The sequence below is a fragment of the Planktothricoides raciborskii GIHE-MW2 genome (assembly GCF_040564635.1).
In the GTDB taxonomy this organism is placed as follows: domain Bacteria; phylum Cyanobacteriota; class Cyanobacteriia; order Cyanobacteriales; family Laspinemataceae; genus Planktothricoides; species Planktothricoides raciborskii.
On record NZ_CP159837.1, the window covers coordinates 4097666 to 4213008 of the forward strand.

At 42.7% G+C, this 115343-nt stretch carries 118 protein-coding genes and 1 tRNA gene (2 of these 119 running past the window's edge); 89 read left to right on the top strand and 30 right to left on the bottom strand.

The window, feature by feature from the left end:
- Positions 1 to 669: the start of a TrpB-like pyridoxal phosphate-dependent enzyme gene (locus ABWT76_RS17450; protein WP_190878852.1), read on the bottom strand. Its footprint begins 696 nt before the window's first position; only the first 669 of its 1365 coding nucleotides appear in the window; it begins with the start codon at positions 667 to 669; its stop codon lies beyond the left edge, outside the window.
- 871 nt (positions 670 to 1540) lie between these two features.
- On the opposite strand from ABWT76_RS17450, the gene ABWT76_RS17455 reads away from it, so the two are divergent.
- The 4 genes from ABWT76_RS17455 to ABWT76_RS17470 all read left to right on the top strand — a co-directional run bounded on the left by ABWT76_RS17455 (position 1541) and on the right by ABWT76_RS17470 (position 8600).
- A complete protein-coding gene (locus tag ABWT76_RS17455; RefSeq protein ID WP_190878849.1) occupies positions 1541 to 5263 on the top strand; it encodes a chemotaxis protein CheB in 3723 nt (1240 codons plus the stop codon).
- The gene (locus tag ABWT76_RS17460) at positions 5260 to 5685 is read left to right on the top strand and encodes a response regulator (protein WP_054466208.1); all 426 of its coding nucleotides are present in this window, start codon (positions 5260 to 5262) and stop codon (positions 5683 to 5685) included. The genes ABWT76_RS17455 and ABWT76_RS17460 overlap by 4 nt, the downstream gene beginning before the upstream one ends.
- Before the next feature lie 388 nt (positions 5686 to 6073).
- Positions 6074 to 7894, top strand: a complete 1821-nt coding sequence (locus ABWT76_RS17465; protein ID WP_054466250.1) for a M3 family oligoendopeptidase — start codon at positions 6074 to 6076, stop codon at positions 7892 to 7894.
- 277 nt (positions 7895 to 8171) lie between these two features.
- Positions 8172 to 8600 (top strand): HHL1-like protein, encoded by a 429-nt coding sequence (locus tag ABWT76_RS17470; protein WP_054466207.1) that lies wholly within the window; start codon positions 8172 to 8174, stop codon positions 8598 to 8600.
- A 170-nt stretch (positions 8601 to 8770) separates the two neighbouring features.
- Here ABWT76_RS17470 and ABWT76_RS17475 read toward each other — a convergent pair whose 3' ends face one another.
- The 5 genes from ABWT76_RS17475 to ABWT76_RS17495 all read right to left on the bottom strand — a co-directional run bounded on the left by ABWT76_RS17475 (position 8771) and on the right by ABWT76_RS17495 (position 13894).
- Positions 8771 to 9217 carry a thiol-disulfide oxidoreductase DCC family protein gene (locus ABWT76_RS17475; protein ID WP_054466206.1) on the bottom strand — a complete coding sequence of 149 codons (447 nt, stop codon included), beginning with the start codon at positions 9215 to 9217 and terminating at the stop codon, positions 8771 to 8773.
- A gap of 150 nt (positions 9218 to 9367) precedes the next feature.
- On the bottom strand, positions 9368 to 9676 hold the full coding sequence (gene grxC / locus ABWT76_RS17480) for a glutaredoxin 3 (protein WP_054466249.1): 309 nt from the start codon (positions 9674 to 9676) through the stop codon (positions 9368 to 9370).
- A gap of 16 nt (positions 9677 to 9692) precedes the next feature.
- Positions 9693 to 9962, bottom strand: coding sequence for a hypothetical protein (locus ABWT76_RS17485; RefSeq protein WP_190883093.1), 270 nt, complete (start codon positions 9960 to 9962; stop codon positions 9693 to 9695).
- A complete protein-coding gene (locus ABWT76_RS17490; RefSeq protein ID WP_197285276.1) occupies positions 9925 to 11868 on the bottom strand; it encodes a ShlB/FhaC/HecB family hemolysin secretion/activation protein in 1944 nt (647 codons plus the stop codon). The genes ABWT76_RS17485 and ABWT76_RS17490 overlap by 38 nt, the downstream gene beginning before the upstream one ends.
- 493 nt (positions 11869 to 12361) lie before the next feature.
- Positions 12362 to 13894, bottom strand: coding sequence for an MBOAT family protein (locus ABWT76_RS17495; protein WP_054466205.1), 1533 nt, complete (start codon positions 13892 to 13894; stop codon positions 12362 to 12364).
- 308 nt (positions 13895 to 14202) lie between these two features.
- On the opposite strand from ABWT76_RS17495, the gene ABWT76_RS17500 reads away from it, so the two are divergent.
- Positions 14203 to 14517, top strand: a complete 315-nt coding sequence (locus ABWT76_RS17500; protein WP_354634681.1) for a hypothetical protein — start codon at positions 14203 to 14205, stop codon at positions 14515 to 14517.
- On the opposite strand, the gene ABWT76_RS17505 is transcribed toward ABWT76_RS17500, so the two are convergent.
- From ABWT76_RS17505 to glyA, 3 genes are all read right to left on the bottom strand, one after another.
- On the bottom strand, positions 14491 to 17286 hold the full coding sequence (locus tag ABWT76_RS17505; RefSeq protein ID WP_190878843.1) for a zinc-dependent metalloprotease: 2796 nt from the start codon (positions 17284 to 17286) through the stop codon (positions 14491 to 14493). The two genes, ABWT76_RS17500 and ABWT76_RS17505, sit on opposite strands and share 27 nt — an antisense overlap.
- A 795-nt stretch (positions 17287 to 18081) precedes the next feature.
- Positions 18082 to 19125, bottom strand: a complete 1044-nt coding sequence (locus ABWT76_RS17510) for a glycosyltransferase family 4 protein (RefSeq protein ID WP_054466203.1) — start codon at positions 19123 to 19125, stop codon at positions 18082 to 18084.
- Positions 19126 to 19584: 459 nt separating this feature from the next.
- Positions 19585 to 20868: a serine hydroxymethyltransferase gene (gene glyA, locus ABWT76_RS17515; protein ID WP_354634682.1), complete on the bottom strand. Its 1284-nt coding sequence runs from the start codon at positions 20866 to 20868 to the stop codon at positions 19585 to 19587.
- A gap of 345 nt (positions 20869 to 21213) precedes the next feature.
- Here glyA and ABWT76_RS17520 point away from each other — a divergent pair, with 345 nt between their 5' ends.
- The 4 genes from ABWT76_RS17520 (at position 21214) to ABWT76_RS17535 (ending at position 23222) form a co-directional block, all read left to right on the top strand.
- Positions 21214 to 21411, top strand: a complete 198-nt coding sequence (locus ABWT76_RS17520) for a hypothetical protein (RefSeq protein ID WP_054466202.1) — start codon at positions 21214 to 21216, stop codon at positions 21409 to 21411.
- A gap of 392 nt (positions 21412 to 21803) precedes the next feature.
- Positions 21804 to 22316 carry a Tic20 family protein gene (locus tag ABWT76_RS17525; protein ID WP_354634683.1) on the top strand — a complete coding sequence of 171 codons (513 nt, stop codon included), beginning with the start codon at positions 21804 to 21806 and terminating at the stop codon, positions 22314 to 22316.
- Between the two features lie 58 nt (positions 22317 to 22374).
- Positions 22375 to 22563: a hypothetical protein gene (locus ABWT76_RS17530; protein WP_054466200.1), complete on the top strand. Its 189-nt coding sequence runs from the start codon at positions 22375 to 22377 to the stop codon at positions 22561 to 22563.
- 182 nt (positions 22564 to 22745) lie between these two features.
- Entirely contained in the window at positions 22746 to 23222 is a 477-nt protein-coding gene (locus ABWT76_RS17535; RefSeq protein ID WP_054466199.1) for a Tic20 family protein, read from the top strand.
- Between the two features lie 126 nt (positions 23223 to 23348).
- On the opposite strand, the gene ABWT76_RS17540 is transcribed toward ABWT76_RS17535, so the two are convergent.
- Entirely contained in the window at positions 23349 to 24134 is a 786-nt protein-coding gene (locus ABWT76_RS17540; RefSeq protein ID WP_190878839.1) for a fumarylacetoacetate hydrolase family protein, read from the bottom strand.
- A 614-nt stretch (positions 24135 to 24748) separates the two neighbouring features.
- On the opposite strand from ABWT76_RS17540, the gene rpsF reads away from it, so the two are divergent.
- The 5 genes from rpsF (at position 24749) to ABWT76_RS17565 (ending at position 28556) form a co-directional block, all read left to right on the top strand.
- On the top strand, positions 24749 to 25078 hold the full coding sequence (gene rpsF, locus ABWT76_RS17545) for a 30S ribosomal protein S6 (protein WP_054466197.1): 330 nt from the start codon (positions 24749 to 24751) through the stop codon (positions 25076 to 25078).
- Positions 25079 to 25330: 252 nt separating this feature from the next.
- Positions 25331 to 25696 (top strand): 50S ribosomal protein L21, encoded by a 366-nt coding sequence (gene rplU, locus ABWT76_RS17550; protein WP_054466196.1) that lies wholly within the window; start codon positions 25331 to 25333, stop codon positions 25694 to 25696.
- A gap of 206 nt (positions 25697 to 25902) precedes the next feature.
- Entirely contained in the window at positions 25903 to 26172 is a 270-nt protein-coding gene (gene rpmA, locus ABWT76_RS17555) for a 50S ribosomal protein L27 (protein ID WP_054466195.1), read from the top strand.
- 200 nt (positions 26173 to 26372) lie between these two features.
- Positions 26373 to 27359 (top strand): porphobilinogen synthase, encoded by a 987-nt coding sequence (gene hemB, locus ABWT76_RS17560; protein ID WP_054466194.1) that lies wholly within the window; start codon positions 26373 to 26375, stop codon positions 27357 to 27359.
- 708 nt (positions 27360 to 28067) lie between these two features.
- Positions 28068 to 28556, top strand: coding sequence for a GNAT family N-acetyltransferase (locus tag ABWT76_RS17565; RefSeq protein WP_369817713.1), 489 nt, complete (start codon positions 28068 to 28070; stop codon positions 28554 to 28556).
- On the opposite strand, the gene ABWT76_RS17570 is transcribed toward ABWT76_RS17565, so the two are convergent.
- From ABWT76_RS17570 to hetR, 5 genes are all read right to left on the bottom strand, one after another.
- Positions 28501 to 29574, bottom strand: a complete 1074-nt coding sequence (locus ABWT76_RS17570) for a sensor histidine kinase KdpD (protein WP_054466192.1) — start codon at positions 29572 to 29574, stop codon at positions 28501 to 28503. The two genes, ABWT76_RS17565 and ABWT76_RS17570, sit on opposite strands and share 56 nt — an antisense overlap.
- Positions 29575 to 29669: 95 nt before the next feature.
- Positions 29670 to 30281 carry an L-threonylcarbamoyladenylate synthase gene (locus tag ABWT76_RS17575; RefSeq protein ID WP_054466191.1) on the bottom strand — a complete coding sequence of 204 codons (612 nt, stop codon included), beginning with the start codon at positions 30279 to 30281 and terminating at the stop codon, positions 29670 to 29672.
- 208 nt (positions 30282 to 30489) lie between these two features.
- A complete protein-coding gene (prmC, locus tag ABWT76_RS17580; protein WP_354634684.1) occupies positions 30490 to 31395 on the bottom strand; it encodes a peptide chain release factor N(5)-glutamine methyltransferase in 906 nt (301 codons plus the stop codon).
- A 98-nt stretch (positions 31396 to 31493) separates the two neighbouring features.
- Positions 31494 to 32261, bottom strand: a complete 768-nt coding sequence (locus tag ABWT76_RS17585; RefSeq protein WP_054466189.1) for a Tic22 family protein — start codon at positions 32259 to 32261, stop codon at positions 31494 to 31496.
- Between the two features lie 547 nt (positions 32262 to 32808).
- The gene (gene hetR, locus ABWT76_RS17590) at positions 32809 to 33714 is read right to left on the bottom strand and encodes a heterocyst differentiation master regulator HetR (protein WP_054466188.1); all 906 of its coding nucleotides are present in this window, start codon (positions 33712 to 33714) and stop codon (positions 32809 to 32811) included.
- Positions 33715 to 34138: 424 nt separating this feature from the next.
- Between hetR and ABWT76_RS17595 the strand changes: the two genes are divergently transcribed.
- The 46 genes from ABWT76_RS17595 to ABWT76_RS17820 all read left to right on the top strand — a co-directional run bounded on the left by ABWT76_RS17595 (position 34139) and on the right by ABWT76_RS17820 (position 70036).
- Positions 34139 to 34804, top strand: a complete 666-nt coding sequence (locus ABWT76_RS17595) for a Uma2 family endonuclease (protein ID WP_190878836.1) — start codon at positions 34139 to 34141, stop codon at positions 34802 to 34804.
- Between the two features lie 364 nt (positions 34805 to 35168).
- Positions 35169 to 35876 carry a Uma2 family endonuclease gene (locus ABWT76_RS17600; protein WP_354634686.1) on the top strand — a complete coding sequence of 236 codons (708 nt, stop codon included), beginning with the start codon at positions 35169 to 35171 and terminating at the stop codon, positions 35874 to 35876.
- Between the two features lie 547 nt (positions 35877 to 36423).
- Positions 36424 to 37488, top strand: a complete 1065-nt coding sequence (locus ABWT76_RS17605) for an NAD-dependent epimerase/dehydratase family protein (protein ID WP_054466185.1) — start codon at positions 36424 to 36426, stop codon at positions 37486 to 37488.
- 130 nt (positions 37489 to 37618) lie between these two features.
- On the top strand, positions 37619 to 38050 hold the full coding sequence (locus tag ABWT76_RS17610; RefSeq protein ID WP_354634687.1) for a DUF4351 domain-containing protein: 432 nt from the start codon (positions 37619 to 37621) through the stop codon (positions 38048 to 38050).
- 250 nt (positions 38051 to 38300) lie between these two features.
- Entirely contained in the window at positions 38301 to 38537 is a 237-nt protein-coding gene (locus ABWT76_RS17615) for a hypothetical protein (protein WP_190883084.1), read from the top strand.
- A gap of 61 nt (positions 38538 to 38598) precedes the next feature.
- Complete coding sequence (locus tag ABWT76_RS17620) at positions 38599 to 39051, top strand: DUF29 domain-containing protein (RefSeq protein ID WP_190878830.1); 453 nt, start codon at positions 38599 to 38601, stop codon at positions 39049 to 39051.
- A 68-nt stretch (positions 39052 to 39119) separates the two neighbouring features.
- The gene (locus ABWT76_RS17625) at positions 39120 to 39983 is read left to right on the top strand and encodes a DUF2887 domain-containing protein (protein WP_190878828.1); all 864 of its coding nucleotides are present in this window, start codon (positions 39120 to 39122) and stop codon (positions 39981 to 39983) included.
- 110 nt (positions 39984 to 40093) lie between these two features.
- Positions 40094 to 40222 (top strand): hypothetical protein, encoded by a 129-nt coding sequence (locus ABWT76_RS17630; RefSeq protein WP_255353185.1) that lies wholly within the window; start codon positions 40094 to 40096, stop codon positions 40220 to 40222.
- Positions 40219 to 40647, top strand: a complete 429-nt coding sequence (locus tag ABWT76_RS17635) for a DUF29 domain-containing protein (protein WP_190878825.1) — start codon at positions 40219 to 40221, stop codon at positions 40645 to 40647. Before ABWT76_RS17630 ends, ABWT76_RS17635 begins: the two co-directional genes overlap by 4 nt.
- A gap of 90 nt (positions 40648 to 40737) precedes the next feature.
- The gene (locus tag ABWT76_RS17640; RefSeq protein WP_054466179.1) at positions 40738 to 40968 is read left to right on the top strand and encodes a hypothetical protein; all 231 of its coding nucleotides are present in this window, start codon (positions 40738 to 40740) and stop codon (positions 40966 to 40968) included.
- Complete coding sequence (locus ABWT76_RS17645) at positions 40965 to 41138, top strand: PIN domain-containing protein (protein WP_199317373.1); 174 nt, start codon at positions 40965 to 40967, stop codon at positions 41136 to 41138. Before ABWT76_RS17640 ends, ABWT76_RS17645 begins: the two co-directional genes overlap by 4 nt.
- Before the next feature lie 44 nt (positions 41139 to 41182).
- Positions 41183 to 41353, top strand: a complete 171-nt coding sequence (locus tag ABWT76_RS17650) for a PIN domain-containing protein (protein WP_242049922.1) — start codon at positions 41183 to 41185, stop codon at positions 41351 to 41353.
- Between the two features lie 36 nt (positions 41354 to 41389).
- The gene (locus ABWT76_RS17655; protein ID WP_190878823.1) at positions 41390 to 41623 is read left to right on the top strand and encodes a UPF0175 family protein; all 234 of its coding nucleotides are present in this window, start codon (positions 41390 to 41392) and stop codon (positions 41621 to 41623) included.
- Positions 41616 to 41768, top strand: a complete 153-nt coding sequence (locus tag ABWT76_RS17660; RefSeq protein WP_156331699.1) for a hypothetical protein — start codon at positions 41616 to 41618, stop codon at positions 41766 to 41768. The genes ABWT76_RS17655 and ABWT76_RS17660 overlap by 8 nt, the downstream gene beginning before the upstream one ends.
- Positions 41769 to 41851: 83 nt before the next feature.
- Positions 41852 to 42127 (top strand): hypothetical protein, encoded by a 276-nt coding sequence (locus ABWT76_RS17665; protein ID WP_054466177.1) that lies wholly within the window; start codon positions 41852 to 41854, stop codon positions 42125 to 42127.
- A 173-nt stretch (positions 42128 to 42300) separates the two neighbouring features.
- Positions 42301 to 42591, top strand: coding sequence for a PIN domain-containing protein (locus ABWT76_RS17670; protein WP_313890669.1), 291 nt, complete (start codon positions 42301 to 42303; stop codon positions 42589 to 42591).
- Positions 42592 to 42913: 322 nt separating this feature from the next.
- Positions 42914 to 44731 carry an ABC transporter ATP-binding protein gene (locus ABWT76_RS17675; protein WP_354634688.1) on the top strand — a complete coding sequence of 606 codons (1818 nt, stop codon included), beginning with the start codon at positions 42914 to 42916 and terminating at the stop codon, positions 44729 to 44731.
- A gap of 60 nt (positions 44732 to 44791) precedes the next feature.
- Positions 44792 to 44998 (top strand): hypothetical protein, encoded by a 207-nt coding sequence (locus ABWT76_RS17680; RefSeq protein WP_190878819.1) that lies wholly within the window; start codon positions 44792 to 44794, stop codon positions 44996 to 44998.
- 67 nt (positions 44999 to 45065) lie between these two features.
- Entirely contained in the window at positions 45066 to 45305 is a 240-nt protein-coding gene (locus ABWT76_RS17685) for a type II toxin-antitoxin system HicB family antitoxin (RefSeq protein ID WP_190878817.1), read from the top strand.
- Positions 45302 to 45451, top strand: coding sequence for a type II toxin-antitoxin system HicA family toxin (locus tag ABWT76_RS17690; RefSeq protein ID WP_199317372.1), 150 nt, complete (start codon positions 45302 to 45304; stop codon positions 45449 to 45451). The genes ABWT76_RS17685 and ABWT76_RS17690 overlap by 4 nt, the downstream gene beginning before the upstream one ends.
- 149 nt (positions 45452 to 45600) lie before the next feature.
- Positions 45601 to 46599 carry a UDP-N-acetylglucosamine 4,6-dehydratase (inverting) gene (gene pseB, locus ABWT76_RS17695; protein WP_354634689.1) on the top strand — a complete coding sequence of 333 codons (999 nt, stop codon included), beginning with the start codon at positions 45601 to 45603 and terminating at the stop codon, positions 46597 to 46599.
- 26 nt (positions 46600 to 46625) lie between these two features.
- Positions 46626 to 48731, top strand: a complete 2106-nt coding sequence (locus ABWT76_RS17700; protein WP_354634690.1) for a hypothetical protein — start codon at positions 46626 to 46628, stop codon at positions 48729 to 48731.
- 41 nt (positions 48732 to 48772) lie between these two features.
- Positions 48773 to 49705 carry a glycosyltransferase family 2 protein gene (locus tag ABWT76_RS17705; RefSeq protein WP_354634691.1) on the top strand — a complete coding sequence of 311 codons (933 nt, stop codon included), beginning with the start codon at positions 48773 to 48775 and terminating at the stop codon, positions 49703 to 49705.
- Between the two features lie 109 nt (positions 49706 to 49814).
- Positions 49815 to 50387 carry an acyltransferase gene (locus ABWT76_RS17710; RefSeq protein ID WP_354634692.1) on the top strand — a complete coding sequence of 191 codons (573 nt, stop codon included), beginning with the start codon at positions 49815 to 49817 and terminating at the stop codon, positions 50385 to 50387.
- Positions 50388 to 50395: 8 nt separating this feature from the next.
- Positions 50396 to 50758 (top strand): EamA family transporter, encoded by a 363-nt coding sequence (locus ABWT76_RS17715; RefSeq protein ID WP_354634693.1) that lies wholly within the window; start codon positions 50396 to 50398, stop codon positions 50756 to 50758.
- Positions 50755 to 51279 carry a class I SAM-dependent methyltransferase gene (locus ABWT76_RS17720; protein ID WP_354634694.1) on the top strand — a complete coding sequence of 175 codons (525 nt, stop codon included), beginning with the start codon at positions 50755 to 50757 and terminating at the stop codon, positions 51277 to 51279. The genes ABWT76_RS17715 and ABWT76_RS17720 overlap by 4 nt, the downstream gene beginning before the upstream one ends.
- Before the next feature lie 2 nt (positions 51280 to 51281).
- A complete protein-coding gene (locus ABWT76_RS17725) occupies positions 51282 to 51623 on the top strand; it encodes a hypothetical protein (RefSeq protein WP_354634695.1) in 342 nt (113 codons plus the stop codon).
- 4 nt (positions 51624 to 51627) lie between these two features.
- Positions 51628 to 52755 (top strand): dTDP-4-amino-4,6-dideoxygalactose transaminase, encoded by a 1128-nt coding sequence (gene rffA / locus ABWT76_RS17730; RefSeq protein WP_354634696.1) that lies wholly within the window; start codon positions 51628 to 51630, stop codon positions 52753 to 52755.
- A 61-nt stretch (positions 52756 to 52816) separates the two neighbouring features.
- Complete coding sequence (gene pseC, locus ABWT76_RS17735) at positions 52817 to 53989, top strand: UDP-4-amino-4,6-dideoxy-N-acetyl-beta-L-altrosamine transaminase (protein WP_354634697.1); 1173 nt, start codon at positions 52817 to 52819, stop codon at positions 53987 to 53989.
- A gap of 21 nt (positions 53990 to 54010) precedes the next feature.
- Positions 54011 to 54250, top strand: a complete 240-nt coding sequence (locus tag ABWT76_RS17740) for a UPF0175 family protein (protein ID WP_354634698.1) — start codon at positions 54011 to 54013, stop codon at positions 54248 to 54250.
- 4 nt (positions 54251 to 54254) lie between these two features.
- Positions 54255 to 54701: a DUF3368 domain-containing protein gene (locus tag ABWT76_RS17745; protein WP_354634699.1), complete on the top strand. Its 447-nt coding sequence runs from the start codon at positions 54255 to 54257 to the stop codon at positions 54699 to 54701.
- 13 nt (positions 54702 to 54714) lie between these two features.
- Complete coding sequence (locus ABWT76_RS17750; RefSeq protein WP_354634700.1) at positions 54715 to 55452, top strand: glycosyltransferase family protein; 738 nt, start codon at positions 54715 to 54717, stop codon at positions 55450 to 55452.
- Complete coding sequence (locus tag ABWT76_RS17755; protein WP_354634701.1) at positions 55442 to 56095, top strand: pseudaminic acid biosynthesis-associated methylase; 654 nt, start codon at positions 55442 to 55444, stop codon at positions 56093 to 56095. The genes ABWT76_RS17750 and ABWT76_RS17755 overlap by 11 nt, the downstream gene beginning before the upstream one ends.
- 13 nt (positions 56096 to 56108) lie before the next feature.
- Positions 56109 to 57263, top strand: coding sequence for an N-acetyl sugar amidotransferase (locus tag ABWT76_RS17760; RefSeq protein ID WP_354634702.1), 1155 nt, complete (start codon positions 56109 to 56111; stop codon positions 57261 to 57263).
- A 9-nt stretch (positions 57264 to 57272) separates the two neighbouring features.
- Positions 57273 to 57890, top strand: coding sequence for an imidazole glycerol phosphate synthase subunit HisH (hisH, locus tag ABWT76_RS17765; protein WP_354634703.1), 618 nt, complete (start codon positions 57273 to 57275; stop codon positions 57888 to 57890).
- A gap of 10 nt (positions 57891 to 57900) precedes the next feature.
- A complete protein-coding gene (gene wbuZ / locus ABWT76_RS17770) occupies positions 57901 to 58659 on the top strand; it encodes a glycosyl amidation-associated protein WbuZ (protein ID WP_354634704.1) in 759 nt (252 codons plus the stop codon).
- 66 nt (positions 58660 to 58725) lie between these two features.
- The gene (gene pseG / locus ABWT76_RS17775; RefSeq protein ID WP_354634705.1) at positions 58726 to 60216 is read left to right on the top strand and encodes a UDP-2,4-diacetamido-2,4,6-trideoxy-beta-L-altropyranose hydrolase; all 1491 of its coding nucleotides are present in this window, start codon (positions 58726 to 58728) and stop codon (positions 60214 to 60216) included.
- A 12-nt stretch (positions 60217 to 60228) separates the two neighbouring features.
- Positions 60229 to 61284: a pseudaminic acid synthase gene (gene pseI / locus ABWT76_RS17780; RefSeq protein ID WP_354634706.1), complete on the top strand. Its 1056-nt coding sequence runs from the start codon at positions 60229 to 60231 to the stop codon at positions 61282 to 61284.
- Positions 61285 to 61342: 58 nt separating this feature from the next.
- Positions 61343 to 62335 (top strand): hypothetical protein, encoded by a 993-nt coding sequence (locus ABWT76_RS17785; RefSeq protein ID WP_190878793.1) that lies wholly within the window; start codon positions 61343 to 61345, stop codon positions 62333 to 62335.
- Positions 62336 to 62341: 6 nt separating this feature from the next.
- On the top strand, positions 62342 to 63259 hold the full coding sequence (locus ABWT76_RS17790) for a hypothetical protein (protein ID WP_354634707.1): 918 nt from the start codon (positions 62342 to 62344) through the stop codon (positions 63257 to 63259).
- Positions 63256 to 64179, top strand: a complete 924-nt coding sequence (locus tag ABWT76_RS17795; RefSeq protein WP_354634708.1) for an NAD-dependent epimerase/dehydratase family protein — start codon at positions 63256 to 63258, stop codon at positions 64177 to 64179. Before ABWT76_RS17790 ends, ABWT76_RS17795 begins: the two co-directional genes overlap by 4 nt.
- Entirely contained in the window at positions 64173 to 65366 is a 1194-nt protein-coding gene (locus ABWT76_RS17800) for a glycosyltransferase family 1 protein (protein WP_354634709.1), read from the top strand. The genes ABWT76_RS17795 and ABWT76_RS17800 overlap by 7 nt, the downstream gene beginning before the upstream one ends.
- 242 nt (positions 65367 to 65608) lie before the next feature.
- The gene (locus tag ABWT76_RS17805; protein ID WP_354634710.1) at positions 65609 to 66814 is read left to right on the top strand and encodes a hypothetical protein; all 1206 of its coding nucleotides are present in this window, start codon (positions 65609 to 65611) and stop codon (positions 66812 to 66814) included.
- Positions 66815 to 66895: 81 nt separating this feature from the next.
- Positions 66896 to 67723: a glycosyltransferase family 2 protein gene (locus ABWT76_RS17810; protein WP_354634711.1), complete on the top strand. Its 828-nt coding sequence runs from the start codon at positions 66896 to 66898 to the stop codon at positions 67721 to 67723.
- A gap of 203 nt (positions 67724 to 67926) precedes the next feature.
- Positions 67927 to 69093 carry a glycosyltransferase gene (locus tag ABWT76_RS17815; RefSeq protein ID WP_354634712.1) on the top strand — a complete coding sequence of 389 codons (1167 nt, stop codon included), beginning with the start codon at positions 67927 to 67929 and terminating at the stop codon, positions 69091 to 69093.
- 25 nt (positions 69094 to 69118) lie between these two features.
- Entirely contained in the window at positions 69119 to 70036 is a 918-nt protein-coding gene (locus ABWT76_RS17820) for an NAD-dependent epimerase/dehydratase family protein (RefSeq protein WP_354634713.1), read from the top strand.
- Here ABWT76_RS17820 and ABWT76_RS17825 read toward each other — a convergent pair.
- From ABWT76_RS17825 to ltrA (ABWT76_RS17835), 3 genes are all read right to left on the bottom strand, one after another.
- On the bottom strand, positions 70033 to 70332 hold the full coding sequence (locus ABWT76_RS17825) for a hypothetical protein (RefSeq protein ID WP_354634714.1): 300 nt from the start codon (positions 70330 to 70332) through the stop codon (positions 70033 to 70035). The genes ABWT76_RS17820 and ABWT76_RS17825 overlap by 4 nt on opposite strands.
- Before the next feature lie 658 nt (positions 70333 to 70990).
- Positions 70991 to 72727, bottom strand: a complete 1737-nt coding sequence (gene ltrA, locus ABWT76_RS17830; protein ID WP_054466147.1) for a group II intron reverse transcriptase/maturase — start codon at positions 72725 to 72727, stop codon at positions 70991 to 70993.
- A 647-nt stretch (positions 72728 to 73374) separates the two neighbouring features.
- A complete protein-coding gene (gene ltrA / locus ABWT76_RS17835; protein WP_354634715.1) occupies positions 73375 to 75027 on the bottom strand; it encodes a group II intron reverse transcriptase/maturase in 1653 nt (550 codons plus the stop codon).
- An 800-nt stretch (positions 75028 to 75827) separates the two neighbouring features.
- On the opposite strand from ltrA (ABWT76_RS17835), the gene ABWT76_RS17840 reads away from it, so the two are divergent.
- From ABWT76_RS17840 to ABWT76_RS17870, 7 genes are all read left to right on the top strand, one after another.
- Positions 75828 to 76091 carry a hypothetical protein gene (locus tag ABWT76_RS17840; protein WP_054466146.1) on the top strand — a complete coding sequence of 88 codons (264 nt, stop codon included), beginning with the start codon at positions 75828 to 75830 and terminating at the stop codon, positions 76089 to 76091.
- Positions 76088 to 76498: a type II toxin-antitoxin system VapC family toxin gene (locus ABWT76_RS17845; protein WP_054466145.1), complete on the top strand. Its 411-nt coding sequence runs from the start codon at positions 76088 to 76090 to the stop codon at positions 76496 to 76498. The genes ABWT76_RS17840 and ABWT76_RS17845 overlap by 4 nt, the downstream gene beginning before the upstream one ends.
- On the top strand, positions 76467 to 76646 hold the full coding sequence (locus ABWT76_RS17850) for a hypothetical protein (protein ID WP_190878772.1): 180 nt from the start codon (positions 76467 to 76469) through the stop codon (positions 76644 to 76646). The genes ABWT76_RS17845 and ABWT76_RS17850 overlap by 32 nt, the downstream gene beginning before the upstream one ends.
- 52 nt (positions 76647 to 76698) lie before the next feature.
- Positions 76699 to 76950, top strand: coding sequence for a hypothetical protein (locus tag ABWT76_RS17855; protein WP_054466144.1), 252 nt, complete (start codon positions 76699 to 76701; stop codon positions 76948 to 76950).
- 147 nt (positions 76951 to 77097) lie between these two features.
- Positions 77098 to 77445 (top strand): type II toxin-antitoxin system RelE/ParE family toxin, encoded by a 348-nt coding sequence (locus tag ABWT76_RS17860; protein ID WP_199318032.1) that lies wholly within the window; start codon positions 77098 to 77100, stop codon positions 77443 to 77445.
- Positions 77446 to 77554: 109 nt separating this feature from the next.
- The gene (locus ABWT76_RS17865; protein ID WP_190878770.1) at positions 77555 to 77866 is read left to right on the top strand and encodes a HigA family addiction module antitoxin; all 312 of its coding nucleotides are present in this window, start codon (positions 77555 to 77557) and stop codon (positions 77864 to 77866) included.
- Positions 77867 to 78026: 160 nt separating this feature from the next.
- A complete protein-coding gene (locus ABWT76_RS17870) occupies positions 78027 to 78203 on the top strand; it encodes a hypothetical protein (protein ID WP_190878768.1) in 177 nt (58 codons plus the stop codon).
- A 20-nt stretch (positions 78204 to 78223) separates the two neighbouring features.
- Here the strand turns inward: ABWT76_RS17870 and ABWT76_RS17875 are convergent, their stop codons facing one another.
- On the bottom strand, positions 78224 to 78487 hold the full coding sequence (locus tag ABWT76_RS17875; RefSeq protein WP_190878766.1) for a type II toxin-antitoxin system VapB family antitoxin: 264 nt from the start codon (positions 78485 to 78487) through the stop codon (positions 78224 to 78226).
- Between the two features lie 104 nt (positions 78488 to 78591).
- Between ABWT76_RS17875 and ABWT76_RS17880 the strand changes: the two genes are divergently transcribed.
- The 7 genes from ABWT76_RS17880 to ABWT76_RS17910 all read left to right on the top strand — a co-directional run bounded on the left by ABWT76_RS17880 (position 78592) and on the right by ABWT76_RS17910 (position 82800).
- The gene (locus tag ABWT76_RS17880) at positions 78592 to 79119 is read left to right on the top strand and encodes a DUF29 domain-containing protein (RefSeq protein WP_190878764.1); all 528 of its coding nucleotides are present in this window, start codon (positions 78592 to 78594) and stop codon (positions 79117 to 79119) included.
- Between the two features lie 166 nt (positions 79120 to 79285).
- Positions 79286 to 79741, top strand: coding sequence for a hypothetical protein (locus tag ABWT76_RS17885; RefSeq protein ID WP_190883086.1), 456 nt, complete (start codon positions 79286 to 79288; stop codon positions 79739 to 79741).
- 60 nt (positions 79742 to 79801) lie between these two features.
- Positions 79802 to 80230 carry a DUF29 family protein gene (locus tag ABWT76_RS17890; RefSeq protein WP_054466138.1) on the top strand — a complete coding sequence of 143 codons (429 nt, stop codon included), beginning with the start codon at positions 79802 to 79804 and terminating at the stop codon, positions 80228 to 80230.
- Between the two features lie 256 nt (positions 80231 to 80486).
- Complete coding sequence (locus tag ABWT76_RS17895) at positions 80487 to 80741, top strand: type II toxin-antitoxin system Phd/YefM family antitoxin (protein ID WP_054466137.1); 255 nt, start codon at positions 80487 to 80489, stop codon at positions 80739 to 80741.
- Positions 80738 to 80998, top strand: a complete 261-nt coding sequence (locus tag ABWT76_RS17900; RefSeq protein ID WP_054466136.1) for a Txe/YoeB family addiction module toxin — start codon at positions 80738 to 80740, stop codon at positions 80996 to 80998. The genes ABWT76_RS17895 and ABWT76_RS17900 overlap by 4 nt, the downstream gene beginning before the upstream one ends.
- A 245-nt stretch (positions 80999 to 81243) precedes the next feature.
- Positions 81244 to 82281, top strand: coding sequence for a glycosyltransferase family 4 protein (locus tag ABWT76_RS17905; protein WP_354634716.1), 1038 nt, complete (start codon positions 81244 to 81246; stop codon positions 82279 to 82281).
- A 333-nt stretch (positions 82282 to 82614) separates the two neighbouring features.
- Positions 82615 to 82800 carry a hypothetical protein gene (locus tag ABWT76_RS17910; protein ID WP_156331692.1) on the top strand — a complete coding sequence of 62 codons (186 nt, stop codon included), beginning with the start codon at positions 82615 to 82617 and terminating at the stop codon, positions 82798 to 82800.
- Positions 82801 to 83501: 701 nt separating this feature from the next.
- Here ABWT76_RS17910 and glnA read toward each other — a convergent pair.
- Complete coding sequence (gene glnA, locus ABWT76_RS17915; protein ID WP_054468837.1) at positions 83502 to 84923, bottom strand: type I glutamate--ammonia ligase; 1422 nt, start codon at positions 84921 to 84923, stop codon at positions 83502 to 83504.
- A gap of 772 nt (positions 84924 to 85695) precedes the next feature.
- On the opposite strand from glnA, the gene apcB reads away from it, so the two are divergent.
- On the top strand, positions 85696 to 86205 hold the full coding sequence (gene apcB, locus ABWT76_RS17920; RefSeq protein WP_190878759.1) for an allophycocyanin subunit beta: 510 nt from the start codon (positions 85696 to 85698) through the stop codon (positions 86203 to 86205).
- Positions 86206 to 86457: 252 nt separating this feature from the next.
- On the opposite strand, the gene ABWT76_RS17925 is transcribed toward apcB, so the two are convergent.
- Complete coding sequence (locus ABWT76_RS17925) at positions 86458 to 86658, bottom strand: hypothetical protein (protein WP_054468833.1); 201 nt, start codon at positions 86656 to 86658, stop codon at positions 86458 to 86460.
- 292 nt (positions 86659 to 86950) lie between these two features.
- Here ABWT76_RS17925 and ABWT76_RS17930 point away from each other — a divergent pair, with 292 nt between their 5' ends.
- Positions 86951 to 87766 carry a TlyA family RNA methyltransferase gene (locus tag ABWT76_RS17930; RefSeq protein ID WP_054468830.1) on the top strand — a complete coding sequence of 272 codons (816 nt, stop codon included), beginning with the start codon at positions 86951 to 86953 and terminating at the stop codon, positions 87764 to 87766.
- 499 nt (positions 87767 to 88265) lie between these two features.
- Here the strand turns inward: ABWT76_RS17930 and ABWT76_RS17935 are convergent, their stop codons facing one another.
- Both ABWT76_RS17935 and ABWT76_RS17940 read right to left on the bottom strand, forming a co-directional pair.
- On the bottom strand, positions 88266 to 88619 hold the full coding sequence (locus ABWT76_RS17935; protein WP_354634717.1) for a hypothetical protein: 354 nt from the start codon (positions 88617 to 88619) through the stop codon (positions 88266 to 88268).
- A 456-nt stretch (positions 88620 to 89075) separates the two neighbouring features.
- Entirely contained in the window at positions 89076 to 89363 is a 288-nt protein-coding gene (locus ABWT76_RS17940) for a hypothetical protein (protein ID WP_054468827.1), read from the bottom strand.
- 987 nt (positions 89364 to 90350) lie between these two features.
- Between ABWT76_RS17940 and ABWT76_RS17945 the strand changes: the two genes are divergently transcribed.
- Positions 90351 to 90509 (top strand): hypothetical protein, encoded by a 159-nt coding sequence (locus ABWT76_RS17945; RefSeq protein WP_354634718.1) that lies wholly within the window; start codon positions 90351 to 90353, stop codon positions 90507 to 90509.
- Positions 90510 to 90817: 308 nt separating this feature from the next.
- Here ABWT76_RS17945 and ABWT76_RS17950 read toward each other — a convergent pair whose 3' ends face one another.
- Positions 90818 to 91225, bottom strand: a complete 408-nt coding sequence (locus ABWT76_RS17950) for a phosphomannose isomerase type II C-terminal cupin domain (protein WP_054468839.1) — start codon at positions 91223 to 91225, stop codon at positions 90818 to 90820.
- A 158-nt stretch (positions 91226 to 91383) separates the two neighbouring features.
- A complete protein-coding gene (locus ABWT76_RS17955) occupies positions 91384 to 92433 on the bottom strand; it encodes a mannose-1-phosphate guanylyltransferase (RefSeq protein ID WP_054468823.1) in 1050 nt (349 codons plus the stop codon).
- A 122-nt stretch (positions 92434 to 92555) separates the two neighbouring features.
- On the opposite strand from ABWT76_RS17955, the gene ABWT76_RS17960 reads away from it, so the two are divergent.
- The 5 genes from ABWT76_RS17960 (at position 92556) to chlP (ending at position 96858) form a co-directional block, all read left to right on the top strand.
- A complete protein-coding gene (locus tag ABWT76_RS17960) occupies positions 92556 to 93842 on the top strand; it encodes an LCP family protein (RefSeq protein WP_354634719.1) in 1287 nt (428 codons plus the stop codon).
- A gap of 604 nt (positions 93843 to 94446) precedes the next feature.
- On the top strand, positions 94447 to 94674 hold the full coding sequence (locus tag ABWT76_RS17965) for a DNA-directed RNA polymerase subunit omega (protein WP_054468819.1): 228 nt from the start codon (positions 94447 to 94449) through the stop codon (positions 94672 to 94674).
- 154 nt (positions 94675 to 94828) lie between these two features.
- Positions 94829 to 95194, top strand: a complete 366-nt coding sequence (locus ABWT76_RS17970) for a DUF1818 family protein (protein ID WP_354634720.1) — start codon at positions 94829 to 94831, stop codon at positions 95192 to 95194.
- Between the two features lie 49 nt (positions 95195 to 95243).
- Positions 95244 to 95317, top strand: a tRNA-Pro gene (locus tag ABWT76_RS17975).
- 320 nt (positions 95318 to 95637) lie between these two features.
- Positions 95638 to 96858, top strand: coding sequence for a geranylgeranyl reductase (gene chlP / locus ABWT76_RS17980; protein ID WP_054468815.1), 1221 nt, complete (start codon positions 95638 to 95640; stop codon positions 96856 to 96858).
- A gap of 102 nt (positions 96859 to 96960) precedes the next feature.
- Here the strand turns inward: chlP and ABWT76_RS17985 are convergent, their stop codons facing one another.
- Complete coding sequence (locus tag ABWT76_RS17985) at positions 96961 to 97959, bottom strand: NAD(P)/FAD-dependent oxidoreductase (protein WP_054468813.1); 999 nt, start codon at positions 97957 to 97959, stop codon at positions 96961 to 96963.
- A 292-nt stretch (positions 97960 to 98251) separates the two neighbouring features.
- On the opposite strand from ABWT76_RS17985, the gene ABWT76_RS17990 reads away from it, so the two are divergent.
- Together ABWT76_RS17990 and ABWT76_RS17995 are read left to right on the top strand one after the other, a co-directional pair.
- A complete protein-coding gene (locus ABWT76_RS17990; protein WP_354634721.1) occupies positions 98252 to 100603 on the top strand; it encodes a TRAFs-binding domain-containing protein in 2352 nt (783 codons plus the stop codon).
- A 168-nt stretch (positions 100604 to 100771) separates the two neighbouring features.
- Positions 100772 to 101206, top strand: a complete 435-nt coding sequence (locus tag ABWT76_RS17995) for a hypothetical protein (protein WP_054468810.1) — start codon at positions 100772 to 100774, stop codon at positions 101204 to 101206.
- Positions 101207 to 101346: 140 nt separating this feature from the next.
- On the opposite strand, the gene ABWT76_RS18000 is transcribed toward ABWT76_RS17995, so the two are convergent.
- From ABWT76_RS18000 to pckA, 3 genes are all read right to left on the bottom strand, one after another.
- Positions 101347 to 102027 carry a DUF6714 family protein gene (locus ABWT76_RS18000; RefSeq protein WP_072160875.1) on the bottom strand — a complete coding sequence of 227 codons (681 nt, stop codon included), beginning with the start codon at positions 102025 to 102027 and terminating at the stop codon, positions 101347 to 101349.
- Between the two features lie 394 nt (positions 102028 to 102421).
- A complete protein-coding gene (gene gap, locus ABWT76_RS18005) occupies positions 102422 to 103450 on the bottom strand; it encodes a type I glyceraldehyde-3-phosphate dehydrogenase (protein ID WP_054468808.1) in 1029 nt (342 codons plus the stop codon).
- 333 nt (positions 103451 to 103783) lie between these two features.
- Positions 103784 to 105544, bottom strand: coding sequence for a phosphoenolpyruvate carboxykinase (ATP) (pckA, locus tag ABWT76_RS18010; RefSeq protein WP_054468806.1), 1761 nt, complete (start codon positions 105542 to 105544; stop codon positions 103784 to 103786).
- Between the two features lie 1981 nt (positions 105545 to 107525).
- Here pckA and ABWT76_RS18015 point away from each other — a divergent pair.
- The 4 genes from ABWT76_RS18015 (at position 107526) to phaC (ending at position 112318) form a co-directional block, all read left to right on the top strand.
- Positions 107526 to 108716 carry a thiolase family protein gene (locus ABWT76_RS18015; protein WP_054468804.1) on the top strand — a complete coding sequence of 397 codons (1191 nt, stop codon included), beginning with the start codon at positions 107526 to 107528 and terminating at the stop codon, positions 108714 to 108716.
- A 252-nt stretch (positions 108717 to 108968) separates the two neighbouring features.
- Complete coding sequence (locus ABWT76_RS18020) at positions 108969 to 109718, top strand: SDR family oxidoreductase (protein WP_054468802.1); 750 nt, start codon at positions 108969 to 108971, stop codon at positions 109716 to 109718.
- 316 nt (positions 109719 to 110034) lie between these two features.
- Positions 110035 to 111006, top strand: coding sequence for a class III poly(R)-hydroxyalkanoic acid synthase subunit PhaE (gene phaE, locus ABWT76_RS18025; protein ID WP_054468800.1), 972 nt, complete (start codon positions 110035 to 110037; stop codon positions 111004 to 111006).
- 199 nt (positions 111007 to 111205) lie between these two features.
- A complete protein-coding gene (gene phaC / locus ABWT76_RS18030) occupies positions 111206 to 112318 on the top strand; it encodes a class III poly(R)-hydroxyalkanoic acid synthase subunit PhaC (protein WP_054468798.1) in 1113 nt (370 codons plus the stop codon).
- An 83-nt stretch (positions 112319 to 112401) separates the two neighbouring features.
- Here the strand turns inward: phaC and ABWT76_RS18035 are convergent, their stop codons facing one another.
- The gene (locus ABWT76_RS18035; RefSeq protein ID WP_054468796.1) at positions 112402 to 113004 is read right to left on the bottom strand and encodes a superoxide dismutase; all 603 of its coding nucleotides are present in this window, start codon (positions 113002 to 113004) and stop codon (positions 112402 to 112404) included.
- A 635-nt stretch (positions 113005 to 113639) separates the two neighbouring features.
- Here ABWT76_RS18035 and ABWT76_RS18040 point away from each other — a divergent pair.
- A protein-coding gene (locus ABWT76_RS18040) for an ATP-binding protein (protein WP_054468793.1) crosses the window boundary here: on the top strand, positions 113640 to 115343 show its 5' portion. Its footprint extends 486 nt past the window's final position; the window shows 1704 of its 2190 coding nt (coding positions 1–1704); it begins with the start codon at positions 113640 to 113642; its stop codon lies beyond the right edge, outside the window.

The window sequence follows — 115343 nt, forward strand, 5'->3', positions numbered from 1 at the left end:
GGTATCAGGGGATTGCACCGCTTTTTCTACCGCTTCACTAATGGCAATGCCCAAACTGCCGGTACTTTCCGGGTGTTTCTCTAAAATCGATCTTCCGGCATTCGTTTCGCCACTGGGACTGGGGAAAACTTTCGCCCCAAACGATTCCATAAATGCCCGTCGATAGGGTTTTTGGTGATAGCTAACTTTGACCATATAGACTTCAATGTCTAGGTCAAAGAAAGAACCGGCTAAAGCTAAAGAAGAACCCCATTGTCCGGCGCCGGTTTCCGTGGTCAGGCGCTTAATGCCGCTGATTTTATTATAGTAAGCTTGGGGAATGGCGGTGTTGGGTTTGTGACTTCCCGCAGGGCTGACTCCTTCATATTTATAATAGATTTTCGCGGGAGTATCCAGGGCTTTTTCTAATCGTCGCGCCCGATAAAGGGGGCTGGGTCGCCACTGTTGATAAATGGCTTGAACCGCGCTAGGAATTTCTAGCCAACGTTCCTGGCTGACTTCTTGTTCAATTAATGGCATTGGGAAAATTGGTTCGAGGTCAGCAGGTGTAATTGGCTGCCCGGTTCCTGGGTTGATAACTGGAGGAACGGGGACTGGAATATCCGCCTGAATGTTATACCAAGCCGGAGGCATAAGGTTTTCGGGAATAATGTATTTGCTCTTGTCCATAATGTTGTTCAGAAATTAAACTGATTCTAAAATGATTTAACGCTTATAGCATTTTCCAATAGAGTACCCCTGTAGGGGCGAAGCATTCCGGCAGATATTTGTGGTTAAAATCAAGCATTTACGACCGGAATGCTTCGCCCCCCCCGCATTCCCCTACATGAAATAACGATTTTTCCTGGGGGCGCGGAGGCGCAAGCCGCGCCCCTAAAAGATTAACGCGGAAAGTTGCTGTAATCTGCTTTTATTCTGGTGCTATGTTTCAGAACTTTTTTACTTTAAATCTTTTCATGGGGCTAAATTTTAGCTGTGAGGGAATAGACCGGAGATCGACCAGCCCCGCATCAGGCCAAAATATCTAGCATTTCCTAATCGCCTCTTTGTTGATGCCTGCCTTACTTGGCAAGAGCGAAAACCGCGAAATCTCAAAATTGCTCTAATGATCTAATAAATGATCTAATAAATTGGGGATTGCTACGGAAAAAAATTTCTGAGCATCTGGCTTTTTTCAGCAGATAGTTAACTTTTTCCCTGAAAAATTACCCAAAATATATATAATTGGTTTAATATATAATTAGTTTAAGGTTCAACAATCTATATAATTGCTTATAATTGCTTGCTTCCAGGGAACTTGCTTATGAGATGGCGGCCAATCCATCAACACCAATGAAATCCGGGGATTTTCCCCAATTATCAGAGCCAAACCAGGCTCAAACCATTGTAGCAAAAGAAGTTCAATAGTTTGCTTGGGCTAGGTTCACGGTTCATTTAACATGGATCGGCGGGCATAGCCTTTGTCGGGGCCTGTGGCCATTCGTCCTGATTTCCTTCATGTCATCATTTACTGACAAACTGGAGCCAGACCTGAAAAATTATGTCAATAAAAGCAGATAATACCCCCCCATCTAATTCCGATAATTCCCACTCATCTGCGGATGCTGATGGTTTTGTGGTGGTGGGAATTGGCACTTCTGCCGGAGGACTTTCGGCGTTAGAAGAATTTTTCCAATACATCCCTGTGGGCATTCAAGCGGCATTTGTGGTTATTCAACATTTATCGCCGAATTTTAAGAGTCTGATGAAAGAATTGCTGGAGCGAAAAACCCAGCTACCTGTTTATGAAATTGCCGACGGAATTACCCTAGAAGCGGGGGCAATTTATGTGATGCCGGGGAAGATAAATGTCACCATTGAAGATGGAAAATTTTCTTTGGTAAATCTTGGTTTAAAACGGGATACATTTCCGATTAATTTATGCTTTAAATCTATTGCCAAAAGTTATAAAAGTAAAGCGATCGCTGTTCTCTTATCGGGGACCGGCAGCGATGGGACGGAAGGATTAGAAGCCATTTCCCAGGCAGGAGGAATCGCGATGATCCAGTCCCCGGAAAGCGCCGAATTTACCGGGATGAGTCAAAATGCTTTGCCCACAGGTTTAGTTGATGAGATTTTATCTCCCGAAGATTTAGCCCAGACGATCGCAGAAATCGTGAGAATTGCCAACCAGATTACTTTAGCTAATTACCAAAAACATAGCATTGAATCTGTCCAACTTAATAAACTGATTCGGGTTTTGGAAATTCAGGAGAAAATCGATTTTTCTCTGTACAAAACTGGCACCTTAACCCGACGGATTTACCATCGCTGTTCTTTAAACGGGTATTCATCAGTTGAGGATTATATTGCATATCTGGAAAATTCCGAGGATGAGCGCCAGCTATTGATCCAAGATTTATTGATTAATTCGACGCAATTTTTCCGCGACCCGGAAGCCTGGACATTTATCGAAAATCAGGTGTTGCCGTCGATGATCGAAAATTTGCCACCGCAGCGAGAATTAAGAATCTGGGTGGCGGGTTGTGCGACGGGAGAGGAAGCCTATACGATCGCCATGTTGGTGGATGAAGCGATCACCAAAAGCAAGAAACCGATCATGTCTAAGATTTTTGCCACGGATATCGACACCAACGCTTTAGAATTTGCGTCTGAAGGAATCTATCCTCATTCGATTGTCAGGGAAATTTCCCGAGAGCGACTGGAAAAATATTTTATCGAAAAGTCCGATCATTTCGTGGTTAAACCGCACCTCCGCAAGCGCTTGATTATTGCGCCCCAGAATTTAATCAAAAATGCTGGATTTTTCGGCATGAACTTAATTTTGTGCCGGAATGTGTTGATTTATATGCAGACACCCTTGCAAATGCAGGTGCTGCGGATGCTGCATTTTTCCTTAGGCAGTCAAGGAATCTTATTCCTCGGTAGTGCGGAAATTCTCGGCAGCCTGGAATCGGAGTTTATTTCGATTCATCCCAAGTGGAAAATCTATCAAAAGCGCCGAGACATTCAACTCTCGATTTTGCCGATTGTGAAGACGCCGATTTTAATGCCAGAAACCGTGCCTCAAAGGTTGAAACCAAGCCCAAATAGATTTGATCCAATCCTAGAAGATATTTTTCAATTCTGTTTTGGCGATCGCCGCACCACCTGTCTGTTGGTAGATATGGATAACTATTTGATTCATACCTTTTATGATGGGTTTCAACTGCTCAAGTTTCCCGTCGGCAAACCAAGTTTAGAGATTAGCTCCCTCTTACCCCAGCCTTTACAATTACCACTGACCACCGCTTTACACCGGGCAAAAAGAGAAAAAAATCCGGTGCTGTACACGGGCATTAAAATTAATCAAGAGGATGATCAGATCCGCATGATTAGACTCAAAGTCGCATATCACCAAAAAAACCCCAAAAGCGAAGCATTTTTGATGGTGGTGTTTGAAGAGGAAGTGCCATTTCCGGCAGGGGAAGCATATGATTTAGATTTTGAGTTAGATGCGGATGCGATTCAGCATATTCAGGAATTGCAATATGAACTTCAGCAAACTCGCGAAAATCTTCAGGTGATTATTGAAGAGTTGGAAACCACCAACGAAGAACAGCAAGCCGCCAATGAAGAACAAATCGTCTCTAATGAGGAACTGCAAAGCACTAACGAAGAACTGCATTCGGTGAATGAAGAACTTTATACGGTAAACATCGAGTATCAGTCAAAGATTCAGGCATTAACCGAACTGAACAATGATATGGATAATCTGCTGCAAACCACGAATATTGGCGTGGTCTTCTTGGATCAAAACCTAAAAATTCGTAAATTTACTCCCCCTGCCACCAAAGCGATTAATCTGCTGGAGTCGGATCTGCAACGCCCGATCGCCCACTTGTCCTGTAATTTCTCCTCGGTCAAACTAATAGATATTCTGAACGAAGCATTGACCAATGAACAAACCGTTAACCAGGAGGTGACTCTTGATGGGACTGGGGAGCATTTACTGATGCGAATTCATCCCTATTTGAGTGAGCGCGATGAATGCGAAGGCTTGGTGATCACCTTTATCGACATCACCGAGATTAAGCAAGCCCAAGCTAATTTAGAACATCTCTATGCGGAACTCCAACAAGCTGAAGCAAAATTGCGCCAAAGTTCCCAACAAATACAACTGATTACTAATGCGTTGCCTGTTTGGATTTCTTATGTAGATGATTTGGGCTGCTATCGCTTTAATAATGCGACTTATGAACTCTGGTTCGGGCGATCGGCGGCGGAAACTGAGGGACTGCATCTGCAAGAGGTACTCGGTGAAGAGATTTATCACCAAATTCAGGGTTATATTCAAGCCGCCCTGGCCGGTGAAACTATCAACTTTGATATGGAATGGCCGATTCCCAATTTGGGCAAGCGTTGGGTACAAGTGAGTTATATTCCTCATCTATTGAACGCGAATCAAGCCCAAGGGTTTTTTGCGTTGATTGGGGATATTAGCGATCGCAAAGGTATGGAAAAAATCAAAGATGAATTCGTTTCAGTGATCAGCCATGAACTGCGTACCCCATTGACAGCAATTCAAGGATCTTTGAAGCTGTTATCCAGTAAAATGGTAGCTCTGGACTCGGAGCGGGGTCAGCATTTAATTAATATGGCCAGTGAGAATACCCAACGTTTAGTCAACTTTATTAACGATGTTCTCGACTTAGAACGGCTGCAATCGTTCAGAACTCGTTTAAACAAAGAAATGGTACAAGCTGCTGAACTGATGCGCCAATCAGTTCAGCAGATTCAGCCTCTGGCCGATGCTGCGGCAATTTCCCTCACTGTAGTTCCCCAAGATATAGAATTTTATGCCGATGGCGATCGCTTAATTCGGGTAATGGTCAACCTGCTCAGTAATGCCATCAAATTTTCCGATCCTGGCACCTCAATTAATTTTGTGGTAGAACAGATTCAGTCCAATCACCCAAGTGAAGCAATCGCTGATATGGCGCCTACTGCGGGCAATTATGCCTGGGTTTTATTCAAAGTTCAAGATCGTGGACGAGGAATTCCCATTGACAAAATTAATACAATTTTTGAATCTTTTTATCAAGTCGATTCTTCCGATGCTCGACAAAAAGACGGTTCTGGTTTAGGATTAGCGATTTGTCGGCATATTGTCGAACTACATGGCGGCAAAATCTCGGTAGAAAGCCAAATCAATGCGGGCAGCACTTTTTACTTCTCAATTCCTTTAATTCAAAATAACCAGAAACACCCAGAAACACGATGAGTAATCAAATTGTAACATCTAGACGGATTTTAAGCATTGAAGATGAAAGTTCAATTCAAGAGCTGATTACCATCTATTTAGAGGAAATGGCCGGATGGGAAGTCTTACAAGCGAGTAACGGCCTAGATGGTTTAGCCTTGGCTAAAAACGAAAAACCCGATGCTATTTTGCTCGATGTGATGATACCCGAACTTGATGGCATTGAAATTTTCCGCCGCTTACAAGCGGATCCAAAAACCCAGGATATTCCCGTCTTGTTTGTCACGTCCAAACTCAAGCTTAAAGATCCGAAAAATTTGCTCGATTTGAGTCAAGTCAAAATTGTTTCCAAGCCTTTTGATTTTGAACATTTAGCGAATCAGATTGAAGAAGAATTAGAAAAAATTAATCAAAATAATCAGGCGAATGTTGGCGTAACGTGAAAGCTACCACCCGACAGGGAATAAATTCCCTGTCTAATGGCGATCTGCCTTTAAAAAGAACCCTTTGGGAGAATAAATTCCCGACTGGATTCGCTACAAAAACTTTTGTGGCAATAGTAGAGAGTCGGTTTCAACTGAAATCTTGCACCAGTTGCAACAACCGGCGGAGATTAAAACCAATTCCTAACATTTCAGTCGGCTTTAACCGCCTGTAGGGGTCAACGGCCGTTGACCCCTACAGGCGGGGATTAAAATCCCCGCCGGATCTTTCGCTATTAGGTAGGGATTTTAACCCCAGGCGGACTTACGAAAGAATTTTTGCGTCTGAGTCGGTGCGATCGCTTTACAATACAAACATTTAGGCTAATTACTGACCAGGAGATTGATTTTGGTACAGACAACTATTTCAGACGCGATCGCCCAACTAGACAGTCCCCAAGAGTGGGACTTATCCGACCTTTACCAAGGGTTTGATGACCCGCAACTCAGCCAAGACTTAGAAGCGTTGCAGCAACAAGCGGCCCAATTTCGGGAAACCTATCGCGGTAAAGTCAGCGACCTCACCCCCGCAGAAATTGCCAATTGCTTACAAACTTTAGAGGCGATCGGGCAAAAATCCGGTTATCTTTACGCTTTTCCATCCCTAATTTTTTCTGCGGATACCCGCAACACTGAGGCTAAACAATTCTTAGACAAAGTAATGGAAGCCCTCACGGGAATTGAAAATCAGCTTCTATTTTTTGACCTAGAATTGAAACAAATCGATACCGAAAAATTTGCTCAGTTAGAGTCATCCACCGATTTATCTCAATATCGCCATTATCTGGATAGAATTGCGGAATTTCGCCCCCATAAACTAGCAGAAGAAGTCGAACAAACCCGCAACCAAGATAGTTTAACTGGACGCCAAGCATTTATTCAATTGCGGGCGGTACATTTGGGGGAACAAGAATATGAACCTGTCACCACCCCAGAAGGTCAAACTGCCAGTACCGATGCCGAATTAAGTGCCCTATTGTTTAACCCTTCTCCCGAAGTGCGTCAGCAAGCTTATAACTCGGTGCGAAATGTCCTGAAACAGCATAATTCTCTTTATGCTTATATTCTCAATATTGTCGCCCAAGACCATCGCATTGAGAACCAAATGCGGGGCTACAAATCCACCTTACATAAACAATTATTAGCCGATGAAGTGTCCGAACCTGTGTTTCGGGCAATCATGGAAGGAACCGGCAGCCGCTTTGATTTATTCCAGCGTTACTATCGCCTCAAAGGAGAAGCATTAGGGCAAAAAGTCCGCATTTGTGATATTTATGCTCCTTGGACGAAAGGTGATGAGAAACCTTTGCCCAGTGTTGACTATAAAACTGGGGTGAAAACTCTCTTAGAAGCCCTGGATCAATTTGATATTAATTATGCCCGTCGTGCGGAAGAATTTTTTATCAAAAATTGGATTGATGCCAAAGTGCGATCGGGCAAACGAGGCGGCGCTTTTTGTGCCTATTCCCACGGCAAACATAGTTATTTATTGTTGTCCTACACCAACGATTACAACTCAGTGTTTACCCTAGCCCATGAAATGGGTCATGCCTTACATTTTGCTTGGATCGATGGGGCGCAATCTTACTTTAATAGTAACCCGCCGTTAGTATTAGCAGAAGTTGCCTCAACTTTTAATGAGTTATTATTGCTGGATTACCTGCTGAAAGATGCGGGAGATGATAAATTTTTGCGTAAATCCCTGCTGACTCGGCAGTTAGAAGACCAGCTAAATTTACTATTCCGCCAAAGTACCATTAGCCGGTTAGAATTAGCGATTCACGATCGCGCTGAGTCGGGCAGTTTTGACCAGAAATTCGTCAATGCAAAATGGATGAAACTATACGGTAATCTCTGCGGTGATACCATAGAACTGTTGCCGGAACATCAATATGATTGGTCACGAATTGGGCATATTTTCTTTAAACCTTTCTATTGTTACCAGTACACCGCTTCTAATATTGTCAGCCTTGCTTGTTATCAAAAATATCGGCAAGTAGGCAAAGACTTTATCCCTGGATATTTGGAGTTATTAGCGGCAGGGGGTAGTCTGAATCAAGTAGAAGCTTTGCGGCAATATGTGGATGTGGATATTGAAGATACCGCCACCATTCGCAGTGCTTTAGATTATATTCAAGGACTGTTAGACCAACTGCAAGCGACTTTGTAGGTCTTTCTAACTCAGAAACCGGGCTTATAATTCCCCAGTGGTGCTACTGAGAAGCCCGGTTTCTTTTTAGGATATTAAAGTTATCTGTGGGATAGATAAGAGAAACCTGGTTTCTGATTCCCCACACCCTACATTTACTGCACCCCTGCACCCCTGCACCCCTGCACCTCCGCACCCCTGCACTCTTATGCTCCAGAAGTTCCCCGAAAAAGGGGGTGCAATTTTCTGAGAATTATGTTAAGTTTTATAACAGATAATTTAACGAAACTTAACAACGATGCCTACTCAGCAAGTCGGATTTGGTAAAGCACCAGCACGGAAACAGCCCTCCCAAGGCGCGAACGCCCGAAAGCAAGCGGAAAAGCAGTTTGAGCAGATGAAATCGTCCGGGAATCCAGAGTTTGAAATTTATATTCGGATTAAAGGCAAAAGAAATTGGTATCCCGTGGGGGCGATCGCGGTGAAACGGTCGAATCAAATCAATCAAGCGATCTTTGGCAGTTTGAATGATTTACATCAAGGGGCGTTTCGGATTTATCCAATTTTAAGAAAAAATCAACAGAACCTAGAGTATGGCTATCGGTTGAAAGAATTTAAGGATGAACCGATCCAACTGGCAGTCCCTCCCCAAGCGAAAACTAACGCTTTGCGGAGTGCGATCGCCCAAGTGAGCGATCGGTTTTCTACTTTATTTAAACGTGGTTAGTAGAGTGACCGCTTTTAGTCTCCCTATTTTAGTCTTCCTCCCCGATTTTTTCGGGGAGGTTTTCGTGGGGTTGTGAGGCTGAAAATTCCACATTTCCAGCGGTTTCCTCCATCAAGCCCTGTCTAAATACCCGACTACTTAGCAGATTACTTAGCAGACTACTTAGCAGATTACTTAGCAGCCGCATTAGAGGCACAATTTTCGGGAAATTGACAACAAGCGGCATATTTGGCGGCATATTTTTCCGAATGATAAGTTTCAGTTCTTTTGCCAAATAAAATATAGCGACGATCCCGAATTTGCTCATAGAAGCGATCGCCCATCCACTTCATACCTGGTAAAACGCGATAAAAGGCTACAAAACCATTGCCTCCGGGCAACAATCGGCCAATTTCTTCAGCGGCATCACTGCCTTGCCAGCGGTTTTCTGGGGCATTAGCATCAATCAAAATCATCCCCAACTCACAATCTTTCGGCGTAATCTGAAACTGACTCAGGGTGGCATTATCCTGCATAGGAATATAAGAAAATAGTTGACCCTGGTCTAACTTTTCCAAAAACTGCACCAAGGTGACACAAAGATTGCAGTTGCCATCATAAATTACATAATATTTCATCATTATTCCTCGGCTCTAATTCCTTTGTGTTCTTCGTGTCTTTGTGGTGAAAATTAAGCAAAATGGATTCCCGCATTCGCGGGAATGACAGGGCTAATAGCGGGTAGGGTGGGCATTGCCCACCTGACTAACGCGGGAATGACAGGGCTACTAACTTTCTGCCAACAACGGATCTAATTTGCCTTCACTATCTAATTGATAAAGGTCATTACAACCGCCAATATGTTGGTCATTAATAAAGATTTGGGGCACCGTGCGACCGCCATTCGCTCGATCGCTCATTTTGGCTCTGGCGGCATCATCCCCATCAATTTTATACTCAATATAATTCACCCCTTTCCAACCCAGCAACATTTTAGCCCGAATACAATAGGGGCAAGTTTGCCAAGTGTATATTTCCACTTTGGCTTTAATATTTTCCGGGTGACGACCCAATAGACGATTAATAAATCCAAACATATTTTAATGTTGATTGTTAATTGTTGGTTGTTGGTTGTTGATGGTTGGTTGTTGGTTGTTGGTTGTTGGTTGTTGGTTGTTGATGGTTGATTGTTGGTTGTTGGTTGTTAATAGGGTGAGAAAGGGAAGTAACGGTCAATGCATGGGCGAAGCATTCACGCAGATATCTGATGGCTAAAATCACGATATTTCTAAAGGAATGCTTCGCCCCTACAACAATGAACAAATAACCAATAACCAATAACCAATTAAAAAGGATTGGCAATGAGAGAGAAATAAAAGCCATTTTCTTGCCAGGTGCGATCGCGGGACTTGAAATCAATTAAAGGATAACCCCAATCAACTCTAGCGGTGAGGCGATCGCTCCACTGAAACTGTAAACCCAAACCCACAGAGGCCAAATTCTTATCTTCTGGATCAGGCCCATCACTATTCCAACTGGTGCCCACATCCAAAAATGGCGCCACCTGCACCACAATACTGCGATCTTCCGTCTTAAATATAGGCAGGCGCACCTCTGCGGAAGCGAAGATGGCATTATCGGTCAGTAAAGCATCCTGACGATATCCCCGGACACTTTGCTGACCTCCCAAACCAAACTGCTCCAGAGGCACCAGGGCATTGGGGGTTAGCTGCAAATCCGATCGCAGCAACAACACCGTATCTGGGGCTAACAAGCGTAACAACTGCATTTGACCGCGCCAGCCAAAAAACTGGCTATCCGGTTCATCATCATTCACCGTGGCATCAAACCAACCCACTCCCACACTAAATTGAGAGCGAGCGGCAAACACCTGTCGGGCATCACGAGCGGTCACTTCTTGGAAGAAACGCAAAATCGAGAGTCTGGTTTCCCCGTTGTCATTCGCCCCCGGAGACAGGGGGTAATTCACCCCTAATATAGATGTATCACTTTCGCGGCGAACCCCAGTAATCCCCAAAGAAAATTCTCTCGTCGGGGTTTCAATTAATGGTTGGCGCAAACTCACTTCATAGTTGCGAGATTTGGCTTCAATATCTACCCGATCAAAGGGCGGCTCAATAATTTCACTATCGGTATTACTGTAGTTAAAACTTAAGCGACCGTTACGAGCATTGATCGGCACACTATAACCAAACTCCCATTGATCGCTGCCTTCGGTGCGAATGTAGTTCAAGCTTACCGCATCACCATAACCGAGGAGGTTGGCGTGACCAATGCCGGCTTGTTGGCGAAAAGTCCCCACACTCGGAGCTCGACCATTATCAATGGTGAAAGAACCGCGATAAGGGGATGCTTCTCGGATGGTGACATCAAGTAAACTTTGCCCGGGACGAGAACCCGCTGAAAGTTCCGCTGAGAGGGTGTCAATTAAAGGATCGAGTTGCAGCATTTGCAGACCCGTCAGCAGACGATCCACATTTAAAGCTCCTTCGGTTGCCACTTCTAAACGCTTTTTCACATAACTGGGTTTTAAATGACCAGTCCCATTGACGGTGATTTCTTCGAGCGCCCCTTCCAGGACTTGAATATTCACCACCCCTTGAGAGAGTTCTTGGGGTGGAATAAATGCCCCAGAGGTGATATATCCATTACTTGTATATAATTCCGTTACTTTAGAACGGGCTTGCAGCAGTTCCGCAAACGATAACGGGCGATTGGTAAAGTCTACTAAAAGTTCCTCAAACCGAGACGGATCAAAGACCGTACTGCCGTTGACGACAAATCTTTGCACTTCAATACTTCTGGGAATGGGGGCGGTGGAGTCTGGTGTGCGGTTGGGGGCGCTGGGTTCTGCCTGGTTGGTGGGTTTTAACAGTTCTTCAGGGGGCGGCAGTAAGGTGGGAGACGGCAGTTCAGGGGGATTAGAAGGCAAAGGATTGGGGATATTGCTGGGGGCAGTGGGTTGGGCAGTGGGTTGAGCAGTGGGTTGAGCAGTGGGTTGAGCGATCGCCCCTGGGGTGACAAAACTGCTACTGAAGACTAACAATGGTAATAGCCAATAAGATCCCAGTGAACCCATAAGTTTTGTCCACAGACTACTTGTCCGCAGATGATTTGGTTCAGCCAGTTTGCCGCCTGCAAATTTCTTGGCTTTCGCACCGGATCCCGGAGAGAATCGCTCATTAACCGAAAAGACTCGGCTAGGCATATCACCAAAACGATTAGTCAGGTATAAAGATAGATCTGAAACTTGTGTAGTTGGTCGCATCTCAAATATCAAGAAAAGTTTAAATGGTCAAAGAGGAACTCGGCATCTGTAACCTTGACAACCCCAGCATGGGATGTTCCGTGAGTTTAACCGTTTCCTGGGGTGAGATGCACCTTTGCCGCTATTTTTGATCTCCCCTAGAGTCAGATCGTCACGGGCTTTGCCTGGGTGTAGAAACCTGGTTTGTTAAAGAACCCGGGTTTCTGGACATTAACATTAATTATCTAATTCAGACAAGCTAAATCCGTCACAATTTAGGTGACAATTTAGGTGACAAAATTTATCAATCTGGATTTACGGTCGATTTACTAAGAATTAAATACTAGGTGTCTCCAGATTCATCAGGGATGCAATGGCTCTGGTTTGCCGGAAAAGAACAGCGGTTCACTGGATATGTTAGTCATAAGCATTTTTACTAAAAAATGAATCGAGAGCACCAGACTTGCAATTTTCGCCGAATGATTAGCAGACTTAATTCATCGGACTCACCGGACTAAAAATCAAAATAAATATAAGATTGTCCGGTTTCTGGTGCAAATAGCCAAACCACATAAAGTAATAGGGGAACTAATAGGATTTTTACCGGCCAATTAATTTGCACTTTCAATGTTTTATATAAAACATAATAAACTGCCATGAAAAACCATAAAAATCCTAACAATAAAGCCAAATCTAATCGCTCAATTCCCAAATTTTCGCCATAAACTTTCTGGACAAATTGAATATCCCCAGAATTTCCCCACAAATGGGAAAATACCCAAGTAAAATCTTTGAACACGGGTAGTCTAAAGACCACCCAAGACATAAATACCATGCTTTGAGTCAAAAACCAAGCCAGCACCACACCGGGAATACTTTCCCACCAAAGTTTAAAAACATTCACTCGTTCAGAAATGGCATCGGTGATCCGGTGAATCACCAAAGCTAAACCATGTAGTCCTCCCCAAATAATAAATCCCCACGCCGCCCCATGCCAAATTCCGGCAATCAGCATGACCATTAACAAATTCAAGCAAGTTCTAATCAAGCCTTTGCGGGAACCCCCCAAGGGAAAGTAAAGATAATTCCGCAGCCAATCCCCTAAACTAATATGCCAACGTCGCCAAAAGTCCGCAATATTGGTACTAAAATAAGGAAAATCAAAGTTTTCTGGTAAATTAAATCCTAGTAATAAGGCGGTGCCTCGGGCGAGATCCACATAGCCACTAAAATCTAAATAAAGTTGAAACCCATAAGCAAAAATTGCCAGCCATAAATCTCCACTGCCAGCCCTTTGTAAATTGTCAAAAGTCAAATTGACAAAAGTCCCAAGGCGATCGGCGATCAGTCCTTTTTTCACCGCACCGCCAGCAATTAACCACAGCCCTTCAATGATTTGATGAGATGCTGGAAAATGAAGGGTTTTCAGTTGTCTAATAAAGTTATGATATCGGGTAATTGGCCCAGAAATTAGTTTAGGAAAGAAAAATTTATAAGCCGCAAATCGGAGTAATTGACGACTCGGCGGGGCGCCCCGATAAACATCGACTAAATAAGCAATACATTCAAAACTAAAAAAGCTAATCCCTAGGGGTGGGGTGATATTTTCGGCGTACCAGGTGGCAATTTCTCCCGCTATTGGCCAATTGAACAAAGTTTCGGCGGTGGTGCAGAAAAATGCCACATATTTAAAGCCAAATAAGAGTAAGACATTGGACAGAATGCCAATCGACAAAATTAGATATTGGAAATTTACCAGGGTGACAGAGGCGATTTTTCCGGTGATTGTTTCATGGGGGCTATCGACTTGTGCGGAGTTTAGTTTTCCGACCCGCACGCTGTTACTCCAGCCCAATACTCGGCCAAAGCTATAGTTAATTAAGATGCTGAATAAGAGCAGGGGAATGTACTTAACTTGCAGGGATGCGTAAAATATCAAACTGGCAATCAGCAGCAACCACAGGCGCGATCGCTGTTTTTGCACCGTCCAGTAAATCACTAGAAGACTTAGCAGGAACAGGAAGTAAAAAATCGAGATAAATGTCATTGAAGGTCTTGATGATAAAAAATTAACGATGCCAACCCATACCTATAATAAGGGATGAACGCATTCCCGCATCTATGTTATCGGTTCGCGATCGAATATTTCTACGCTATGGCAACCCGCATCTATGTTATCGGTTTATTCCGAATATTTCTATGCTATGGCAAAGTAAGGGATGAACGCATTCCCGCATCTATGTTATCGGTTTATTCCGAATATTTCTATGCTATGGCAAAGTAAGGGATGAACGCATTCCCGCATCTATGTTATCGGTTTATTCCGAATACTTCTACGCTCTGGCAAAGTAAGGGATGAACGCATTCCCGCATCTATGTTATCGGTTTATTCCGAATATTTCTATGCTCTGGCAAAGTAAGGGCGAAGCATTCCCGCATCTATGTTATCGGTTTATTCCGAATATTTCTATGCTCTGGCAAAGTAAGGGCGAAGCATTCCCGCATCTATGTTATCGGTTTATTCCGAATATTTCTATGCTCTGGCAAAGTAAGGGCGAAGCATTCCCGCATCTATGTTATCGGTTTATTCCGAATACTTCTACGGGAATGCTTCGCCCCTACAGCCCTACAGCCTTACAGCCCTTAGTTAGATTGCAACTGGGCATTTAAGATTTGGCTAATGCGTGTACGAGTTTCTTGTAAATGAGCCACCGTTGCCAAGTCCAAATCATTTTTGCGCTTTTTCAGGGTGCTTTCTAGGGCTTTCTCTAGCTGATGCAAATTGTACCAAGCTAAGGTGCGGGCATCTTCGGGGACTCGGGTTTGCCGCAAGACCATCGCCCCTAAAAGATTTAAATGTTCCCGTTGCAACGATCGCCGGATGGTGGAAATTTGGGTTAATTGGTTGCTAGACCCGAGCACTTCGGTCCAAATTCCTTGCTTGAGGGTATCAAACAATTCGGGAATGGTCAAAGACTCAGTCCCTGAAGTTTTCAGTTCCAGGTCACGCAGACGCATGAGACGGGGGGGGGATAGCAGGGAACTGAGGGCAACTTGTTGCAGGTAGAGAATGCGATCGCCGATGGGATAATCCAAGGGAAAGACTAGGGTTCGAGTCCCCCAGTGCGCCCAGCGTTCCGGGGCTAATTTATTCAGCAGTTCTGGGGAAAACTGAAAGGCATTTTCATCAAAAACATAAGACTGAATCAGTTGCAGGGCTTCTCGTTGTTGTTCCACGGGAATGGGTTCAAAGGGCAACCGACGATGAACGCTTCCTGGTCGGATCCGTTGAAAAGACTGCCCACCCACATAGAGGGTAATATTTCTCACCTGACGAAGATAGTAAAAATAAAGACTATCAAAGCGATCGCGCACTTCACTATAACTATCCCCACTGACTAAGTAGCGGCGATCCAACCGTTCCCATAAAGTGCGGGCATTTTCCAACTGCCATTGGGAATATTGCAACATATCGCTGCTTAAATCAAAGGCATTGGCGAATGGATCGAGAATATCAAAGGCATCCTCATCCGTAGAATAAGCTAACTCTGGTTCCACCGAAGATCGCTGGGCAATTTGTTCTATTACACGCCATTCGGCGTCTGGGGAAAAGGCATCTGTCGGTTGATAGCCATAAGTAATCGCCCATTGATCGTAAGGCCCAACCACTTGAGAAAAATAGTCACCCTGTGCAATCCCAGGGGGGGCTAAATTCACTGGCAAATAGTCCATCACTGATGATGCCAAACCTTTTTCCTGGGTAATAGTGCGATCGTGTAACTCTTCCGGGGTTAACATCGTACTGGCATGAAAATTATGGCGCAATCCCAGGGTATGTCCGACTTCATGGGCGGTGAGAAATCGCAAATATTGATGAATAAACTCTTCCATTTCCTGACTGCTGGGCAATACATTATTCACCATTGACAAAGACATGGCCGCGATCGCGAAATTTTGGGCGGCTTCCATACCATAACAGAGGTCATGTTTATCCCGCAATTGAGAAAACAATCCCCCAACATTTGACCCATTTTTAAATATGGCTTGACCGGGGGAAAAATCCTGTAAAATATCAGAAAATTCTTGCCCCATACAGTTGGATAAATTGGCCAAATTGTTGATTCCCTGCTGTTGGCTGCTGGGAGTTCCGATATAGTTGCGATATTCTCCTTTCATAATTCTAATTACATTGGCATCCAAGATGATATCCGCATCTAAAATTTGTCCTGTCATGGGGTTGACTCGTGATGGGCCTAAACCCAAAAACCAAGGTTGAAATGAACTCGACCAGCGAATCGTGTTGTAGCGCACATCGGCGGGATCCCAGGTGGCATCGTCCGGCATTTGTTTGACAGCGATCGCATCAATAAAACCGGCTGCTTCAAAAGCTTTATTCCACATTAAAACCCCTTCCCGAATGGCATCCCGATATTCCAGAGGCACCGTATTTTCGATCCAGAAAACAATCGGTTCTTTCGGCGGAGATAAGGGGGCATTCGGGTCTTGTTTTTCCAAATGCCAGCGGTTAATATATCGGACAAAGGGTTCTTTTCTCTTTTCCGAAAAATCCCGATAAGCGGTGACAAAATAGCCCACTCGTTCATCCGCTAACCGAGGACGATAGCCATTGTTCATCGGCATTTCTGAAAAACTATAACGCACTTGTAGGGTAAAGCCCCGGCTATCCGGCAGACTAGGAATTGAAACTAAAGGATTATCACTTTTAAAGCCATAAACCGACTCAATTTCTACGTTTAAAGGAAAAGCTTTGGTTTCCCCAAAATAAGACTGATTGTTATCTTTTTTATAGCTAGGATCTAATAAAATCGGCAAATAATCACTCAGTTGACTCAGATCCTTTTCTGTCATTAGCAAGTCATTCAGGCTAATTAACAGGGTTTGTCGCGTGGGATGAATACTTTTAATCGGCAGGGAGTACAGCACCGAGTCACTAAAAGAACTATCCAGCGATCGCTGCAAGGGGTCGCCCACTTCCGTCCTAAAGTTCACATTTCTGACCACAAAATTGACTTTATTTTGGACTTGTTGGAAATAAAACATGATATCTTGCAACGGCATTCCTCTTAACAGAGGCGCTTGGCCAATTCCTGAATTTAAGGTGATAATACAGAGAAAATTTTGATTAAGTTGCTCTGGCTTAACTTCTAAGTAAATTGCTGAAAAATCTTTCTTTCTATATAGATTGAATAAACCCTCTAATTTTTCCGTATTTTTAATGACTTCATCAAAAGGAAGTAGTTGTTCAGACCCGGCCAAGGTGGAGTCTGAATTAGCATTTACTGACGCTGGAGATGCTTGATTTAATGAGGTTTGAGCCGTGACTGCCCCAGCCCAAATTGCCGCCAAACCCAAACTAAGTCCTAAGCATAACAAGGACTTGAAAGGGTTGATATTTTTTGGTTCTTTTTGCTTCTTCATGGGTTTCTATCAGGCCAGCTACGCCAAATAATCGAAGATTAATTTTGCGAGAAATATCACACATAGAAACACCCTGAAATTAGAATAGATGAACGGTCATCCCTTTAACCCTGAGCCGTTAAACTCAGAATTTTTTAGACAGTTATCGTCTGATTTTTTAATGGAAAAAACGATTTACTTGATTGGAAAATATAGTAGATACCAGGCTTTGAGGAAAATGCGGGGATCTCCAGATGTCGGTTAGCTGATAATTTTTCCGTTAGATGATCCCCTTTCCTTTGTTCATATTTTATCTTAAGCATTCAAAAGTCTGCCGGGAACTTCAGGATAAATCCGCAGGAATTTATTTTTTCAAAGAAAAATTGCCCCAAAGAACTGTAGAGACTGATGGGTCTTCGCGATATTGCTCCGTAACGCGATCGCTGTCCGTAGGGGCAATTCCAAGGCGCGGTGGTTGCCCAGCCCTGGGTATTTGCTGTCACCCTGCACAACCTTCACCCCCTTGCCCCTAGTTAGCCAAGTTATTAAAAAAACTCGTGGCCAGCCTCCAGCAGGGGAACGAGAATCATCAAAAAAATTATCAAAAAAATCATCAAAAAATCATCAAAAAAATCATAAAAAAACCGCTCCCTAAATTTCCGGGATGGTTTCGTCAAAATACAATTAACCGCTCACTTTCGCTGATGGGTCAGTGAGTTGATCTATTTAACAAAAAGAAAGTATCCAGAATTTTGGGGTAATTCTGGATATCTAGCTTGACATCTTTTAGGGATTTGATCTTTAAAGTTCTAAATATCATCGAGACTGCTGACTTGCTTTCCAGGTGGTATAGCTGAGGATTCCCGTAGCCCCTAGGGCGAACCCCATCCCCGTGGGAACTCCGGCAACGGCGATCGCCAAACTGCCCACCCAAAGAGTTAAGGAGTAAATAAACAACACCGTTAATCGGTGAGACAACCCCGCGTCCAGTAAGCGGTGGTGCAAATGACGTTTATCGGCCACAAAGGGTGATTTGCCATTGCGTAAGCGGTCAACAATCACCGCAGACATATCTAAAATTGGCACGGCCAAAATCAGATAAGGCAAAATCACTGCGGTCACAGCCGTAGTTTTCACCAACCCAATCACTCCGACCCCAGCTAAGGTAAAGCCCAGATAATAAGAACCGCCATCCCCCATAAAAATTTGCGCTGGATTGAAGTTATAGCGTAAAAATGCTAGGGTCGCACCGGCCAACGCCGCCGCAATTAACGCCGCTGCCGGTTGATGCATGGATAGGCTGACGATCATCATCACCATTGCCGCAATGCTACAAACGCCAGCGGCCAAACCATCTAACCCATCAATCCAGTTAATCGCATTGGTTAAACCAACTAACCACAAAATCGTGATGGGAAAACTAATCCAGTCTGGTAAATTCACCAAGCCTACATAAGGAATGGTAATAAAGGCAATTTGAACCCCAACTTGCCAAGCAGCCCCAGCGACAATGGTTTGTAAGAACAAACGCATAAAAGCCGATAACCCAAATAAGTCATCGGCTAAACCAATTAGGAAAAATAGTAACCCCCCGATGGTTACTCCCCAAATTTCATAGTCTTTTTCTGGAGGTAAGACCCCGAAGCCACCAAGCCACCAAACGATTAATAGCGCCGATAAGCTGCCCAAAAATATGGAAACTCCGCCAAGGCGCACCATTGGTTTACTGTGCAACTTACGGCCTCCAGGAAGGTCGAACCTTCCACTTTTGAGACCAATTTTTTTAACAATTGGGGTTGTCCCGAGGACAACCAGAGAAGAAACTAAAAAGGCAACCAGGTGGTAAAGCTGGTAAGGCATATCAAAAGTAGTTAGGGTGCAAATGTCAAACGTCTTATTTTAACGTTTACCTACAATTACTATATTTTAGACAATACTCCGCAAATAAACTTAAATTTATTTTTTAAATTTTATCTGTTATGTATTATGTATTGTTTGCTATTTGTTATGTGCTACTTCTTATTTGGTGTTTGTTGTTTGTGGGTGGGAGCGTTAGGTGGCTGGAGATGAACCTTTGACTTGAAGTCAACCGATAAAAGAAAAAATTGCCCACTGCCCCCCATTGCCCCCATTGCCCCAGAGGTAGGGTGTGTTAGGCGCTGCCTTTAGCCTAAAAATCATCCAACCGATAACTATTTTTCCGCGCCGTAACGCACCAAAGAAGCACCCCTCATTGTGGCCAGCGGCTGAGATATCTTTACAGCCAAATTAGTACAGCCAAATCACTGGTGCGTTACTGCACGGAACGGCACCCTACACCTATGCTAAAGCCCCCACAGGAATTTTCAGATGAGGATACAAGGGGAAGCGATCGCACAAGGCACTCACCCGACGACGACAATCGGCGGCCACGGATCCATTTTCGGGATTTTGCAGGCGATCGGCAATAATATTGGCAATCTCCTTAAATTCTTCGGGTCCCATGCCGCGACTGGTGACAGCGGGAGAACCCAAGCGCAGACCACTGGTGACAAACGGGGATTCTGGGTCAAACGGCACCGTATTCTTATTGGCGGTAATATTCACCTCGCCCAATAATTTATCCGCTTGTTTCCCGGTCATGCCAATACTGCGTAAATCCACCAGCATCACATGATTATCCGTACCACCGGACACCATCTTCAAGCCGCGATCGCTCAATTGATTCGCCAATGCCCGGGCATTCGCAATCACCTGACCGGAATAAATTTTAAATTCCGGTTTCAAGGCTTCCCCAAATGCCACCGCTTTAGCGGCAATCACGTGCTCTAAAGGACCGCCTTGACTGCCTGGGAAAACCGCCTTATCCAATTTTTTACCCAATTCCACATCATTACTGAGGATTAAACCACCACGAGGGCCGCGCAAGGTTTTGTGGGTCGTTGTCGTCACCACATGACAATGGGGCACCGGGTTGGGGTGATGACCTGTAGCCACCAAACCGGCGATATGAGCCATATCTGCCAACAGATAAGCCCCCACCTCATCCGCCACTTGGCGGAACTTGGCAAAATCAATGATCCGAGGATAAGCAGAATAGCCGCAAATAATTAATTTAGGCTTATGTTCCTTGGCAAGAGCCAAAATCAGGTCAAAATCCAACTGTTCTGTCTCTGGGGACACCCCGTACTGCTGAACCTTAAACCACTTACCGGATACATTCACCGGCGAACCGTGGGTTAAATGACCGCCGTGGGACAGATCCATCCCCATAATCGTGTCACCGGGTTCCAACAGCGCCAAAAACACGGCAAAATTGGCCTGGGCGCCAGAGTGGGGCTGCACGTTTGCCCATGCCGCGCCAAATAGCTGCTTTGCCCGGTCAATGGCTAACTGCTCAATTTGGTCGATATGCTCGCAACCGCCGTAATAGCGTTTTTTCGGCAAGCCTTCAGCATACTTATTGGTTAAGACTGACCCTTGGGCGGCCATCACTGCTGGAGAAGTAAAATTTTCACTGGCAATTAGTTCCAAGTGAGTTTGTTGGCGGTGCAGTTCTTGCTGAATCAAACCGGCAACAGCGGGATCTGTAGTGGCTAGGAAATCTAAGTTAGTCTGAGTCACCGAATCATTCCTCATCTAGAAATTAATTATTGTAGTAGGTTGGGTTGAGGCACGAAACCCAACGCAAGTATTTGTAGTTTTACGGTTGGGTAGAGGCTGTTACCCAACCAATCCGGAAAATGATCGAGGGCTTGTCCCCGTAAGCAATTTAAGCCCAGAATCTAGGCAAAATCGGCATGATGACAAATCAAAAGGACGCTTGCGGCAAGAGGAAGCCAAAATGAAGCAAAAGATACGACATCCTGGGTTTCAATTAAATTAAGCTATGTTTCAAATTGCCCGATATTCCCTGGGGTTTGACCTAAAATATATGTATGGTCATAAGGGATCAACTGGAGGTGTGCAATGCTGGTCATTGTGATGGACGATCAGATCCTAAGTCCGCAAGCCATTTGTCAAAACTGCTTACTTGCCGATCGCACAGGTCAACCTCGCTGGCGACATGGACAACTTAGCTGTGGTCATGCAGTGAGAAACTTTGCCGAGGGCAAACCAACCCAATATGAATGTGAGATGGGTTTTCGCGTCACCAATATTGATTAATAGGAATTACGCATCAACCGTTGACGTAGGGTGGGCATTGCCCACCAAAACCCGATCGCTAAGATTTTAATCGATTCTCGATTGAATAATTTCACTGAATCTTCAGCTTAAAATACCATATCCAACCCCATAAATCATCCCTTCTGATGATTATGTCTTGACAAGACCACTGATTCAGGACTGATTCACGACTGATTCAGGGTTGATTTTGCTTGGTCATCACTGGTTTACCAATGTTTCACCCATCCACATCGATCTCTGTACCGATCCTGATTGGCGCCACTGTTCTCACTGGCTGATCGGCAATTCGATGCTCAGTAAGTTATCCTGAATGATAGGTTCGACCAATTCGAGCCAACAATTCTTGATCCACGCACCCAGGAGATCCGAAAATGACTTGGCGCGGTTCCACCACCATCGGCGATCGCCTATTGGCTTGCTTGCCCTATATTTTACCCTTAGTTAATGTTTTAGGTTTTGGCTCTTATTTATTCGCCACTTTCCCGGTATTAATGACTTTGCTGATTCCTTTTTTCCCTTTGCTTTTTTTATATTTTAATATTGTAGGCACTATTCCTTATGGAGAGTTAATTCTTTTCTTTGCTTTATTTTTATTGGTAGTGAGAAACTACAAAATTAAGCATTTTATCCGCTACAATACGATGCAGTCGCTCTTATTATCAATTTTTCTCAGCTTATGCCAGTGGACATTGAGACTGCTAGGCTTTCCCCTGGCAGTCATTCCCGATGGTAGTTTTAATTCAAATTTATTGATTGATATCATTTCTACCACCATTTTCTTGGGATTCTTCGGATCAATTGTGTATTCTATAGTCGAAACAATTAGAGGAAATTATGCTGAAATACCCGTTGTTTCCGAGGCAACTTATACGCAAATTCGTTAAGTTTTGATTGATAGATCGAAAATTCTATTTTCAAATATGATTATATGGAGGAAAAACGATGTGTCCACTGTGTTATCTGCTTAGTTTATTAATGATTATTGGCACTTATTTAAAAATAGATGCTTTCTGGAATAGTGAACAAGTACACCAAGTGAGAAGGTGGTTTGGCGATCGCGGCGCGAGTATATTTTATTATGCCATTGGCGGATCAATTATGGCCTTTGGCTTATTTCTCTCTACGCAATAAACCGAATTTGTGCTAAATTCATTGAATATATCGTGGAAATATATCGTGGCATCACAAACGACAAAATCAAGGAAGCGATCGCCGGTTTGCTCCCCCCAGAAAACAATTGAATGCCTTGAATACGCTATCCTAAAATAATTAGTCAAATTAACCGTTTAACCCTAAAAAACAGGAGATTTCCGATGAATGGACGGGACACCGCCCCTGGTTTAGAGCGATTTTACGCCAGCCTGCTCTATCTGCTGCCCCTATTAGATGGCATTGTCTTTGGCGTTTTCTTATTCAAGCAAATTCCCCCATTACAACTGCTGTTTCTGCCGCTGCTACCACTGCTCCAGATTTATAACTCTTTCCCCTTTGCTGGACTGATTATTTTCTTTGCGCTTTTATTCGGAGTGGTGAGAAACGACAATATCAGTCATTTCATTCGGTTCAACACCATGCAAGCAATCTTATTAGACATCGTATTAATTTTATGTCGTCTAGTATTACAGCTTGTGCAAACAGCTATCCCCGTTGAGTTGGTAGTGGAAACTTTTTACAACACTGTTTTCTTGGGAATTATTGCCGCAGTAGTCTATGCAGTGGTTCAGTCTGCCAGAGGAATTTATGCGGAAATTCCCGCCATTTCTGATGCGGTCAAGATGCAGGTGCGTTAATCAGTCTGGTTTCTCCTCACGCGATCGGGAGAAATCAATTCGGACGATTTAATCAACCGCAAATGATTAGATCGGTATTAGGGTGGGCTTGCCTAAAAGCCTACCCTACTTTTGTCTGTCTAATAATTATTGTTTTGATTGTCTAAGGGTGACGATATTTTCCAAGCTGCCGATCCCTTCGATTTCGACACGGACGCGATCGCCAACTTGCATCGGGCCGATCCCTTCTGGAGTCCCGGTCAAAATCACATCTCCCGGTAACAAAGTCATCACCTGAGAAATGTAAGCAACCAGGACATCAGGGGGAAACACCATGTCATCAATCAGAGACGATTGCACTGGTTGCTCCCGGTCATTCAGAAAGGTTTGCAAACGTCCCCCCGGACTCAGTTCACGGACAATCCAAGGGCCAAGGGGACAGAAAGTATCAAAACTTTTGGCTCTAGTCCATTGTCCATCTCTTTGCTGTAAATCTCTAGCGGTCACATCATTGGCGATCGTATAGCCCCAAATTTTTCCTTGAGCCGCTTCTGGGGTGCAGTCCACACAACGCTCCCCAATCACTAAAGCCAATTCCCCTTCATAATCGACCCTTTCTGACTGGGGCGGATAGCGAATCTCATCTCCATGTGCAATCACTGCGGTGGGTGGTTTCATAAACAGCAACGGTTCATCCGGTACAGGAGTCCCCATTTCCGCCGCGTGTTTACCATAATTTTTACCCACGGCGATAATTTTGGAGGGAGTCACCGGAGCCAGCAATTTGTAATTGTCCGGTTCCAAAAACTTGTCGCTCGGTTGACCCCCCAGCCAAGGTGGAGCATCCAACACCTGAACCCCACGGCTCAGTTGTAATAATCCGTAGTAAATCTTGCCCTCGGGGGTTTGAATGCGGACATAGCGCTGTGCCATAACGTTAAAATTCGAATAATAGTGGATTTTTGTTTTGTCGGATTAAAATCAAGGGTTAGTAGGACATTCTGATTCTGATGATTGCCTAGCCCTTAGCTAAATTCCAGTCTGAGAATTTTGGATTTTTACAGGCAAAAGTTCAACCGCACCCTGACATTGGCAAAATCATAAGGTTTAACCTAGTCAAAAATATCGATTTTGGCATCAGAATTTAGAAATAATCTGAAATAATTTGCCACACATTCGCTCCACGCTCTTGCCACTTAATCAAGCGATCGCCACAGATGGACAGGTTTTCGGCGATCATACCCCAGACTATCGCTACTGGCAGAACCAGGCCCAGAGTTAACCTAAATCCTCACAATTTGCGGAAATCCTGATTTTTTCGCAAACTCATCAAGTAACGCTGGACTTATCGCCTTAGATCCGATACAATAGTATATTTGGAGAGATTTTTCTAGAAAAATCTTGGCCGGGGTCACAAATCCCCAACAAAGTTAAACCTTACTTCTTCAGTGGTGATAGTTGGCGATCCATTTGGCTGACCTGCCACGGGCGGCAAACCAAGCCACAAAACCCAAAGAAGTCTTAATGTCCAAAAGGAGAATTGGAAGATGAAAAATTTCATGTACGAAACCATGTACATCCTGCGACCCGACCTCGGAGAAGAGCAAACTGAGTTGGCGATCGCCACCTATCAAAACCTCTTGCGGGAAAGTGGTGCAGAAATTATCGAAACTCAGCATCGTGGGAAGCGTCGTTTGGCCTACGAAATCGGCAAGTATCGCGAAGGCATTTATATCCAAATGAATTACCGCGCCGAAGGGAAAGTGATCGCCCTGCTCGAACGCACCATGCGGATTAGTGAAGATGTGATTCGTTACCTGACCATCAAACAACCATTAACCTTGAATCAAGCCGAAGCCGCAACCGCTCAAGCTTAATCTGGCTTTTGGATGGTCGATCAATGATGTTGACCAATGATGTTGGCGTCATCAAAAACCCAAAATCTTCCCATCCTCAAATCCCCGACCCATAAATACTTAGTGTTTGACACAAAAGCAACCACTAAGTAATAATTAAAGATTGGCTGTCTATTTTTGCTCGGATCAGGTTGAAAAAAACGCTGAAACATCGCCAGCATTCATAGAGCAACCAGCTACAGCTACCTGTACGGCAACTATCCAAACAATTCTATGACTTACGCAATTATCGAAATGAGCGGCACACAACTCCGAGTGGAGCCTGGTCGCTTTTATGATGTGAATCGGCTGCCGGTAGAAGCTGACGGCACCATGAGTATTGACCGGGTTTTACTGGTCAAGCACGAAGACAATATTCATGTGGGCCAACCCCTCGTAGAAGGGGCTACCATCGAAGCCACGGTCATGCAACATCTGCGTGGCCGTAAAGTGCTGGTGTACAAAATGAAGCCGAAAAAGAAAACTCGCAAAAAACGGGGACATCGGCAGGAACTCACCAGAGTTATGATTACTTCTATTAGTCTCAATGGTTCTGTGTTAGCCGCCGCCAATGTAGAGACAGAACAAGGCGATAGCTAAAATATTGAGTATGCGCGAAAATATGAGCGCCAAAATATGAGCGCCAAAATATGAGCGCAAACATCTTCCATTCCTATTCATGGTTGGTCGTGAAGGAGAAATCGTTCACTGCCAACCATCAAGGATAGAAGGTTAACCGATCGCAATTCAGGATTAACGGTTTACAAGGTTTACACTGAATTATTCACATACATTAGAGGGAAAAAATGGCTCATAAGAAAGGTACAGGTAGCACTCGTAACGGTCGTGACTCGAATGCCCAGCGCCTTGGAGTAAAACGTTACGGCGGTCAAGTCGTTAAAGCTGGCAATATTTTAGTCCGTCAGCGGGGAACTAAATTCCACCCAGGAGCAAATGTGGGTCTGGGCAAAGATGATACTCTGTTTGCCTTAATTGATGGTGTCGTGACTTTTGAGCATAAAACCAAATCCCGCAAAAAAATCAGTGTTTATCCCGTGGCTCAAGAGACGGCCTAAACACCAGATATTTTTGAAATCAAGGCAAAAATCTATGAAAAAAGCACACTCGGGTCGGGTGTGCTTTTTTTGGCCTATGGCCAGAGTATTTTTCCGGATCGGCGGCTTTGTAACGAATCGTTACCAAATTAATGATTAGTAAGTCAACCAGAAGTTTTACACTGGTTTTACTTAAGATTATTGAACTTACGTTAACTCCTATGTTTCCAACTCATCGCCCCCGTCGTCTGCGTAGTCATCCTCAGTTACGCCGGATGGTTCGAGAAAATATCGTGACGACCAATGATTTAATTTACCCACTGTTTGCCGTACCGGGAATTGGGATCGCCAACGAAGTAAAATCCATGCCCGGAGTTTATCAGCTTTCCGTGGACAAAATTGTTGAAGAGGCGAAACAAGTCTATGACTTAGGCATTCCGGCGATTATCCTATTTGGCATTCCCGAAAGCAAAGATACGGAAGCAACTGGCGCGTGGCATGATTGCGGCATTGTCCAAAAAGCTGCCACTGCCGTCAAAGAGGCCGTACCCGATCTGATTGTGATTGCCGATACTTGTCTATGTGAATACACCAGTCATGGTCACTGTGGCTATTTGCAAGTGGGTGACTTGACCGGACGGGTACTGAATGACCCCACCTTAGAATTACTAAAGAAAACCGCCGTGTCTCAAGTGAAAGCCGGGGCGGATATTATTGCCCCTTCAGGGATGATGGATGGGTTTGTGCAAGCGATTCGGTCTGGTTTAGATGAAGCCGGATATGAAAATATTCCCATTTTGGCCTATTCGGCCAAGTATGCCTCTGCTTATTATGGGCCGTTCCGGGATGCGGCCGATGGGGCGCCCCAATTTGGCGATCGCAGTACCTATCAAATGGATCCGGGGAATGGCCAAGAAGCCATCAAAGAAATTGAACTGGACATCGCTGAAGGGGCAGATATGCTCATGGTCAAGCCAGCTTTAGCCTACATGGATATTATCTGGCGGGTCAAACAAGCCACCAACTTGCCGGTAGCGGCTTATAACGTCTCTGGGGAATATTCTATGGTCAAAGCCGCTGCCCTCAACGGCTGGATTTCCGAAGAGAAAGTAGTGATGGAAACCTTAACCAGTTTTAAACGAGCCGGTGCCGACTTAATTTTGACCTATCACGCCAAAGATGCGGCTCGATGGTTAAAAAATGCTTAATATGAAAGCTTAATTTTTAGCCCATGATGGCTAAGATTTTACGGCTGGTGGATATTTGCTTTGGCGACCGTTTGCCAATGGATTCACCTTCAGGGGGCGAGGTTCTATTCCCAGAAACCCGCCCTGGTCTTTTTCCACCCACTGTCAAAATAAATATCAATGATCCTGGGATGGCGAAGATGCCTCATTCGTCGGCGATCGCAGTTCCCCTACCCTGTCCGTGTTATAAAACATAGACACAAAAATCTCTGAAAATCAATTCATATGTGTTATAACCTTAATAAAGGTATAAAATAATACAATCAATCGAACACTTGATTCAGTTACAATCCACAAATCCAATTTGGTTCTAAAATTTTGAGACCCAAAATGAGTAACCAATTAACTAGCTGTAAGCCTAAGAACAGATCATTGGTTTTCTGGAGAAATAATTTTGATCCCAAAATTAAAGTTGTTTAGAGCTACGTTTAGCCTATATTACTGGCAACAATACCCGGTAAGTATAGTTTTATTTCTCTAAAGAATATTGAGCCATTTAGTCTGATATTCATTGATATTAAGCACCGAAATCTTCAGAGCATTCTCTGAATGATTTCTCGATTCGACGCTAAATTAATTATCCGGTCAAACAGGGGCGCTTGAAGCTAAAAATCAAAATTTAGCGATTGTTTGACGTGGTAAGTTTTCTGATTCACTTGAGGTTCAACCATTAAAAAGATGAGAAGGGATTGCAGTCACATCCAATTTCGCGAAGGTCACGCATCAGTTGATCTGAATCAACTGAAATCCTTATTTGAAATAACAGCTTTTTGGGCAAAAAAACGAGAATTAGAAGGTTTAGCCGTGGCGATCGCCCATAGTAACCCAGTCGTCACCGTCTGGGATCGCCAGCGTCTAATTGGATTTGCCCGCGCTACCTCCGATGGAGTCTACCGAGCCACCATATGGGATGTGGTGATTCACCCAGAATATCAAGGAGTCGGTTTGGGACGAAAGCTCGTGGAAACAGTCCTCAGTCACCCATTGATGAATCGAGTAGAACGGGTATATTTAATGACCACCCATCAACAGCGTTTCTATGAGCGGATTGGATTTGAGGAAAATTCCACCACCACAATGGTTCTATACAATCAGCCTGAGTTTAATCCGATTCCGGCGGTGGAGGCACCAAGGGAAGTGAGCATTGAATCCTGGTGAGATTAGGATCTTCAGCATCCGCAGGGGTTTCGAGAATTTCTAACCGCCCCTGCATTAGATCCAGGATGCTACAAGTCATCACTAAGTTAAGACCCGCAGAAACATGAGGATTAAGTTCTAAAGGGTCTTGAGGATTAAACTCCCTCGGCGGCTGCCCCTCAGTTAAAATATTGAACTGGGATTTTTTTGCCGCCCCAGAGTTGGACGCTTTGCTGCCTCGATTCAGTTCTTTGGTCAGTAAATCTAAGGCCTCTGTCCAACTTTCATGGGGACGAGGGGCTTCAATCCAAATATGAATTTGCTCCGAATATTGATCAACTTGGGCTGAGACCGAAATACTACCGAGTTCTTCGGGAGTAATGGCGCTTTCTACCAGGTTGACCAGCACAGGGGTCAGCCATTGCTCATCGGCCAGGACATAAATATTTGGGTCTGGAAGGACGATTTTTAGAGGAATATTCCGATTAGCCGCTTGCATCTCGCTGAGATAACGGACTTCCTCAAAAACTTCGGCTAATTGCAACGGTTCCAGTTTAATGGGACTTTTCCCCGATTCAGTTCGGGAAACATCTAATATTTTATCGAGCATATCGATCATTTTGACCGCAGAGATATTGGCATTAGCTAAAAACTCCCTTTCTTCCTCTGGAGAATCGCACAGATCCGACAAAATTAGCTGATGTGTACCAATCAAGCCATTCAAAGGCGATCGCAACTCGTGAGTCACCCTAGCCAAAAACCCGGCTTTAAACTGGCACATTTGCTGGGCCATGTAATAATCAAGCGTCAATTGTTTAACCTGTGCTTTCAGATCGGCAATTAACTGAGTTTGTGATGGATCGACGGCAGGCAGAGAAACTTGGGCTTCTGAAACGGGGCTGAAGGCAAACGGGTTTGAGGGCTCGATAATTTTTTGTCCTTTCCTGGGGTTGAGTAAACGCCGAGAACCCAATAGCCAGCCCAAGCTAAAGCCGACTCCCAGACCCACAGCCAGATTCACCAAGTTACTCCAATCCATAATCGATTTATCCTGATTAATTTAATTGAATAAAGATGCTTGGATGTTGCCATCCATCGTCTTTGTTTAAGATTGCCAATGTAATTTTCCGCTACTCAGAGATCATTTTCCGAGCGGTGGGTTAAATTCTGGGTTAAATTCACAGATCCTTGACGCAAAATTTGCCAACCCTCACCAGTCCACTTAGCCACCGTCGAAGGTAATCCCGATCCGGATTTTCTTTTATCCCCGTTCAAAGTAAAAACTTCTGGGAACGCTGCCGCAATTTCTGCCATCGTCGTTAGGGGCGGTTCTCCGCTTCGATTGGCACTTGTGGTCGCCATTGGGCCTGTTGCCGCCAGAATTTGGCAAGTTAGTTCACAGTTAGGGACTCTGATTCCCAAGGTGCTGGGGTCGATCGGGTTCATGGCTTTTGGCGCGATCTCTGATGCCGGTAAAACCAAAGTCAAGGATCCAGGCCAGTAGGTTTTGGCGGTTTGCTGCCAAATCTCTCGTTCTGCCGCCGTACCACTGACATAAGGCCAAAGGTCTTCAGGACTTGCCCCCATTAAGATCAGTGGTTTATCCGCCGGACGCTGTTTCGCTGCGAAAATTAACTCTGCTTGATCCGGGAGGGTTGCTAATGCGGGGACTGTATCTGTAGGAAAGCTGACAAGATTTCCAGATTTCGCCTGAGTAATTAGTTCGGTTAGAGAAACTTGACTCATCAATCGGTGATTCAGAAACGATTTCTTATTTACAGTTTGATCATAATAGGCTTTTTGCCGTTATGAATCAGTCATTGGCCAAACATTTGAGAATTAGGCATGACCGAATTGAAAATTATATATTGAAAATTATATTGAAAATTAGAGGGATTGAGGGTTTTGATGCGCTGAATCTCCAGATAGATAAAATTCAATTAGATTTTTTGATTTATTTTCGATACGCCAAGGCAAATCTTTCTATGCCCGCGAGATCCCGGTGAATGGTAATTTTTTGATAGCTGCCTTGGCTGTTTAATAATTGTCTCACTTCTGCGGCCTGACCAGCCATCATTTCAAATAGCAAAATGCCCTCTGGTTGTAAATAGTCTGGGGCTTGGTTAATTAAATGGCGAATACAATCTAGTCCATCCGCACCCCCATCTAGGGCTAGGTGCGGTTCATGGTGGGCGACTTCCGGTTGCAGTTGGGGAACAATCTGACTGGGAATATAGGGGGGATTGCTGACAATGCCATTGAGTTGACCTCGAAGTGCCTGTAATGGTTCAAACCATGAGCCTTGATTGAAGTGAATCCGGTTTGACCACCCAAGAGTTTGAGCATTTTTTTGGGCGATCGCCAATGCTGCTGCGGATATATCCACTGCATAAATTGTCGCATTTGTCAATACTTCCGCTAATCCAATGGCGATCGCCCCACTGCCAGTGCCCAAGTCTGCCCACTGTTCTGGGATTTCTGAAATAGATCGGGGATCTACCTGATCGTGAGCAGCGGCGATCGCCAGGTCGATTAAACATTCGGTTTCTGGACGGGGAATCAGCACCGCATTGCTGACCTGCAAAAAAAAGTTTCGCCAGGGGGTGATCCCGGCGATATACTGAACCGGCAAACGTTCTTCAAGTCGTCGTTGCCAAAGCTGAGTTAACTGGATCAGAGGGATTTGCATATGAATCTGCGATCGCGTTTTAAAAGATTGCAACCGTAACTCCAACTTTTCCAAATCCGCCACTGTTTGCAGCAGCCAATCTATCTCTTGCAGGGGGACATTAAACTCCGCTGCCTGAGAACGAGCCTCTTGACACCACTGCCACAGTTCTAATCCAGATACAATTACCACTCGCGATCGCCCTTGATAAATTAGTTCGATAAATTAGTTCGATAAATTAGTTCGATAAATTAGTTCGATTAATTAGTTCGATTAATTAGTTCGATTAATTAGTTCGATTGTTGGTTTGGCTGTTGATTTGGCAGAGAGCGAATATAATCTATAGATTCTTGGGGGGGAATTAACACAATCTGATTTAATTCCTGAGCGTTGCTAGTTTCCAACAGATTAATCACTCCCTCAAGATTGACCACTTGAATTTTCACCGAAGCCGCCAAATCTGGCTGTTGTTCTCTTAAACGATTTAACATCGTTTGCAACTGTTCTTTTTGGAAAAACAAGGGAATAATTTGATTGTTGCCTTGTTGAATAGTCAAATAACCGTTATCAGCACCACCTGTGGCCAAAAACAAAGGAACTCCACTAAAGTTATCCGGAGACTCACCGTTATTCTGAAGCACTTGTAAAGCTGACTGAACTTGTGTCTGTGTCGGTACATAGTCAAATACAACGGCTTCTTCAGGATTATTTTCACTTGCTTGTTCCATTTGGTAAATCTCCGCCAGGGAAACAGGAGTTACCCGGACATCACTCAAATTCGGATTATTTTGACTTAATAGCTGCTGAACAAAATTATCCGCATCTTGTTTGCTAATAAATACTCCAGCAACCGATGTAGTATTATTATCCTGACTCACCGACGCTAACAGCGGTGAACCTTGTGAGTTGGTAATAGTAAATACTGGAACCGGAATCAGCTTTTTGATAATCTGTTCTTGCGGCAAAGCGATCGCCCGCAGATTACCCAGAAAAGATGCCCCGACTAATGTACTGGTCAAGAAACCAAACATGGCGCCCCAGCGCAGTAATTTTTTCATAATTTTACCTATTTTTACCTATTTTTACCTATTTTTGATGACGACTGTTCTATAACTTGAATCAAATTCATGGAATTTGTCAGTTTTTTCAACCCTGGGATGAGATTTTCCCGGTGCTTCACTTGATCGAGACATCAGTTATTGCCAGACTGATTCCGCAAAAATGAGTCAATTCTGGGGAAACAGTAAAACCTACAAGAAAGATTGCCGATGCAGTGCCACCTCTCAATGATAAACTTTTGTCCACCAATTTTTGTGGCTGTTGACAGACCTGACCCATTTAATTTTTTTAATTTTGAGTAAATTTTCTCGAATCACCGGATGCATCAAGGGATAGATAATTTCCGTATTCTGATTCAAGATACCTATGCATGAGTCACTACAGACAGACTGGGGTAATTCCGCCAGAGTTCCCTTTATCTGAGGATTCCTCTGATCAACACTTTTGTATAAGTCAAGCTAATTTTGCCTGGGAAGTTAAGAAATAGAATTGAGGAAAGGCTCATCTCTATTTGTCCACATTTATCAACTTCCCAGATACCTACATTTATATATCGTCTTCCTTTTCCCCAAAAACCATTTGCAGGATCATCGGCTTTCCTCCGGGTTTATGGTATCTATCAGCCCAAGCGCGGATGACTTCATCCAATTCTTCCATCGCTTGTTCATGGCGTTCTGGAGGAATATCGAGTTCTTCGATCACTCGCATCACTTGGGGTTGTTTTTCTGCCCAGTCCTTCATCATTCTAAAGTACCGTGCAGTATCTTCCACCATTACATAAGTCCGCTCTTGATCGTCCGGAGGGGAGTAAGACGAGCGACTCAGGGCGAAAAAGGGCATTCCCCAAGGTGAATCGATTTTAGTCACCGTCCCGGAGTAGATTAATCGGCGCTTGATATGTTCTGCGAGTGCTTCACTCAGAGGCATTTGTCGCTCCGGTGGGAACACTTCTTGAGCGCGATTATGCAAATATTCAATCAGTTCCATAAATTGGAACGAGTTAATCACTTGAGCATCTGGCAGATATTGGGGAAGTTTTTTCTCTAACAACCGTTTTTCATCACTGGTTAGATTATTCCCCGGAATTCTGGCCATCCCCGGTTGCCAAGGATAGCGTTCTAGCCAGATATAAGGAAACTGAATTAAATAGCGAGGTTCTTGGGAACCCAACATTTTTAACAGTTTTCCTTCAGTCAGGGCTTGCTGAACTTCTTTGACAATTGCTTTAACCCGCTTAGGCTCAATATGATGCAGATGACCTGTCATCCGCAGGTTTTGACCCTGCTCCATGTAGGTCATATAAATTGCACATTTAGCAGCGGTGGCTGCCGCATCCAGAAATGCTCCGTGACGGTGCCCGCTTGTTCTCATGGCACTGAATGCCAGGTATAACATGATCTGATCCATGGCGCTGGGGCTAAGACTTTTGATCAGATCGAGGTCGTTACTCATTGCCGCTTCCTTTGAGTTGCTGATTTTACCCAGTTTCTAGCACTATAAGCCAATTGCTAGGCTAAATTACCTTGCTTTGGCTATAGGGGAACCGATCAGTAGCTGCACCTTGTTGCTTTGATGATGATCTTGGATTTGGAAACCCATTTGGGATCCTATCACATTTTCCCTGTTTGCCATTTTCCGTAAAAGTTACAATTTACGGAAAATTTGCATTAAATAAATTTGAGATGCACGTAAGGCATCCTTGGTTTTATTCTTTCCTCAAGTGTAGCAAAGAAAAACAGAATCAGTTGCTTTTGAATCATTAAAAATCCCATGAGCTTTTAGGGCGATCGCCCAAAAGCTTCCCAGATCCCAGATCCGCCGACACCACGGATGCGATCGCCTAAAATCAAACTAGAACCCAGAGAAGATAAAGCCTATGACACTCTCTTTAGACCGTAACATCATTTATCCCGATAGCGATGGACAACCAATGGCAGACAATACCCAACAATTTCGCTGGATTGTTTTAATCAAAGAAAATCTAGAATGTTTATTTGCCCAAAATGCTGAAGTATTTGTAGCCGGAGATTTGCTTTGGTATCCCGTAGAGGGACGACCAGACATTCGCGTTGCCCCAGATGTATTCGTAGTTTTTGGCCGCCCCAAAGGAGACCGGGGGTCTTATCGCCAATGGGTTGAGGAAAATATCGCCCCCCAAGTGGTCTTTGAGATTTTATCCCCTGGTAATACCTTCAAGGAAATGACCAAGAAGTTGCAGTTTTACGAGCGCTATGGGGTCGAGGAATATTACATTTATGACCCCGATCGCAATCATTTGACCGGATTACAGCGACAAGAAGGAAATCTCACATTTTTAGAAAATGTATCAGACTGGACTAGCCCTCGATTGGGGATTCGTTTTGTCCTCGAAGCAGATACCTTAGCCATTTATTACCCTGATGGTCAGCGCTTTCTGACAACTGTTGAGTTGGCGCAACGGGGACAACAGGAAAAACAACGCGCCGATTCCGCAGAGGTCGAAATTGCTCGCCTGAAAAAACTGTTGCAACAGGCGGGTATCAATGCGGATGAAGTGAAATAATTACTTTTTTCGGTTTCCCCAGCCCTCAAATTGACTAAAAATTAGTGAAATTTGGGGGCGGGGAGGACGAAATCAGTAAATCCCGCAATTGTACGCCCGGTCGAGAAACCAATCTGCCTGAGACGATATTTGCCAAATCTTTTCCCCTTGAAATCGGACAAATTTTAGCTCCGAGTTTTTTCCCAGAGTAACATGAATTAAAGGAAATCGTGTAAATCACTATGCTTTTGTGATTTTCAAAATCAATTTTCATAAGTTAATGGTCAATTGTTAATTATTTTACCCTGTTCCCTACACCCTACACCCTAGATATCAATGATGCGATCGCCTAAAATCAAACTAGAACCCAGAGAAGATAAAGCCTATGACACTCTCTTTAGACCGTAACATCATTTATCCCGATAGCGATGGACAACCAATGGCAGACAATACCCAACAATTTCGCTGGATTGTTTTAATCAAAGAAAATCTAGAATGTTTATTTGCCCAAAATGCTGAAGTATTTGTAGCCGGAGATTTGCTTTGGTATCCCGTAGAGGGACGACCAGACATTCGCGTTGCCCCAGATGTATTCGTAGTTTTTGGCCGCCCCAAAGGAGACCGGGGGTCTTATCGCCAATGGGTTGAGGAAAATATCGCCCCCCAAGTGGTCTTTGAGATTTTATCCCCTGGTAATACCTTCAAGGAAATGACCAAGAAGTTGCAGTTTTACGAGCGCTATGGGGTCGAGGAATATTACATTTATGACCCCGATCGCAATCATTTGACCGGATTACAGCGACAAGAAGGAAATCTCACATTTTTAGAAAATGTATCAGACTGGACTAGCCCTCGATTGGGGATTCGTTTTGTCCTCGAAGCAGATACCTTAGCCATTTATTACCCTGATGGTCAGCGCTTTCTGACAACTGTTGAGTTGACCCAACGCGCCGAACAGGAAAAACAACGCGCCGAACAGGAAAAACAACGCGCCGAACAAGAAAAACAACGCGCCGATTCCGCAGAGGTCGAAATTGCTCGCCTGAAAAAACTGTTGCAACAGGCGGGTATCAATGCGGATGAAGTGAAATAATTACTTTTTTCGGTTTCCCCAGCCCTCAAATTGACTAAAAATTAGTGAAATTTGGGGGCGGGGAGGACGAAATCAGTAAATCCCGCAATTGTACGCCCGGTCGAGAAACCAATCTGCCTGAGACGATATTTGCCAAATCTTTTCCCCTTGAAATCGGACAAATTTTAGCTCCGAGTTTTTTCCCAGAGTAACATGAATTAAAGGAAATCGTGTAAATCACTATGCCTTTGTGATTTTCAAAATCAATTTTCATAAGTTAATGGTCAATTGTTAATTATTTTACCCTGTTCCCTACACCCTACACCCTAGATATCAATGATGCGATCGCCTTCGGGATAGCACTCTCCTGCACGTCCATCTTCACCCAGGGGCATCAAGCGAAGCAGCGTAACAGCGAATCCCTTATAATGATTGCCAATAGAGCGTAATGAAACCCCAGATTTGAATTTATGTCAAACAAATTTAACCAAACCCTCTCTCAAGATAACCAGACCGATCGTGGTTATTATTGTTATTATAAGTTTTCGGATAAATTAGAAAATAAATTATGAAAAATAAAAAAATTTTGGTTACGGGTTCCAGTGGCTTAATTGGTAGTGAGGTGGTTACTTTTTTCGCCCACGAAGGCTACCAGGTTCATGGCGTTGATAATAATATGCGGGAAACCTTCTTTGGCTCTCAGGGCAGTACCCGATGGAATCAGCAACGCCTAGAAAGTCAATTTGCCAATTTTTTCCACCATGAGTTGGATATTCGCGATCGCAGTGGGGTTCAATCTCTGATCGCCGCCATTAAGCCAGATGCGATCGTTCATACAGCAGCCCAACCCTCCCACGATCGCGCTGCGGCCATTCCTTTTGATGATTTTGATACCAACGCCGTCGGTACTCTCAACCTGCTGGAAGCAACTCGACAATATTGCCCTGAGTCTCCCTTTGTTCATATGTCCACTAATAAGGTCTATGGGGATGCGCCAAACCAACTACCATTAATTGAACTGGACACCCGCTGGGAGTTCGCCCAAGAACCCTGGATTGATGGCATTCCCGAAACTTTCACCATCGATCAGTCGAAGCACTCCCTGTTTGGGGCATCTAAAGTGGCTGCGGATATTCTCGTTCAAGAATATGGTCGCTACTTTAATATACCCACCTGCTGCTTGCGGGGAGGGTGCCTCACTGGGCCTAGCCATAGTGGGGTAGAACTACACGGGTTTCTTAGCTATCTAATTAAGTGCAATGTTGAGGGTAAGCTTTATACTGTCTATGGTTACAAGGCTAAACAGGTGCGCGACAATATTCATGCTTGGGATGTGGCCACTTTTATCGCCTCATTTATCCAATCACCACGAGTGGCGGAAGTATATAATCTTGGGGGAGGTAAGAATAATAGTATTTCCATGATGGAGGCTTTCGCACTGATTTCGTCTATTAGTGGCAAACCCATGAAATATGAGTATTCTGAACGGGCTCGCGAAGGAGACCACATTGTTTACTATAGTAATCTGGCAAAAATGCAAGCGCATTATCCCCATTGGCAAGTCAGCAAAGATTTGAAGACAATATTTACAGAGATATATGATAGTTGGCAAAACCGCTCGATGTTTAGTTAACATCTGGCATCTATGAGCAAAATCATTTTTCACATTATGACGGGGTGTAGGGTGTAGCCCTTCATCCCTTAGACCCTTCGACAGGCTCAGGGTTAAAGGCTTAGGGTAAGAGGTGTAGGGTGTAGGGGCTGTGTGCAATGCCAAATCGATTTTAAGCCGTACCCAAACCCAGAGAGACTTTGAAAAATACCTGGATTTGGTCGTAGGGGCGAACGGCCGTTCGCCCCTACTGGTAAATAAATTCGATAATTTGAGCATTGAGGAGATACGCAATATGTTGGATCTCAGAGAAGCAGATGTTACCAAAACCCGCTTTTATCAAGAAGTGATTCAAATTGGACGGCAAGAAGGTCGCCAAGAAGGAGAACAACTAGGACAACAACTGGGAGAAGCGAATTTGATTGTGCGTCAGATATCTCGCCGTTTTGGGGCGCTGACTCCCGAACAAGTTTCACAAATTCGTAGTCTGTCGATTCCTGAACTGGAGTCTCTGGGTGAGGCTTTGTTGGATTTTCAATCTCTTGGGGAGTTAGATTCCTGGTTCCAAGACAATTCCCTGTAGGGACACAGAGGACACAGCATTGCTGTGTCCCTACGGCTAGGTTTGGATTATTGCGATCGCCTCCCTCGCCTGAGCTTCGCTTCACGCCTTCGGAATAGCTTTGAGGAACAGAAAAAATGATATCGCCTCAAAAGACTAGCGATCGCCATTGATTCCCAAGGGGTGAGATATCGAAGAATTTCCGACCAGTCGGTACAAAGATTAGAGTGAACCATTGCGCTGAAGGGAGGAAAAAATTATGGGGAATCTTATGATGGAAGCAATTTCGTTTGAAGCCACTATTGAAAATGGAATGATTGGAATTCCATCACAATATCTGGCGCAATTACAGCCACGGCTGAAAGTGATTGTTTTGCCAGAAAAGTTAGAGGAGACAGCAGCGGAGATCAAGAGAAAGGATGAATTTTTAGCGAAGGTAGCGCAGCATCGTTTCGTTCTGCCCCCAGACTATTGCTTTAAGCGGGAAGAACTTTATAAGCGAATCTAGATGCTTTTTTGATGCGAAGTAATTTAACTTAGGCTAAATATTTGAAAAAGAAGGAAAGAAAATGCCATCGGTAAATGTTATTTCTCAAATTTATGAACAAGATTATCCTGAATGGTTAAACATTACTCTCAAGCAGTTGCAAAATCGAGAGCTAGAAAACGTTGATTGGGAACATTTAATTGAGGAAATAGCCGCGTTGGGAAATGAGCAAAGACATAAAGTAGAAAGTTATTTGTTAAGGCTTTTAATTCACCTGCTGCTTTATGATTACTGGGAATCGGAAAAAGATTGGTCTGGTAAGGGATGGGAAACAGAAATTGATAACTTTAGATTGGAGTTAGATTTGCTATTTGAGTCTAAAGTTCTTTATAACTATTGCGTCCAAGTCCTAGATAAGATTTATCAAAAAGCTAGAAAAAATGCCATTCGGAAATCTCAGCTATCTCCAGACATATTCCCAGACAATTGCCCGTATTCTTTAGCAGAAATTCTGTCTCCCGAATGGTTGCCTTGATGAAAAGACCAGTTTCTCAAGTGCGTAGTCTCTCGATATTTAAAGAAATCTGTTAAAGCTGTTAAAAGATGAAAACAGATAAGTTATTTTACCGAATTTTCTTAAATCAACCTAGTCTAATTTCCGAACTATTACAGGGAGTACCCCCAGACTGCGAATTTGACTATAGTGCGCCCGTGGTGAAGGAAAAAGAAATCCGTCTCGATGGTTTGCTGACCCCGATCTCCAATGATGTCAGCTTACCCTTGGTGTTTCTCGAAGCCCAAATGAAGACTGACACCGAATTTTACGGTCGCTACTTCGCGGGAATCTTTGTTTACCTGCATCAATATAAAATTACAAGACCGTGGCAGGGATTGTTAATCCTACGCAGTCGCAGTCTGGACTTGGGGCCAAAAATTCCTTATCAAGGCGTGTTAGATAGTTCCGTCACGCGGTTGTATCTAGAGGATTTACTGTCAGTAGAAAAGCTCAGTCCGAATTTGTCCTTGCTGAAGTTGGTGGTGATGCCTAAGCGAAAGGCTGCTGCGATCGCCAAATCGATTTTAACCCGTGTCCAAAGCCAGAAAGACTTTGAGAAATACCTCGATTTGGTCGTAGGGGCGAACGGCCGTTCGCCCCTACTGGTAAATAAATTTGATAATTTGAGCATTGAGGAGATACGCAATATGTTGGATCTCAGAGAAGCAGATGTGACCCAAACTCGTTTTTATAAAGAAGTGATTCAAATTGGACGCCAAGAAGGAGAGCAAATTGGAGAAGTTAATCTGATTGTGCGGTTGCTCTCTCGCCGTTTTGGGGCGCTGAGTCCCGAACAAGTTTCGCAAATTCGTAGTCTGTCGATTCCTCAACTGGAGTCTCTGGGTGAGGCTTTGTTGGATTTTCAATCTCTTGGGGAGTTAGATTCCTGGTTCCAAGACAATTCCCTGTAGGGATACAGCAGTAGTAGGGGTGGCAAAATGCAAGCCCACCCTACCCGTGACTCCAGTAGTAGGGTGGCAGAAGTGGCGAATTTAGAAAAACTTTTGGGCGATAAAAAGAAATGATTGTGGTTGCCAATTCTAGCCGTTTAATTGCTTTAGCTAAGATTGGAAAGTTTGAACTGTGGCATTCTTTGTATGAGGAGTTATTGATTCCTGACGCGGTTCGAGAGGAGGTGGCGAGAGGATGAGTCTTTATGAGACAGACTTTTATGCTTGGACACAACGCCAAGCGGAAGCCCTAAAACAGCATCAATGGGAACTGTTGGATCTGCCAAATTTGCTGGAGGAAATTGCCGCCTTGGGAAGACGAGAACGGCAGGAACTGAGAAATCGTTTGGGGATTTTGCTGGGACATTTACTCTTATGGCAGTACCAGCCTGAATTAAGGGGAAATAGTTGGTTGGCGACGGTTCGAGCGCAACGGCGTGAAATTCTCACTCTATTGCAAGAGAATCCTAGTCTTAAACCCTATCTGCAAGAAGCGCTGGCGTTAGCTTATCAAAGTGGGCTAGACCTCGCTGTGCGTGAAACGGGTTTTTCCTACACCAAGTTTCCCGAATCCTGCCCCTATACTTGGGAACAAACTTTAGATGCAGAATTTTTTCCAAATTGAAAATCGCACGCTTTGATTACACCCAATGGCGGCAAGATGGTTTGCCCAAAATTAGCCTGAAGGAATTAGCAGCAGCAAACGGAGTCAATCATGCAAGCACAGCGTTTAATCTTAGAAACGGACGAGCGAGGAAATCTTAAACATGTGCCTAAATTACCACCCAACCAGCATTTTGAGGTAATTTTCCTCGTGCTGGCAGAACCCGCAGAACCTTCAATTAAGCGGCGGACTCCTCACCCCGATCTGGCTGGTAAAGTTCAGATATTGGCAAGTAATATTATTGATAGCGTTCCAGATAGTGACTGGGAACTTCCCCAATGATTGTGCTGGATACACATATTTGGTTGTGGTGGGTTAATCAAGATTTTAACTCCCTGGCAGTTAAAAGAAAAGAACAAATTGAACTCTTGGATGTGGTGGCGGTCTCTGCGATTAGCTGTTTTGAGGTGGCATGGCTGTTTCACCATCAACACATGACAAACAATGCTTAATAGCTGATTGGTTTGAGAAGGCGTTGAATGGTTCTGGGATTCTTTTGTTGCCTATTACTCCGAAAATTGCTGATATTTGCGTAGAATTACCAGAGCATCACCGCGATCCACAAGATCGACTGATTATTGCCACAGCAATCGCCCATGATGCCTATTTGATGTCATCAGACAGCAAGTTTAAGCAATATGCAGAACTCCAGGGTAAGTTGCTTTGACTTTGACTGGGTGATGAATATATGGGAGGAATACAAATGAATCAGCGCATCTTACAGTTAAATTTTCCCAACACGGTTGCCCAAACCGATGAAGAGTTACGATTATTGATTGCGGCCAAATTATATGAAAATGGGACATTAACATCAGGTCAAGCAGCGGAGTTAGCAGGGTTAAGTAAAAAAGCATTTATTGAAGCGATCGGCAATTATAATGTTTCCGTTTTTAGTGGATTAGTTGCCGACTTAGAAGCCGACATTCAAAATGCCTAAAGTTGTTATTGCTGATTCCAGTTGTTTGATTATTTTCAGGAAAATTGGAGAGCTAGAACTATTACATTTGCTTTACGAGATTGCATCCGCAACGCTTCGCGATCGCATCTCTATTACCCCTGAAATTGAAATAGAATTTGGGTAGAGTTTGCCTGAGTGGATTGGGCTGACCAATGACCCATTACCCATGAGATTACTAAAACCGTAGTTATTTAGATATTAGCCACAATGCAAAATATTCAGTTAAAAACTACAATCCCAGAAGATGGCATTTTAAGAGTGCAGATGCCAACGGAAGTAAAGAACACCGAATTAGAAGTCTTAGTGGTGTTTCAGCCTACTATGACTGCAAAGGACGAACAAAAAGCCAGACACCAAGGATGGCCACCAGGATTTTTTGAAAGAACTTGGGGCAGTTGTGCTGACGCGCCCATAACCATTGATGAATCTGGAGTTTCTCCAGAATTAGATGACCAATTAGAAGGAATGTTCACGCATCAATAAATCCCAGTGCTTGATCTATTAGATACTAATGTCATCGCCATCTATTTAAATCGACGTTCTCTAATTCTAATGTAGGGGCGAAGCATTTCGGCAGATATTTATCGGTTAAAAACATTAACGTATTATCGAAATGCGCGGGCCCGATTAACCCAGAAGATATCGCCGTTTGTTCTGTGGTGAAATTTGAGTTGTTTTATGGGGCAATGAGAAGTGGCAATCCCCTGAAACATTTATCCCGACAACAAGAGTTTTTGGATTTGTTTGTTTCTTTGCCTTTGGACGACTTAGCGGCAAAAAAAGCTGGAAAAATTAGAAGTAATTTAGCCGCTTTGGGAACGCCAATTGGCCCTGATGATTTACCGATCGCGGCTATTGCTATAGTCAATAATCTCACATTAGTCACTCATAATACCAGAGAGTTTGAGCGGGTGTCAGAGTTAAGAGTAGAAGATTGGCAGGTGTAAGGAGAAAAGCGATCGCCCTCTTTTAAAGAAAAATATGTGCGATCCATCGCTTTCTTTGCCCTCTGTGTCCCGAAACCCTTTTGGGAATCCACCACAGCGCAAGTCTGTCATTCCCGCGCAGTAGTAGGGTGGGCAAATTTTGCCCACCCTACCCGTGATTCTGTTCCCCTGCTCCTCTGCCCCTCTTCACAACAATTTCTCCCAACCAGGAACATTTCCTCGCAACCCCTGTCTTCCTACGAGACAAGGTAAATGAACGTTATTCACCCATAAGTTCAAGCTGTGATACTCTTAGGCAGATAACCACGAGTCAGACTAATCGATGAAATTTTTCCAAAAATTACTCTATTTATTTACAACTAGAGAACGGTGGCAAATCGCAGGGCTGTTTATCCTGATTCTGATTGGCGGTGGTTTTGAAACTTTAGGAGTTGGTTTAGTTCTGCCATTAATCTCACTTTTGGGAAATCCAGAACTGATTGAACAGCAGGGCATTTTGCGCTGGATTTATCAAGTAGTGGGAGAACCAGCACCCCGTCAGTTTTTAATGGGATGTGGGTTGGCATTTATTGGTCTTTATATTATAAAAAACTCTTACTTAACGGCACTTCACTATTTACAATGCCGTTTTATTTATGATAAACAAATTGAATTATCTTCCAGACTTTTTCGGGCTTATCTATATAGTCCTTATACTTTCCACTTACAGCGAAATACAGCGGAATTAATTCGGAATCTGAGTATTGAAACCACTCTTTTCTTTGTTAATGTTTTAGCTCCTGGTCTATTAGCTTTCACGGAACTGACAATTCTCGCTTGCATTGGTTTATTTTTATGGCTGATGGAGCCAGTGACTTTTTTAATGGCGGGTGGAGTTATTGGTTTAGCAACTGCCAGTTTCTATCGCGTTGTTCGCATTAAGTTAAGTCAGCTAGGTAAATCTCGACAATATCACCAAGGTCAAGGGATTCAGACGATTAATCAAGGATTGGGAGGCATCAAAGAAGCAAAGGTTTTAGGGCGAGAACAATTTTTTCTGAATGTTTATCATCATCATCATGTTGCATCAAGTCGCACCTTTCAGTATTTTGAAGTTGTGAGGCAGCTACCTCGATTTTTTATTGAGACTATCGCTGTTGTCGGATTAATGCTAATTTTGGTGTCCGTTTTAGCTCAGGGTAGAGATTTAAGCGACGTAATCCCCACGCTCTCATTATTTGCCGCAGCAGCTTTTCGCTTGATGCCTTCGATTAATCGAATTTTGAATTCAGTTACAGCGATGCGTTTTAGTTCTCATACTGTTCATGTTCTTTATCAGGATTTGAGAGAACTAAAACCAGTGCTAGAAAATAGGCAATTAGTTGATTATTCCAAACTTGCTGAGGTGCAGCCCGTTTTAGAAACGGAAATCGCCTTACAGAATGTCTTCTATCGTTATCCAGGAGCCAGCGATCGCGCCCTCAAAGGAGTGTCTTTAACCATTCCTAAAGGAACATCCGTTGGCTTTGTGGGGTCTTCTGGGGCAGGGAAAACGACGATTGTGGATGTGATTCTAGGGCTATTGCCACCCACTGAGGGGCAAGTTTTAGTGGATGGTCGCGATATTTATGACGATTTATCCGCTTGGCAGCGTTTGATTGGTTATATTCCCCAAAGTATTTATTTGTGTGATGATACCCTGAGAAATAATATTGCTTTTGGGATTCCCGCAAATGAAATTAATGAGAATTGGATTGAGTCTGCGGTAAAATCAGCCCAGTTGACTGAGTTAGTCCAAAGTTTACCCGAAGGTTTGGATACTTTGGTGGGAGAACGAGGGGTGCGGCTGTCAGGGGGGCAACGACAACGGGTGGGCATTGCCAGAGCGTTGTATCATAATCCAGAGGTATTGGTGATGGATGAGGCAACGGCAGCTTTGGATAATCAGACTGAGGCGGGGGTGATGGAAGCTGTGGAGAAGTTGAGTGGCGAGAAAACTCTGATTATGATTGCTCACAGATTAAGTACCGTGAAAAATTGCGATCGCCTCTATTTTATGAGTCAGGGACAGATTGCAGATTCAGGGACTTATGATGAACTCTGTCAACGCAATAGAGAATTTCAACGAATGGCTCAGGTAGTTGATGCGCTCGAAAATTAACCGTTTTATAAATTCAATTCTTATTTAGACACATAATATCAATATACAGAGGAAAATAAATTGAGTTCTAAGAAAAAAATATTAGTTACTGGATCGGATGGCTTTATTGGCTCTCACCTATATAATACAAAAGGAAAACAGCTTGTGGGATGGGAAACTTTATATGGTGGACGTGAAGGATTTAAGCGGGGTTTGGCAGAAACAGCGGAATGGTTTATGAATCCAGCAAATTTGGTAGGATATAAGAGCGATCGCTACACCATTTAAGTATTTATAATAGGTATTGAAAGACCAAAAGATTTTACGATAGAATCAGCCCAAGTAAAAAATATATATGAACAATAACAGCAAACAAATTTACAATTACACCGTCATTCTCGAAAGGGAAGAAGATGGCGGCTATCATGCTTTTTGTCCTATTCTCAAAGGCTGTCATTCTCAAGGAAACACTTTTGAAGAAACAATTGACAATATTACAGAAGCTATTGAATTATATCTTGAAAGTTTAAAAGCAGATAATCAACCTATCCCTACAGAAAATTTAATTTTTAAATCATTGAGCATTTTAGGATGAGCAACTTTCCTACAGTCAAAGCGAAAGAATTTATTAAGGTTATCGAAAAATTAGGATTTTATCTCGATCGGCAAAAAGGTAGTCATGCCATTTACAAGAATATTAACGGTAGCAGAGTGGTTCCATTCATTCAGAACAAGATTTAAAGCAAGGTACTCTCATGGGTATGATTCAAGATATTGGCATTGACAAAGAAATGTTCTTTGATTTGTTACAGAAATAACCTACAAAAATTATCAATCAGTTAGGACAACTTCCTTATTAACAAGGATTAGAAAATCTTACTTATTAGCAAATGTTTAACGATAAATCTATCTTAATTACAGGCGGAACAGGCTCATTTGGTAAGCACTGTGTCTCTACTTTATTGGCAAACTATCAGCCAAAAAAAATAATTATCTATTCGCGGGATGAGTTAAAGCAGTATGAAATGGCGCAAGCTTTTCCCCAAGATTCTCTGCGGTTTTTTATTGGGGATGTGCGCGATCGCGATCGCCTCACCCTTGCCATGCGAAACGTGGATTATGTCATTCATGCGGCTGCCTTAAAGCACGTTCCCATCGCTGAATATAATCCGATGGAATGTATTAAGACCAATATTAATGGAGCCAGTAATGTCATCGATGCAGCAATGGCTTGTGGGGTAGAAAAAGTTATTGCCCTTTCCACCGATAAAGCCGCAAATCCCATTAACCTTTATGGGGCAACTAAGTTAGCATCGGATAAATTATTTGTTGCGGCGAATAACTTGGTAGGAAAACTCAAAACTCGCTTTGCGGTAGTCCGTTATGGCAATGTGGTTGGTTCTAGGGGTTCGGTTGTGCCATTCTTTCAGAAGTTGGTGCGGGAACGAGCAACGGAAATCCCGATTACCGATCCCCGCATGACTCGATTTTGGATTACTCTGCCACAAGGGGTAGATTTTGTGATTAAGAGTTTTGAGCGAATGCAGGGAGGAGAAATCTTTGTCCCGAAAATTCCCTCCATGAAAATTACAGATTTGGCGGCAGCTTTAGCCCCAGGAATTCCTACCAAAGTTATTGGCATTCGTCCCGGAGAAAAACTCCATGAAGTGATGTGTCCCAAAGATGACTATCATTTAACTTTGGAGTTTTCTGACCATTATGTGATTACTCCGAGTATCCAATTTGCCACCTATGTGGATTTTAAACTGAATGCTTTGGCAGAAAAAGGCGTTGCTGTGCCAGAGGAATTTGAGTACAGTTCCGACAAAAATACCGAATGGCTATCTCCTGTCCAACTTCTTGAGATGCTGGCTGCTCAAAATTCTTAAAATTGCCTACATTATCAAAATATAATATGCTTCTTTCTCCTGAGACGCCAAAAAATCAAACAATATCTGACTATCCTGGAATTCCCGCTAAACTTGCATTATTATTTGCAACTTACACTATTATTGTTGCTTTGCTATTTCTGTATTTTCGCCAATATGATCCAGAAATTTTTAGACAAGTCAGAGGAATTATTGCATACCCTTTAGCACTATTTGGTTCAGTAGCCTTAAGTAGTCATTACAGAAAAAATTTATGGATGCTTCCTATCTGTGTACTAGGGTTTATGTTTTTGCCTTTTGCGATCGCTCCCATAGGAGGTTGGCTGCTTTTGCCTCTGGCTATATTGGGAATTGCCTTAATAATTTACTCTGGTGTGCAGAGTAAAATTTTCAAATCTGTTTATGAATTAATTGGCATATTCGCTGCGGGTATATTTCTAGGTGTTTTTTATTTTTTTGTTACTAATGGCATGAATTATGCCCATCTATTCTCAGATATTGCAGCTTATACCAATTTAGTCCACAAAGATACTCTATTTCATTCAGCAATTATTAATATGATAGCCCGTTTTGGTACTCCTTCAACCGGGTTAGATGGAGTGATACCTTTGGCTTATCATGTGGGTATCCATCGATGGGTTGCCGCCAATTCATTAATGTTAGGTGGGGATACTCCAATCTTGTTGGGGATAAGTCAGCAAATCGCACTTCTCCCAGCTTTTTTCTTTGTGACTACTTTGACGGTATATCATCTATCCGCTGGGCAGGTTTCTGTTTTAACCCTTGTCGCTTTTACCTTTGGGTTTATCTGGCTAGGTGGTCTGGTAGATTTTTTAAGTTATGTGGCCGGAGAATCCTATGCTTTTTCTCTTCCCATCTTTATCGCTATGGTGCCTATAGGCATTAGTTGGTTACAACGTTCTATACAAAAAAGTCTTTTTAAGGTTGTTAAGCATTGGGAATGGGTGGTTGCTATAGCCGCGATCGCTGCCTGCTGGAGTGCCAAAATGTCCACAGGTTTAATGCTAATTATTTATTTATTTGTCTGCATTTTTGTTCCCAAAGTTTTACAAGATTTAAAGCGTTATTTATCTATAGTTATTCCAACGATTATATTTGGTGTCATATCACTTTATGGGATTAAAAAAATTTACTTAAACTCTATTTATAATTTTTTTCCTTTTCACTATGCTCTTACCTGGCCATCATTTTTTATATCTCAAGTTGTTTTATTTACTTTATTAATATCTGCTATCTGGCTGATCAGTGGACAGGGAGAGAAAAGCTTCCGATATTCTATTGCTATCGTTTTGATTTTTACATTTTTGTCATCCCAAGTTCCTGGATTATTATTGGCAATTGGAGGTGCTAGTGCTGGATATTTCATCATTCCTGTATTAATGATGACTTTAGTAATATGCGCGGCTCTTTTGATTGATGTTTTTGGTATTCCCCAATTTGAGGCCATCGAACTTGTAATTAATTGGCAGAATCAAACTAGACAAAAACTAGCCGTTTCTGCTCATCAATGGAAGCAAGTCAAGCGTCCAATTGGCTATACGGCTTTAATGCTGATATTCATCCTTACTTTACGATTTTCCTATCTGCCATTAATTGTTAATGTTGGAGCCTTACTTAAACAAGTTGATCAAGTTTATTTAGATCCGAATCAAGGCATCTCTTATACTTATAGCATCCGAGAACGAGTCACCCGTTTGCTGATGGCTACCCCAAAAATTGATCGGAAAAAACTGATTGCTGAAACTCCTTTGGGGAAAATTAAAGACTTGGTGGATAATCTTGATCCAGAAATTAAAGACTTGACTTTACTCTATATTACTCCTAGTTATGAGGCGTTTTGGGAACCTCAACAAAAGGCCGATGGTAGAAGTTGCTGGGATCAACCTTTAGTAGTTACAGCAGTGATTGGTTTGCCATTGTTAAATGGGGTGCGTAGTGGAGTAGAAAACTGTGAAGTTACTCTATATTATGGGATGGCCGATTATGGCAGCGAATCACTAAACCAGGATTTATCACAGCAAGAACTATGCACCAAAGCTGAAAAACTTGGATTTAGGCAGGTTTACAAAATATCAGAAAATAAGCACAAGTTGTATCGTTGCCAATCTTAAGCAAATATGAAATTTAATTTTTCATCCTTATAACAATCAATATGTCTCATATTTCTGTTGTTATCCCAGTTTATAAAGCAGAAAAATGTTTACAAGTCCTTTACGATCGCCTCTCTGCTTCTCTCTCGACTATTACAGAAGATTTTGAAATTATTCTAGTCGAAGATTGTGGAGGCGATCGCTCATGGGAAATTATCCTAGAATTAGCCCAAAAAGATAGCCGAGTCAAAGGTATTCAATTTAGCCGTAACTTTGGACAACATTATGGTATAACCGCAGGATTAGATCATTGTAAAGGTGATTGGGTTGTAGTCATGGATTGCGACTTACAAGACCCACCCGAAGAAATACCCAGACTTTACGAAAAAGCTCAAGAAGGTTATGATGTAGTCTTAGCTCGTCGAGGAAAACGGCAAGATCCACCTCTAAAGCGACTGACTTCATGGTTATTTTATAAAGTTTTTAACTATTTCACAGGATTGCAATATGATGGTCAAGTGGGAAACTTTCGCATTATATCTCGTTTGGTCGCGGAAAATTTCTGTTTGATACGGGAACAACTCAGATTTTTTGGGGGATTGATTGATTGGATGGGATTCCCTACAACGAGTATTGATATTTCCCATGAAAAGCGTTTTGAGGGAACCAGCACTTATACTTTTGCTAAACTCTGGAAACTGGCTAGTGATACAATTATTGCTTACTCCGATAAACCCCTGCGCTTATCTATTCAGTTAGGTTTTCTGATTGCTACTTTGTCATTTATCTATGGAATTTATATTCTGGTGAGATTTTTATTTTATGGCTCTCCTGTAACTGGTTGGAGTAGTTTAATCGTGTCTGTATATTTTTTGGGAGGAATTATTATTGCAATTTTAGGAATAATCGGCGTTTATTTAGGTAAAACTTTTGATGAAACAAAAAAAAGACCTTTGTATTTAGTTAGAAATACAACATTTACGTTAAGAGAATAATGTTGTGCTTGTCCAATCTAAATTACAAAATTTTTTCAGCTATCTAAAAATTTGAAAAACTTTTATCTAAATCAAGAAAAATTATTCAAGATTATTTAACTATAAAATTATGTCATTTTTAACAGAAACACAACTATCAAAAATTCCTTTCAAGTTTTTGGGTAAAAATGTAAAAATCAGTGAAAAATGTTCAATATATAATCCTGAATTAATAGAAATTCATGAAAACTCTAGAATAGATGACTTTTGCGTTATTTCTGGCAAAGTTGTTATTGGTAAATATGTTCATATTGCAGTTTTTTGCAATGTTGCTGGTGGATCGGAAGGGATCGTTTTTAACGATTTCTCTGGATTGGCTTATGGATGTCACGTCTTTACACAGAGTGATGATTACAGTGGTCAAACTCTTACAAACCCAACAGTTCCTAGTAAATATAAGTCAGAGATAAAAAAAAGTATTACTATAGGAAAACATTGCATTATCGGAACTGGAAGCTTAATATTTCCAGGAGTAAATTTGGCAGAAGGGACAGCAATAGGGGCAGCTTCCGTTGTAAGAAAGTCAACAGAAGAATGGTCAATTTACATAGGTAATCCGGCAAAAAGAATTAAGCCTCGTTCTCGAAATCTATTAAATTTAGAAGCACAACTTATCCAAGAGGATACTACTAGCGCACAATAAAACAAATAATGAATCATCTTTACATTCTTCTCACAATCCTATTCACAGTTTACGGACAAATTGTCATTAAATGGCAAGTGCAACTGGCTGGAGCATTTCCTCAAGATAATATAGAAAAACTGCAATACCTAATCAAACTTTTACTCAATCTTTGGGTAATTAGTGGCTTTGCCTGTGCATTTCTTGCCGCTCTTAGCTGGATGGCTGCTATGACTAAATTTGACCTCAGCTATGCCTACCCATTTATGAGCCTAGCCTTTGTTTTAGTGATGTTTTTTAGCGCTATATTCTTTAAAGAACCTGTTACAATCCCTAAATCCATCGGATTAGGTTTTATTGTCTTAGGTATTATTATTGGTAGCAAAGGATGAAAATCTGTCCTCAATGTCACCACCATTTTAACCAACAAAACTGGCATTGTCCTGCCTGTGGCTATACCCCTCCATCCCTGGAGGGACATCTAAGCTTTGCACCGCAACTCGCTGCTGCCAGTGAAGGATTTGATGCCTCAGCCTTCCCAATGCTCGCTCAACTAGAAGCCAAAAATTTCTGGTTTCGTGGCCGAAATCGTCTGATAATTTATGCCATAAAACACTACTTTCCTCAAGCTCAAACTTTTTTAGAAATTGGTTGTGGCACAGGCTTTGTTTTACAAGGAATTGAAAAAAACTTACCTCATCTTACTTGCTCAGGTAGTGAAATTTTTTCTAGGGGATTAGAATTTGCCAATCAACGGCTATCTAAAACAACTCTATTTCAAATGGATGCCCGGAAAATACCTTTTACTGAAGAATTTGATATTATTGGTGCTTTTGACGTTCTTGAACATATAGAACAAGACCAAGATGTTCTGGGGCAAATGTATCAAGCCACAAAAATCGGGGGGGTATAATATTGACTGTTCCTCAACATCCTTGGCTTTGGAGTCAAGCTGATACTTATGCTCATCACTTTCGCCGCTACGTTAAACAAGATTTAATCATCAAGTTAAAAGCAGCAGGATTCAAAGTAGTAAAAGTAACATCTTTTGTTTCTTTACTCCTTCCCTTAATGCTGATTTCTCGATTAAACCAACAGTCTAAAGCAAAAAATTACGATCCAAGTAGTGAACTGAAAATTAGTGGAACCTTAAACAAAATTTTAGAGAAAGTTCTTGATATAGAACGTTGGCTTATTCAACTAGGTTTATCCTTTCCTCTAGGCGGATCCTTATTAGTAATTGCTTATAAAATATAACCCGATGTATAAAATTCCTTTCAATAAACCCTACATGACTGGTAAAGAGCTTTGGTATATCAGCCAAGCTCACCACGCAGGACAACTCGCTGGTGATGGGAATTTCACTAAAAAATGTCATCAATGGCTGGAACATCAAACCAATTGCCACAAAGCCCTCTTAACTCACTCCTGCACTGCTGCCCTAGAAATGTCCGCAATTTTAGCTGACTTGGAACCTGGAGACGAAGTGATTATGCCGAGTTATACCTTTGTTTCCACAGCTAACGCTTTTGTCCTCCGGGGAGCAGTGCCCGTATTTGTGGATATCCGCCCCGACACCCAGAATTTAGATGAAACTTTGGTTGCCGCAGCCATTACCAACCGCACTCGTGCCATTATTCCCGTTCATTATGCAGGGGTGGGCTGTGAAATGGATACATTGCAAGAAATTGCTCAAAAAAATCAACTTCTGCTTATTGAAGATGCCGCCCAAGGACTCATGGCATCTTACAAAGGTAAACCTTTGGGCAGTTTTGGGGATTTAGGTTGCTTTAGTTTCCATGAAACCAAAAATATTATTGCGGGTGAAGGTGGGGCTTTAATCATCAATAATCCCTATCTGATAGAACAAGCCGAAATTATCCGGGAAAAAGGCACCAACCGCAGCAAATTCTTTCGGGGTCAGGTGGATAAATATACTTGGATTGAAAAGGGTTCTAGTTACTTACCTGGAGAATTAATTGCCGCTTTCCTCTATGCTCAACTTGAGGAAGCACAGGCAATTATCAATACTCGCTTAAAATTGTGGGACTATTATCATCAACTCCTCGAACCCTTAGAACAAGCTGGCAAATTACGTCGTCCGATTATTCCCCCCCATTGCCAGCACAATGGTCATATGTATTACATTATTTTATCGGATTTACAAACCCGTACCAACCTGATCGCCTCTCTACAAGAACAAGGCATTAATTCTGTCTTTCATTACGTTCCCTTACATAGTTCTCCTGCTGGACAGCATTATGGCAGAGCAGGCAGTGACATGGATAATACGAATAGGATTTCAGAGTGCTTACTAAGATTGCCTCTGTTCCCCGAACTTGGGTTGGCATCCATTGAGAAAATAGTAAATTGTATTAAAGATTTTTAGTTAGTGATAATCCAAAGACAGACCGACTTTTTTACTAAAAGAGTCTATAAACTAATTCAAAATGAATGATTTTATCCCTTACGGACGGCAAAATATAAATCAGCAGGATATCGATGCTGTAGTTGAAGTCTTGCAATCTGATTGGCTGACTCAAGGGCCAGCCATAGAACGATTTGAGCAGGCGGTAGCTGACTATTGTGGGGTAAAGTACGCTGTAGCAGTTTCCAATGCCACAGCCGCATTACATATTGCTTGTTTAGCAGCAGAGTTAGAAACAGGGGATATTCTCTGGACTTCCCCAAATACCTTTGTGGCTTCTGCCAATTGTGGCTTGTATTGTGGTGCAGAGGTCGATTTTGTCGATATTGACCCCCATACTTATAATCTGAGTATTGAGGGTCTGGCACAAAAACTCATTCAAGCTGAACGGGAAGGTAAACTGCCCAAGGTGGTTGTACCCGTTCATCTGGCTGGTCAGTCTTGCGAAATGGAAAAGATTGGGGCTTTTTCCCGAAAGTATGGTTTTACAGTTTTAGAGGATGCGTCTCATGCGATCGGTGCGAAATATCAAGGCAGTTCTGTAGGAAATTGTCAGTTTTCGGACATGGCGGTGTTTAGCTTTCATCCTGTGAAAATTATCACCACAGGGGAAGGTGGTATGGTAGTGACAAATCGGCAGGACTTATATGAAAAGCTGATTCGCTTGCGAACTCACGGCATTACCCGCAATCCTGAGTTGATGCAGGGGGATTCCCACGGATTGTGGTACTACCAGCAGCTAGACTTGGGGTTTAACTACCGGATGACAGATATTCAGGCAGCCTTGGGTGCGAGTCAAATGCAGCGTTTAGATGAATTTGTGTCCCGTCGTCGATTTTTAGCGGCACGGTACAATGAATTGCTACAGGATTTTCCTCTGGTTCTACCTTGGCAAAATCCTGATACTGAATCTAGTTGGCATCTTTATATTATTCGGCTGAAACTGGATAAAATTGCTAAAACTCATTCACAGGTATTTGAGGAATTACGGCAGGCAGGGATAGGCGTTAACTTGCACTATATTCCTGTTCATACTCAACCCTATTATCAAAACCTGGGTTTTAAATGTGGTGATTTTCCTCAAGCTGAAAAATATTATCAAGAGGCCATTAGTTTGCCAATGTACTATGATTTAACGTCAGAAAATCAAGAGCAAGTTGTGGCTGTGTTGAGGAATATTCTAAGTGGAAAGTAAAGAGTGAAGAAGGAGGAAAATATGACCATGAATCTGCGAACTTTACAACTCAATTTTCCTAACACAATTGAACAAAGCGACGATGAATTGCGGTTATTTATAGCAGCTAAATTATATGAAAATGGCACCTTAACATCAGGTCAAGCTGCGGAATTAGCCGGCTTAAGTAAGCGTGAATTTATTGAAGTCATCGGCAATTACAATGTTTCAGTTTTTAGTACATTAGTTGAAGATTTAGAATCGGATATTGCCAATGCATAAAGTAGTGATTTCCGATGCCAGTTGCTTGATTATATTAAGTAAACTTGGAGAGTTAGACCTTTTACATTTACTTTATTCTCAGGTTTATATTACTCCTGAAATAGAAAGCGAATTTGGAGAAAGTTTGCCTAATTGGATTATTGTTGAGACAGTTCGAGATAAGGAATATCAAAAAAGTCTCGAAACAAAATTAGATATTGGAGAAGCATCGGCAATTGCTTTGGCCATAGAAAAAACTGATTCATTGGTCATTTTAGATGATTTAAAAGCCAGAAAAGTCGCAACGGAGCTTAATCTGGTTTTTACAGGGACTCTGGGGGTGATTAGTAAGGCCAAAGAGCAGGGGTATTGCGACAAAATTAAGCCAATTATTCAGGAAATTTTGCAAACCAATTTCCGAATTTCTCAGCAGGTGATCAATGCTTTGTTATCACGCTATGGCGAAAAGTAAGGGATATGCTTAAATGAAAACGGTGATAATTGTTCAAGCGAGAATGACTTCTACCCGCTTACCAGGAAAGGTGATGAAGCGGGTATTAGGAAAACCCTTGCTCGAATATCAAATGGAAAGACTGCGACGAGTAAAATTAGCTGATGAAATCGTCATTGCAACGACGACTAATCAAACAGATAAACCTATTGTTGAGTTATGTAACTCTCTGTCAGTTGCTCACTTTCGCGGTTCTGAAGCCGACGTTTTAGACAGATATTATCAAGCTGCCACCGCACATCAAGCAACTGTGGTCGTTCGGGTGACTTCTGATTGTCCTTTAATTGACCCGCAAGTTATCGATCGCGTCATTGATTATTATCTGCAAAATCAATCAACTTATGATTATGTGTCCAACGGCATAAAACGAACTTATCCTAGAGGGATGGATACTGAAGTGTTTTCTTTTTCAGTATTGGAACAAGCCTTTCTAGAAGCCACAGCACAACCAGACCGCGAGCACGTTACTCCTTTTATTTATCGACAACCAGAACGATATCGTTTGGGTCACGTTCTTTATGCTGAAGATTGTAGTCACCATCGCTGGACCGTAGATACTCCCGAAGATTTTGAATTAATTAAAAAAATCATTGAAACGATTTATCCTAATCAACCTAATTTTACATTAGAAGATTGCTTGCAGTTACTGCAACAACATCCAGAATGGTATTTTATTAATAGTCATATAGAACAGAAACAGTATGGACAGTAAATCAATGAATCCCCAAAATATAGACTTTCAGACAGAACAAGAAAAATTTTGGAGCCAAGAGTTTGGAGATGAATATACTCATCGCAATCAAGGCAAAATTTCTATCGCGAGTAATCTAGCTTTATTTTCTAAAATTTTGGCTCGGACTCAAAACATTAATTCATTAATTGAATTTGGTGCAAATAGAGGGCTAAATATAGAAGCCATAAAACAACTAATGCCCAAAATAAAAATATCTGCTATTGAAATTAACAATTTAGCAGTTGAAAAATTGCAACAGATAGGGGGGGAGATAGAAATATATCATCAGTCAATCTTGAACTTTATCCCCACAAAAATTTGGGATTTTGTATTAATTAAGGGCGTTTTAATTCATGTCAATCCCGATTATTTAAAAAAAGTTTATGAGACACTTTATCAAAGTAGCAGCCGCTATATTTGTTTAGTGGAGTATTATAACCCAACTCCCGTTGAGGTGATTTATCGAGGTCATCAAGGAAAATTATTTAAGCGAGATTTTGCCGGAGAAATGCTCGATCAGTATCTAAATTTACATTTAGTAGATTATGGTTTCGTCTATCATCGCGATCGCAACTTTCCTCAAGACGATTTAACTTGGTTCTTACTAGAAAAAATTTCCTAAAGGAGATACTTTAATGATTCGATATTGTAATCGCTGCGTAATGCCAGAAACCAAGCCTGATTTGTTTATTGATGCAGAGGGAGTTTGTAGTGCCTGCCGTAATATAGAGAAGCGGCAAGCGGTTGATTGGGAATCTCGAAAACAACAGTTAGTCAAGGTACTTGATCGCTATGGGTCAAAAGATGGAAGTAATTACGACTGTATTGTTCCAGTTAGTGGTGGCAAGGATAGCCATTTTCAAGTAATCAGGATGCTGGAACTGGGCATGAATCCTCTATGTGTTACTTCCACAACAGATAAACTATCGGATATTGGACGGCGCAATATTGAAAATTTGAAAAATTTGGGCGTTGACTATCTTGAAGTAACAGTTAACCCAGTGGTACGACGCAAAATAAATAAGCTAGTCTTAACTCAAATTGGTGATATTTTTTGGCCGGAACACGTTGTTATTTTTACTATTCCTGTACGGGTGGCTGTACAATTCAATATTCCTTTAATCATTTGGGGCGAAAATCCTCAGAATGAATATGGAGGGCCTGCTAGTGCCACAGAAAACAATACGCTGACCAGAAGATGGTTGGAAGAGTTTGGCGGTTTGTTGGGACTACGGGTTTCCGATTTGATTGGTCAGGAAGGGATTGAACGCAAGCATCTGATTCAATATAGTTACCCTTCTGATGAAGAGTTGCAAAGGGTGGGAGTAACTGGTTTGTTTTTAGGTTACTACTTGCCTTGGGATGGCTATCAAAATGCTTTGTATGCACAAGCTCATGGTTTTCAAACCTATCACAAGCCAGTAGAAGGTTCTTTAGTAAACTATGAAAACCTTGATAATTATCAAACGGGAATTCACGACTATTTTAAGTTTTTAAAGTATGGTTTTGGGCGAGCGACTGATTTGGCTTGCCTGCATATTAGAAGAGGACGGCTATCTAGAGAGGATGCGATTAAATTAGTCAAAATGCACGATGGCAAGTTTCCTTGGGTGTATCTTGGGTGTCCGATTGAGGAAATCTTGAAAGACATGGATATGACCTTGGAGGAGTTTATCCAAATTTGCGATCGCTTCACCAACAAAAAATTATTTTTATGTGATTCACGCGGAAATCTAGTCAAAGATAAAGACGGGAATTTGACTAAGATCAACTACGATAACTTGGATTAGGTCATCCCCATGAAAAACGTCGTAATTACTGACTATGGAATGGGCAATTTAGATTCCGTTGCCCGGGCAGTGCAAGAATGTGGAGGCAATCCTCTCATTAGCCAAAAAGCACAGGACTTTCAAGAAGCCCACTATATCATTCTTCCCGGAGTTGGAGCTTTTGCCACGGGTATGAAACATCTTTCAACTTCCGGTTTACAGGAAATTTTGTACGAACAAGTCATCAATCAAGGTGTTCCTTTTTTAGGAATTTGCCTAGGGATGCAGCTTCTAGCTACAAAGGGTTTAGAAGGAGGGGAAACTAATGGGTTAGGCTGGATTGAAGGAGAAGTCAAACGACTAGAACCCGATCAACCCGATACTCGAATTCCCCATGTTGGTTGGAATGAAGTTATCTTTAATAACCCTTCACCTTTGTTTGAAGGAATTCCTACGGGTAAAGATTTTTATTTTGTTCATAGCTACCACTTTTCTTGTCAATATCCCCAAGAGGCGATCGCCCATACTCCTTACTGTGGTAAATTTGTTTCTGCTGTCAACAAAGACAATATATTTGGTGTTCAGTTTCATCCAGAAAAAAGCCAACGTTTAGGATTTCATGTTCTAAAAAACTTTCTCTCTCTTTAAATAAATTTTTATGCTCAAAATCCGAGTAATGCCCACATTACTGTTTAAAAACTTTGGTCTAGTTAAGAGCGTTAAGTTCGATAGCTGGCGGCGGATTGGCAGTGTGATGCAGGCGGTCAAAGTTTACAATCTACGGGAAGTTGATGAGTTAGTGTTTTTAGACATTAGTGCAACTCCAGATGGCCATCCTCCTGATTTTGATACGGTTGATGAAATTGCAGATGAATGTTTTATGCCTTTGACCGTAGGGGGAGGAGTGCGGTCAGTAGCAGATGTCAGACGCTTATTGCAAGTTGGTGCTGATAAAGTTGCTATCAATACTGCCGCAGTACAAAACCCCGAACTAATTCAATCAGCCGCCCAACAGTTTGGTTCCCAGTGTGTTGTGATTTCTATTGATGTCAAGCAACACTCAAATGGTACTTATGAAGTATTTACTCATGCAGGAACTCAACCAACTGGTAAAGACCCAGTAAACTGGGCAAAAGAAGTAGAATCTTTAGGTGCTGGTGAAATACTCTTAACATCCATCGATAGAGATGGCACCATGACTGGCTATGATATTGACTTGAATAAAAAAGTGAGTCATGCAGTCTCCATTCCAGTGATTGCATCAGGAGGCGCTGGTCGTTATGAAGATATGGCTTCTGTATTAAAAGAAGGGGGGGCTTCGGCAGTTGCTGCGGCTAGTATTTTTCATTATACTCAGCAGACTCCTTTGGAAGCCAAACATTTTTTAAAAGATCGAGGATTAAAAGTCAGGCTATAATTTTGGATTATATAGGTGTTTTTCTATGTACTCAGCATACATTAGTTCTTTTTCGCTTAAAGAAATTTGAATCTACTGATCCGCGCTGATGCTTTCATTAAAATAGGGACAGGTCATGTCATGCGCTGCTTGGCACTCGGTCAGGCATGGCAAGATACCCAAGGACAGCCTATTTTTATCCTGGCCAATTCTGTCCCCGCCTTAGAGGAACGCCTCAAGTCAGAAGGAATGGAAGTTGTCCACTTGACCACAGAACCAGGAAGTTTAGCGGATGCCCAAAAAACTGCGGCATTAGCTCATCAATTTGAGGCGAATTGGGTGGCGATCGATGGGTATCAATTCGGGAGCGAATATCAGCAAACTATCAAAAATTCTGGATTAAATCTATTATTTATCGATGATTACGGACACGCGGAACATTATTATGCTGATTTTGTCCTCAATCAAAATATCTCCGCTGACGAGCAATGGTATCAGCATCGCGAACCTTATACTCAGCTATTGCTAGGCAATCGTTACACTCTATTGCGGCGGGAGTTTTGGCAATGGCGGGGATGGCAGCGAACAGTGCCACCAGTGGCTACAAAAGTTCTGGTCACATTGGGCGGGGCAGACCCGGATAATGTGACGTTAAAAGTGATTCAGGCTTTACAGCTTGTGGAAGTTGAAAAACTGGAGGCAGTAGTGGTGGTGGGAGGAAGTAACCCCCATTATGAGTCTCTGGAAATGGCGGGGCAGGATTCACGGTTTCCTATCCGCTTGCAACGAAACGTCACCAATATGCCAGAGTTGATGGCTTGGGCAGATGTGGCGATTTCTGCTGGGGGTAGCACTTGCTGGGAATTGGCGTTTATGGGGTTGCCCAGTATTTTGTTGGTTTTGGCAGAAAATCAGCGGGCGATCGCGCAACAACTAGCAACTCTCAACCAAGCAATTAATCTGGGTTGGCATCAAGATGTCAAAGCACAGAGCATTTCTGAGAGACTTTTTACACTCTTACAATCCCCAGAAGAACGAAAAAAAATTATCCAAGTGAGCCAACAAATAGTAGATGGCGAAGGAGTATTCAGAATTATAAAAAGTTTAGATGCTAATTCCCTGCAATTAAGACCTGTAAGAGAAGAAGATTGCGAACTTATCTGGCACTGGACAAATGATCCGCTGATTCGTTCTGTATCATTTTCCTCAGAGTATATCCCTTGGACAGACCATGTTCAGTGGTTCACCTCTAAGTTAGGCGATCGCAATTGTGTTTTTTATATTGCTTTCAACCAAGAAAATGTGCCCATTGGACAAGTGCGCTATGAAATTAACAATAAAGAAGCAACTATTTCCCTAGCAGTTGCAGAAGCTTTTCGCGGACGGGGCTATGGTAGTAGAATTATTTTATTAAGCTGTCAAAAACTTGGGAAAGATGCAGCCATTAAAAAAATTAATGCTTATGTCAAGCCGAATAATTTAGCATCGATCAACGTTTTTTTTAAATGTGGTTTCCAAAACACAGGAGAAACAATCGTTAAAGGTCAACCAGCCCTCCATTTGATCAAAAATTTATAATCTAATTTGATTATGGCAAAACCAATTTTAATTGCGGATAAAAAAATCGGGAATAATGCTCCCCCCTTTATCATTGCCGAAATGTCTGGCAATCACAACCAATCCTTAGAGCGAGCCTTAGAAATAGTAGAAGCGGCAGCCAAAACAGGCGCACATGGCCTCAAACTCCAAACCTACACTGCTGATACAATGACTTTAAATATCAAGGAAGGGGAGTTTTTCATTAATGACCCCAATAGCCTATGGTATGGTCATTCTCTCTACGAACTGTACCAACAAGCGCACACCCCTTGGGAATGGCACGAACCCATCCTGAAACGCTGCAAAGAACTCGGCATCATTGGCTTTAGCACCCCCTTTGATACTACCGCCGTTGATTTTCTTGAATCTTTAGATGTCCCTTGCTACAAAATCGCCTCCTTTGAAAATACAGACTTGCCCCTAATTCGCAAAGTTGCCAGTACAGGCAAACCCATGATAATTTCTACAGGCATGGCAACCGTAGCCGAATTAGATGAAACCGTCCGCACCGCCAGAGAAGCAGGATGTCAGGATATCATTTTACTCAAATGCACCAGCACCTACCCCGCTACCCCAGAAAACACCAATCTCCTAACCATTCCTCATTTGCGGGAACTCTTTAACGTGCAGGTGGGTCTATCTGACCACACAATGGGCATTGGTGCCGCCGTTGCTAGTGTTGCCCTGGGTGGGACGGTGATTGAAAAGCATTTTACCCTGCGTCGTGCTGATGGTGGTGTCGATTCCGCTTTTTCAATGGAACCAGAAGAAATGGCGCAACTTGTGGTAGAGTCGGAAAGAGCTTGGCAAGCTTTAGGTCAGGTTCAGTATAGCCCAACTGAGGCTGAGAGAAAATCTTTGATGTTTCGTCGTAGTTTATATGTGGCTAAAGACATGAAAGCTGGGGAGGTATTGACTACTGAGAATGTCAGGGCAATTCGCCCAGGCTTAGGCTTGCCCCCGAAGTATTTAGACTCACTGCTAGGTTTGGCTGTGAGGAAAGATGTTAAAGCGGGAAGTCATTTGTCTTTTGATGTGTTGAAGTGAGTGAGAAAGATTGCTGTTCTATGGCAATACTTTTAAGTAAAGTAGAAAGTTTTAATGCATGATTCAAGATAATTTATTCTGGTTAATAGAAAGACTACCACCAGTTGAAACAATAAAATTGAGATGTGAGCCTGACTATTATGGAATAAGCCACATTATTGCAGCACAAACAGGTAGAAAAAACCCCCCTCGAAGTTTTGCTGGATGGTTACATGGATGGAAATTTACGCCATCTTTTCATGTCAGACAACTTGCTCACTGGGGAAGTTATGAAGATATGCATCTAGTTGCTACTGAAGAGCAAGTAAAAATTTTGAACGGATTTGGTTTTAATAAAGCAGAAGCAGTTGGTCTGCCCTTTATTTATTCGGATGATGTAAAAGTCCAGAGAAAACAAAATACTCTTTTAGTTATGCCCAGTCATTCTTTATCTTATACTGAACACAGATGGAATCAAGAGGCATATGTTAAACAAGTTGCCAAACTAAAGCCTTATTTCTCTTCAATTGTCGCTTGTGTTCATAGTGCTTGTGTAAGTAAAGGATATTGGGTTTCAGAATTTGAAAAGCACGACATTCCTTGGATTACTGGAGCATCTGTAGATGATAAAAATGCTTTACAGCGAATGAAGACTATTTTCCAGAGCTTTGAATATATGACTACTAATGTACTAGGTTCTCATATAGCTTACGCAAGTTATTGTGCCTGTAAAGTATCTATATATGGTTTTTATGCGATTTATTCAGTAAAAGATTTTATAAACGATCTTTTTTATAAAGAAAATCCAGATTTACTTGAAAAAAGTCAAACTTTCTGGAGCGAAGAATGGGCTAAAAACAATTTCCCAGAGTTTTTTGTACCTCCTATGGAAGCGATAGAAAGACAGCAATGGGGTGCAGATGCACTGGGAGTTAAGTATCAAAAGTCAGCTAAAGAAATTGCAGATTTATTGGGATGGTCTTTGTCCAATCAAGTACAAGGTTATAGTCAGCTTTGTTATAGAAAATTAGAGAATAAGTTTAAGGCAACTCAAAAACAATTACAAGTATAGAATTGAATGAACTTGATTAATAAACTCAAAAAATATATTATAGCTTCAAAAATCATTTTTTCTAGACTCGATCGCATCCAAAGAGCTTTGGGACGGATTGAGTTAAATCAGCAAGTTTTAATCAATTCAAAAAACATTCAAGATAACGAGTTTCAAGTTTATTCGCAATGGGGAGAAGATGGAATTATTCAATTTTTACTGAGAAATATATATGTTAAAAATCATATTTTTGTTGAGTTTGGAGTTGAAAATTATCAGGAATCTAATACCAGATTTCTTCTAACCCACAATAACTGGTCTGGTTTAGTCATAGATGGTTCATTAGAAAATATTGAATATATAAAATCTGACCGAATATACTGGGCTTACAATCTAAAAGCTGAATGTGCTTTTATTACTACTGAGAATATTAATAATATTTTTACTAAAAATGGTTGCTCAGGAGAAATTGGGTTACTATCAATTGATATTGATGGTAATGACTACTGGGTTTGGGAAGCAATAGAATGTATTAACCCAGCTATTGTAATCTGCGAATATAATAGTTTATTTGGCTGTCACAAGAAAGTCACGATTCCTTACGATGAAAACTTTGTCAGACAGAAAGCTCATTTTTCCTGGATTTATTATGGTGCTTCTATTGCTGCATTAGAACATCTAGGTAAAATTAAAGGTTATTCTTTAGTAGGTTCAAATAGTGGAGGAAATAATGTTTTTTTTGTGAGAAATGATTTGGTTGGTAATTTACCAGTCTATTCTGCTGAATCCGCTTATGTACAAGCTCAGTTTAGAGAGTCTCACGATTATAAAGGAAATTTAAACTTTTTGGATTTTAAGCAAAAATTGGATTTAATTTCTGAGATGCCATTATATGACTTGGACTTAAAGCGAACCATTAAAGTAAAAGACTTGACCAACTTATGAATACTGTTTTAATTACAGGAGCAACAGGCTTTATCGGTCGATATATCGCAAGACAGTTTTTTGATGCAGGTTGGTCAGTGGTCGGACTGGGAACTCGTCCACGGGAAAATGCTCCTAATCAAGCTTTGTCTCATTATTACCAATTGCTCTTACCCTCAAATGAATTAACCCAGATTATTCAGCAAGTACAACCGCAAATTTGTATCCACTGTATCGGTAGGGCGTCAGTAGGGCTTTCTGTAACTGAACCGAATGCTGACTTTAAAACTAGCGTAGAAATTACATTTCAACTATTAAACACTTTACGGCTTTATGCCCCCAACTGTAAGACTATTTATCTGTCTAGTGCTGCGGTCTATGGAAACCCTAATTCTTTGCCGATCGCAGAAACTCACGAAACAAACCCGATTTCTCCTTATGGCTTTCATAAGCTAATCTGCGAACAACTTTGTCAAGAATTCTATAAAATCTATCAATTACCAACAGCAATTGTCAGAATTTTTTCGGCTTATGGTCCAGGCTTAAGACGACAAGTTATTTGGGATATTTGTCATAAATCATTGACTGAATCTATTGTAAAGTTAAAAGGCACAGGAAACGAGAGTCGAGATTTCATTCATGTTATTGATGTAGCTAAGGCAATTCAAACTATTTCAGAATGCTCTCCCTGTCAAGCTGATATTTATAATCTGGCTAGTGGATTAGAAACAAAAATAAAAAAATTACCGGAGTTGATTATCCCTGAACTGGAAAGAAAAATAGAAGTTGAGTTTGATGGAATTGTCCCCACAGGAGATCCGCTGAATTGGCAAGCTAACATTAATCGATTAACAAATTTAGGATTTACACCTGAAGTATCTCTGGAAAGAGGATTGAAAGTTTATGCTCAATGGTGTCGGGCTGAGGTATTAGGATGGTAAAACGTTTTAGAATTGGATTGCTGATGCACAGCCCTCAATGGATGGGTGGCATTATTTATATTCAAAATTTAGTTAAAGCACTTAACTTTTTACCACCAGAAGAACGCCAAACCATAGAAATTTACTTACTGGTTGGGTCTGATATCAAACAAGAATTTTATCAAGACTTGCTGCCTATTGTTGACAAAGTGTGTATAGAAAATTGTCTTAATGCAAATTTATACAATCGCTTGTGTAGAAAGATTGGTCGATTCTTTCCTTTGGTAAGAAATATTATAGGTCGAGGTTTAATTCAAGTAGCCAACAGAGAAAGCTTAAATTTTATATATCCATTGAATATTTTTGGAATTTCTTGGAAATTTTCCTGTGATTACGCAGTCTGGATTCCCGATTTTCAATATAAATATTTCCCTGAATTATTTAAAAACACAAGTAATCTAAATCAAATTTTTGCAGATGTAGCTCAAAAAAAGCTGAAATTGGTTTTAAGCAGCCAAATAGCAGAAAAAGATTTTAAAAAGTTTTTCCCTGATTCAAAACCCAAAACGTTTGTCTTGAATTTTAGAACAATTATACCAGAAGAGTGTTTTGACCGTAAACCAGAATTTGTTATAAAAAAATATGGCCTGCCTGATAAATTTTTTTTGGTTAGCAATCAATTTTGGGTTCATAAAAATCATAGGTTAGTATTTGAATCTTTAGCAATTTTAAAAAATAAGTATAATATATTACCTAATATTGTATGTACTGGGAGCCTTTATGATTCTCGTTCTCCCAGCTATACCAAGAAAATCTTGAAGTATATTCAAGAATCTGGTTTACAGAATCAAATAAAAATTTTAGGATTGATTCCCCGTAACGATCAGATTCAACTAATGCGTCAATGTTTGGCAGTGATTCAACCGTCTCTTTTTGAAGGCTGGAGTACAGTTGTTGAAGATGCGCGTTCTCTCGGAAAAACTCTAATACTCTCAGAGATTCCTGTACATTTAGAACAAAATCCACCTCAAACAATTTTTTTCGATCCCAATTCTGCGGAGGATTTGGCTGATAAAATAACAATGCTTTTACCCAAATTATCTCCTGGCTCTAATTGTCAATTAGAGATAACAAAAGAGATGAATTCAATAAATTATCAGATATTCGCTAAAAATTTTATAAAAATTGCCACACATAATATCATCTAATTTAATAAATGAATATAAAATATTTTTTTGTCAAGGTTAATGATAAATTGAAAAAATGCTACCAATGGTCTGAATTAAAAATCTGGGTTTGCCTCTCCAGTTAATCGGAGAGATTGATTAATTCTCAAACTTGTGACTGGAGGACGGCACATAAGCTTCGCCATTCATCTTGTAGTTAATAATTATAAATCGCTTTTCATATATACTAAATAAGTAATTTTGCATATTGGAAAGATATTCAAATGTTATTCAATAAATTTAAATTAACAAATTTATGGCTTTTAGTTGCATTTATATTTGCGGCTTTGGCAATATCTCCTATATTTATTGTATCTAGAACTAGAAGTATTATTTTTATATTTTGTTTTTTCATATTAGTGATAATTATGAGTAGGCGAAAAAAATTACCTTCTTTTACTGCTCAGATTTTTTATCTATCGTTTTTATTAAGCTCATCTATCTCAGCTATGTACTGGGGTAACTTTAAGTATATGTTCTATCCCTTAATATTGATTATGGGTATTTCTATTATAAAAGTATCAAAAAACAACGAAATAATTTCTTTGGTCAAAATAATAACTTTATTTTTTGTGTTTCTTCTCTCAGGCGCATTGATTGCTTTTGTTTTTGGCTTGCTTGGAGGAGAGCCTTTTTTTTCTTTTCCTAATCCTGATGGACGTCCAAATTTTTTCTACCCATTTTCCCTGAGTAATGCTAACTATTTAGTAGTACAACCATCAGGAATATACGATGAACCGGGTGCATTTTCATTCTTTATATGTTCATTGGCGGCATCAAGACATATTTTGCGAATGAATAAAAGCGTAACATGGTTTATTCTAGGTCTTGGCATGGTTACCTTATCATTTGCTCACGTAGCCTATATGAGCATACATATATTATCAGAAATAATAGAAAAAAGTAGAAATATGAAAATTTTATGGAGAGTTATAGTATCAGTTTTTTTGGTGACATTATTAATCTCTGCAGCATCTAGTGAGATACAAAACAAAATCTATGCTAGATTTTTATATCGCTTTACTTATAGTGATATCTCTGGATTAGCTGGACTGGAGACTAGATACAATTTAACAAATGCTGGAATTGAAATGATTCAAAAAGGCGGGGTGAAAACTCTCTTATTTGGTATCGATCCAAATATTCTTGAAAAAGAGGGGACAAAAGCTGCGGATGCACCACTAGGTCCGATTGAGCAAGGTGGATTATTGGTTTCCTGGCCTCATTATTTGATCATGTTATCGTTATTAACGATTTCTATTTTTGCGATTTTCAAGAATGATCATAAAAGATATTTTATTTGCTTGGGTATAGCTGCTTTATTGTTGCAAAGACCAGTATCAATGGCTACAAGTTATTCATTTTGGTCAGTTTTGCCAATCTTTTTATATTTTAGCAAAACAAAAATAGATATTTATTTACAGAGATAAAAAAATATTCAAAATTAAATAAACGAAAAGTGGTTAACGTAGAGTAAAATATTTTTTCTAACATATATTAGAGTTTGATTTATGATCCACACAGAATTTAATCCATTTTTTACAATTATAACTTCTACTCTCAATGCAGAATCAACGATTAGTCGATGCGTCGAAAGTGTCAAAAATCAAACCTTTAAAAGTTACGAACATATAGTAGTAGATGGAGCTTCAACTGATAACACAGTGACATATATAAAATCGCAATCAGAACATTTCTCAGTTGTGATTTCTGAACCAGATAACGGAATATACGATGCTTGGAATAAAGCACTAGAATACAGACGAGGGCAATGGATACTTTTTTTGGGCGCTGATGATGCTTTGGCGGATAATGAAGTTCTCAAAGATGTCCATGATTTTATAGTAAATATTGAAAAATATTATCGTATTGTTTACGGAAACGTAATTCAATTGCTACCTAACTCGTTTAATTATTTACGCACTGTGGTTCAACCTATAGAATCAATTGGTAAAAATTGGGTAGGTTCAATTTTGGTTATCCCACCTCACCCTGCAACATTTCATCACACATCTTTATTTGAAAATTATGGTAAATTTGATCCAACTTATAAGGTTGTTGGAGATGCTAAGTTATTAATAAGTGTTTTGGCACAAGAGAAACCTATTCACTATAATCGAGTCATTAATAAACATACTTTAGGAGGTATCAGTTCTGAGTTAGGTGTTGACTCTTTTCACGAAACTGTAAGACTTATGTCTGAACTGAAGATTAATGTTCCCCTTTATAGAAAATTAATTGGGTTCTTTAGAGCATACTCTAAGTTATTTGTAAGAATATTGATTGGAGAAAAAAACACAAATTGTCTATTATCTTTTGTGCGCCGTTTTAGCCTTTAAGTGAAACAAGAAAATCAACATAAATTTAATCTATCAAAAAATAAGTTGAGGTCTGAAGTATGCCAACATTAATTTTTTTATTCAAATAATTTGTGTAAATAATAATGTTAAAGTATTAGCAATAAATGATTGGTTTCCAAGATGAAATCAAAATTAATATTTAATAATTAAAAATATCTATATTTATTCTAGAGGTTGATTTTGTGAGTGATATTAAAGTAGTTCAAAGCAATAAAGCCTACTTTCCTTCCACTAATGAGGCGATGGAAGCTTATTTTCCTAGAATTGGTGGTATTGAAATAGTAGTCCAACAATTAGCTGAAGGATTTGCCCAACAATTTAACGATTCAAGTTATGTTGTAACTTGCAGCAAAGACTTCCAAACATATTCTGAAAAGCGAAACGGTGTGTCGATTATATCAACAGGTACATTGGGACGTATTGCATCACTGCCCATTAGTCCCTCATATCCATTTCATCTGCTACAACAAACAGGAGATATTCTTCAGCTTCACGAACCTTTTCTTTTAGGTGGAATGACATACCTAACATTTTTAAAACAAGCAAAAAAACGTTTTAAACGTCTAGTAGTATGGTGGCATAGTGACATTATTCGTCAAAAAGCATTAGCACCCCTTTATACTCCGTTACTAAATGCAGTTTTGCATGAAGCTGATGCAATCATAGTCGCAACTCCCAAACACATAACATCTTCAAAATTTTTAGGTGATTTTTCATCAAAATGTCACGTTGTTCATTATGGAGTAGATATATCAAAGTTTAAAGAGACTCTTGAATCTGAAACTAAAGCTGCCTACTGGCGAGAAAAATATAAAAAACCAATTATCTTATTTACAGGCAGACTGGTTTATTACAAAGGAGTGAAATATTTAGTTTCAGCAATGGAAAATGTACCAGATGCACATCTGATTATTGTGGGAAAAGGACCATTGCGGGAAGAACTAGAAGAAATAGCAGTTAAATGTCCTAATAATGTTTCCTTTATCCCTTTTTTATCTGAAGAAGATTTAATTGCTATGTATAAAGCCTGCGAAATTTTTGTTTTACCATCGGTAGAAAATAGTGAGGGATTTGGAATTGTACAAATTGAGGCAATGTCTTGCGGAAAACCAGTGATTACAACTGACTTGGAAACCGGAGTTACTTATGTTAATCAACATGGAAAAACTGGTTTGGTTGTTCCGAAATGCAATTCGCAGGCTTTGACAGACGCTATTAATGAGTTACTCGCAAATTCTGCGATACGCTCTGAAATGGGTGAGGTGGCTCAATCTCGTGTTATCAAAGAGTTTACCGTTGAAGGAATGGTCGATAAAACTTTAGATGTCTATAATAAAATATTAAGCTAAAAAAAATAACTTTAGCATTTGATATATGGATGTATTCAAGCAAGTAGAACCTATCATATTTACTGGCACTACTTGTCTGCCAGGAAGTTTACTGCTGAAAAAATTAAGTATAGTTAATCCCGGTGGTAAAGTTTTTTGTCTAGTTAGACCGACTAGCGATCGCAGATATATTCAAGAACTAGATTTAAATATAAATTATTTAACTGGGGATAGCTCGGATGTTTCAACTTGGACGAAAATCTTACCCAAGCACAGTCCTAAAACGATAGTTCATATCGCCTCTATTCGCCATATCCCAGCGATTCTTGAAAGTCTGGAAATCTGTCAGCAAACTCCTCACTTAATTGTTATTGGAACGACAGGAGTCTATTCAAAATACAACGAATTTTCGGCCAATTACAAGAAAATTGCTGCTCATCTGCTTGAGTATCGTGGCTCCTGCTGTTTGCTGCAACCAACCATGATATATGGTTCCCACCGAGATAAGAACCTGCATAAACTGATAAAGTTTTGCGATCGCTACGGCTTCTTTCCCGTCTTTGGCGCTGGTGACAACCTCATACAACCAGTTCATGCTGAGGACTTAGCCCAAGCCATCTTAACCGCACTTCAAAGACCCCATATCCAAGGGGCTTATGACCTCTCTGGTGGGACGGTTGTCACCTTCCGAGAACTGCTAACGTTAGTTGGAAAACTACTCGGCAAACCAGTACGCCAGATTTCATTACCCCTCAATGCAGGAGTCTGGTCAGCCACAATTCTAGAAAATATCTTAAAAGAGCGATCGCCCGTTCGTCGCGAACAAATTCTCCGCCTTCAAGAAGACAAAGCCTATCCTCACGATGCTGCCCAACGAGATTTAGACTTTTTCCCCCGCAGCTTAGAAGAAGGTCTGCGTCAAGAGGTAGAGTTAATGCGTAGCCTAGGCATGATTTCCAGTTAGCCATGTATCTTGCGATCGCGATCGCCACCTTGGTCGAAAATCAAAGGGGATGGAGCGTGAATCCAGAAAGAGCTAGACAGGTGCAGGGGGGCAGGAGAGTAGGGGAGCGGGGGGGCAGGGGGGCAGGGGAGCCCGCCATCGGCAGGGGAGCAGGGGACAATAATTTTGTAGGGGCGATCGCGATCGCGCCGTGAATTTTCGCTACCAACGCGCAACCTATTACGCGAATGCTTCGCCCTTTGTCGTGGGGTGTAGGAGTGTAGGGGCGATCGCATTCGCGCCTGGAGTTTTTGCAACAAATCAGCAATATGTTACACGGAAGAGGGCGAAGCATTGGCCAAGATAAATTTGGGTGGGGAGCCAAACATGGTCGTGGCCAATGCTTCGCCCCTACAGGGGATAATAATACAGGGACAATAATTTTGTAGGGGCGACAGCATTCGCGCCGTGAATTTCCGCTACCAACGAGCAACCTGTTACGCGAATGCTTCGCCCTTGCCCTTTGTCGTCGGGTGTAGGGAAGCAGGGGGGCAGGGGCGATCGCATTTGCGCCTTGAATTTTCGCTACCAATCAGCAATCTATTACGCGAAAGAGGGCGGCGTTGCATGACCGTATATAAGTTATCGTTGAGAAGCATAAATTTACTGCGGTCATGCTGTCGCCCCTACAGGGGATAATCATACAGGGGATAATCATACAGGGGACAATAATTTTGTAGGGGCGACAGCATTCGCGCCATGAATTTTCGCTACCAACAAGCCACCTATTACGCGAATGCTTCGCCCTTTACCGTGGGGTGTAGGGGATCCGCCAATCGAGCAGGGGAGCGGGGGAGCGGAGCGGTTATTAGGGGTCGATGGGGGAATCACTTCCCCCACCTCCCATTCAGAACCCAGCGTGCCACTTTCACGGCACTAGGCTCCTACCTATGTTGACCCCTTACATGGGTACGACTACCAGAGTAGCAGTTCTTCTTCCTGATGCCCTTGGGCGCTTCTATCATATCTTGACTTTAAATCGTGACAATGAGCGTGAAGCAATTGCAGGTTTTTGTATTCATCCTTTCCGCCTTGGCTTCTAGGAATGATGTGGTCTACTTCGAGCAGGTCGCTGCTTGTGAAGTATTGCCCGCAATATGGACATTTACCCTTCTGCTTTTTCAGCAGTTTTGCCACTCTTGTGGGGGCTTCAATGTCTTGTCCTCGCCTGGTACTCCAGTAAATCCAGTCGCCATCATACGGGGATTTGTCAGGCTTGACTAAGGTATGTCGTTTGATTTCGACGTCCGCGTGTTTCCATAGTGTTAGTCCGTCTGCTGTGGCAAACGTCCATGTACCATATCGACCCTCGCGATAATACTTGCGTATTGCTTGGGCTTTTTGTTTTCTTCCACGTCTTCTTACTGACCATGCTCTGAGCATTTGCCAAAGGTTGTGGTCTTCTGATGAAAACGTTTCCTTGGCTGCTACCCCTGAGTAGTAGTTTGCCCATCCTTTAATCATTGGGTTTAGTTTTCCAATGAGTCCCGCTTGTGGGGCTGTTTTATGGGTCTTAATGACTACTTTTAAGGCTACATGGTGGGCTTTGATTGCTTTCTTACTTGGTTTAATCAAGGTTTTGAATCCAAGTAGTTCCGATTTGAAGCCACCTGTTTTTCCTGACTTGTGTTTCCCAACTGGGTACTGTCGGATATTGAACCCCAGGAAATCGAATCCGGGGGGTACAGTCAGTTCACTTTCTGGAGTCTTAATATGCTCCAGAGTGTGGCATATCCTGGTTTTCTCCGGCTTCAATTCCAGCCCAACTGGTTGTAACCAAGCTTCGATTGCAGCTTTAGCTCCTAAGATGACCTTTAATTCCGGGTGTAGAACCACAAAATCGTCTGCGTATCGAATGATTCTTGCTGGTGGGTAATTTCCTTTCTTTGGGAACTTTGATTCCACTTCGCGAATCATCCCATCTAGTGCTATATTGGCAAGTAGTGGCGAAATCACCCCACCTTGAGGTGTGCCTGCTACTGGCTTTTCAAAGGCTCCTTTGTCCATAATTCCGGCTTTTAACCAAGCACTAACTTGGCGTCGGATATTTGCTGGACATTGGAGCTTTTTCAGTAAGTAGGTATGATCGATTTTGTCAAAACACTTGGATATATCCGCATCCAAAACATAATTCGGTTTCTTGTTTATCACAAGATATATCCTGGCTACGGCGTCATGTGTTGACCTACCTGGTCTAAAACCATACGAGGTTTCTTCAAATTTAGATTCCCAATATGGCTCTAGTGCCATTTTTACCAATGCCTGACGCGCTCTATCTTCGACTGTAGGTATTCCTAACGGGCGTTTTTCATCCCGTCCGGGTTTTGGTATCCATACTCTGCGGACTGCTTTGGCCTTATTGGTTAGTGACAGTCTGGAGGCCAGACTGAGCCTTTGTACGGGTGTTAGTGATTTTATCCCGTCTACCCCGGCCGTCTTCTTTCCTCTATTGAGTTGGGTTACTTGCCTTACAGCGAGTAGTTTTGCGTAGTATGACTTTAACAGTAGTTTCTGAAGCCTTTTTGCTGTGACATTGTTGCCCTCACTAGCCGCTCTGTAGATTCTCTTTTGGAGCTTGAACACTTTCCGCTGTACTAATTTCCAGGGGATTCCGTTCCATTCCACCATCAACTTTTGTCGTGTTTTGGACATATATACTTCTACTTGAAACTCTACATTTCAACTTAGGCACAGGCTGTCTGCATATACCAGTTGTTAGGCTGGTCTTTGGCTTCTGCACTGTATCTCTCACCCATATGGCTTGCGCTTACACTTATCACTACTTAGGAGTATCGACCTATCCTGAGAGCCAATATGGGCTTTAATTCGTTCCATGGATTTGGGATTATTAGTTTTAGGATGCTGTCCTGTCCCCCTGGGTACTTTGGGATTTCGTTAATACGTGAGGTATAAAACTCCGTATCTTTGTAGGCAACTCATAAAATTTACCTACCCATTCCCCGTGACCTTTTGGTCGCAGCGTATCAACCAGATTTCGCTACTTTATGCTTGAGAGGGTTCCTGTCGAACATTTGCCTTACGGCTGACCTTGACTAATTGGCTCGAAGGGATTCCCTTACTGGTTAAGCGTTACCTCCTTTTCAGCCCGCTTCACACCAGTGAATAGTGAGTCTCCGGGTGGGGCTGATGCCTAACTACCCCTGGTAATTGTTAAATCTTTGTTAAGATTCTTCTTTTTCCAGGAAATCCGGGTAATTGGTCGGGTAAGGTTCAGGGATTACTCCCCTCCCCTCCCCTAAGAACCGGACTTGACACTTTCGCATCATCCGGCTCAAGCCTTATTTCAAGCGATTGGACTTGGATTTGCTGTGTACCTGCTTATGACACGCTTGGTGTAAATGCACAAGGTTTTCAATGTCGTTTTTTCCCCCTTCTGCAACAGGTACTATATGGTGGGTTTCGATTTCCTCCCGGTTGAATAAAGGTTCGCCACAGATAGGGCATTTCCAGTTTTGGTTTTGAGCGATTTTATAATTCCGGGAGTTTTTCTCCCAGTAGCTCTTACCATATTTCTGGTGACGTTTTTCCCAGTATTCCTTGAGGCTCGGATCGTCCGGTGACGCTTCCCCTTTGACCTTTACATGGCGCTCGATTGGGGTGTAAGCTATTGGGTAGAGAATTATTTCTACCTCTTTTCCTCGTCGTTTGTCTGTACCTGTACAGGCAAACGTCCACTTATTGCCTTTTATGGTCTTAAAGTAACGTTTCCGAATCCATTTTGTGTTTTTGTTGGGATGCCGACGCTTCGCCCAACTCCAAAGGTAGTACCACACTCTTGATGAGATGTAGCTGAAGGTTACTTTGCTCACTACCCCTTTGTAGTAGTTAGCAAAACCTCGGAGAATCGGATTTAGCTTTTTAATGACTACTTCCTGTTCACAACCATTCATTGCCTTTATTTCTTCGCCTATCCTTTTACAGAAGGCTAGAACCTTCTTTTTGGATGGTTTGACAAGCAGTTTGCCGTTATAGTGGCGGTGGTTGAAACCGAGAAAGTCAAAGCCGTCTTCTATTGATGTAATAACCGTTTTCTCCGTGCTTAATTCAAGTCCTCTTTCTGATAACCATTGCTGGATTCTGGTCTGGGCTTTTTCAAGACTTCCCTTGTCTCTGGCAGTAACTATAAAGTCGTCTGCATACCGCACAATGCCTAATTTTGAATTGGTGGTTTTAACGAGTTGTTCCAAACCATGCAGTCCAATGTTGGCTAGTAGGGGTGAGATTACCCCTCCTTGCGGTGTTCCCGTCTTTGTGGGGTTGAATTCCCCTTTGAGAACATAGCCAGCTTTTAACCATCTTTGGATTAAATCCCTTTTAGGGAAGTTTCCTAATTGTTTCAAGATGGATTCATGGGCAATGTTATCGAAAAATCCTTTGATGTCAGCTTCTAAAACCCAAGTGTCTCTGCCTTTACAAAGTCTGATAAAACTTTGTTCAATGGCATCTTGACAGCTTCTTCCGGGTCTGAATCCGTAGGAATTTGGCTCAAACACGGGTTCCCATTCGGGTTCTAGTGCGTTCATTACTATTGCCTGTTCGATTCTGTCGCGCAAGGTTGGGATTCCTAGCGGTCGTAACTTTCCGTTTGGCTTTGGTATCATTACCCGTTTGGTTGGGCTTTGAGTTCCGCCTCTCCAGTTGTTTACCAGCTTCACCCTTTGCTCTGGGGTATTGACTATTTCCTTGTCAATTCCTGCCGTTGCTTTTCCTTTATTGGTTTGGGTGATTCTCCTCACTGACAATAGTAAGTTTGCGTGGCTTCTTAACATTAACTTTTGTAGACTTCTCAGTTTACGAAAGTTACCAAGTTTTCTCGCGAGAAAGATTCTTTGACGTAAATTCCTAACCAGCTTGTTGACTTTTCGCCAGTTAATTTGGCTCCAGTCTTCCAGTGGTTTCTTTAGTCCGTTTGTTGCATTTGGTTGCGACATCTAACTTGTCCTCAGATACGGTTTTTATTGTCTGGTCTCTTTCTCATAAGACCCAAGGCAAGTCTGCTGTTCCTTTCGGTCAGGGGCAAATTTTGAACCCCTATCCTCCTTATTACAGGGAGGCTTTCGCTTTTTGCCTCATCCTTTACCCCCCAGAGAGTTCTGCTTTCCTTACGGTCTGCTTACTACGGGATTCGACCTTCCCATAGACTCTGTGGGGTTTACCCTGTTGTATCATTTGGTTGTCCGTTCTCTCGTTAGGTGCTGCCTCTCCTGCGGTGGGGTTTTGATCACACGCCTTGATGAAGAAAAAACATCAAAACCACCCACTTACCTTTTGGTTCGAGCCTGTCAGCCTTATTTGGCTCGTTCCTAAATTACGCAGTTTGAATGACAGTTCATTTTCATTCACCGTTGAGAGACTCCCTCTTGCTCCTAACCGGCTTAGGCTGCTGGCTTCGGCTACGTTCGGGGTCTGCATTCCGCCTGTTTCGTTACCTACTGGGGCGTGACCATACCATTTCTGGTATTTTCCGCGAGGGTAGGGGGTGTGACTCCCCTAGTAGAGCCGGCTCTACTTACCAATTGACCTTTCAGGTCGCACTCTTCCATTTAGGACAACAAATCCACAGTTGCAATGGTCTCGTGACTACGATTTAGGCAGATGCCTGTTAGTTCACTATGTCTATCGGAACCATTACCACGCGCACGTTTCAGGTATTCCCATCTACTTTCCGCGTGAACGAATCGCACTTATGCTATCATAATAGCCAATCAAACTGATAGCATCGGAGTGTAGCATGGCGAATATCAGTGTCCGAGGACTGGAACCGGAAACCCTATCCAAGCTGAAAGCACTGGCAAAAAAAGAAAACACCAGCGTCAATGCCTTAGTCCTGCGTCTGCTCGATCGCGGTGTTGGTCTGGGACAGGAAAAACCCCTCTATCAGCGACATGAAGACCTGAGCGAACTAGCTGGTACTTGGAGCCAAGAGGAAGCAGAGGAATTTGAGGCTAATACCGCTTCCTTTGGCAACATTGACCCAGAGCAATGGCCATTATGAGACCAATTTTGTTGGATACTAATGCTTACAGCGACTTTATGCAGGGCGTGGCCGATATCGTGGAAATCATCGCCTTAGCCGATCGCATTTACCTCAGCAGTACCGTCTTGGGAGAACTATTGAGCGGATTTGCCGTGGGAAAACGAGAAGCACAAAACCGCTTGGAACTGACAAAGTTTCTCCGTTCACCACGGGTCGAGATTTTATCGATAACAGACAGCACAGCCGATTTTTATGCCACGATTTACGCCAACTTACGTCGTAAAGGCCGACCCATCCCAACCAATGATATGTGGATTGCGGCCAGTGCGATGGAATGCGGCGCAATCCTCATCACGCGAGACCAACATTTTGCCCATATTGAAAACCTTCGCCTTGGGCAAACAGCCGCAGACATTATGCCATAAATTAAATTGCGATATTGCATCCGCAACGCGATCGCGATATTGCATCCGCAACGCCCCAAGCGATCGCCTCCTAGGTGTCCTCGTCGTGGATAGCAGCAAAATCCGCAATACCCTAGGCTACATTAAAATTATGGCGATATCATCATAGTAAACGTCATCCAAAACTTGCCCTTCTGCACCTTCCATAAATGAGCCTATAAATGAATATTTCCCAACTTCAAGCTCTAGTTAAATACGTTTCCAATGCCCAAGGAGAAAAAACTGAAGTAATTATTCCCATCGCAGTTTGGAACAGTTTGTTGCAAAAAATCACTTCTATCGAACTCTATTCAACCCCCAGTGGACTCAGCCCCGTTGATGAAAATGAGCCAAAAACTCAGATTATAGCTGACTTACAAGAGTCTATTCGCGCAGCCAAAGCCGGAGAAACTTACCCAATTTCCCAATTATGAGTGAATGTTAACCAGCGCAGGGCGAATTTTTAACTGGCCATATTTTACCACTCCGTAAGCAATAAATTCAGTTATTAAGTAGGTGAACATAATTAATTGCACTTTTCGTTCCCCGCCGATAGACTGTGGATTCCCGCATTCGCGGGAATGACAGTTTTTCTTGTGATATGGTCTCTGGTGCATTTATTTCTGCCCACCTACTTAACAATGATTAAAGATTTTAAAAATAAAAGATTAGCCGCATTTTTTAGAGAGGGCAATAACAAAGGAATACCCAAAGAATTTGAGAAAAGAATTAGAGTTAGGCTGGAAGCGCTCGACTCAGCATCATGCCTAGACGACTTGAAAATTCCTGGATACAATCTACATGAACTCAAAGGCGACAGAAAAGAAACTTGGTCTATTGCTTTATCGGGAAATTGGCGCATCACTTTTAAGTTTGAACAGGGCAAGGGCGAAGCATTCGGACAGAACACTTTTCTTTTTGTGTCATAAATTGTCGCCAGAATGCTTCGCCCCTACAACCAACAACAAACAACAAACAACAACCAACAACCAACAAACAACAAGCAACAAACAACAAACAACAAACAACTAATATATCATGCAAAACCTAGAAAATATCGTCAATAACAGACTTAAAAGACCCGCTCATCCAGGGGAAGTTCTGGCAGACATTTTAGATGATTTACAAATCACTGAAGCTGAATTTGCCAAAGCTTTAAATGTATCCGCAGAGACAGTTAATGAAATAATAGATGGCAAAAAAGCCATTACCATAGACCTAGCAATTCGTCTGGGTAAAGCCTTGGGTAATGGCCCGCAACTTTGGTTAAATCTTCAGCAAAAAATTGATATTTGGGATGCCATGACCGTCAATCAAGAACAGTATGAAAAAGTTCATGCAATTGTTTAGGGCAGGGATTTCTTATATTAAAGCAGACTCGCAAATGCTTCGCCCTTGCCCTTTGCCGTGGGATGTAGGGTGTGGGGTCAGAAACCGGGTTTCTAGAAAATTTGGGGTGGGTGGCGACAATTTTGGCCAGAAACCCGGTTTCTCAAGTTAACCCAGAGCAATGGCCATATTGAAAACCTTCGCCTTGGGCAAACACCCGCTGACATTATGCCCTAAATTAAATTGCGATCGCCTCCAGCACCCTGCGGGATATTGCATCCGCAACGCCGAAGCGATATTGCATCCGCAACGTGAAAGCGATCGCCGATGTATCGATCGTCATCACGAAGGCAAGTAGGGGCGAACGGCCGTTCGCCCCTACACATCATAACCGAGAATCTCATCCATATTGCTGGGATCGCAATCTGGCAAAGCCGCACAGCGCAAAGAAATCTCCGTCAACCGCTGCTCCAATAAAGCAGACTTTGGCGATCGCGAAGCGGCGCGGAGGCAATCGTCTTGGGTTTTTGCTTGAATTAAAGCCCGTTCAACCGCCATCTTCACCGCTGCGGTCAGACTTAACCCAGTTAGCTGGGCTAATTCCTTAATCATGGCATGAACATCAGGGTCTTTAGTATTCATCCCCCTTGTCAATACCTCGGTATAAAAGTTATACCATGATACCCTGATACAATAAAATCAGCCCCTTGTCCCGGACAGATTTCAAAATAAATTGTGGGATAAAAATGAAACCAACATTACCCTTATACGACACAGACTATCAACTTTGCTTAGAGCAAACGATAGCGCATCCGCGCCGCTTCGCGAACGCCCAGTTGGAAACCCAGGATTTCAGCCATATCGACCTAGAGAATTTAATTGAGGAGATAAAAAGTTTGGGAAAGAGAGACAAACGGGCTATCTGTAGCTATCTCATGCGACTGTGCGAACACTTGCTCAAAGTCAAATATTGGCAACAAGAACGAGAAACTTGTATCCAAATTAGAAACCGGGTTTCTTGCTTAAATCTTTGTGAAGAAACAGAAATGCTGCTAGAAACCCGGTTTCTTAATATTAGAAATTTTCGCTTGCAGATTCAACTCATCCTCAAAGATAGTCCCAGTCTCAAAAACTATCTCCAGGAAAATTTTATTCAGGAATATCAAAATGGCAGGAAACTATTTCTCGATGCCACAGGGATGAAATCAGATATGATTCCCGCAGAGCCCGGTTTTAACCTAGAGCAAGTTCTGGATGAAAACTGGCTACCCTAGGGCGTTGGTTCAAGGGACAAGAAACCGGGTTTCTTTAGACTATCTCTGTCACCCCACCAAAACTATAATAGAAACCCGGTTTCTACCCCGTTTCTAAATCAGCAACCTGTTGCGCGGAATAGGGCTTTCGCATTGGCCAAGATAAATTTGGGTGGGGATACAAGCATTGTCGTGGCCAATGCTGTCGCCCCTACAGAGGATAATAAGAAAGAGAAAAGAGGAAAGAGAAAAGAGAAAAGGGGAAAGAGGGGCGATCGCGCCAGCCGTTCTCGCTACCAATCAGCAACCTGTTACGCGAATGCTTCGCCCGACGCTGCAAAGGGCTTTCGCATTGGCCAAGATAAATTTGGGAGGGGATACAAATATTGTCGTGGCCAATGCGAAAGCCCCTACAGAGGATAATAAGAAAGAGAAAAGAGGAAAGAGAAAAGAGGAAAGAGAAAAGAGAAAAGGGGAAAGAGGGGCGATCGCGCCAGCCGTTCTCGCTACCAATCAGCAACCTGTTACGCGAATGCTTCGCCCGACGCCGTGGGGTGGGTGTGGGGGCGACGGGTTGCTTAAATCTTGCTTAAATCGGGGGGCGATCGCGATTTACTGCTGCATCATCACCAAGATTTGGTGAAAAAACCAGGCTTCTCAGATTCGCGGTAAAATAGGACTAAACCTTGACAGCCATAAGATTATGGAAGAATTGCTAACCCTCAAAGAACGACTTTTGTGTGGAGACATTTCGGGAGCATTAGTCATCGTAGAAGAACTAGAAGAAATGAGCCGTGACGACAAAATTAATAACATTAGAAGTTATGCGGTTATCCTGCTATTACACTTAATCAAACGAAAGGCCGAAAATCGCACAACTCGCTCGTGGGATGTCTCAATTCGCAACAGCGTTCGGGAAATTCAGGAGAAAAACAAGCGCCGGAAAGCAGGTGGCTATTATCTGACATCAGAAGATTTGCTCGACACTCTAGAAGTAGCCTATCCAATGGCAATCGATCGCGCCTCCTTAGAAGTAGCCGAAGGAATTTACGATCCTGATACGTTAGAAACCCTAGTCAACCGGGAAGAAATTATTGAGCAAGCACTGGCATTAATTGCCCCAGGAACCTAATTCGCATAGGGGACTGCTGGGGTGTAGCAACAGGTTTCTCGGATATCGCAGGAAGGAAGATCGCTTCATAAGTGTGATCGCCTACGGCAACGCGATCACGAAGCTGTGCGGATGCACTATCGCTCCCTCTCAACACCCCAACCATCGATCGCCTCCTGGGTTCCCTCGTCGTGGATAGCAGCAGAATCCACAATACTGCATACAGTATAGGATTTAGTGTTACTTTGATGATAGCTAATGGTTTAACTAAATCAACATGAAAGCAATTACCAGCAACCAAGCCAAGCAAGAATTAGATGAAATCATCGAGCAAGTTATCCTTGATGTGGAACCAACCATTTTATGTAGCGATCGAGGTCAACAAGCTGTTTTAATGTCTTTAGATGAATTTAACTCTTGGCAAGAAACCATCTATTTACTATCAAATCCAGCCAATGCAGAACATCTATTAGAATCAATCAAACAGGCCAAATCCGGTAAAAAATCTGTTAGAGAATTGCTTGACGAATGAAAATCAGTTTTACGGAAGCCTCTTGGTCAGACTATCTCTGGCTACAAGCAAACGAGCAAAAACTCTTAAAAAGGGTGAATTTACTAATTAAAGATATAATTATAACTCCATTTGGAGGGATTGGCAAGCCTGAACCTCTCAAGGGTAATTTATCAGGATATTGGTCAAGGCGGATTAATACTGAACATCGTTTAGTCTATGGCATTTCTGAGGAAGAAATAACCATTATTTCTTGTAAATTTCACTATGAGAAATAAATGAAACCGATATGTAGGGGCGACAGCATTCGCGCCATATTCTTGATAACTAATCAGCAATATTTTATATGCAAAATATGGCGGCGAAGCATTGGCCAAGATAAATTTGGGTGGGGATACAAATATTGTAGTGGCCAATGCTGTCGCCCCTACAACGTTTGTATCCTTACCAGTATGATGACCGTAGGAACATCGTCTTCCCCTGTCCTCTCATCTATAGGGATTCTCAAACCAGCCCCCCATCCATGCTCCAACTCCTAATTCTATCTCTTATCACCTTCCTCCTCAGCCTCCTAACCACAGGCTGGGTCAAACAACGCTTCCGCCAAAACCTCCTGGATATCCCCAACGATCGCAGTTCCCACAGCCAGCCCACCCCACGGGGCGGCGGCTTAGGCTTCATCATCGCCTTTGCCTCCATTAGCATACTTACACCTATTTTGTCAAGTTATTTTCCTAAAATTTTCCCAAATAATATATTACAGATAACAGCTTCATCACAAATATTAAACATTTGGCTCATTCTCACGCCCCTAGCCATCATCGGCATCATTGACGACCAGAGGAACGTCCCCGCCAGTATCCGCTACCTAGTCCAACTCACCGCAGCGGGTATTGCCCTTTTCTGTTTTGGCCCCTTTCCGCAACCGTGGCTAACCAGTTTCGGACTTCCCGGACAAATCATCGCCTACACCCTTACCGCGATCGCCATCACCGCCCTGATTAACTTCTACAACTTCATGGACGGTCTGGACGGTCTAGTAGCCGGAGTCACCGCAGTGCAACTAGGATTTTTCGCCCTCTACCTCAACCAACCCGTCTGGTGGCTACTTGCTGCTGCCCTCCTAGGCTTTCTGTGGTGGAACTGGTCCCCCGCCAAAATCTTCATGGGCGATGTGGGCAGTACCGTATTAGGTGCAGCGGTGGTTATCCCGATGCTAAATACTGACAACCCAACCCAAGCCTGGACAGCGATCGCCATCACCCTACCCCTCACCGCTGACGCCATTTATACCCTGATTCGCCGTCTGATGCGTAGAGAAAACATCTTCAAAGCCCACCGCAGCCATTTATATCAAAGATTGCAGCAATCCGGCTGGACTCATGCCCAAGTTGCCAGTACCTATATTGGCTGTACAGTGCTAATTGCCCTGAGCATTCTGGGGTGGGGGGCAATGGGGGCTGGGATAGGTTTAGCCCTGGTGGTAGTGGGAATGGTCGGGGGAGAAGTGTATTTGGGCAGGGGAGCGGAGGAGCGGAGGAGCGGAGGAGCAGGGGTGTAGGGGAGCCACCAATCGAGCGGGGGTGTAGGGGCGATCGCATTGCCCACGATCATATTTGGATGCCGAAAATTTTGATTGGCTAATGCGAAAGCCCTCTTCTTCACGGGTGGGGAGTCTTAACCGGTTTCTCAAACATATGTTGGGTTGAGGGACGAAACCCAACCACCTAGCCGCGATCGGGTCAGAAACCCGGTTTCTCATAGAAAATCTGGGGTTTTGGCGAGAATTCTGATCGGAAACCCGGTTTCTCAAGTGGAACCCTCCCCAGCCTCCGCTCTCATCTGATTCAGGGAAACACGGTTAAATACCAGTGAGTTTGTCAGACAGGGCTAAGTGGGTAATCGTAATGGTGCGATCGCCTCATCTCCTCGGCTTAGTCAACAACAATATCCGCCAAATGGCGTAGAAGAATTACGCCATTTGGCGGATGCTTTTCCCCGCTCTAGGGTAGAAAATGAATCCATTGAATCGAGAAATTCATTGAAGTTCCCTGGTATAAGCCATCGCCCGGTCATTTGATCGGGTTTTTTGTTTGTGGCCTTCAAGAATATACGCCAAATGGCGTAATTCGTCTACGCCATTTGGCGGATGTTTTTCTCACGCTTTAAAGGAGACAAAATCCACTGGAAAAGATTCTGGCAACGATTCTATAGTTATTTCAATTGTGCGACTCGGAAGAGCGCAAAAGCGGAGGCTGATGGGGTTTCCCCCAGGTTGGACGGTCGTCGAGGGAGAGTCCTTGGTAACGCCGTTGTCCCCGCGATCGCCGAATGGATCGGCAGAAAAACTCTAGAAATAGAATCTATGGGATAATTTCTAAAAATGCCAAAAATTAGGGACAAAATCCACTGGAAACTATTAGACAATTCTGGCAAAATTATCGCTCCCGTCCCCCTTTTTAAGCTATGCCTTACTCACATATTTCTTAACAATCGAGAAAGCATAGCCTGCCTGGGTTTGAGCGTGGTTACGAAACTTAACACATATTTAGGGTGGTGAGAATCCCGCGCTCAAGCAAATCTGGCTAAACTATAACTTAAAAAGGGGGGTTGGGGGGATCGATCCGTCCTGTTTGCCAGAATTGTCTATTCTATTCTATTATTCTATTTTCAAAAAAACCGTTTTCAGTCACCATTTACCAGAAAAAAACCGCCACTAATGAAAGTGGCGGTGCAATCAATCAATCAATCATTCTCACTCTAATTAGACTCTCACTCTAATTACACATCGTAATAGAGGGCAAACTCGTAGGGGTGTGGACGCAGACGCATGGGGTTAACTTCATTATCCAACTTGTACTCAATCCAAGTCGTAATCATATCTTCCGTAAATACCCCAGTCCGGGTCAAGAACTCGTGATCTTCTTCCAGGGCTTTCAGGGCATCGAGCAGAGAACCTGGAGTAGAGGGGATTTTCGCCAATTCTTCAGGGCTGAGGTCATAGATATCCACATCTAAAGGCTCCCCAGGATCGATCTCATTCTGAATCCCATCAATCCCCGCACAAAGCATGGCCGCAAAAGCCAGGTAAGGATTAGAAGTGGCATCAGGACAACGGAACTCAAACCGTTTCGCCTTGGGATTACTGCCAGACAGAGGGATCCGCACCGCCGCCGAACGGTTGCCTTTAGAATAAGCCAAGTTCACTGGAGCTTCAAAACCAGGCACCAAGCGCTTGTAGGAATTCGTCGTCGGGTTGGTAATGGCCAACAATGCGGGAGCGTGCTTCAGGATACCACCGACGTAGTGCAGAGCAGTTTTGCTCAAGTTGGCATAACCATCGCCCCAGAACAAAGGTGTGCCTGCTTTCCAAATCGACTGGTGAGTGTGCATCCCCGAACCATTATCGTTAAACAAAGGCTTGGGCATGAATGTCACGGTCTTGCCATATTTCTTGGCCACGTTCTTAATGACATATTTATAAGTCATTAAATAGTCAGCGGCTTGGACTAATGGGGCAAACTTAATCCCTAATTCGTTTTGGCCGCCAGTAGCCACTTCATGGTGATGCTTCTCAATGGGAACGCCGCATTTGGCCATCGTGAGCAGCATTTCCGTCCGAATATCTTGCTGAGTATCGGTCGGTGCCACTGGGAAATAGCCTTCTTTGTAGCGAGGCTTGTAGCCCAGGTTGCCACCTTCTTCTTCTTTCCCAGAGTTCCAACGCCCTTCTACGCTATCAACGTAGTAAAAAGCTTTGTTCTCGGTTTGGTCAAAGCGAACACTGTCAAAGAGGAAAAACTCCGCTTCCGGGCCAAAGAAAGCAGTATCACCAATCCCGGTAGAAAGCAGATAATCATAAGCCTTCTGAGCAATGGTGCGGGGGCAGCGACTGTACCATTCGCCAGTCCGAGGCTCTTTGATACTGCAAATCATGCTCAGAGTTGGTTCGGCATAGAATGGGTCGATCCAAGCTGTTGTCGGATCGGGAACCATTGACATATCGGATTCGTTGATTGCTTTCCAACCCCGGATACTGGATCCATCAAAGGCCACGCCTTCGGTGAAAGCATCTTCGTCAATCAAATCTTTGTAAAACGAGCAATGTTGCCAGATTCCTGGCATATCGATAAACTTAAGATCGATAATTTTAATGTTTTGTTCGCGAATTAGGTTTAAGACTTCTTGAGGCGTCTCAGGCATAGCTAAATCCCTGTATCTTCAGTGAGGTTTGACTCCCTATTCAGGAGTAAGTGAGCAAAGGCGGTGTTTTTTACCATTAGATAGATCCGTAGTGTATTAAGCTAGATTTCGATCTCAACTACTCCTGTCAAACAACGGAATCAGATATTCTATCTAGCTGCTGTTGTACTGAATATGTGTACAGAATGTCTATAAGTCATTTTTGTGGTCACATAACGCAACTTGGCTGTGTATCATTCCCAGATCCTAAATTTGGTGCTTTAGGAGATCGCTCGTATAGGGCAACTGCCGCCTTTCAGTTCATTTTTGGTTTCGATGATCCCTGCATCAGATTAGAACAAGCTTTGAGAATTTCTGTATCCATTGTTACAAATTTGTTCCCCGATCCGTACAACAGCTTTACAACGTTGATTGGATTTAATCACAGATTTCCTTATGGGTACATAGAGAAAAGATTAAGAAATCTCCTCAAGCCTCCGATAAGGCTCAGGGAATGTTGACGAGTTCGAGAAACTAAATGCATAAACGCCACTCAAGTTAGGCATTTTTCCGGGAATCGATTTGTAGTAAACTATTGTCTACTGTATTTCTGATGACCCAAGCACATAAATCGGGATTCTCTCGGATCCTTAACTTTGCTAAGTTTTATTACCTATTCTTTGGGTAAATAACTCTGGGTGGTCAGATATGGCGCTGACAGCGGGTAATCATAAGGTATGGATTGAGTTACAAATCGTAACTCTTTTGTTGATAATTTTGGGAGAAGAATTTAATGCGGGACGCAGTAACAAGTCTAATTAAAAATTATGATGTGACAGGTCGTTACCTGGATCGGAATGCGATCGATCAACTGAAATCCTATTTTGAAACTGGCAGCACACGAGTCCAAGCGGCGACGGTGATTAACGCCAATGCGGCTGCCCTGGTGAAGCAAGCCGGTTCTCAGTTATTTTCCGATCTACCGGAACTGATTCGTCCTGGTGGTAATGCTTATACGACTCGTCGCTATGCTGCGTGCTTGCGGGATATGGACTATTACCTGCGCTATGCCACTTATGCCCTGGTTGCTGGTAGCACCGATGTGCTGGATGAGCGCGTCCTCCAAGGGTTACGGGAAACCTATAATTCCTTGAGTGTACCCATTGGCCCGACGGTGGTGGGGATTGGGATTCTCAAGGATATGGTGAAAGGGACTGTAGAAGCAGCGGGAATTCAGCCCGGTGATTGGTTGGATGAGCCTTTCGATCATATGATCCGGGAATTGGCTGAAACAGATGTTTAATTGTGAGATTTGCGTGGAGGAAATGCGATCGCCTGGATCTGTTAAATTTTGCCTCTCTGGTGGTGGCAAAATTTCTATCCTTTGATGATTGATTGCCTTGCGTTAGTTTCAATTATCGGTTTCCATCATCGGTGTGGCGGCTGCTGTGGTGAATTAACTCGACGGTGAGTTGTTTGTCACAGTAAACGCTACACCGTTATTTTTTATTGGTATTTTTATGGCTAATTTATGGCTAAATTTTTTTTGACTAAGTTAGAAAATTGCCAGATCGCCCCAGAAGTCGCAATGAGCAAGCAGTTCTTTTATTTTTAGACAATCGGTTAAAGATTTTTTAATGGCTGAAACGGTTCCTGTGGGATAGACGATGTAGATGCTTTCTCCACTGACGATCGCCATAGGCGGATTTTCATCGGATGCAACAACTGCATCCGCTCGGTATTTGACGGTAGACATAGCACATTCCCTGGTATAAGTCAACAGTAATTTTACTGATTTTTTGTCTTTATATTTTTATTGTCTGTTAATTTTTATCAAAAAGATGTGATGATAATCACGATTTTTTGTGATTTGTGACACTGATTTGAGTGAGAGAGAGCGCTGCAAGTTTTTACCGAGTTTTTACGGAGAAAGGATGATGAAAGCTCCGGTTTTGTTTTGGTAAGATTTCAGGGGCGATTCCCTTTCGGGATCGCTGCGCGAATCGCTGGTTTTGGTGAGATGAACAAGCATAAGGATGATTTGAAGTATGGCGAAACAACGACTCGACACATTATTAGTAGAATTCAACCTCTGCTCTTCTCGGCAACAAGCTCAAAGGCTGATCCGCGCTGGGGAGGTGATGGTGGATCGCCAGGTAATTGATAAACCAGGCACCGAGGTGAAAATTGATGCAAAAATCGAGGTAAAAGAGCGATCGCCCTACGTTTCCAGAGGGGGCGAAAAACTAGCCAAAGCTTTGGCGGTTTATCCCATAACTGTAGCAAATCGGATTTGTTTGGATGGGGGCATTTCTACTGGCGGTTTTACCGATTGTTTGCTGCAAGCAGGCGCCCGGTTAGTGTATGGCATTGATGTGGGTTATGGTCAGGTGGATTGGGGTTTGCGGAACGATCCCCGTGTGGTGTTGCGGGAACGCACGAATATCCGCCACTTGACCAGGGATGAGTTATATGGCGATCGCCCAGAATTGCCGGACTTGGGGGTGGTAGATGTTTCCTTTATTTCTTTAACCAAAGTTATGCCAGCCCTTTGGGAATTGTTGCAACCACCGAGAGAAGTGGTTTGGTTGGTCAAGCCACAGTTTGAGGTGGGGCGATCGCGGGTGGGGAAAAATGGGGTAGTCAGGGATCCGGACGACCAAGGGTCAGCAATTTTTCAAGTGTTACAAGCTGCCCAAGAATTTGGCTGGCAATATCGCGGCTTAATTTGGTCGCCGATCGCCGGACCTGCGGGTAATATTGAGTATTTACTCTGGTTGGCAATGGATAGTGAAACCCCGGCGCCGGACTTAGGGGCGATTAAAGAAATCACTAAAGCGGCCCAACAAAATGTGAAAAAGTGAGCAGAAATGAGAAACCGGCTTTTTTTGAAAAAAACCCGGTTTGTTAGCAATATTCTCGCTTACTCCCCAACCCCCCTTAAAACTGCGATCGGCTTTTTGGGTTGGGAAAGCATTCTTGTCTATTATTATAGGTGCGATCGGCTCAGAAGGCGCCGATACCTTCGACATTGGGCTAAGGGGGGTTGGGGGCTTTGAATGAGTTTTGCCAGAAGTCTAATCAATCTTTACAGTAGTTTCTCACATATTCACTAAATACTGGAGACAATTTAAACAAAGTTTTATCCGGCTTAATTTTTGTGACTATATATCTGTATTGTAAAGATTGTAAACCCTTAACAAAATCCACTGAAGACAAAGCTAAATTTTCTTTTAATTCTTCTCTAGACCTAGGTTGATCAAATTTACTTAATTCTAAGAGTATTTGCTGTTCAATTGGTGATATACGGTTAAATAAATTGTAAAAATAAAGTTGCATTTTTTGAGTAGCAACTAAGCTAGCTTATGCTAAAAAATCTGCTGCATCACCATCATAAATATATTGAATTAAACTGGCAATATCTTTTAAGTAAGTGGGATTACCTTCATAAAGCTGAATTAATTTTAACCAACTATCTTGATTATTTAAACCTGTGTTGTCTAAAATATTAATGTCATATAAGCCTAATAATTCTAAAGCTTTAACGGGATATAGGCGAGCGTCTAAACATTGCATTTCAGCACATTTTTCTTGACTGATTAATATAATATTACTTTGATGCTCTGTTTCAGCGATCGTGGTGAATAAATTTTGATAATCTTTATATTCAGCTTGATATTGTCCAGCGAATTGTCCCGGAGTAAAGATATGCTGCACATCATCAATAATGATTAAACATCGCTTTTATTTTAAGAAATTTAATAACTGGCGAACCGGCGATTTTTTAAAATTTTCTGGAGTTTCAACTGTGGTTAATATTTCGGTGATAACTTGATTTAAGGAGGGAGTTAATTCAAGATTTTTCCAAATAATTACTTGAAAGCTATCTAAGTTTAAATCAATAAATCTTCTAACTAAAACAGTTTTGCCAATTCCTGATAATCCTAAAACCGAGATTAAAGGAGTATTTTGATTAAATATCCAGTTAGAAAGGGTTTGTAATTCAGTTTCTCTGTTAGAAAATTTGATTACTTTAGGCGCTAAGGTTAAATCGAGATAACTTAATTTATTCTTGATAATATTTTCTTGTTCTTGTTTATTTAGTCGCCTTAAAGCTTGTGTATGACAAAAATTATTATTATTATTGCTATTTATAATAACATGATTTAAGAATTATTTTGGGGATGAGTTTGGGTATGATTCAATATTTAATTTTTCAAAAGTAGAACAAAAATTATTCTTTTTTATATCTTCACCTAATGCTTTAGATAAAAGGTTCCATAACTCATAACCTACATCTCTAATTCTACTTTCACTATGCTGACACTCCTCTGCTATAACTTGATAGGTTTGACCTTGCCATGCTCCTTTAATGACTGTTTCTTGTAAATCATTTAAGTGTTTTCCTGTTTGGGATAAAATTAAGCGATCGGTTATTTGTAAAATTTCTGTAATAGTCATAGAACTCATTAACACTAAGGTTTTTATTCATTAAACTTTATTGTACTACGATATTTTACGATAATCTAGGACATTATTCTTAAATTTTATTAACAATTTACACGATAAAATACGGCTGTATGGTAATCAAGATTGCTTATTGTGTATAATTAAGACGTATATTTTAATTGAAAATAATTTGTTAAAAGAGGTAAATTTAGTGTTAAAAAAATTATTAAAATAGTTAAATAAACGGCATTAGTTAGTGGTCTTTGTTTAGGTTTGCTTAGTAGTAGTTTTATTATTAATCAAGCTTCTACTCAAGCGTATTGATGTATGGAATGATGATTGTGACATCATTCCAGATGAAGTTCTTCCAGAAGTTATTCCAGGAAGTGACTTTTTTGATGTATATCTATATAACAAGTCAAGCCAAACTATCTGGGTTGCTGTTCATTCTCGTCGTGATGGCAAGGAAGGTGTTCGTGAGGAATGTTCAACACATGATGGTGGCGAAGCTTGTATGGTTGGTGAAGAACCAACACAGTGGATCACTGATGGATATTGGCAAATTGAACCAGGTCAAAAAATATTCGTCTTGGGTGAAAATGCAAGAATTAGTAACCGATACATCTATTTCCATGCTCATACATAAGATGGTAACTACTGGGGAGATATGAATTCACAATTTCCTGTTAATGGTGTTTTTAAACCTTTTTTCCAGGCTGACATGGGTGGCAATATTACCGTTTACACTCAGTCTTTTAGTGATTAGACCTCTTGCGAAAGTCAAAACGTTTCAAATGTCATACTGAACGTAACGTAGTGAAGCGAAGTATATCAAAGATTCTTCGCTTTTACACTTATCACTAATTACCATTATTGGTAAGAGAATTTTAAGGGTTAAGGGTGCGATCGCTTTTCTGGTAGTAAGATAGGCGATTCCGCTTTGATCGGATCGCTGCGCGAATCGCTTAATTTGAGACGGTGCCAGCTATCGAAGAATAAATGAAAAAAAATTACAAAATCACGAAAAAGCGCGAAAAAATTAGTCAATTATTTGCGATATTCTTCGGACTTATGGAAGAAAATACAGTTGAGGTAATTTGGCTAGAAGTTAAAAAATTAGGCGCTTCCATTACCGATGTAAGAGTTTTGGTTCAGTGAAAAGATTGGTGGAGATTTGCTTCAAAGATCAATTAATTCTCCTAATTTGAAAATGTACGATGCTTTTGCCAAACTGATTTAGACTCGCTATATCAAGAATATTAAAGGCGATTTTTATGATTCGCTAATCAATAGACAACAAAGCTTTCATCGCCGATCGCTCCCCTCAACCCCCCTTAAAAACGGAGGCTTACAGCAGTTTCATCTTCCTCTGTCTCTCTGTGGTAAAAACTTATCTATTCAAAAAACAAAAATCAACAAAAAAAACAGGGTTTTTTTGCACAAAAAAACCCTGTTTATAAATCATACTATTTCCAGGTTACGGCTTCTTCGTCCGATAAGCGAACGGTGTCATCATCGCCTAAATAGTCACCATTTTGGACTTCAATCATCACCAGAGGAATAACCCCCGGATTTTCTACATGGTGGGGAGTGCAAGAAGGTACATAGGTGGACTGGTTGGGCATAACCAAAGTTTCTTTGTTGTTACAAACGACTTTAGCTGTACCAGAAACTACGATCCAATGTTCACTGCGATGATAGTGAACTTGGGTCATCATCCGATGTCCGGGTTTGACTTCTACCCGACTAATCCGATAACGGGATCCGGTTTCTAAGACTGTAACTGCGCCCCAATATTTAGATTCGGTTTCTCCCTCTGCTGCTTGGGTGGTGGGGATGGGATCTTGTTGACTTTCTTTGATTTCGTTGCTCATTATTTTCTCCGATAATTTTTTGTTGGTTGTTAGTTGTTGGTTATTGGTTGTTGGTTGTTGGTTATTGGGTAGGGATTCTTTGGTTCTTGGTTGGATCGACAAATAACAATCAACAAATAACAAACAACAAACAACAATCAACAATCAACAATCAACAATTAACATTCTTGACTAAATTTAGGATGGTCTTGCAGTTTTTTCAGAACTTGCTTGATTTCTTGGGTGCGGTCTTTTTTGACGATTAGGGTGACTTTACCATCGCGCACCACCACCATATCTTCTAGTCCAATGGTGACAATTAGATCGTCCTCCCCAGTGGCATAGAATAAAGACCCGGTGGTATCAAGTCCCAAATGTTGGGCTAGTTCTACATTGGGTTTGTCCCCTTGAAGTAAGCGGGCGATCGCATTCCAGTCCCCCAAATCATCCCAACCAAAATCCACGGGTAAGACATAAGCCAGTTTAGTCTTTTCCATCAGAGCATAGTCAATACTCTTTTTGGGAACTTCCCCATAACCAGCCACCCCAATGGATGCGATCGGGTTGACAATTTCTGGGGCATATTGCCTTAGTTCGTCGAGAACCACGCCTCCTCGGAAAATAAACATCCCACTATTCCAGCTAAACCGACCCGTGGCCAAAAACTCCTCAGCAGTAGCCAGATCCGGTTTTTCTGTAAACCGGCTGACCTGGTAAGCGGGCAACCCACCAAATTCTCCTACGGCTTCTCCTTGTTCAATATAGCCGTAGCCGGTGGCGGCATAACCCGGTTTGACCCCCAAGGTGACGATCGCCCGTTTTTCTCTGGCTAACTCACTGGCAGCGGTTAAAGTTTGCTCAAAAACCTCTGGTTTGTCAATCCAATGGTCTGCGGGGAAGAACCCGATCGCCGCATCTTCCCCATAACGTTGGACAATTTCCCAGGTACTCCAAGCCACTGCTGGGGCGGTGTCTCGTCCTTCCGGTTCTAGGAGTAAATTTTCCGGTGGCAAGTCCGGCAACTGTTCTCGCAAAGCGTCGATTAAATCACCCCGCGAGACTACCCATAAATTTTGCCAACCGCCACTAATATCTAATAAGCGATCGGCGGTAGCTTGTAACAGCGATCGGCCACTGCCATCTAAGCTTAAAAACTGCTTCGGTCGTTGCTGGCGGCTGAGGGGCCAGAAGCGTTCCCCTTTTCCTCCCGCCAGAATCACAGGTATCATTACTGTGTGGTTTATCATTATATATGTGATATATGTGGTGTGCTTATTTTAGGATGCAGATAGAATGCGTCTAGAATGCAGATCCGACAAAAATACTCATTCTTCCGAAATCATTCATTGAGATGGTAGCACGGCTAATCTACTGGGGCTTTACTGGTTCACTGATCGCCATCACCGCCGCCACTCTTGGCGGGGTTGCCGCTTTATTGCGACCCAATTTTCCCCCACTGCCATTAGAATCCTATTTTTATCCCAAAAATAAATTAACCCCAGGATTTAAGCAATATCAACTCTCGCGACCAATCAATCTTTTGATCATGGGAGTCGATCCGGTAATTCCTGCTTCAGCATCTGGGGAATTCCCCGCAGCCGATATGTTTTCCGGTCGCAGTGATACGATGATTTTACTCCGCTGCGATCCCGCTAATTATTCTATTACACTTTTATGGATTCCTCGCGATACTTTAGTCAAAATTCCCGAACATGGCTACGGGAAAATTAATCAAGCAAATGCGATCGGGGGTGCGGCCTTAGCGTCACGAGTAGTCAGTCTTAACTTTAACTATATTCCCATCGATCGCTATGTGAGAATTCGCACTAGCGCTTTAAGTGAATTAGTTGATTTACTTGGCGGGGTAGAAATATTTGTTCCCGCTGCCATGTCTTATACAGATATCACCGGCCAATTAACCATTAATTTATCTCCCGGTTGGCAAACCATTAATGGCAATCAAGCGATGCAATTTGCCCGATTTAGAAGTGATGAATTAGGAGATATTAGGCGCATTCAAAGACAACAATCGTTATTAGGGGCATTGCGTCAAAGGATTTATAATCCAGCCTTAATCAGCGCTTGGCCTCAAATAATTTCAATTTTTCGACAGTACATTGACACCAACCTGACCACGGAAGAAATGCTGACTTTAGTCAATTTTATCGTTCAAGACCAGCCCCCGCAGTTAAAAATGCTGATGCTGCCCGGTAAATTTAGTAATTCCCCCAAGGATGCAAGTGGCGATTGGTTGGTTTATGCGGGTATTCGACAGCAAATTATTCAAGAACATTTTCAGGATAAACCCGTAAACTTTGCAGAAAATCGCCCCGTTCCTAAAACGATTAAAATTGCGATTCAAAATGCTACAGATCACCACAAAGACAGTGAGAAATTAGCCCAATATCTAAAATCCCAAGGATTTAAAAACGTTTATGAAATTGAACCCTGGGCGATCGCCCAACGTCAAAGTCTGATTATCGCGCAAAAAGGCAATATTCAAGAAGCAGAATGGCTGCAAAATTTATTGACCGTGGGCAAAGTTGAAGCCAGTTCAATTGGAGATATTAATTCTGATATTACCATTAGAGTAGGTTTAGATGTGAATCAACGATTTATGATTGAACGAAAAAAGTAATTTTTTTTATACCCAGAGGCGATTGATTAATTCATATTTTTAATTAAGCAAAAATATAATGATAAATCAGCGTTTAAATATAGGTAAAAAATTGAAATATGCCCTTTACTGATTGGAAAAAAACATGAAAAACAATCATCAAAAAAAATATTAATGTTTAGTAAATATTTATTTACCGTTGGCTTAGTGAGTGCTTTAGCCTGGTTTTGGGTGCTTTTGAGTGCCTCGCCAGTTAGCTGATTTTTTTAAATTCAGCAAATCATCAGGACGATTCAAAAAAATTTATCAAAAAAATTAAAATTACTTAAGTCCAGAAAAATCTAGAAAAAAATCCGATCGCAGTATCATAAGCAGTATAATAAATATAGGTGTTGCAGACAGGTTGACCCAAAAGGTTGAGATTCTGGATTGTCCCTAACCTGGACAAAGAATTTCTGCGCTTAAAATAAAGGTTGAATTTGTCAGGGTTTACTCAAATTAAGCCTTTAGTCCCTCTATCTTAAATGTCGGTGGACATTGTCCGCAGACCATTAAAGACGGATGGGTCAGTCCTTTTGGTGACAGACTGTTTGAACCGCGATTATCCCAATCAATTATCAGTAATATGTATCACCGTCCTCCTTCCCAGAATAATCAACTGATGCGTCAAGCAGAAGAATTGATTGCCGCCTCATCTAATCGTTACCGGATTACCGTCCAAGTGGCAAATCGGGCAAAACGTCGGCGGGCAGAAGATTTTGACAGTATGGACGAACCGGCGATGAAGCCAGTGATCCAAGCGGTGGTTGAAATGTGGGAAGAATTGAATCAACCAGAAATTATCGCTGACTAAGTGCTGGCACTATCAGCGATGATCCAGAGAAGAAGGGGCAAAGGAAGCAGCCCTTTGAAAGGGGGGAGCCGTAGGGGTGAACTGCCGGGGAGCCCTAGGGGTGAACGGCCGTTCACCCCTACTCCTTTCTCTGCCGACTGATTGACAAAAAACAATGGCAAAATTACTCAAAAGTGGCAATGGCTGGCGCATTGGCTGGGATCCAGATGCCCCCGAATATCAAGGCTTGGTCGGGACGGAAGACTGGGCGATCGAACTGACTCAGGGGGAATTAGATGATTTTTGTCGCTTGCTGATCCAATTAGCCCAAAACATGACTGTGATGGCCGATGAGTTGATGGACTCAGAAAAAATTGCTTGTGAAGCGGAGACGGATTTAGTCTGGATGCAAGTAGAAGGCTATCCCCATGCCTATAATTTGCAGGCGATCTTCAATACCGGGCGACGCTGTGAAGCCTTATGGCCAGAGACCGTTGTCCCGGAATTGCTGCACGCGGTACAAGTTCTGAAAACTTTTTGAAAAAACCCTTGCCAGGACAAAATAATGTGCTATTATGGTACAGGCAAGACGGGGCGTAGCGCAGTTTGGTAGCGCACTACCTTGGGGTGGTAGGGGTCGTGGGTTCGAATCCCGCCGCTCCGATTTGGCAAAACCATGAACCATGTTTCATGGGATGAAAATAAATCAAAAAACCGACTAATTCTAGGAAAAAATTAGTCGGTTTTTTTGTGGTTTGGAGCATTTTCGTAAGTTGCAGTCTGACCAAAATTTTGCCAGAAGTCTATGGTTGACCCCTGATTCTATGGGTAATTCTAAGGATAATCATCAAGTATTTTGTTAATTTATGTAGAAATGTTAAAGTCTGTTGCATTTCATTGAAATTCGTCAAGAGAGAATTATCGGCTCCTACAGTCCGTGATAGGATCGGATACGATCACTGAAAAAGTTTTGGGAGAAAAGTTTTGGCACTACGGGTTGCTGTTGTGGGAGGGGGTCCCGCAGGATCTTCCGCTGCGGAAACATTGGTGAAAGCAGGAATTCAAACTTACCTCTTTGAGCGCAAGCTAGACAATGCCAAACCATGTGGCGGCGCGATTCCCCTGTGTATGGTCAGTGAGTTTGACCTTCCTCCGGAAATTGTGGATCGGCGAGTCAGAAATATGAAGATGATTTCGCCTTCTAATATTGAAGTGGATCTGCACTTAGTTAAACCAGATGAATATATTGGGATGTGCCGTCGGGAAATCCTGGATGGGTTCCTGCGCGATCGCGCTGCCAAGTTGGGCGCGACGGTAATCAACGGCACCGTTCATAAGCTGGAAATTCCTACAAATAATACCAGTCCTTATGTGCTGCACTATGCGGATCATTCCGATGGCAGCGCTACTGGAGTCCAGAAAACTCTGGCAGTGGATTTGGTGATTGGTGCAGATGGGGCAAACTCTCGCGTGGCTAAAGCCATTGATGCCGGTGAATATAATTATGCGATCGCTTTCCAAGAACGCATTCGGCTGCCGGAAGATAAAATGGCCTACTACCAAGACTTAGCGGAAATGTATGTGGGCAACGATGTTTCCCCAGACTTCTACGCTTGGGTATTCCCCAAATATGACCATGTGGCCGTAGGAACCGGCACCATGAAAGTCAACCAAGCCAAAATTAAACAACTCCAGGCCGGAATTCGGGCTCGCGCCGCCAAACGTCTCGAAGGCGGCGAAATTATTAAAGTTGAAGCACACCCCATCCCCGAACATCCCCGTCCGCGTCGCGTAGTCGGTCGGGTTGCCTTAGTCGGTGATGCCGCAGGAACCGTCACCAAGTCTTCCGGTGAAGGGATTTACTTTGCGGCAAAATCAGCCCGGATGTGTGCGGAAACCATTGTGGAAGCCTCCAATGGTGGCCAACGGATTCCTACGGAAGATGACCTGAAAGTTTATCTGAAAAAGTGGGATAAACAGTATGGCATGACCTATTTGGTGCTGGATATTCTGCAACGAGTGTTTTACCGTTCCGACGCTACCCGCGAGGCATTCGTGGAAATGTGCGCGGATATGGATGTGCAGAAACTCACCTTTGACAGCTATCTCTACAAAACGGTGGTTCCAGCGAATCCTTTGGTGCAGCTAAAGATTACCGCCAAGACCATTGGTAGCTTACTCCGTGGGAATGCTTTAGCCCCATAAAACATCGCCGAACATCACTCACCGATCTCGCACTCATATTGAATCAGAATGATTTCGCGATCCAACCCCCCTGTCGATGGCAGGGGGTTTTATTTTTAATAATTACCGAGTGGCTAATAAGTTTTCTTCCCATTTACGGGGAGGAGAAGCCCGCCGAATGTTGCGCCAGATTTGAGTGGCAGCTAAAGTCCCATCGGCGACGGCGATCGAGACTTGATTGAGTCCTTGTTTTAAATCACCCAAAGCAAAAATTCGCGGATGACTGGTTTGGGCCATATTGTTGGTGATTAAGTTTTCGCCGTCCCACTCTAGTCCTTGAATTCCTTTGAGGTATTGGTTGTGGTAAATCGAACCCATGCTGACTAAACCTGTGGTGGCTTCTACAATGGTGCCATCTACCAGTTCGACGCCACTGAGTTGATGATTTTCGCCTAAAAAGCGGGCGATCGCGGCTTCATAGAGGGGATAGCCATGATCCGCGAGTTTCTGCTTCATGGCATCACTCACCGAACACAAACCATGAGTTAGCACAGAAATATAAGGAGTAAACCAGTTGAGGACAAATGCGGCATTAATTTGCCCTTCAGTCCCGGCAATTAAGACTGCTTTTTGATCCCACATATCAAAGCCGTCACAAATCATGCAGACATGGAGGGTGTAGCCTGCATAATCATAGACATTTTGCATATTATCTAGTTGGGGCAGCACATCGATAATCCCGGAAGCGGCGATTAAATATTTGCTGCGAAATACCGAACCTGTAGGATCTTTTTTGCCCACTTTCACCCGGACGGCAAAGGTTTCCCCTTCATCGATCGCTTCTTCTACATAGCCCCGTAGATGATCCGCACCCCAGGCGATCGCTTGTTCGGTGCCATCCTTTAAAATATCCCGCCCAGGGGTATGAGGATCTAGTCCGACATAGTTGCGAAGATCCTGCATCCAAAAAGATCGCCCTTTGCCTTTTTCCACTATCAGGCATTTCAGACCATAGCGAGCGAGATAAATGGCGGCAGAAATTCCCCCCATACCGCCACCGACTACTATGGCATCATAGAGGGTGTCCAGGCGAGTTTCCAGATTTTTACTAGAGAGTTTCATTTCTGATGCTCCGAAATCTATTTGTTTAATTAAAATTGTAGATGCAATTCTTTGGCAATAACAATTTTTTTGCTAAAAATTTTAGTCAGCCCAGGGATATGGAACCCGAAAAAATGTCAGAGATTCACGGCTATATTCACGGCTATATTAAAGAAGGTTAAGGGCGATCCGCTTTCTGAGGGCGAGGGAATCGCCACAATAGATATAACCATAGATATAATATAAACAAATATTTTCCCACAAAGTGACCGTCTTCAATTGAATCATTTTTTAGGCAAAGGAGAAAAATATCTTGAATTACCAGCCAAAACCCATAGATACGGAAAAGGTGATTCTGACCACTGAACACCTAAAACTCACTGAGTTGTTAGCGAAAAACACCCACGAACTTTGGTCACAACAGCGATTAGCCGATGGTTGGAAATATGGAGAAAAACGGGATGATGTCAAAAAAGAACATCCCTGTTTAGTTCCTTATGAAGATTTACCGGAATCGGAGAAAGAATACGATCGCCGCACCGCATTAGGTGCGATTAAAACTTTTTTGGCGTTAGGCTATCGGATTGAAGGAAATGCCACTAATTTATCAGCATATCAAAATTGGTTCCCCAATCAGAATGAAAATAACGGCGATACGACAACAAATTTAGTGCCAATTTTAGAAAGTTTAAAAAAGTCCTCTGAGTTGAATTTACTTTCTTTGCTGCAAATAAAACGAGAAACTATTCATCTCCATCCGAAAACTCCCGATATTTATCGAGTATTGGGGGATTCAATCCTCCGTTTAGGTGAGCCTTTAATGGCTTATGATGTGATTGCTGAAGGGTTAGAAAAATGGCCTAATGATATTCGTTTACAGCAATTAATGGCTTTAGCTTTGGCGCGTAGCGGTGCCACTCATCGGGCTAATTCGATGCTCTTGGAACTGCTAGAATCAGGACATCACGATGAAGAAACCATTAGTCTTTTGGCTCGGACGCATAAAGATTTAGGTCTCCAAACTACGGATCCAGAAGAGAAAAAAGAACAGTTAAAATTAGCGGCGAAACGGTATAAAGAAGCCTATCAGCGTAGTGATAGTTATTATCCGGGAATTAACGCCGCAACAATGGCTATGTTAATCGGGGACAAAAAAGAGGCGTTTACCCTAGCAGAAGAGGTGCGCGATCGCTGTTTAGCGCAATTACAACGGTTGCAGCAAAGAACCAGTGATGATTATTGGTTGGTGGCGACTTTAGGCGAAAGTTGTCTAATTTTACAGCAATTTTCCGAAGCCAAACAATGGTATGCTCGCGCTGTCCAGTTGGGAGAAAAACGCTTTGGGGATTTAAGTTCTACTCGACGCAATGCCACTTTATTATTAAAATATGCAGAAACCGGGTGGCCATCGGCAACTATGCGGGACTTATTGCCCATTCCTCGCGTGGCGGTATTTACAGGACACATGATTGACCAACCCGATCGCCCATCTCCCAGATTTCCCCTAGAATTAGAAACCGAAGTATATCAAGCTATTCGCGATCGCCTCCAAAAATTAGACGCTCGTTTGGGTTATGCTTCTGCCGCTTGCGGGGCAGATATTTTATTTCTGGAAGCGATCCTAGAATTGGGAGGTGAAGCCCATGTAGTTTTGCCCTACGAACGAGAACAATTTATTAAAGAATCAGTGGATATTATTCCTGGGAGCAATTGGGTAAAACGCTTCCATCGGGTACTGGAACAAGCCACAGAAGTAATCGTGCCTTCGCACCAATGTTTGGAACATGGCAACGTGGTTTATGAATATGCTAACCGGCTGCTTCATGGGTTAGCCAAAATGCGATCAGAACAGTTAGAAACTGACTTAGTACCCTTGGCGGTATGGGATGGCAAACCGGGAGGAGTTGGGGGGACTGGCAGTGTAGTTCAAGACTGGGAAAAATGGGGTTATCAAGTAGAGGTGATTGATTTAACGGCGATTTTGTCATCTTACGATCAAAAAATATCTTCTAGCCCGATTACAGCCATTCATAGATCACTGGCTTTGAAACAGCCGGGGATCTATGAATGGTCGATCGCCAAGCGAATTGAAGAATCTCTGCACAAGAAACCGACATCTTGTGAACGGCAAATCGTGGCTTTATTATTTGCCGATGTGGTGCAATTTTCCCGATTAACGGAGGATCGAATGTTGCCATTTTTGCAAAATTTCCTCGGTGCCGTTGCCGATTTAATCAAGCGATCGCCCCATGCCCCCGTAATGAAAAACACCTGGGGCGATGGACTATATTTTGTCTTTAATACCGTCCGAGATGCCGGATTATTTGCCCTAGAACTCTGTGAATTTATCAACCGTACCAACTGGGAAGAAAAAAACCTACCCAAAGATTTAAATTTACGCATTGCCTTACATTCAGGCCCAGTTTATCGACTCATTGATCCGGTTACTGGACAAATTAATTATATTGGATCTCATGTTTCTCATGCAGCGAGAATTGAGCCAATTTCTCCCCCCGGAAAAGTTTACGCCAGTCAAGAATTTGCCGCCATGACTTCCTCGGAAAGAGTCACAGATTTTACCTGCGATTATGTAGGACAAATTCCCCTAGCTAAAGGCTATGGCACATTTCCCACCTATCATGTTCGGCGGCGGCAAGCAGATTAAATTGAGCATATTCTAATCGAGGGTTAACAGCATTCATTGGTTATTTGTTTTGGTTATTGGTTATTGGTTATTCGTTCTTGGGTACGTCATAACCAAAGAATCTATACCCAAAGAATCCCCACCCAACAAATAACCAAAAACTAATAACCAATAAGCAGGAGTAAAAAGATGAACACTTATAAACATACCCAAATTGGCACCATGATTTTAATCGGGGCGGCTTTGATTGTACCCATGATTATTTTCTTAGTATTCAAGGGTTTTCTTTTAATTGCTGGATTCACGGCATTTATGCTGATATTGATGACCATTTTATTTGGCAGTTTGACCGTGGAAATTACTGAAACTAAAATTTATTGCTGGTTTGGGCTTGGGTTGGTTCGCAAACAGTTTGATTTAGCAGAAATTACCGCCGTGGAAACCATTCGTTATCCTTGGTATTACGGCTGGGGGATTCGGTTAACCCCCAAAGGTTGGATGTTTAACGTATCCGGTTTAGATGCGGTAGAAATTACCCGGCGATCGGGCAAGCATTTTCTGATTGGCACCGATCAACCGCATAAATTAGCCTCGGCAATTAGTCAAGCAGCGGGATTATTATAACGGGTAAAGAGGCAAAACAATAGACTTATTGCAAAATTCTGAAAAGCCGTTCGCAGCTATGCTGCGGTGCGGATCACTTTGGCGGTTTTAAGGGGGGTTGGGGGGATCGAAGCCGGTATTTTGCAAGAGATATAATTTTTTTAGGTAATATCTATCAGTTCAATAAATTCTGCGATCGCAGTAATTTGCTCATCACTAAAAAAATCAAAATGGTCGTGATGAGGCTTTTTCAAATAGTCAATGGTACTCCAGTAAGAGTTACTCTCAAACTGTTGATATTTCAAGCACCAAATCATATAAGCTGGGATATAATAGCGAAATCCTTTGCCATCCATAAAAGCAAAAACATCCGAGAAATTCTCCAGCCACTTATCTGGGATTTCCTGCCAGGGGAGATGAGCATCAATTTGGCGAGCCTGTTCCGGGTCTTCATAGTCATCTAATGCCCTGGCTTGATGGATGGTAATGCCCCCTTTAAGTTCGGTGTTTTGAAAAGCTAAAGTAATTTTAGAAATCAGGGCAATTCGCCGCTGTTCAATAATAATATCTAGGGGTTGCCAATTTGGATCTCTAAAGTCTTCAGGGGTAGGCGATCGCACCCAGTCTAACCATTCTGGTTCGCAAGCCCCAAATTCCATAAAGTTTCGTTGGGCTTGTCGTAAAGAAACTTGATTAGATTGACTAATGCGATCGCCAAATAATCGCTGGATATCTCCATCATCTTCCCAACAACAAATCGGACAAATTGAATAAGTTTCTGGTGGCGGTGCCGTTAAAGTGTGATAGCCACAGCAAGGACAGGGATATAGGGTTTGATCCATGAGGAGGCCGTCAATCGAGCGGAGGGGCGGGGGAGCAGAGGAGGAAAATTCTCTTTTCTCTTTTCTCACTTCTCTTTTCTCTAAAGCGGGGGGCTGCCCCCGTGTTCACGGGGGCAGGCTTACAGCAATTGTCTGTTTAGTAAACCACAAATACCTGTAGGGGCGAAGCATTCCGTAGGGGCGAATGGCCATTCGCCCCTACAAGATTGTACGGGTCCGCGCATTCCGGCAGTCCAGTTAATATTTTAAGTAATAAGCTATTTACCGGAATGCGCGGGCCCCTACTGCCGGAATGCGCGGGACCTACCGTGGTTCAGGAAGAAAGAAAAGCGCTGTAAGGATGGGAAAAAGCCCGGTTTATAAACAAACCGGGCTTCTTCATGCAAAAGAAATGTTAGTTCAAAATTCCTTCTTTCTTAGCCATTGATGTCATTAGATCGATCACCCGGCAGGAATAACCCCACTCGTTGTCATACCAAGAAACCACCTTAAAGAAATGGGAGTTGAGTTCAATTCCGGCATCAGCATCAAAAATACTGGAATGAGAATCACCCACAAAGTCCATAGACACCACAGCATCTTCGGTGTAACCCAGAATGCCTTTAAGGGAAGTTTCCGAAGCCTCTTTCATAGCCGCGCAAATTTCTTTGTAGCTGGTGGCTTTTTCGGTGCGGAAGGTTAAATCGACCACGGAAACGTCAGGGGTGGGAACCCGGAAAGCCATCCCGGTGAGTTTACCTTTCAGTTCTGGCAACACCAAAGTCACGGCTTTGGCTGCGCCGGTGGAAGCGGGGATAATATTTTGTCCGGCCCCACGACCACCGCGCCAGTCTTTTTTGCTCGGTCCGTCAACGGTGGGCTGAGTGGCCGTCATAGCATGAACCGTGGTCATCAGTCCTTCCACCAGACCAAATTTGTCATTAATCACTTTGGCAATGGGGGCCAAGCAGTTTGTGGTGCAACTGGCGTTAGATACAACGGTGTCTTTTGCCGGATCGAATTTGTCATGGTTGACGCCGACCAAAAAAGTTGCCACTTTCTCTGGATCTTTCGTCGGTGCAGACAGAATCACCCTTTTTGCCCCAGCAGTGATATGGTTGGCAGCGCCATCGTAGTTGGTAAATAATCCTGTAGATTCTACGACGTAATCCGCGCCCAGTTTACCCCAAGGCAATTCGGCGGGGTTTCTAACGGCGGTACAGGGAATAAATTTGCCATTGACAATCATCCCATCTTCTTTGGCTTCCACTGTGCCGGAGAATTTGCCCTGAGTGGAATCATATTTTAGTAAGTAAGCCAGGTTATCAGGGGGAACTAGGTCGTTAATGCCCACAAATTCAATATTGGGGTTGTTGATGCCAGCCCGGAAAACCAAGCGTCCGATCCGACCAAATCCATTGATACCGACTTTTAAGGTAGCCATAATTTATCCAAAACTCCTGTGAGTCCACAGAATTAACAATACAACGAGTCTTTGAGGAGGGTTGGCGCTTGATCTGGGTCTGAAAGCTAATTCCAGTCAAGCTTTAGAGTAGATTTGTGATGAGTTTGGGTCTTTAGAAAGTTTTCACTTGTGGGGGCGATCGCGCATCAGCCTGGGATCCCTTGCCCATTCCTTGCCCATCCCTTGCCCATCCCTTGCCCATCACCTAGGGCACCACCTAGGGCACCACCTAGGGCATGATCGAGAGACTTAAAATCCCCAGTAGTTCTAGATTGCTGGGGATTTCATCTAATCAATCAAACTCATTGTCTCTTAATCGACAATCGGGCCTGCGGCAACAATTTCTGGGGCTGCTTCTGGGTAGCGGGTAAAGTTTTGCACAAAGAGACTGGCTAATTTTTTGGCTTGCTGATCGTAAGCGTCGGGATCGCTCCAGGTATTCTTGGGATCGAGCATACTGTCGGGAACGCCAGGAACCGATTCCGGCACTAAGATATTGAAAATCGGGTGCGGACGGAACTGCACATTTTTCAGTGACCCATCCAGGGCGGCAGAGATCATCGCCCGGGTATGCTTAATCGCAATCCGCTTGCCCACTCCATAGGGGCCACCAGACCAGCCGGTATTCACCAGATACACTCCCACCTCGTGAGTTTGTTCGGCCAGCCGTTTGCCCAGCATTTGGGCATAAGCGGTGGCGGACAAGGGCAGGAATGGTTTACCAAAACAGGCAGAAAATGTCGCTTTTGGTTCAGTAATACCGCGTTCTGTCCCTGCTAACTTGCTGGTGTACCCGGAGATAAAATAGTACATTGCTTGTTCGGGAGTTAACTTGGCGATCGGGGGCAGCACCCCAAAGGCATCAGCGGTGAGGAAAATCACTGCATCTGGATGACCGCCCACCCCAGGAATCACCGCATTGGGAATAAACTCCATAGGATAACCCACACGAGTATTTTCCGTCAGGCGATCGCTATCATAATCAGGAATCCGAGTGTCTGCATGGAGAATCACATTTTCCATCATCGCCCCAAAGCGAATTGCGTCCCAGATTTGCGGCTCATTTTCTCGGGATAAGCGAATGGTTTTGGCGTAGCAACCGCCCTCAAAGTTAAAGATTCCTTCCCGAGACCAGCCATGTTCATCATCCCCAATCAGCTTACGATTTGGGTCAGCGGACAGAGTGGTTTTACCCGTACCGGATAGACCAAAAAATAGAGCAGTTTTGCCGTTTTCATCCATATTGGCCGAACAGTGCATGGGCAGCACATCTTGCTTGGTCATAAAATAATTCATCATGCCAAAGATAGATTTCTTGGTTTCTCCGGCATATTTAGAACCACCAATGATGACTAATTTCTTGGCAAAATGAACCACGATAAACGCTTCAGAATTAATCCCATCATCAATTTCAGGATCTCCCTGTAAACCAGGAACGGCAATCACAGTAAAATCTGCTTGATGAGTGCTGAGTTCTTCTGCGGTGGGACGAATAAAGAGTTGATGGGCAAATAAGTTTTGGGAGGCGTACTCGTTGATAATTCTCACCCCAAAACGGTATTTAGGATCAGCCCCAACATAGCCATCAAAGACATAAAGGTCACGACCTTGAACGTAGGAAATTACTCGTCGATAGAGCCGATTAAAGTTTTTCTCAGTGATGGGTACATTGGTTTTGCCCCAGTCTACTTCGTCGTGACAAGAAGACTCATCAACGATGAACTTATCATCTGGAGAACGCCCGGTATATTTGCCAGTTTTGACACATAGCGCCCCATTCTCTGCTAAAACACCTTCGCCACGGGCGAGGGAATGTTCAATCAGTTTGGCAACCGATAAATTTCGATAAACATTGCCCAGATTTTTCAGTTGTAACGATTCCAGTCCATAGGTGTTTTTTTTGTGATGATCCCAATTGTCTGCTTTGCCATCACTCAATATTTCTGATTCTCTGTCAGCTAAAGTTTTTAAAATTAGTGATGATGCTGATACATTCCGATAAATATTTCCATTGGTGTTGTCTGATTTTTCTGGGGCTTGGGTTGCCACTGGTGTGTCATTTTGACTACTCATAATATGTTCCTCATTCATAGAGATTAATTCGCTCAATTATCCGCGAGGTCAATTTTCGGTTAATTGAGTCACTTGGCCTGATTGATTCCTGCTATTCTCACTTAATTGCTGCCTCGATCGCCTGTTAACCTCGTTAGCAATCAATGGAGATGTAAGCATTTTTTGGGAAAATTTGTTGGGAAAACCTGATTTATTGGTTGTGTAACTGTCTGGAAAATCCGACGAAAGTTTCACAACCTTACCCTGAACAAGTATCTGTCTATTTGCATCGCTGAATCCATCAATGCTGTTAGTACAGATAGAAAAGAAAAATTGTCAGATATTTCTGGCGATTATGATCAATTCTTGACTTGTTGGCAAATAGGTACAAAGAACCCCCTGCTCCCAGCCTTTGAGTTTTACTCTCTCAGGATATTTAGCTGGTGATTGACGAAACATTGAAGCGATCGCTGATTTGACTAGGAGAGCAGAGCTTGCCGATCTTCCTTGGTTTGAGGATTGATGGGGGATATATCCCTCTGCGGTTTTATATGTTGTCCTGAGATATTTACTTGTCTTTTATTGATACTTAGTATTGTACACGACTTTTTAGTATTTTATATTAAAATATATTACAAGTATCCGGCCAACTTAGTCAACGGTGATATGTCATCATACTATGGCAATTTGGACAATTTTTCCTGGGGAGTTTTTGCCTGGTAAAACCATTATGGGCTTTGGTGGTCAACCACCTAAGTTTTTATGTCAAAATTTCATCACTTAATTTTCTGAATCACCGATATTTAGTCAAGACCAATCGGGTTTATATTTCTTAATCAAATCACTAGACAATTTACTAGACAATTTATTAGACAATTATCAAGAGCAAAGGATTGTCATCATGGGTTAAGTCATTATTTCCTGAGTATTTCCTCAGTCATTAGACAATTCTGGCAAAATGCTAAAAAGCAGAGTGGCGATGGATCCGCTATCGGTTGGGGGGGATCGATCCGTTATGAAAGCCAGAATTGTCTATTAAACCAATTATTAGCCGAATCACATATATATGTGAATCTATCGGTGGTCTTCTCACATCATATGAAGCACTAAATCCTCTGACCATAGCGGGCGATCGACAGCGGACATTAACCGGCCAATATTCCCGGTAGGCTTCTCGGCAATGTTTTGTCTAATGTTTAATCTAATGTTTAGCCTAATGTTTAATCTAATGTTTAGCCTAATGTTTAATCTAATGTTTACCCTAATGTTTGGCTACATGTTTGGCTAAATTTTTGGTCTGTCTAGCTGGAGAAGCCTCAGTGTGAATCCAAAATCATCCAGAATATTTTGTCCGCGAAATCCCGGAGGCTCAATTTTTGCTCATTCGTTCATGGAGGCAAGGGAAATGGGAGATCGATCGCCTGAATAAAATTGTCAGGTTCCTGTTTAAGACTAATTGGCGGATAGTTTTTCCCGTGTTTTGCCACCTTGTGATTATTTTTGCCTCAAAACTTCAAAAATAATTAATTTTTGTTACAAAAATTTATATTCAAATTATAATAATTGAAAAATAATCATGGTAAGATGGAAAACCATTAATTCACGAAAATCCCTTGAAAAGTCTGCGTTTCCGAGAAGAGATTAAAAAAAAATAAAAGTTTAACATTTTTGTTGATAAGTTTGTTAAACTTAGACCGTAAAATTTGTTGAATCTCCTCAAGTGAGTGAAAACCTATCTGGGTTTAATCAATGTATTTCTGGCTTAAAACCCAGTAAAAATATAGTGTAACCCAGGATAATTCGTCTAATTTGATCGTTTTGCGGGCGAAATAGTTTCTCCAAAGTAGAACCGAGAAAATTACTGAAGTCAAACAGGAAAAAACCGAAAAAAACCGCCAAAAAGTTAAGGAAAATCAACCAGTACAGGGAATCTCAATTTAATCATCATCTATTCCCGGAACAGGCCGAGGAAACGTAGCAGTCTAAAAAATAGCGAGGATTTATGAACGAAGCCTATATTGTTGCCGCAAAACGAACCCCGATCGGTCGCTTCGGAGGCGGTCTATCCGGTTTTTCCCCGGCTGAACTAGGCGCCCACGCGATGAAAGCCGCATTAGCAGCAGGGGGAGTGGCAGCGGAAAATTTAGATTTGTATATCTTTGGTAATGTCCTACAGGCGGGACATGGACAATTATTACCCCGTCAAGCCGCATTTAAGGCGGGAATTCCTAAGAGCGTTGATGGGTATGCGGTGAATATGGTCTGCTCTTCGGGGATGCTGAGTGTAATGAACGCTGTAACCGCCATTCGCGCTGGAGAAGCGAACCTGGTGTTAGCCGGGGGGATGGAATCAATGTCACAAACCGGGTTTTTCCTCTCTCACCGGGCTCGCTGGGGATATAAGTTCTTATTGGGCGCACCGGAACAGCTAACAGACTTGTTACTGAATGACGGCCTCTATGATTCTACAGCCCAGGAAGGCATGGGCAATCAGGTCGATCGCCTCTGTGTGGATCGCGGTGTCACTCGTCAAGACTTAGATGAAATTGCTGCCTTGTCTCAACAACGGGCTGAAGCAGCGACCAACAGCGGCAAATTTAATCAGGAAATTGCCCCAGTTGAGATTAAGGGTAAAAAAGGCCCGGAAATTATTGCAGCGGATGAAGGCATTCGCCCCGGTACTACGGCAGAAAGTCTGGCCAAACTCCGTCCCGCTTTTGATAAAGAGGGAGTTTTGACCGCTGGAAATAGTAGTCAAATTTCTGATGGGGCAGCGGCTTTAGTGGTGGCGTCTCAAGCGGCGGTGGATCAATATGGTCTGAAACCCATTGCCAAGATCCTCGGCAGCAGTATCGCTGGGGGTGAAACTTGGCGTTTCCCGGAATATCCGGTTTATGCGATTAAGAAATTATTGGATAAGTTGGGCAAGTCGATCGCGGATTTTGACTTGATTGAAAATAATGAAGCCTTTGCCCTGAATAGTCTGCTGCTTGAGAAGGATCTCAACGTTTCCCGCGACAAACAAAATATCTATGGTGGCGCGATCGCGATCGGACACCCCATTGGCGCATCCGGTGCCCGGATCATTGTCACTCTGGTGAATGCCCTGCAACAAGAAGGCGGACAACTCGGCCTTGCAGCTATCTGTCATGGCACCGGCGGCGGAACCGCGATCGCTGTGGAATTGGTTTAAGGTTATCAGTTGTTGGTTATTAGTTGTTGGTTATTAGTTATTGGTTATTGGTTAGTTAAGGAAGATTCCCCCTGAATCCGCCAATCGGGGATGAACCAACAACAAACAACAAATAACCCCCCCAACCCCCCCCTTCAAAGGGGGGCAACAACAAACAAGCAACAACAAACAACCAACAACCCACAACCATCAACAAACAACAAACAACAAATAACCAATAACCAATAACAAAATAAAAAAGGAGCAAAAATTATGTTGTCTCTCGGATTAGAAGGTAAAGTCGTCGTCGTGACAGGTGGTGCCAGAGGAATTGGGGCCACGATCGCCAAAATACTCACCGACTTAGGGGCTAAAGTGGCTTGCCTGGACGTGATCGATGGGGAAGCCCCGGAAGGCGGACTGGCAATGAAAGCCGATGTGACTAAATTAGCGGACATGGAAGCCGCTGCGGAAAAAATTGAAGCGGAACTCGGCCCAGTGTATGGGGTGGTGGCGAATGCAGGGATTACCCGCGATAACTTATTTCATAAACTGACCGAAGATGATTGGGATAAAGTAATCGATGTCAACCTCAAAGGGGTGAAAAATACCATCCAGCCTTTCTTTATTAAAATGCGCGATCGCAACGACCCGAAAAAAGAAGGCCCGAAAGATGGCGGTTCCGTCGTTGCTATTAGTTCCATTTCCGGCGATCGGGGCAACTTTGGTCAAACCAACTACTCCGCCACCAAAGCCGCAGTGATTGGCATGATGAAATCTTTGGCTTTTGAAGGGGCTCGCTTTCAAATCCGCGCTAATGCGATCGCCCCTGGATTCATCAACACCGAAATGACCGCCAAAATTCCCGACAAAGTAAAAGAAAAAATTACCGCTGAAATTCCCTTCGGTCGTTTCGGCGAACCAGAAGAAATCGCCTGGGCGGTAGCATTCTTACTCTCGCCAGTCGCCAGCAGCTACGTCAGCGGTCAAGTGCTCCGAGTCAACGGCGCTCATCACACTTAATAAATTGTTATTAGTTAAGTAGGTGGGCAGAAATAAATGCACCACAGACCCCATGAGAGGAAAGAGGATGCATAGGAAAGAGGATGCATAGGAAAGAGGATGCATAGGAAAATTCTCTATTCTCTATTCTCTATTCTCTATTCTCTCTCCTTCCTACAGGCGGGAATCCACAGCCTATCGGCGGGGAACGAAAAGTGCAATTAATTATGTTCACCTACTTATTGGTTATTGGTTATTCGTGATTATCTCAACCAATAACTAATAACTAACCAATAACTAATAACAAACAACCAATAACAAATTGAGGAAAAAAACAATGGATAAAGAAACTGCTCAATGGACAGACATGGCCGCAAAAATGGCTAACACATGGACCGAAATGGGAACCCAAATGTGGAAAAGCTGGTTTGACTTAATGGCTGCTGTCCCCACCCCGGAACAAGTATCTGCCGCCAAACCAGAAGTCAAAACCGCCACCGAACGCTTTATCAGCAATCGCGATTTATTCGTGCGATTTCTCGAACTGTCCGCCAGCGCTTGGAAAGATATGTTACCCAAAGTTGAATCTGGCGGTGACTGGCAATCTATTCTTAATAGTTACAATGAGCAACTGCGCCAACAATTTGGCAATTTCCCCATGTCTGCCATGAAAACTAGCCAAGATACGGCTCAGTTATGGCAACTTTACATGAAAGAAATGCAAACTTTCAGCCAACTTTGGGGCACTCCTTTAGGCTTATCCTTAGAACCTTGGAGCAAAGTGGGCTTAGGGGATACCAGCGGTTTGCTGGAATTAAATAACCTTTACTGGGATTTATATCAGCGCAGTTTGGGCGGTTTTGTCAAGGCTCCTGGTTTGGGCCAAAACCGAGAACTGAGTGCAAAGCTGATGGATGGCTTTGATGCTTGGACAAAACTTTATAAAGCCAATTTGGATTATCAAGTAGTCATTAGTGATGTTCAGATTCGCTCTTTTGATGCCTTGATGAAAAAATTAGTGGCTTTAGCCGAAAAAGGGCAAAAAGTCGAAAATTGGCGAGACTTCCAAGGGCTTTGGAGTCAAGTAGCTGACGATGTATTTGCCGAAGCCTTTAAGTCAGAAGATAACCTGAAACTGCGGGGTAATTTTATCAACGCTCTCAATGCTTACCGAGTTTATCAGCAAGAGTTAATGGAACTTAATATGAAAATGCTGAATGCGCCAATTCGGAGCGAAGTTGATGAAATTCATCAGAGCATTTATGAACTGAAAAAAGAAATCAAAGCTCTCAAGAAACAACTGAGTTAATGGTTGGTTGTTGGTTGTTTGTTGGTTGTTGGTTGTTGTTGGTTGTTGGTTGATTGTTGGTTGATAGAAAAAAAATTAATAACAATCAAAAATCAACAATCAACAATCAAAAATCAAAAATCAAGAATCAACAATTAACAATCAACCAACAACAATTAAAAAAATATTGTTGATTTTTGTCTAATAAGACGGAAAAACTATGCTACCATTCTTGACGCAACTTCGTTTAGAAGATGCTATGCACGAATATACGGAAATGACCAGTAACCTGTTGGCAGGGCTGGAAAATTTAAAGAGCCTCCGAGAAGAAGATATTCAGATTGGGGTTTCGGAAAAAGAAGAAGTTTATCGGGAAGATAAACTGATCCTTTATCATTTTAAGCCCCTGGTAGAAAAGCCTTTTGAAATTCCCGTTCTGTTGGTTTATGCCCTGGTGAACCGTCCCTATATGGTGGATTTACAAGAGGGTCGATCATTGGTGCAAAATTTACTGAAATTGGGGCTGGATATTTATCTGATTGATTGGGGATATCCGACTCGCGCCGATCGCTGGCTAACCTTGGATGACTATATTAATGGTTACATTGATAATTGTGTGGATGTGCTGCGCGATCGCCACAAATTAGACAAAATTAACCTCTTAGGAGTTTGCCAAGGGGGAACATTTAGCGTCTGTTACAGTGCCATGCATCCCAATAAAGTCAAAAATCTCGTCACCACGGTGACACCAATTGATTTTCATGTTGGCGACGGATTGCTAAATCTTTGGGGCGGAGCGACAATAGGTGCTGATGCACTCGATATAGACTTATTGGTGAAAGCGTTAGGAAATATGCCCGGAGAATTCCTGAATTTAGAATTCTTGATGCTGAAACCCTGGCAGTTGGCTATTGATAAATATCTCGACTTTCCTAAAGTAATGGCCGATAAAAATAAGCTGCTCAACTTTATGCGGATGGAAAAGTGGATTTTCGATAGTCCCGATCAAGCGGGGGAAGCTTATCGCCAATTTATGAAAGATTTCTACCAACAGAATAAGCTGATTAAAGGCGAACTCAAAATCGGCGATCGCCCGGTAGACTTGGGCAACATTAGAATGCCAGTATTAAACATCTATGCGGAAAAAGATCACTTAGTGCCCCCAGAATCTTCCATTGCCCTAGAAAAATATATCGGCAGCGAAGATTATACCGCCAAGTCTTTTCCCGTAGGACATATTGGGATGTATGTCAGTGGCAAAGTTCAACACGATTTACCGCCAATTATTGCTGATTGGCTGAAAGCCCGCCGCTTAGACACGGTTTTCAGTTAGTTATTTAGAGTTATCTCTGGGATAAAGAAACCGGGTTTTTGCCAAAAAAACCCGGTTTCTTTATTTTTCTGTATCAGGAACCGTTAGAGAGCAGCAGCCAAGTTTTCCGCCACAAAGTCCCAATTCACTAAAGAATTGAAGAAAGTTTCAATGTATTTGGGACGGAGGTTTTGGTAGTCGAGATAATAGGCGTGTTCCCACACATCAATCGTCAGCAGAGGAGTTTGACCTTTGGTGACGGGGTTTTCTGCATTCAGAGTTTTCACCACTTTCAGGGTGCCATTGTCCAGCACTAACCAAGCCCAACCACTACCAAATTGAGTAGCAGCGGCATTACTCAGTTCGGCTTTGAACTGCTCAAAGCTGCCAAAGTCCGCATTAATTTTATCGGCCAAGGCGCCGGTAGGAGTCCCACCACCACCGGGCTTCATGCAGTTCCAGTAGAAGCTGTGGTTCCACACTTGGGCGGCATTGTTGAATACTCCAGCTTTGGCGGGATCGTTGGCGGTGGCTTTGACAATTTCCTCTAGGGACTTATCAGCCAGGTCGGTATCCTTGATCAGGTTATTCAGGTTGTTCACATAAGCATTGTGGTGCTTGCCATGATGGAAGCTGAGGGTATTGGCTGAGATATAAGGTTCTAAGGCGTTTTGGGCGTAGGGTAGGGTCGGTAGTTCAAAAGCCATCGTGTTCTGTTCTCTCCTAAGTGCTGTGAGGTTCAGGCTGCTTGGATGCAGCATTGACCGGCTCAGTATCGGCTTTTAGTAGATTAAAAATCTCTGATCTGAGCGTCACAAAAGTACACTTAGGATCTTATTACAGAAGGGTGACGCTGAGAAAGCGAAATATCCGAACCCTGGCTGGCACAACATCGGCACAACATCGGCCATCGACACAACATCGGCACAACATCGACATATCACAGGAAAATACGGGATCCCTGGGAGGTTTTTTGCCTGGACTCCCTCAAATCCACAGATGTGAACCAGAAACTAGGTTTATGCGATCAATAAAAAACTTTAACAAAATTTTAGATAATTCGTGAGCTAAATCACTGCCACGAGCCAATACTTAAAATACCTATTTGTTGTTGACAATATTAAGTTTTGTAACTTTAAATAAAGAAAACGATCCATCAGACAGTGGTCTGTTTTTTTGTAAATTTTGCCAAGATTTAAGTGGGTGTTGTTCATAATTTTGGCCGCCCAGGGAACGGATGATTCATTGGCATCAAGGGGATGATTCATTGGATCCGTGATGTAAACCCTTAAAAGATAACGCTTAAAAAATACTGATTTTAATGAACAACTCACGAGAAAACATGAGCAACCAACTGGTTCGGTTAACCGAAGAGCAAGAACTGATTTTGAATCAGGTGGATAATGCGATCGCCTGGTTTAATCCGGCAGGTCAGCTAATTTTATATAACCAACCATTACAGAACCTGTGGGGCTTAGAGCCAGAATGGTTGAACTGCCAACCCCGTTTCGCTGAAATTACCACTCATTTAATCGAGATGGGTTATTGGCGTCGAGAACACCAAACCCAACTCCAAGAGGCGATCGCCCAAACGGAACCGCAAAAAACCACCAGTTGTCTGTTGACATTCCCACAGATGAACTTACAAGCGGATATCACCGTGACGAACGATCGCGGATATCTTCTGGTTTTTCGGGATTTAACCAAATACCACCGCTCTCAAGAAAGCCTGCAAGCCGAAGTCAAGCGACTCAGATTTTTACTCGGTCTGACCCAACGCTTACAAGCGGGTGGGGATTTAATGGAAATTGGCCAGTTTGCCCTGACCTATTTGGTCAAAGCCATGAATGCCGCCTTTGGGGATGTGAAAGTGATTAGCGGTGATGCCCAAAATCGCTATGCTGGGGTCTTGACCAATAAAATTTCTAGCCAATTTATTGCCACCTACGGGGACGCGGTGGTGGGGGAGATGCAGGATCTACTCAATCAGGGAATTCCTTATGGTCAAGGGTTGCTGTGGGATGTGGTAGACACTGGTAAACCTGTGTTTGTGGAAAATTATGCCCAACATCCCAAGGCTGTAGCCAACTTGCGCCACCCTGGGATTGGGCAACTGGGGATTTTTCCGATTCCCGCCACCACGGGAGAAATTATCGGCGTGCTGACTTTGGAATCTCGCACGGTGCAAAAACTCCAGGAAGCGCCGAATCAAGATTTATTGTTTGGGGCTTGTCGCTTGTTGGGAGCCGCGATCGAACGGGCGCAAACTCAGGAAATTTTACGTCAGAAAAATCTACAATTGGAGCGAGCCTCCGCTTTAAAATCTCAGTTTCTAGCGGCTATGTCTCACGAACTGCGTACTCCCCTGAACAGCATTCTGGGCTTCTCGGATATTTTACAACGGCAGATAGGGGGCACTTTAACCAATCGTCAGTTGAATCATGTGAAAGCGATTTCTAAAAGTGGCCAGCATTTGCTGGGACTGATTAACGATATTTTGGATTTGTCCAAAATTGAAGCGGGTAAAGTGGATCTGGATCTAGCGCCCGTGTCCATACACGAACTCTGTAGTAGCTGTCTGAAAATGATTCAGCCACGAGCGGATAAAAAAAAGTTAGCCTTATCTCTGGAGCTAGATTATCGCCTTTCTAAGGTCTTACTGGATGAACGCCGAGTCCGGCAAATTCTGGTGAATTTACTTTCTAATGCAATTAAGTTCACCCCAGAAGGCGGTCAGGTGAAGCTTACTGGCAAGCTGAAATCCGGCGATCGCATTCAAGGAGACTATCGACCGGATTGTTCCACGATCAATTCCAGCACTCCTTACCTCTGCTTGGAAGTCAAAGATTCTGGGATTGGCATTCCCCAAGAAAATTGGCATCTCTTGTTTCGACCATTTCAGCAAGTGGACTCGTCTTTATCTCGCAGTCACGAAGGGACGGGTTTAGGGCTGGTTTTGACTAAACGTTTGGCTGAGTTACATGGGGGGACAATTTCGTTCCAGTCTAAAACCGGAGTCGGCAGTACCTTCCGAGTCTGGTTGCCG

Bases quoted from the DNA above. Each gene is read 5' to 3' on its own strand.
- ABWT76_RS17455 (WP_190878849.1), top strand. From the start codon at position 1,541: ATGTCAATAAAAGCAGATAATACCCCCCCATCTAATTCCGATAATTCC.
- ABWT76_RS17460 (WP_054466208.1), top strand. From the start codon at position 5,260: ATGAGTAATCAAATTGTAACATCTAGACGGATTTTAAGCATTGAAGAT.
- ABWT76_RS17470 (WP_054466207.1), top strand. From the start codon at position 8,172: ATGCCTACTCAGCAAGTCGGATTTGGTAAAGCACCAGCACGGAAACAG.
- ABWT76_RS17475 (WP_054466206.1), bottom strand. From the start codon at position 9,217: ATGAAATATTATGTAATTTATGATGGCAACTGCAATCTTTGTGTCACC.
- grxC (WP_054466249.1), bottom strand. From the start codon at position 9,676: ATGTTTGGATTTATTAATCGTCTATTGGGTCGTCACCCGGAAAATATT.
- ABWT76_RS17485 (WP_190883093.1), bottom strand. From the start codon at position 9,962: ATGGCTTTTATTTCTCTCTCATTGCCAATCCTTTTTAATTGGTTATTG.
- ABWT76_RS17490 (WP_197285276.1), bottom strand. From the start codon at position 11,868: ATGCGACCAACTACACAAGTTTCAGATCTATCTTTATACCTGACTAAT.
- ABWT76_RS17495 (WP_054466205.1), bottom strand. From the start codon at position 13,894: ATGACATTTATCTCGATTTTTTACTTCCTGTTCCTGCTAAGTCTTCTA.
- ABWT76_RS17500 (WP_354634681.1), top strand. From the start codon at position 14,203: ATGAACGCATTCCCGCATCTATGTTATCGGTTTATTCCGAATATTTCT.
- ABWT76_RS17505 (WP_190878843.1), bottom strand. From the start codon at position 17,286: ATGAAGAAGCAAAAAGAACCAAAAAATATCAACCCTTTCAAGTCCTTG.
- ABWT76_RS17510 (WP_054466203.1), bottom strand. From the start codon at position 19,125: ATGCCTTACCAGCTTTACCACCTGGTTGCCTTTTTAGTTTCTTCTCTG.
- ABWT76_RS17520 (WP_054466202.1), top strand. From the start codon at position 21,214: ATGCTGGTCATTGTGATGGACGATCAGATCCTAAGTCCGCAAGCCATT.
- ABWT76_RS17525 (WP_354634683.1), top strand. From the start codon at position 21,804: ATGACTTGGCGCGGTTCCACCACCATCGGCGATCGCCTATTGGCTTGC.
- ABWT76_RS17530 (WP_054466200.1), top strand. From the start codon at position 22,375: ATGTGTCCACTGTGTTATCTGCTTAGTTTATTAATGATTATTGGCACT.
- ABWT76_RS17535 (WP_054466199.1), top strand. From the start codon at position 22,746: ATGAATGGACGGGACACCGCCCCTGGTTTAGAGCGATTTTACGCCAGC.
- ABWT76_RS17540 (WP_190878839.1), bottom strand. From the start codon at position 24,134: ATGGCACAGCGCTATGTCCGCATTCAAACCCCCGAGGGCAAGATTTAC.
- rpsF (WP_054466197.1), top strand. From the start codon at position 24,749: ATGAAAAATTTCATGTACGAAACCATGTACATCCTGCGACCCGACCTC.
- rplU (WP_054466196.1), top strand. From the start codon at position 25,331: ATGACTTACGCAATTATCGAAATGAGCGGCACACAACTCCGAGTGGAG.
- rpmA (WP_054466195.1), top strand. From the start codon at position 25,903: ATGGCTCATAAGAAAGGTACAGGTAGCACTCGTAACGGTCGTGACTCG.
- hemB (WP_054466194.1), top strand. From the start codon at position 26,373: ATGTTTCCAACTCATCGCCCCCGTCGTCTGCGTAGTCATCCTCAGTTA.
- ABWT76_RS17570 (WP_054466192.1), bottom strand. From the start codon at position 29,574: ATGGATTGGAGTAACTTGGTGAATCTGGCTGTGGGTCTGGGAGTCGGC.
- ABWT76_RS17575 (WP_054466191.1), bottom strand. From the start codon at position 30,281: ATGAGTCAAGTTTCTCTAACCGAACTAATTACTCAGGCGAAATCTGGA.
- ABWT76_RS17585 (WP_054466189.1), bottom strand. From the start codon at position 32,261: ATGAAAAAATTACTGCGCTGGGGCGCCATGTTTGGTTTCTTGACCAGT.
- hetR (WP_054466188.1), bottom strand. From the start codon at position 33,714: ATGAGTAACGACCTCGATCTGATCAAAAGTCTTAGCCCCAGCGCCATG.
- ABWT76_RS17595 (WP_190878836.1), top strand. From the start codon at position 34,139: ATGACACTCTCTTTAGACCGTAACATCATTTATCCCGATAGCGATGGA.
- ABWT76_RS17600 (WP_354634686.1), top strand. From the start codon at position 35,169: ATGACACTCTCTTTAGACCGTAACATCATTTATCCCGATAGCGATGGA.
- ABWT76_RS17605 (WP_054466185.1), top strand. From the start codon at position 36,424: ATGAAAAATAAAAAAATTTTGGTTACGGGTTCCAGTGGCTTAATTGGT.
- ABWT76_RS17615 (WP_190883084.1), top strand. From the start codon at position 38,301: ATGATGGAAGCAATTTCGTTTGAAGCCACTATTGAAAATGGAATGATT.
- ABWT76_RS17620 (WP_190878830.1), top strand. From the start codon at position 38,599: ATGCCATCGGTAAATGTTATTTCTCAAATTTATGAACAAGATTATCCT.
- ABWT76_RS17625 (WP_190878828.1), top strand. From the start codon at position 39,120: ATGAAAACAGATAAGTTATTTTACCGAATTTTCTTAAATCAACCTAGT.
- ABWT76_RS17630 (WP_255353185.1), top strand. From the start codon at position 40,094: ATGATTGTGGTTGCCAATTCTAGCCGTTTAATTGCTTTAGCTAAGATT.
- ABWT76_RS17635 (WP_190878825.1), top strand. From the start codon at position 40,219: ATGAGTCTTTATGAGACAGACTTTTATGCTTGGACACAACGCCAAGCG.
- ABWT76_RS17640 (WP_054466179.1), top strand. From the start codon at position 40,738: ATGCAAGCACAGCGTTTAATCTTAGAAACGGACGAGCGAGGAAATCTT.
- ABWT76_RS17645 (WP_199317373.1), top strand. From the start codon at position 40,965: ATGATTGTGCTGGATACACATATTTGGTTGTGGTGGGTTAATCAAGAT.
- ABWT76_RS17655 (WP_190878823.1), top strand. From the start codon at position 41,390: ATGAATCAGCGCATCTTACAGTTAAATTTTCCCAACACGGTTGCCCAA.
- ABWT76_RS17660 (WP_156331699.1), top strand. From the start codon at position 41,616: ATGCCTAAAGTTGTTATTGCTGATTCCAGTTGTTTGATTATTTTCAGG.
- ABWT76_RS17665 (WP_054466177.1), top strand. From the start codon at position 41,852: ATGCAAAATATTCAGTTAAAAACTACAATCCCAGAAGATGGCATTTTA.
- ABWT76_RS17675 (WP_354634688.1), top strand. From the start codon at position 42,914: ATGAAATTTTTCCAAAAATTACTCTATTTATTTACAACTAGAGAACGG.
- ABWT76_RS17685 (WP_190878817.1), top strand. From the start codon at position 45,066: ATGAACAATAACAGCAAACAAATTTACAATTACACCGTCATTCTCGAA.
- ABWT76_RS17690 (WP_199317372.1), top strand. From the start codon at position 45,302: ATGAGCAACTTTCCTACAGTCAAAGCGAAAGAATTTATTAAGGTTATC.
- pseB (WP_354634689.1), top strand. From the start codon at position 45,601: ATGTTTAACGATAAATCTATCTTAATTACAGGCGGAACAGGCTCATTT.
- ABWT76_RS17700 (WP_354634690.1), top strand. From the start codon at position 46,626: ATGCTTCTTTCTCCTGAGACGCCAAAAAATCAAACAATATCTGACTAT.
- ABWT76_RS17705 (WP_354634691.1), top strand. From the start codon at position 48,773: ATGTCTCATATTTCTGTTGTTATCCCAGTTTATAAAGCAGAAAAATGT.
- ABWT76_RS17710 (WP_354634692.1), top strand. From the start codon at position 49,815: ATGTCATTTTTAACAGAAACACAACTATCAAAAATTCCTTTCAAGTTT.
- ABWT76_RS17715 (WP_354634693.1), top strand. From the start codon at position 50,396: ATGAATCATCTTTACATTCTTCTCACAATCCTATTCACAGTTTACGGA.
- ABWT76_RS17720 (WP_354634694.1), top strand. From the start codon at position 50,755: ATGAAAATCTGTCCTCAATGTCACCACCATTTTAACCAACAAAACTGG.
- rffA (WP_354634696.1), top strand. From the start codon at position 51,628: ATGTATAAAATTCCTTTCAATAAACCCTACATGACTGGTAAAGAGCTT.
- pseC (WP_354634697.1), top strand. From the start codon at position 52,817: ATGAATGATTTTATCCCTTACGGACGGCAAAATATAAATCAGCAGGAT.
- ABWT76_RS17740 (WP_354634698.1), top strand. From the start codon at position 54,011: ATGACCATGAATCTGCGAACTTTACAACTCAATTTTCCTAACACAATT.
- ABWT76_RS17750 (WP_354634700.1), top strand. From the start codon at position 54,715: ATGAAAACGGTGATAATTGTTCAAGCGAGAATGACTTCTACCCGCTTA.
- ABWT76_RS17755 (WP_354634701.1), top strand. From the start codon at position 55,442: ATGGACAGTAAATCAATGAATCCCCAAAATATAGACTTTCAGACAGAA.
- ABWT76_RS17760 (WP_354634702.1), top strand. From the start codon at position 56,109: ATGATTCGATATTGTAATCGCTGCGTAATGCCAGAAACCAAGCCTGAT.
- hisH (WP_354634703.1), top strand. From the start codon at position 57,273: ATGAAAAACGTCGTAATTACTGACTATGGAATGGGCAATTTAGATTCC.
- wbuZ (WP_354634704.1), top strand. From the start codon at position 57,901: ATGCTCAAAATCCGAGTAATGCCCACATTACTGTTTAAAAACTTTGGT.
- pseI (WP_354634706.1), top strand. From the start codon at position 60,229: ATGGCAAAACCAATTTTAATTGCGGATAAAAAAATCGGGAATAATGCT.
- ABWT76_RS17785 (WP_190878793.1), top strand. From the start codon at position 61,343: ATGATTCAAGATAATTTATTCTGGTTAATAGAAAGACTACCACCAGTT.
- ABWT76_RS17790 (WP_354634707.1), top strand. From the start codon at position 62,342: ATGAACTTGATTAATAAACTCAAAAAATATATTATAGCTTCAAAAATC.
- ABWT76_RS17795 (WP_354634708.1), top strand. From the start codon at position 63,256: ATGAATACTGTTTTAATTACAGGAGCAACAGGCTTTATCGGTCGATAT.
- ABWT76_RS17800 (WP_354634709.1), top strand. From the start codon at position 64,173: ATGGTAAAACGTTTTAGAATTGGATTGCTGATGCACAGCCCTCAATGG.
- ABWT76_RS17805 (WP_354634710.1), top strand. From the start codon at position 65,609: ATGTTATTCAATAAATTTAAATTAACAAATTTATGGCTTTTAGTTGCA.
- ABWT76_RS17810 (WP_354634711.1), top strand. From the start codon at position 66,896: ATGATCCACACAGAATTTAATCCATTTTTTACAATTATAACTTCTACT.
- ABWT76_RS17820 (WP_354634713.1), top strand. From the start codon at position 69,119: ATGGATGTATTCAAGCAAGTAGAACCTATCATATTTACTGGCACTACT.
- ltrA (WP_054466147.1), bottom strand. From the start codon at position 72,727: ATGTCCAAAACACGACAAAAGTTGATGGTGGAATGGAACGGAATCCCC.
- ltrA (WP_354634715.1), bottom strand. From the start codon at position 75,027: ATGTCGCAACCAAATGCAACAAACGGACTAAAGAAACCACTGGAAGAC.
- ABWT76_RS17840 (WP_054466146.1), top strand. From the start codon at position 75,828: ATGGCGAATATCAGTGTCCGAGGACTGGAACCGGAAACCCTATCCAAG.
- ABWT76_RS17845 (WP_054466145.1), top strand. From the start codon at position 76,088: ATGAGACCAATTTTGTTGGATACTAATGCTTACAGCGACTTTATGCAG.
- ABWT76_RS17855 (WP_054466144.1), top strand. From the start codon at position 76,699: ATGAATATTTCCCAACTTCAAGCTCTAGTTAAATACGTTTCCAATGCC.
- ABWT76_RS17860 (WP_199318032.1), top strand. From the start codon at position 77,098: ATGACAGTTTTTCTTGTGATATGGTCTCTGGTGCATTTATTTCTGCCC.
- ABWT76_RS17865 (WP_190878770.1), top strand. From the start codon at position 77,555: ATGCAAAACCTAGAAAATATCGTCAATAACAGACTTAAAAGACCCGCT.
- ABWT76_RS17870 (WP_190878768.1), top strand. From the start codon at position 78,027: ATGGCCATATTGAAAACCTTCGCCTTGGGCAAACACCCGCTGACATTA.
- ABWT76_RS17875 (WP_190878766.1), bottom strand. From the start codon at position 78,487: ATGAATACTAAAGACCCTGATGTTCATGCCATGATTAAGGAATTAGCC.
- ABWT76_RS17880 (WP_190878764.1), top strand. From the start codon at position 78,592: ATGAAACCAACATTACCCTTATACGACACAGACTATCAACTTTGCTTA.
- ABWT76_RS17890 (WP_054466138.1), top strand. From the start codon at position 79,802: ATGGAAGAATTGCTAACCCTCAAAGAACGACTTTTGTGTGGAGACATT.
- ABWT76_RS17895 (WP_054466137.1), top strand. From the start codon at position 80,487: ATGAAAGCAATTACCAGCAACCAAGCCAAGCAAGAATTAGATGAAATC.
- ABWT76_RS17900 (WP_054466136.1), top strand. From the start codon at position 80,738: ATGAAAATCAGTTTTACGGAAGCCTCTTGGTCAGACTATCTCTGGCTA.
- ABWT76_RS17905 (WP_354634716.1), top strand. From the start codon at position 81,244: ATGCTCCAACTCCTAATTCTATCTCTTATCACCTTCCTCCTCAGCCTC.
- glnA (WP_054468837.1), bottom strand. From the start codon at position 84,923: ATGCCTGAGACGCCTCAAGAAGTCTTAAACCTAATTCGCGAACAAAAC.
- apcB (WP_190878759.1), top strand. From the start codon at position 85,696: ATGCGGGACGCAGTAACAAGTCTAATTAAAAATTATGATGTGACAGGT.
- ABWT76_RS17925 (WP_054468833.1), bottom strand. From the start codon at position 86,658: ATGTCTACCGTCAAATACCGAGCGGATGCAGTTGTTGCATCCGATGAA.
- ABWT76_RS17930 (WP_054468830.1), top strand. From the start codon at position 86,951: ATGGCGAAACAACGACTCGACACATTATTAGTAGAATTCAACCTCTGC.
- ABWT76_RS17940 (WP_054468827.1), bottom strand. From the start codon at position 89,363: ATGACTATTACAGAAATTTTACAAATAACCGATCGCTTAATTTTATCC.
- ABWT76_RS17945 (WP_354634718.1), top strand. From the start codon at position 90,351: ATGAAAAAAAATTACAAAATCACGAAAAAGCGCGAAAAAATTAGTCAA.
- ABWT76_RS17950 (WP_054468839.1), bottom strand. From the start codon at position 91,225: ATGAGCAACGAAATCAAAGAAAGTCAACAAGATCCCATCCCCACCACC.
- ABWT76_RS17955 (WP_054468823.1), bottom strand. From the start codon at position 92,433: ATGATACCTGTGATTCTGGCGGGAGGAAAAGGGGAACGCTTCTGGCCC.
- ABWT76_RS17960 (WP_354634719.1), top strand. From the start codon at position 92,556: ATGGTAGCACGGCTAATCTACTGGGGCTTTACTGGTTCACTGATCGCC.
- ABWT76_RS17965 (WP_054468819.1), top strand. From the start codon at position 94,447: ATGTATCACCGTCCTCCTTCCCAGAATAATCAACTGATGCGTCAAGCA.
- ABWT76_RS17970 (WP_354634720.1), top strand. From the start codon at position 94,829: ATGGCAAAATTACTCAAAAGTGGCAATGGCTGGCGCATTGGCTGGGAT.
- ABWT76_RS17985 (WP_054468813.1), bottom strand. From the start codon at position 97,959: ATGAAACTCTCTAGTAAAAATCTGGAAACTCGCCTGGACACCCTCTAT.
- ABWT76_RS17995 (WP_054468810.1), top strand. From the start codon at position 100,772: ATGAACACTTATAAACATACCCAAATTGGCACCATGATTTTAATCGGG.
- ABWT76_RS18000 (WP_072160875.1), bottom strand. From the start codon at position 102,027: ATGGATCAAACCCTATATCCCTGTCCTTGCTGTGGCTATCACACTTTA.
- gap (WP_054468808.1), bottom strand. From the start codon at position 103,450: ATGGCTACCTTAAAAGTCGGTATCAATGGATTTGGTCGGATCGGACGC.
- pckA (WP_054468806.1), bottom strand. From the start codon at position 105,544: ATGAGTAGTCAAAATGACACACCAGTGGCAACCCAAGCCCCAGAAAAA.
- ABWT76_RS18015 (WP_054468804.1), top strand. From the start codon at position 107,526: ATGAACGAAGCCTATATTGTTGCCGCAAAACGAACCCCGATCGGTCGC.
- ABWT76_RS18020 (WP_054468802.1), top strand. From the start codon at position 108,969: ATGTTGTCTCTCGGATTAGAAGGTAAAGTCGTCGTCGTGACAGGTGGT.
- phaE (WP_054468800.1), top strand. From the start codon at position 110,035: ATGGATAAAGAAACTGCTCAATGGACAGACATGGCCGCAAAAATGGCT.
- phaC (WP_054468798.1), top strand. From the start codon at position 111,206: ATGCTACCATTCTTGACGCAACTTCGTTTAGAAGATGCTATGCACGAA.
- ABWT76_RS18035 (WP_054468796.1), bottom strand. From the start codon at position 113,004: ATGGCTTTTGAACTACCGACCCTACCCTACGCCCAAAACGCCTTAGAA.